This is a genomic window from Dietzia alimentaria 72 (assembly GCF_000226215.1).
Lineage (GTDB): Bacteria > Actinomycetota > Actinomycetes > Mycobacteriales > Mycobacteriaceae > Dietzia > Dietzia alimentaria.
On the sequence record NZ_AGFF01000031.1, the window covers coordinates 1 to 81393 of the forward strand.

At 67.1% G+C, this 81393-nt stretch carries 82 protein-coding genes; 39 read left to right on the forward strand and 43 right to left on the reverse strand.

Going from position 1 to position 81393, the window contains the following annotated elements; translation table 11 throughout:
• Nucleotides 1–787: 787 nt before the first annotated feature.
• On the reverse strand, nt 788–1897 hold the full coding sequence (locus ON04_RS16335; RefSeq protein ID WP_081477209.1) for a tyrosine-type recombinase/integrase: 1110 nt from the start codon (nt 1895–1897) through the stop codon (nt 788–790).
• A gap of 180 nt (nt 1898–2077) precedes the next feature.
• Here ON04_RS16335 and ON04_RS16030 point away from each other — a divergent pair, with 180 nt between their 5' ends.
• From ON04_RS16030 to ON04_RS17150, 3 genes are read left to right on the forward strand one after another with little or no spacing between them, the layout of a single operon-like run.
• Complete coding sequence (locus ON04_RS16030) at nt 2078–2533, forward strand: MarR family winged helix-turn-helix transcriptional regulator (RefSeq protein ID WP_010542405.1); 456 nt, start codon at nt 2078–2080, stop codon at nt 2531–2533.
• Nucleotides 2534–2541: 8 nt separating this feature from the next.
• Nucleotides 2542–3645 (forward strand): MFS transporter, encoded by a 1104-nt coding sequence (locus ON04_RS15805; RefSeq protein WP_238529344.1) that lies wholly within the window; start codon nt 2542–2544, stop codon nt 3643–3645.
• 6 nt (nt 3646–3651) lie between these two features.
• Nucleotides 3652–4134 carry a hypothetical protein gene (locus ON04_RS17150; protein WP_238529345.1) on the forward strand — a complete coding sequence of 161 codons (483 nt, stop codon included), beginning with the start codon at nt 3652–3654 and terminating at the stop codon, nt 4132–4134.
• A gap of 96 nt (nt 4135–4230) precedes the next feature.
• Here the strand turns inward: ON04_RS17150 and ON04_RS14730 are convergent, their stop codons facing one another.
• Nucleotides 4231–4905 (reverse strand): fasciclin domain-containing protein, encoded by a 675-nt coding sequence (locus ON04_RS14730; RefSeq protein ID WP_010542406.1) that lies wholly within the window; start codon nt 4903–4905, stop codon nt 4231–4233.
• A 169-nt stretch (nt 4906–5074) separates the two neighbouring features.
• Between ON04_RS14730 and ON04_RS14735 the strand changes: the two genes are divergently transcribed.
• The 3 genes from ON04_RS14735 (at nt 5075) to ON04_RS14745 (ending at nt 8156) form a co-directional block, all read left to right on the forward strand.
• Complete coding sequence (locus tag ON04_RS14735) at nt 5075–6640, forward strand: molybdopterin-dependent oxidoreductase (RefSeq protein ID WP_010542407.1); 1566 nt, start codon at nt 5075–5077, stop codon at nt 6638–6640.
• Nucleotides 6641–6714: 74 nt separating this feature from the next.
• Nucleotides 6715–7296 carry an ECF RNA polymerase sigma factor SigK gene (sigK, locus tag ON04_RS14740; protein WP_010542408.1) on the forward strand — a complete coding sequence of 194 codons (582 nt, stop codon included), beginning with the start codon at nt 6715–6717 and terminating at the stop codon, nt 7294–7296.
• Complete coding sequence (locus ON04_RS14745; RefSeq protein ID WP_010542409.1) at nt 7293–8156, forward strand: anti-sigma factor; 864 nt, start codon at nt 7293–7295, stop codon at nt 8154–8156. The genes sigK and ON04_RS14745 overlap by 4 nt, the downstream gene beginning before the upstream one ends.
• A 405-nt stretch (nt 8157–8561) precedes the next feature.
• On the opposite strand, the gene ON04_RS14750 is transcribed toward ON04_RS14745, so the two are convergent.
• Both ON04_RS14750 and ON04_RS14755 read right to left on the reverse strand, forming a co-directional pair.
• Entirely contained in the window at nt 8562–9836 is a 1275-nt protein-coding gene (locus ON04_RS14750) for a class I SAM-dependent methyltransferase (protein WP_050815381.1), read from the reverse strand.
• A gap of 29 nt (nt 9837–9865) precedes the next feature.
• On the reverse strand, nt 9866–11359 hold the full coding sequence (locus ON04_RS14755; protein WP_010542411.1) for an FAD-binding oxidoreductase: 1494 nt from the start codon (nt 11357–11359) through the stop codon (nt 9866–9868).
• 215 nt (nt 11360–11574) lie between these two features.
• On the opposite strand from ON04_RS14755, the gene ON04_RS14760 reads away from it, so the two are divergent.
• Nucleotides 11575–12111 (forward strand): DUF732 domain-containing protein, encoded by a 537-nt coding sequence (locus ON04_RS14760; protein ID WP_010542412.1) that lies wholly within the window; start codon nt 11575–11577, stop codon nt 12109–12111.
• 10 nt (nt 12112–12121) lie between these two features.
• Here ON04_RS14760 and ON04_RS14765 read toward each other — a convergent pair whose 3' ends face one another.
• The gene (locus ON04_RS14765; RefSeq protein ID WP_010542413.1) at nt 12122–13294 is read right to left on the reverse strand and encodes a patatin-like phospholipase family protein; all 1173 of its coding nucleotides are present in this window, start codon (nt 13292–13294) and stop codon (nt 12122–12124) included.
• Between the two features lie 188 nt (nt 13295–13482).
• Here ON04_RS14765 and ON04_RS14770 point away from each other — a divergent pair, with 188 nt between their 5' ends.
• Together ON04_RS14770 and aroD are read left to right on the forward strand one after the other, a co-directional pair.
• Nucleotides 13483–13953: a DUF4262 domain-containing protein gene (locus tag ON04_RS14770; protein WP_010542414.1), complete on the forward strand. Its 471-nt coding sequence runs from the start codon at nt 13483–13485 to the stop codon at nt 13951–13953.
• 37 nt (nt 13954–13990) lie between these two features.
• Entirely contained in the window at nt 13991–14815 is an 825-nt protein-coding gene (aroD, locus tag ON04_RS14775) for a type I 3-dehydroquinate dehydratase (protein ID WP_010542415.1), read from the forward strand.
• 3 nt (nt 14816–14818) lie between these two features.
• Here the strand turns inward: aroD and ON04_RS14780 are convergent, their stop codons facing one another.
• Nucleotides 14819–15259 (reverse strand): SRPBCC family protein, encoded by a 441-nt coding sequence (locus ON04_RS14780; protein WP_010542416.1) that lies wholly within the window; start codon nt 15257–15259, stop codon nt 14819–14821.
• Between the two features lie 48 nt (nt 15260–15307).
• Between ON04_RS14780 and ON04_RS14785 the strand changes: the two genes are divergently transcribed.
• The 3 genes from ON04_RS14785 (at nt 15308) to ON04_RS14795 (ending at nt 17633) form a co-directional block, all read left to right on the forward strand.
• Nucleotides 15308–15877: a DUF1697 domain-containing protein gene (locus tag ON04_RS14785; protein ID WP_050815380.1), complete on the forward strand. Its 570-nt coding sequence runs from the start codon at nt 15308–15310 to the stop codon at nt 15875–15877.
• 413 nt (nt 15878–16290) lie between these two features.
• Nucleotides 16291–16824 carry a DUF2599 domain-containing protein gene (locus ON04_RS14790; protein ID WP_010542418.1) on the forward strand — a complete coding sequence of 178 codons (534 nt, stop codon included), beginning with the start codon at nt 16291–16293 and terminating at the stop codon, nt 16822–16824.
• On the forward strand, nt 16821–17633 hold the full coding sequence (locus ON04_RS14795; RefSeq protein ID WP_010542419.1) for an alpha/beta fold hydrolase: 813 nt from the start codon (nt 16821–16823) through the stop codon (nt 17631–17633). The genes ON04_RS14790 and ON04_RS14795 overlap by 4 nt, the downstream gene beginning before the upstream one ends.
• Nucleotides 17634–17664: 31 nt before the next feature.
• Here the strand turns inward: ON04_RS14795 and ON04_RS14800 are convergent, their stop codons facing one another.
• Together ON04_RS14800 and ON04_RS14805 are read right to left on the reverse strand one after the other, a co-directional pair.
• Nucleotides 17665–18681, reverse strand: a complete 1017-nt coding sequence (locus ON04_RS14800; protein ID WP_010542420.1) for a pirin family protein — start codon at nt 18679–18681, stop codon at nt 17665–17667.
• A gap of 85 nt (nt 18682–18766) precedes the next feature.
• The gene (locus ON04_RS14805) at nt 18767–19399 is read right to left on the reverse strand and encodes a YdcF family protein (RefSeq protein WP_010542421.1); all 633 of its coding nucleotides are present in this window, start codon (nt 19397–19399) and stop codon (nt 18767–18769) included.
• 50 nt (nt 19400–19449) lie between these two features.
• Between ON04_RS14805 and ON04_RS14810 the strand changes: the two genes are divergently transcribed.
• Nucleotides 19450–20088 carry a DNA-3-methyladenine glycosylase family protein gene (locus ON04_RS14810; protein ID WP_010542422.1) on the forward strand — a complete coding sequence of 213 codons (639 nt, stop codon included), beginning with the start codon at nt 19450–19452 and terminating at the stop codon, nt 20086–20088.
• Between the two features lie 12 nt (nt 20089–20100).
• On the opposite strand, the gene ON04_RS14815 is transcribed toward ON04_RS14810, so the two are convergent.
• The gene (locus ON04_RS14815) at nt 20101–21897 is read right to left on the reverse strand and encodes a glycoside hydrolase family 15 protein (protein ID WP_029458586.1); all 1797 of its coding nucleotides are present in this window, start codon (nt 21895–21897) and stop codon (nt 20101–20103) included.
• A gap of 116 nt (nt 21898–22013) precedes the next feature.
• Between ON04_RS14815 and ON04_RS14820 the strand changes: the two genes are divergently transcribed.
• The 3 genes from ON04_RS14820 to tpx are packed head-to-tail and all read left to right on the forward strand — an operon-like array spanning nt 22014 to nt 24216.
• Nucleotides 22014–22781, forward strand: a complete 768-nt coding sequence (locus tag ON04_RS14820; protein WP_010542424.1) for a glucose 1-dehydrogenase — start codon at nt 22014–22016, stop codon at nt 22779–22781.
• Between the two features lie 29 nt (nt 22782–22810).
• Entirely contained in the window at nt 22811–23692 is an 882-nt protein-coding gene (locus ON04_RS14825) for an adenylate/guanylate cyclase domain-containing protein (RefSeq protein WP_010542425.1), read from the forward strand.
• 26 nt (nt 23693–23718) lie between these two features.
• Nucleotides 23719–24216 (forward strand): thiol peroxidase, encoded by a 498-nt coding sequence (gene tpx / locus ON04_RS14830; RefSeq protein WP_010542426.1) that lies wholly within the window; start codon nt 23719–23721, stop codon nt 24214–24216.
• An 80-nt stretch (nt 24217–24296) separates the two neighbouring features.
• On the opposite strand, the gene ON04_RS14835 is transcribed toward tpx, so the two are convergent.
• Together ON04_RS14835 and ON04_RS14840 are read right to left on the reverse strand one after the other, a co-directional pair.
• On the reverse strand, nt 24297–24842 hold the full coding sequence (locus ON04_RS14835) for an NADPH-dependent FMN reductase (RefSeq protein WP_010542427.1): 546 nt from the start codon (nt 24840–24842) through the stop codon (nt 24297–24299).
• A gap of 66 nt (nt 24843–24908) precedes the next feature.
• Entirely contained in the window at nt 24909–25721 is an 813-nt protein-coding gene (locus ON04_RS14840; RefSeq protein ID WP_010542428.1) for a PaaI family thioesterase, read from the reverse strand.
• Between the two features lie 43 nt (nt 25722–25764).
• Between ON04_RS14840 and ON04_RS14845 the strand changes: the two genes are divergently transcribed.
• Nucleotides 25765–27270: a sensor histidine kinase gene (locus tag ON04_RS14845; RefSeq protein ID WP_010542429.1), complete on the forward strand. Its 1506-nt coding sequence runs from the start codon at nt 25765–25767 to the stop codon at nt 27268–27270.
• A gap of 192 nt (nt 27271–27462) precedes the next feature.
• Here ON04_RS14845 and ON04_RS14850 read toward each other — a convergent pair whose 3' ends face one another.
• The gene (locus ON04_RS14850) at nt 27463–28149 is read right to left on the reverse strand and encodes a response regulator transcription factor (protein WP_010542430.1); all 687 of its coding nucleotides are present in this window, start codon (nt 28147–28149) and stop codon (nt 27463–27465) included.
• A 10-nt stretch (nt 28150–28159) separates the two neighbouring features.
• Nucleotides 28160–28999 carry a serine acetyltransferase domain-containing protein gene (locus ON04_RS14855; RefSeq protein WP_010542431.1) on the reverse strand — a complete coding sequence of 280 codons (840 nt, stop codon included), beginning with the start codon at nt 28997–28999 and terminating at the stop codon, nt 28160–28162.
• A gap of 83 nt (nt 29000–29082) precedes the next feature.
• Here ON04_RS14855 and ON04_RS14860 point away from each other — a divergent pair, with 83 nt between their 5' ends.
• The gene (locus ON04_RS14860; RefSeq protein WP_010542432.1) at nt 29083–29406 is read left to right on the forward strand and encodes a putative quinol monooxygenase; all 324 of its coding nucleotides are present in this window, start codon (nt 29083–29085) and stop codon (nt 29404–29406) included.
• 28 nt (nt 29407–29434) lie between these two features.
• Here ON04_RS14860 and ON04_RS14865 read toward each other — a convergent pair whose 3' ends face one another.
• Nucleotides 29435–30250 (reverse strand): DUF1906 domain-containing protein, encoded by an 816-nt coding sequence (locus ON04_RS14865; RefSeq protein ID WP_010542433.1) that lies wholly within the window; start codon nt 30248–30250, stop codon nt 29435–29437.
• Between the two features lie 154 nt (nt 30251–30404).
• Here ON04_RS14865 and ON04_RS14870 point away from each other — a divergent pair, with 154 nt between their 5' ends.
• A complete protein-coding gene (locus ON04_RS14870) occupies nt 30405–31304 on the forward strand; it encodes an SDR family NAD(P)-dependent oxidoreductase (RefSeq protein ID WP_029458588.1) in 900 nt (299 codons plus the stop codon).
• 53 nt (nt 31305–31357) lie between these two features.
• On the opposite strand, the gene dapA is transcribed toward ON04_RS14870, so the two are convergent.
• Nucleotides 31358–32245: a 4-hydroxy-tetrahydrodipicolinate synthase gene (gene dapA / locus ON04_RS14875; protein WP_010542435.1), complete on the reverse strand. Its 888-nt coding sequence runs from the start codon at nt 32243–32245 to the stop codon at nt 31358–31360.
• A gap of 132 nt (nt 32246–32377) precedes the next feature.
• On the reverse strand, nt 32378–32503 hold the full coding sequence (locus ON04_RS17240; RefSeq protein WP_274376964.1) for a hypothetical protein: 126 nt from the start codon (nt 32501–32503) through the stop codon (nt 32378–32380).
• Between the two features lie 207 nt (nt 32504–32710).
• Between ON04_RS17240 and ON04_RS14880 the strand changes: the two genes are divergently transcribed.
• On the forward strand, nt 32711–33496 hold the full coding sequence (locus ON04_RS14880; protein WP_010542436.1) for a pirin family protein: 786 nt from the start codon (nt 32711–32713) through the stop codon (nt 33494–33496).
• A gap of 20 nt (nt 33497–33516) precedes the next feature.
• Here ON04_RS14880 and ON04_RS14885 read toward each other — a convergent pair whose 3' ends face one another.
• From ON04_RS14885 to ON04_RS14900, 4 genes are all read right to left on the reverse strand, one after another.
• Complete coding sequence (locus tag ON04_RS14885) at nt 33517–35265, reverse strand: BCCT family transporter (protein ID WP_010542437.1); 1749 nt, start codon at nt 35263–35265, stop codon at nt 33517–33519.
• A 79-nt stretch (nt 35266–35344) separates the two neighbouring features.
• The gene (locus ON04_RS14890; RefSeq protein WP_010542438.1) at nt 35345–35953 is read right to left on the reverse strand and encodes a CAP domain-containing protein; all 609 of its coding nucleotides are present in this window, start codon (nt 35951–35953) and stop codon (nt 35345–35347) included.
• 74 nt (nt 35954–36027) lie between these two features.
• Nucleotides 36028–36996 carry a diacylglycerol kinase gene (locus tag ON04_RS14895; protein WP_010542439.1) on the reverse strand — a complete coding sequence of 323 codons (969 nt, stop codon included), beginning with the start codon at nt 36994–36996 and terminating at the stop codon, nt 36028–36030.
• Complete coding sequence (locus ON04_RS14900) at nt 36993–38600, reverse strand: FAD-binding oxidoreductase (RefSeq protein ID WP_029458595.1); 1608 nt, start codon at nt 38598–38600, stop codon at nt 36993–36995. The genes ON04_RS14895 and ON04_RS14900 overlap by 4 nt, the downstream gene beginning before the upstream one ends.
• 129 nt (nt 38601–38729) lie before the next feature.
• On the opposite strand from ON04_RS14900, the gene ON04_RS14905 reads away from it, so the two are divergent.
• Both ON04_RS14905 and ON04_RS14910 read left to right on the forward strand, forming a co-directional pair.
• Entirely contained in the window at nt 38730–39332 is a 603-nt protein-coding gene (locus ON04_RS14905) for a TetR/AcrR family transcriptional regulator (RefSeq protein ID WP_010542441.1), read from the forward strand.
• Nucleotides 39329–40972: a glycerol-3-phosphate dehydrogenase/oxidase gene (locus ON04_RS14910; RefSeq protein WP_010542442.1), complete on the forward strand. Its 1644-nt coding sequence runs from the start codon at nt 39329–39331 to the stop codon at nt 40970–40972. Before ON04_RS14905 ends, ON04_RS14910 begins: the two co-directional genes overlap by 4 nt.
• 42 nt (nt 40973–41014) lie before the next feature.
• On the opposite strand, the gene ON04_RS14915 is transcribed toward ON04_RS14910, so the two are convergent.
• Both ON04_RS14915 and aspA read right to left on the reverse strand, forming a co-directional pair.
• Nucleotides 41015–41788, reverse strand: coding sequence for an acetoacetate decarboxylase family protein (locus ON04_RS14915; RefSeq protein ID WP_010542443.1), 774 nt, complete (start codon nt 41786–41788; stop codon nt 41015–41017).
• Nucleotides 41789–41804: 16 nt separating this feature from the next.
• The gene (gene aspA, locus ON04_RS14920; protein WP_010542444.1) at nt 41805–43271 is read right to left on the reverse strand and encodes an aspartate ammonia-lyase; all 1467 of its coding nucleotides are present in this window, start codon (nt 43269–43271) and stop codon (nt 41805–41807) included.
• A 77-nt stretch (nt 43272–43348) separates the two neighbouring features.
• Between aspA and ON04_RS14925 the strand changes: the two genes are divergently transcribed.
• Both ON04_RS14925 and ON04_RS14930 read left to right on the forward strand, forming a co-directional pair.
• Nucleotides 43349–44173: a phosphatase PAP2 family protein gene (locus tag ON04_RS14925; protein WP_010542445.1), complete on the forward strand. Its 825-nt coding sequence runs from the start codon at nt 43349–43351 to the stop codon at nt 44171–44173.
• Complete coding sequence (locus ON04_RS14930) at nt 44170–44706, forward strand: O-acetyl-ADP-ribose deacetylase (RefSeq protein ID WP_010542446.1); 537 nt, start codon at nt 44170–44172, stop codon at nt 44704–44706. Before ON04_RS14925 ends, ON04_RS14930 begins: the two co-directional genes overlap by 4 nt.
• Nucleotides 44707–44744: 38 nt before the next feature.
• Here the strand turns inward: ON04_RS14930 and htpG are convergent, their stop codons facing one another.
• The gene (gene htpG, locus ON04_RS14935) at nt 44745–46748 is read right to left on the reverse strand and encodes a molecular chaperone HtpG (RefSeq protein ID WP_010542447.1); all 2004 of its coding nucleotides are present in this window, start codon (nt 46746–46748) and stop codon (nt 44745–44747) included.
• Nucleotides 46749–46895: 147 nt separating this feature from the next.
• Here htpG and ON04_RS14940 point away from each other — a divergent pair, with 147 nt between their 5' ends.
• The 3 genes from ON04_RS14940 (at nt 46896) to ON04_RS14950 (ending at nt 48834) form a co-directional block, all read left to right on the forward strand.
• Nucleotides 46896–47483, forward strand: a complete 588-nt coding sequence (locus tag ON04_RS14940) for a maleylpyruvate isomerase N-terminal domain-containing protein (RefSeq protein ID WP_010542448.1) — start codon at nt 46896–46898, stop codon at nt 47481–47483.
• Between the two features lie 84 nt (nt 47484–47567).
• Nucleotides 47568–47996 carry a VOC family protein gene (locus ON04_RS14945; protein WP_010542449.1) on the forward strand — a complete coding sequence of 143 codons (429 nt, stop codon included), beginning with the start codon at nt 47568–47570 and terminating at the stop codon, nt 47994–47996.
• Between the two features lie 61 nt (nt 47997–48057).
• Nucleotides 48058–48834: an SDR family NAD(P)-dependent oxidoreductase gene (locus ON04_RS14950; protein ID WP_010542450.1), complete on the forward strand. Its 777-nt coding sequence runs from the start codon at nt 48058–48060 to the stop codon at nt 48832–48834.
• Nucleotides 48835–48911: 77 nt separating this feature from the next.
• Here the strand turns inward: ON04_RS14950 and ON04_RS14955 are convergent, their stop codons facing one another.
• The 4 genes from ON04_RS14955 to ON04_RS14970 all read right to left on the reverse strand — a co-directional run bounded on the left by ON04_RS14955 (nt 48912) and on the right by ON04_RS14970 (nt 52081).
• Nucleotides 48912–49742, reverse strand: a complete 831-nt coding sequence (locus ON04_RS14955; protein WP_010542451.1) for an amino acid ABC transporter permease — start codon at nt 49740–49742, stop codon at nt 48912–48914.
• Complete coding sequence (locus ON04_RS14960) at nt 49739–50401, reverse strand: amino acid ABC transporter permease (RefSeq protein ID WP_010542452.1); 663 nt, start codon at nt 50399–50401, stop codon at nt 49739–49741. Before ON04_RS14960 ends, ON04_RS14955 begins: the two co-directional genes overlap by 4 nt.
• Before the next feature lie 74 nt (nt 50402–50475).
• On the reverse strand, nt 50476–51291 hold the full coding sequence (locus ON04_RS14965) for a glutamate ABC transporter substrate-binding protein (RefSeq protein WP_010542453.1): 816 nt from the start codon (nt 51289–51291) through the stop codon (nt 50476–50478).
• A 55-nt stretch (nt 51292–51346) separates the two neighbouring features.
• Nucleotides 51347–52081 (reverse strand): amino acid ABC transporter ATP-binding protein, encoded by a 735-nt coding sequence (locus ON04_RS14970; protein ID WP_010542454.1) that lies wholly within the window; start codon nt 52079–52081, stop codon nt 51347–51349.
• Between the two features lie 95 nt (nt 52082–52176).
• Between ON04_RS14970 and ON04_RS14975 the strand changes: the two genes are divergently transcribed.
• A complete protein-coding gene (locus ON04_RS14975; protein ID WP_029458597.1) occupies nt 52177–53412 on the forward strand; it encodes a fatty acid desaturase family protein in 1236 nt (411 codons plus the stop codon).
• Nucleotides 53412–53921 carry a hypothetical protein gene (locus ON04_RS14980; RefSeq protein ID WP_010542456.1) on the forward strand — a complete coding sequence of 170 codons (510 nt, stop codon included), beginning with the start codon at nt 53412–53414 and terminating at the stop codon, nt 53919–53921. The genes ON04_RS14975 and ON04_RS14980 overlap by 1 nt, the downstream gene beginning before the upstream one ends.
• A gap of 45 nt (nt 53922–53966) precedes the next feature.
• Here the strand turns inward: ON04_RS14980 and ON04_RS14985 are convergent, their stop codons facing one another.
• The 3 genes from ON04_RS14985 to ON04_RS14995 all read right to left on the reverse strand — a co-directional run bounded on the left by ON04_RS14985 (nt 53967) and on the right by ON04_RS14995 (nt 56078).
• Nucleotides 53967–54245: a WhiB family transcriptional regulator gene (locus ON04_RS14985; RefSeq protein ID WP_010542457.1), complete on the reverse strand. Its 279-nt coding sequence runs from the start codon at nt 54243–54245 to the stop codon at nt 53967–53969.
• Between the two features lie 261 nt (nt 54246–54506).
• Nucleotides 54507–55490, reverse strand: a complete 984-nt coding sequence (locus tag ON04_RS14990; RefSeq protein WP_029458599.1) for a hypothetical protein — start codon at nt 55488–55490, stop codon at nt 54507–54509.
• Between the two features lie 27 nt (nt 55491–55517).
• Nucleotides 55518–56078, reverse strand: coding sequence for a type 1 glutamine amidotransferase domain-containing protein (locus ON04_RS14995; protein ID WP_010542459.1), 561 nt, complete (start codon nt 56076–56078; stop codon nt 55518–55520).
• Between the two features lie 94 nt (nt 56079–56172).
• On the opposite strand from ON04_RS14995, the gene ON04_RS15000 reads away from it, so the two are divergent.
• Nucleotides 56173–56901, forward strand: a complete 729-nt coding sequence (locus tag ON04_RS15000; protein ID WP_029458601.1) for an LmeA family phospholipid-binding protein — start codon at nt 56173–56175, stop codon at nt 56899–56901.
• A gap of 28 nt (nt 56902–56929) precedes the next feature.
• On the opposite strand, the gene ON04_RS15005 is transcribed toward ON04_RS15000, so the two are convergent.
• Nucleotides 56930–58498: an adenylate/guanylate cyclase domain-containing protein gene (locus ON04_RS15005; RefSeq protein ID WP_010542461.1), complete on the reverse strand. Its 1569-nt coding sequence runs from the start codon at nt 58496–58498 to the stop codon at nt 56930–56932.
• A gap of 226 nt (nt 58499–58724) precedes the next feature.
• On the opposite strand from ON04_RS15005, the gene ON04_RS15010 reads away from it, so the two are divergent.
• Nucleotides 58725–60455, forward strand: a complete 1731-nt coding sequence (locus ON04_RS15010) for a DEAD/DEAH box helicase (protein WP_010542462.1) — start codon at nt 58725–58727, stop codon at nt 60453–60455.
• Between the two features lie 412 nt (nt 60456–60867).
• On the opposite strand, the gene ON04_RS15015 is transcribed toward ON04_RS15010, so the two are convergent.
• From ON04_RS15015 to ON04_RS15025, 3 genes are all read right to left on the reverse strand, one after another.
• Nucleotides 60868–61692, reverse strand: a complete 825-nt coding sequence (locus ON04_RS15015; protein ID WP_010542463.1) for a thioesterase family protein — start codon at nt 61690–61692, stop codon at nt 60868–60870.
• A 122-nt stretch (nt 61693–61814) separates the two neighbouring features.
• Complete coding sequence (locus tag ON04_RS15020; RefSeq protein WP_010542464.1) at nt 61815–63020, reverse strand: fatty acid desaturase family protein; 1206 nt, start codon at nt 63018–63020, stop codon at nt 61815–61817.
• Between the two features lie 93 nt (nt 63021–63113).
• Nucleotides 63114–64115, reverse strand: a complete 1002-nt coding sequence (locus ON04_RS15025) for an LLM class flavin-dependent oxidoreductase (RefSeq protein ID WP_010542465.1) — start codon at nt 64113–64115, stop codon at nt 63114–63116.
• 70 nt (nt 64116–64185) lie between these two features.
• On the opposite strand from ON04_RS15025, the gene thiM reads away from it, so the two are divergent.
• The 4 genes from thiM to ON04_RS15045 are packed head-to-tail and all read left to right on the forward strand — an operon-like array spanning nt 64186 to nt 69682.
• Complete coding sequence (gene thiM, locus ON04_RS15030; RefSeq protein WP_010542466.1) at nt 64186–65046, forward strand: hydroxyethylthiazole kinase; 861 nt, start codon at nt 64186–64188, stop codon at nt 65044–65046.
• Nucleotides 65043–65780 (forward strand): thiamine phosphate synthase, encoded by a 738-nt coding sequence (thiE, locus tag ON04_RS15035; protein ID WP_010542467.1) that lies wholly within the window; start codon nt 65043–65045, stop codon nt 65778–65780. The genes thiM and thiE overlap by 4 nt, the downstream gene beginning before the upstream one ends.
• 10 nt (nt 65781–65790) lie before the next feature.
• Nucleotides 65791–66165: a VOC family protein gene (locus tag ON04_RS15040; protein WP_010542468.1), complete on the forward strand. Its 375-nt coding sequence runs from the start codon at nt 65791–65793 to the stop codon at nt 66163–66165.
• A 31-nt stretch (nt 66166–66196) separates the two neighbouring features.
• Nucleotides 66197–69682, forward strand: a complete 3486-nt coding sequence (locus tag ON04_RS15045; RefSeq protein ID WP_010542469.1) for an ATP-binding protein — start codon at nt 66197–66199, stop codon at nt 69680–69682.
• A 33-nt stretch (nt 69683–69715) separates the two neighbouring features.
• Here the strand turns inward: ON04_RS15045 and ON04_RS17245 are convergent, their stop codons facing one another.
• Nucleotides 69716–69850 (reverse strand): hypothetical protein, encoded by a 135-nt coding sequence (locus ON04_RS17245; protein WP_274376965.1) that lies wholly within the window; start codon nt 69848–69850, stop codon nt 69716–69718.
• Nucleotides 69851–69919: 69 nt separating this feature from the next.
• Nucleotides 69920–70465 carry a hypothetical protein gene (locus tag ON04_RS15050; protein ID WP_010542470.1) on the reverse strand — a complete coding sequence of 182 codons (546 nt, stop codon included), beginning with the start codon at nt 70463–70465 and terminating at the stop codon, nt 69920–69922.
• Nucleotides 70466–70613: 148 nt separating this feature from the next.
• Here ON04_RS15050 and ON04_RS15055 point away from each other — a divergent pair, with 148 nt between their 5' ends.
• Nucleotides 70614–71237 carry a DUF1707 SHOCT-like domain-containing protein gene (locus ON04_RS15055; RefSeq protein ID WP_010542471.1) on the forward strand — a complete coding sequence of 208 codons (624 nt, stop codon included), beginning with the start codon at nt 70614–70616 and terminating at the stop codon, nt 71235–71237.
• A 5-nt stretch (nt 71238–71242) separates the two neighbouring features.
• Here ON04_RS15055 and ON04_RS15060 read toward each other — a convergent pair whose 3' ends face one another.
• Nucleotides 71243–72583, reverse strand: coding sequence for an MFS transporter (locus ON04_RS15060; protein WP_010542472.1), 1341 nt, complete (start codon nt 72581–72583; stop codon nt 71243–71245).
• Between the two features lie 94 nt (nt 72584–72677).
• Between ON04_RS15060 and ON04_RS15065 the strand changes: the two genes are divergently transcribed.
• On the forward strand, nt 72678–73250 hold the full coding sequence (locus ON04_RS15065; protein WP_010542473.1) for a peroxidase-related enzyme: 573 nt from the start codon (nt 72678–72680) through the stop codon (nt 73248–73250).
• Nucleotides 73251–73254: 4 nt separating this feature from the next.
• Here the strand turns inward: ON04_RS15065 and ON04_RS15070 are convergent, their stop codons facing one another.
• The gene (locus ON04_RS15070; RefSeq protein WP_010542474.1) at nt 73255–73800 is read right to left on the reverse strand and encodes a superoxide dismutase family protein; all 546 of its coding nucleotides are present in this window, start codon (nt 73798–73800) and stop codon (nt 73255–73257) included.
• 285 nt (nt 73801–74085) lie between these two features.
• On the opposite strand from ON04_RS15070, the gene ON04_RS15075 reads away from it, so the two are divergent.
• Nucleotides 74086–74787, forward strand: a complete 702-nt coding sequence (locus ON04_RS15075) for a prepilin peptidase (protein WP_010542475.1) — start codon at nt 74086–74088, stop codon at nt 74785–74787.
• A 78-nt stretch (nt 74788–74865) separates the two neighbouring features.
• Here ON04_RS15075 and heR read toward each other — a convergent pair whose 3' ends face one another.
• The 5 genes from heR to ON04_RS15100 all read right to left on the reverse strand — a co-directional run bounded on the left by heR (nt 74866) and on the right by ON04_RS15100 (nt 79438).
• The gene (gene heR / locus ON04_RS15080; RefSeq protein ID WP_010542476.1) at nt 74866–75711 is read right to left on the reverse strand and encodes a heliorhodopsin HeR; all 846 of its coding nucleotides are present in this window, start codon (nt 75709–75711) and stop codon (nt 74866–74868) included.
• A gap of 121 nt (nt 75712–75832) precedes the next feature.
• Nucleotides 75833–78097, reverse strand: a complete 2265-nt coding sequence (locus ON04_RS15085; protein WP_238529346.1) for a heavy metal translocating P-type ATPase — start codon at nt 78095–78097, stop codon at nt 75833–75835.
• A 98-nt stretch (nt 78098–78195) separates the two neighbouring features.
• Nucleotides 78196–78426, reverse strand: coding sequence for a heavy-metal-associated domain-containing protein (locus ON04_RS15090; RefSeq protein WP_010542478.1), 231 nt, complete (start codon nt 78424–78426; stop codon nt 78196–78198).
• Between the two features lie 34 nt (nt 78427–78460).
• Nucleotides 78461–78748: a metal-sensitive transcriptional regulator gene (locus ON04_RS15095; protein WP_010542479.1), complete on the reverse strand. Its 288-nt coding sequence runs from the start codon at nt 78746–78748 to the stop codon at nt 78461–78463.
• Between the two features lie 120 nt (nt 78749–78868).
• On the reverse strand, nt 78869–79438 hold the full coding sequence (locus ON04_RS15100; RefSeq protein WP_010542480.1) for a hypothetical protein: 570 nt from the start codon (nt 79436–79438) through the stop codon (nt 78869–78871).
• Between the two features lie 243 nt (nt 79439–79681).
• Between ON04_RS15100 and ON04_RS15105 the strand changes: the two genes are divergently transcribed.
• Nucleotides 79682–81004, forward strand: coding sequence for a lipase family protein (locus ON04_RS15105; RefSeq protein ID WP_029458610.1), 1323 nt, complete (start codon nt 79682–79684; stop codon nt 81002–81004).
• The last annotated feature ends 389 nt before the right edge of the window (nt 81005–81393 follow it).

Genomic DNA, 81393 nt, shown 5'->3' on the forward strand with positions numbered 1-81393 from the left:
GGGTTCGACGGTGCGGCAGATGGTGTCGGCGAGCAGGCTGGCGGTAGCGTTCAAAGCGGGTCCTGGGGTGTTCGATGCGTGGCGTGAGAACCTGCATCTTCACACGCCCCAGGACCCCTACATCTTGTGCCTCACCGCATCACCGGCGAACCCCAGTTACGCACTCCGGATCCGGAAGGGCCAGTTTCGGATGTACTCTGCAGTGTCCTTCGATTTGCTGTGCAGATAGGCGCCGTAATGCCTGCGACAAAGAGCTTTGCATATAACCTCACCGACGCAATCCTGAATCGCACATTTCGGCATTTCTTTGGTTTGTGGAATATATTTGCAACGCGTTCCGAGAAAGTGCTCAAGGGCGATTGGCTCGTTAGCGGAGTTTTTGTACTTCATCCACTGACTATAATGAGTGTGACACGCCCCACGGGCGATGGACTGCCTACTGCATCTGGTTCCGTCTATCATTGCGCGACACTGCTCTGGGGCTTCATGGGCAGGTCTGTTTGGCCTCGGGGGCTCGTGCGTTGCGATGAAAGTCTCTACTGTCTTGGTGGTTTTCTTGAAGGCCCTATAGCAGGTTACACAGAGTCTTGAAACTGCCGTAAATCCATTGCACTTCAATACGGGACACTTACTGACTGCCGTATAGGGATTCAATACATCTGGGGTGAACTTGCTATTAGTGTCATCCCACTCCGTCGGGCGCCAGTTCAGTTCCAATGTCGACTTGATGTGATCGCGCCACCTATCCGAAACGTCGTTTGTTTGGGCGTCTGAGGCAGTAGCGATTTTATGCATCCGTGTTGGCCTTCCTTACGGCTTCTATCATCTGGTGGAATTCCGGGTGTACATATCGGCTCATTGATGCGGGATTTCTATGGCCGAGTAGTGCTTGCACCACCTCGTGAGGGACCCCTTCGCGAACCCAAAGCGAAGCACAGTAATGGCGGAGGCTGTGTGGCCGAATACGAGTGCCTACTTGTGATGAAATTCGTTTGAAGAGGTCGTGGATGGTCGCGTAGGTTACTGGTTCACCCAGTTTGCCGCGGTGCATATTCACGAAGACGTAATCGGATTCAATTTCGAGCTTATTTATTATTTGTGTACAGATCGCGTATTTATGCACGATTCTGTCCGTTACGGGCAATCTGCGGCCGTATCTCGACTTGGCGAGTGCTCCGTTGGGGTTGTTCCGCCTTTCGATGTGGATATGGGGGCCGGCGGTTTCGCATCCGAGGCTCGTATTTTCAGGGAGGAAATGGAGGTCACCATGTCTGAGTCCTAGCGCCTCTCCGATGCGTATGCCCGTCGTGGCTAGGAGGTCGACAAGCAGCCTGTCTCTGTCGTTAAGATCCAAGCCGAGTAGTTCGCGCACTTTATCGGTAGATAGATATTCTGTATCGGGGTGGTTTTCCGCCAGTTTGTGCGCCCTCCGTTTCACGATCTCCCATGACGGGGAGCCCTGATCGGAATGGGATTGTCGATATGTCGTTCTATGCATTGAATCGATTACGCGTTTCGGTATAATTCCGTCGGAACTGCAATATTCAAGATACGCCAATGTCGTTCGATAAATCCCGTTTGCGGTAGCTGAGCTTCGTGTGGTCAAAGAATTGTTATAGGGGTGGCGAGTTGCTTGATTGTGCAAGCTATGCAGGAAGGAGACGAGCAGTTTTTCGTCTGGATCGTCCCAATTAACTTCCAGTTCTTTGCAATAGTTCAGGTACTGGACAATGTGTGCGGCGTACGTCCGGACTGTATTTATTGACTTGCCCGCCAGCGTGAGATCGAAAAGGTAGTCGGTGCTTGCGTCGTGCAAGTCGCCTTCCGGATCGAGGATGATGCAAGTCGGTTTTCTGCTGACCGGGAGGAGGACGCGCTTAGTGGAGTACTTCGACATGGCTTGAACTTTAGAGTTTCGCGTCACCTATAGATAACTGAGTGCACTGCGGTGCGAGCCGGCGGTTGGTGCAGGTGAAGACTTTGTTGGGGACCTCTAGATAACTGACGTTTCAGAGGTGGCGCCAGTGGCGTCACGCCCCTATAGTTGCGTTCCGCAAGCAACTATCAAGGGGGCACGATGACTCACCAGGAGTCCGCGAGCGAGATCCTTGTGGAGCTCGTCCGCACCCTGAGGCTGTTCCGTGTCACCGGGCAGCACCAGGGACAGAAAAGTATCTCGGGCACCAAGGTCGGGGTGCTGCGATACCTGATCCACTGTGACGAACGGTCGAGCGAGATCGCCCAGCGACTCTTCCTGTCCCCCTCGGTCGTCTCCCGCGCAGTGGACGCACTCGAGGCGGACGGCCTGGTCGTACGACGCCGCGATCCCGACGACGCGAGGGCCTCGCTGATCTCGATCACGGACCGCGGCCGTACCGATCTGCAACGCCGTCAACAGGTGATCGCCGAACGGTTCGCCGAGATCCTGGCCCGAGACCCCCAGCACTCGGCCGCCGAGACTCTCGAACTTCTCAGAACTCTGAACGACCATCTCGACGAGCTCTCCGCGGTCATGGCGGCGAGCGAGAAATGAGCACACCTATGAGCACAGAAGCCAGTGCACCACCGGGCTACCAGGCCCTCCCCCATCGCGAAGTCCTCCAGGTGATGACCGGCCTGCTGGCCGCGCTGTTCACCGCACTGCTCTCCAACACCATCGTCTCCACCGCGCTTCCGACGATCATGGCCGAACTTGACGGCACCCAACGTCAGTACACGTGGGTCATCACCACGAGTCTGCTGATGATGACTATCAGCACACCGGTCTGGGGAAAGCTCTCAGATCTCTTCGACAAGAAGATGCTGGTCCAGCTCACCATCGTGTTGTTCGTGGTGGGCTCCGTCGCTGCGGGCCTGTCCACCTCGGTGGCCATGATGATGGGCGCCCGGGTGGTCCAGGGCATCGCGATGGGCGGCCTCATGGCCCTCGTCCAGTCGATCATGGGCTCGATCATCGCCCCACGAGAGAGGGGCCGGTACGCCGGCTACATGGGTGGGGTCATGGGCATCGCCACGGTCTCCGGGCCGCTCCTCGGCGGTGTGATCACCGACGGGCTGGGGTGGCGCTGGACCTATTTTGTCTGCGTCCCGCTGGCAGTTTTGGCGTTGATCCTGATCCAAATCAAGCTACGCATCCCCCTGGCTGAATCGCGGAAGGTCACGATTGATTACGCGGGTGCCGTGCTGATCGCCCTCTCCGCGGCACTGCCCATGCTCTGGGTGACGTTCGCCGGCAGCGAGTACGACTGGGTGTCGTGGCAGTCCGGAGCCTTCATCGGAGCATTCGCGGTCGTCGCCACCCTCGCGGTGATCGTCGAGCTCCGCGCCCCGGAGCCGATCGTGCCCATCCGCGTCCTGCGGACAAACACGGCAGCCCTGATGATCGTCGCCAGTCTCGCCGTCGGTGTGGCGATGTTTGCCCCAGCGGTCTTCCTGACCCAATACTTCCAACTGGGTGGTGGGTACTCACCCACCCAGGCGGGCCTGTTGATCCTACCGATGATCATCTTCCAGACGGCGTCCTCGGCGATCGGCGGCATGATCGTCAGCCGCACCGGTCGATGGAAGCCGATCATGGTCGTCGGCAGCATCCTCATGGTGATCGGACTCGGTGGTCTGGGAATGGTCGACCACACGACCGGCTAACTATGGGTGGCCGTCTCAATGGCGCTCATGGGGATCGGCGTCGGCACCCTCATCCAGAACGTCGTGTTGGCGGTACAAAACACCGTCGATGTACGCGAGGTGGGTGCCGCCTCCGCCGCAATCTCATTCTTCCGCTCCCTCGGTGGAGCGATCGGAGTGTCGGCACCCGGCGCCATCCTCACCAATCAGGTTGCGGCACAAATCCGTGATCGGCTATCGGAGATGGGGATAGCGAGCGACCAGTTCGGGGGCGGCTCCGGCGAGACCAACCTCGACTTAAGCGGGCTGCCCGCGCCGATCCGGCAGGTCATCCACGACTCCTATTCAGATGCCTTTGGCCACATGTTCCTGATCACTGCGGCTATCGGTCTGATAACGGTCGTCGCGGTTGTCGCGGTCCGCGAGAGCCGGCTCCGATCGACTGTGGAGTTGCAGCCCTCCCCACCCGTTGATCGGGTCGACCCCGCTCAGGCTCCCGCTGAGTCATAGCGGTGGTCAAAGCCGCAACGTGAAAGACAGTGCGACACGACAAAGCCCGGGTGGGGGTTTGGAGGCCCACCCGGGCTCTGTCGGCGAATCGAGGTCTTACATCTTCGGCATGAGCACCTGGTCGATCAGGTACACAGTCGCGTTGGCGGTCTGGACGCCGCCGCAGATGACATTCGCGCCGTTGACCTGGAGGTCATCGCCCTCGCCGGTCACGTCAACATCATCGCCGGCGAGAGTGGCCTGCATTCCGGCCACCTCGTCAGGGGTCAGCTGTCCCTCTACGACGTGGTACGTCAGGACGTTGGTGAGCAGGTCGGCGTCGGTGCCGAGCTTGTCCATCGTGGCCTGGTCGACCTGCGCGAACGCGTCGTCAACGGGGGCGAAGACCGTGTACTCACCGCTGTTCAGCGTGTCCACGAGGTCCACGTCGGGGTTCACCTGGCCCGAGACGGCCTTGGTGAGCGTGGTGAGGAGCGGGTTGCCGGAGGCAGCCGTGGCGACGGGCTCCTGCGCCATGCCCTCGACCGAGCCGGCACCGTCGGGGTTAGCCTCGGCGTAGTCCGCACAACCCGGGCCCACGAGGTTCGCGGCGGGATCGGCTGCCATGGCAGAGGTCTCGGACGAAGACATCGCGGAGCTGGTGGTCATGGCCGACGAGGTGGCCTCGGCCTCGTTGGAGGCGTCATCGGTGGAGCAGCCCGCGAGGACTAGTCCGCCGACGGCGGCGGCAGCCGCGATCGAAGCGACGCGACGGGAGAGTGTGGTGCCCATGGTTCTGGTCCTTTCGAAGGAGCCCTATGTGTCAACTCTGACTCTGCGTTTCGACTCAGGCTCTGAGTGCTGGGTCACCAGTGTTTCGGCGCTGCCGCCCCGGCGGATGGGTGCGGACCGGAATAATTCCTGAACCGGTCCGTGGTGGAACTCGCTCCGAACACCTGATATGAGCACCGACCAGCACCGTCCCCCGGCCATCGCCAGGGTGATCTCCGGGGTCCTCGCGACCGGAGTCGCTCTCACGGTGGGTCACGCGATCGCTCCCGCGGTCGATCCACGCTCGTCACCGTTCCTCGCAGTGGCGGACTCAGTGGTCGACCGCGCACCCGCCGCGGTACGTGCGGCGACCATTGACGCCCTCGGCACGGCCGACAAACCCGCGCTTCTGATCGGCCTCGTGGTGATCCTGATCCTCGTGGGCGCCGTCGCCGGCCTCGTGGAGCGCGCGCGACGTCCCGCGGGTTCCATCGTGATCGCGGTGTTAGGTCTGGTGGGAGCGCTGGCCGCCGTCGCGCGCCCCAACGGCGGCCCGGCATGGGCACTGCCGACGCTCCTCGGAGCCGCCGCCGGAGTACTCATGCTGCGGCTGCTGATCCGCTCGATCGACCGGACCCCGGCTGCCGAGGCGGACCCGGCGGGCACAGTCGGCCCAGATCGCCGGCGGTTCCTGATACTGGCCGGTTCGGCGGTCGCGGTGATCGCCGCTGCCGGCGCGACCGGAGTGGCCCTCGGCCGTCGTGGGGCAGACGTGCTCGCCGAGCGCACCGGTCTGCGCCTGCCCGGTGTGCTCACCCGGCACAGGGCCCCGGCCGTGCCTGAGGGTGTCGCCGTCGTCGACGTGCCCGGAACCACACCGTTCCTCACACCAAACGGCGAGTTCTACCGCATCGATACCGCGCTACGCGTCCCCACCCTCAAGTCCTCCGATTGGACATTGCGCATCCACGGCATGGTGGAACGGGAAATCGAGATCGACTGGGACGACCTCATGGACCGCGAGGCCCGGGAACGGATAGTGACCCTGACCTGCGTGTCCAACGAGGTCGGTGGCTCGTTGGCCGGCACAGCCACCTGGATCGGCTTCCCCATCGCCGACCTCCTCGCCGAGGCGGGCCCCCTGCCCGAGGCCGACATGCTCCTGTCCACCTCCGTCGACGGCTGGACCGCCGGCACACCGATCCAGGCTCTGACCGACGGGCGCGACGCGCTCCTCGCTGTAGGCATGAACGGCGAGCCGCTCCCCCTCGAACACGGCTACCCCGTACGCCAGGTGGTCCCCGGCCTGTACGGCTACGTCTCCGCCACCAAATGGGTCGTGGACTGGGAAATCACCCGCTTCGATCGCGCATCCGCCTACTGGACCGACCGTGGCTGGGGCGAGAGGGGCCCCATCCGCACCGCCAGTCGCATCGACAGACCCGCGCCGCTCGCCGAGATACCGCCCGGGCCTGTGGTGGTGGCCGGAACCGCGTGGGCCCAGCGACGAGGGATCGACCGGGTGGAGGTCAGGGTCGACAACGGGCAGTGGCAGGACGCGCAGCTCGCCGACGAATACTCCGTCGACACCTGGCGCATGTGGTCCTGGACCTGGGACGCCGAGCCGGGCCTGCACACGCTGCACGTCCGGGCCACCGACTCGACCGGCGAGGTTCAGACGGAGGAGCGCCGGGGCACGGTCCCCGATGGCGCCACCGGCTGGCACAACCGCACCTTCCGGGTGTCAGAGTCATGACAGTGCTTGCCACGTCCCGCCACACCCCAGACCGATTCCGGGCACTGCACCTGATCCGCACTAGAGTGGCACCCGTGCCCCAGACCACCGCCCCGCCGCAGGATGATCCCGGGCGTCTGCTGGAGCAGTCCGCATCCGGCGACCTCGACTCTTTCGCCCGTTTCTACGACCTCATGGCGCCGCGTGTGCACGGGCTCGCGTTGCGCATCCTGCGCGATCCCGGGTACGCCGAGGAAACCGTGCAGGAGGTCTTCCTGCAGGTTTGGAAGCAGGCCGCCGACTACCGTCCCTCGCTGGGCTCGGTGCAGTCGTGGGTCCTGACCATCACGCATCGGCGGGCCGTGGACCGCGTGCGGTCCGAGAGCTCGTCCACCCGACGTGACGAAGCCGATGCCGCCGCCGGCCCCGTGGCCACCGAAGACATCGCCGAGCAGGTCACCGAACAGATCACCCGGGACCAGGACGCCACCGCGGTCCGACTCTGTCTGGACACCCTGACAGAGAACCAACGGCAGTCCATCGAGATGGCGTACTTCTCAGGACTGACCTACCGGCAGGTCGCCGACCAGCTCGAGGCGGCCCTGCCCACCGTCAAATCCCGTATCCGCGACGGACTGCGTCGCCTGAAGACCTGCCTGGGAGGTGCGCTCTCATGATCTCCGGACTCCATGATCACCCCCAGTCCCCCGACGGTATCCGGCCCGAAGACCTCGACCTCTACGCACTGCACGCCCTGCCGACGGACGAGGCGGAAGCGGTGGAAGAGGCCCTCGTCAGCGCTCCGGACGAGGACCGCGCCTCGATGCTCGCGCACATCGCGTCCACCCGGGAGGTGGCGGCCGATCTCGTGGCTGACGCTCGCCTGGACGTGGCACCACCGCCCGCGCTCCGGGCCCGGATACTCGAGCAGGCCGCCGCGGACAGGCCTGCCGCGAACCGCTCGCCGGTGACTGATGCCGCCGGCTCCGGGTCCGAGACCCCCGGCGGAGCTGACGTGGTTGACCTCAGCCGAGCCCGAGAGAACCGGCGCCCACGGATGTGGACCGTGATCGGCACGGCCGCGGCGGCGATCGTGCTGCTGACGGCGGGCGTGGCGATCGGCCGGATCACCGATGGGACGACGCCCCGGGACAACGTGCCCGTCGCCGCGCCGCCGGCCGCCTCGATCCCCGAGGAGGTCAGGTCCATGCTGGCCTCGGACGACCTCGAGGTCTCTCGCGGGCAGATCGAGGGGGCTGGCAACGCCATCGTGCTCGCCTCGAGGGCGGAGGACATGGCCGTCATCTCGATGGACGGGCTGCCCGAGCCCGCCGAGGGCCGCGCCTACCAGCTCTGGCTGATGGGTGACCACGACCCGATCCCCGCCGGCACGATGGAATCCGGCCAGGTGGGCACGGCCCCGTCTGCCAAGATCAAGGGCATCAGTGACTCCGCGCAGATCGGGCTCACCGAGGAGCCCGCGGGCGGCTCACCTGCGCCGACGGGCGAGGTTCTACTGGCGCTCGATCTGGCCTGACCGGCCCAGCCCGCCCCCGGCCGCCGGCCTCACCGGCCGGGGCGGGTTGCGCTGGCGACAGGGTCCGCAGGGGCGAGACGGCAGGGACGGGTTGCGCTGGCGCGATGGTCGACAGTGGCATCTAAGCCGGCTTTGGCCGTACAAATCGGCATCGCAACCGGCGCCAGGTGCGCTGCCTCCCCGAACTCCGATCGGGGTGCGCTGGCTAAATGGTCCACCCTGGCAGCGTAGGTCGGCTTTGACCGTACAGCCAGGCATCGCAGGTCGGTGGGGCAGCGCGAGCGGCCGGGCTTACGCTGGCAGAGTGCTCCCCGGGGCTTGGCCGGTCGGGCCAGGCAGGCGGCATAAAGCCCGGCAGGCAGCGCAGGGCCGAGCACGGCCGAGCAGGGCAGCGGGCGGCTTAGGTCAGGGCTGCCACCACGGGCGTAGCGGAACGTCCCAGGTCTGGGTATCGCCCAACCGTACGGCGAGGATCTGGTGGAGTTGGATCTTGTTGTGCTCGAACCCGTACTGGCAGGCACCCATGTAGAGGCCCCACAGCTTGGCCATGGGTTCGCCCACCTCCTCCACCGCTGAATCCCAGTGCTTGACGAGGTTCGCGCACCAGTCGCGCAGCGTCATGGCGTAGTGCTGGCGCAGGTTCTCCTCGTGCAGAACCTCGAACCCGGCGTTCTCGGCCTCCAGATGAACAGTGCCGGCACCGGCCAGTTCGCCGTCCGGAAAGACGTAGCGGTCGATGAACTGGCCAGCCTTCACCGTGCCCGAGTTGTCGGGCCGCGTGATGCAGTGATTGAGCAGTCGCCCGCCGGGCCTGAGGTACGTGTGAAGTCGGCTGAAGTAGCTGGCGTAGTTCTTCCGGCCGATGTGCTCGGTGATGCCGATCGAGGACACGGCGTCGAAGTCGCGCTCGGGGACGTCGCGGTAGTCCATCAGTCGGATCTCGGCGAGGTCGCCCAGCTTGTCGGCGGCGATCGCGGCCTGCCCCCACTCCACCTGCTCCTTGGACAGGGTCACGCCGATCACGTGCACTCCGCGGGCAGCGGCGTACCGGACCATGCCGCCCCAGCCGCATCCCACGTCCAGGAGCCGGTCGCCGGCCTTCAGTCCGAGTTTGTCGAAGACCAGGCGGTACTTGTTCTCCTGCGCGGCCTCGAGGGTGGCCCCGGGGTCGGGGTAACAGGCGCAGGTGTAGGTCATGGACGGGCCCAGGATCCAGGAATAGAAGAGGTTCGAGACGTCGTAGTGGTAACTGACCACCTCCGAATCCCGTTCCTTGGAATGTCGACGCATCCCACCCAGCACTCGCTTCCAGGCGGGCACGACCTCCATCGGCGGCGTGGGCAGGAACTTCACGTTCTCCACCCCGATCGACCGCGCGATCTTCAGCAGGGTGCGGGCGTCGGGAGTGCGGGTCATGAACTTGCGGAACACCTCGAGTGCACCGAACACGTCACGGGGCGCACCGGGGTGGACGCCGTCCATCTCGAGCTCGCCCATGAGGTATGCCCGCGCCAGCCCGAGGTCGCCCGGAGCGGTGACGAAATACTGCAGTGCCCGCTCACTCTTCAGACGCAATACGAGATCACTGTCGGCGGGTCCGACGGACGAGCCGTCGTAGGCCTCGATCCGCAGTGGCGGTTCACCGGTCGCGAATGCGCCGATGATGTCGCAGATCGACATCTTGCCTGTGGTCAATCCCCGTGTCGTGGTCACCGTGCCCCTACCGCCTTGTCGTAGAGGGACGCGAACCTGCCCTCCGGATCGAATGTCGCCCTGAGCCGGTCCGCGGCCTCACCGCCATAGAGCTGCGCGAACTCCTCACGCGAGTAGAAGACCTCCGAATACAGCGACTTGTGACCGCCGAGACTAGAGATCTCCTGCTCGATACGCCGGTTCCACGCGCCCTCCACCATGCCATCCTCTATGGGTGCAGAGGACCAGAAACCGATGTTGACGTAGGTGGTGTCCGGCGCAAGCGGGTAGAGAGGCCAGGGGCGGCCACTGTAGGGACCATCGGATGCATCCACCGGGTTGCCGTCGAGCCGCGGCGCGGGAGTCGACTCACGCAGCCGTAGCGGGCAGACCCAGAGTGGCTCGATGGGCACCTCGCGGAGGAACCACTCGAGGAACTCAGCGGTGCGGTCGATGGTCACCTCGACGTCCTGCACCACCCGTTCCCGCGGGCCCTCACCCTTGAGTGCGCCGATCTTGTTGCCCAGGTCGTAGCGGTGATCAAGTCCGATGATCTTCCAGTACGCCGACGACCGGAGCAACTGCTGCGGCCAGAACCTCCGGATGCGCGGGTTCTGCACGCCGAACGCCCGCGAGCACCAGAACCAGTCGGTGTCCCAACGCCAGAGGTAGTCGCGGATGGTCAGCCGGTCGCGCTTCACGGTGCCCGCGGGACCGCCGTGCTGGACCGAGCGGTAGAAGATCGCCTGCTTGTCGGCCACCCCGGAATAGTCCGACACGGGCCCCGGCTCGTCCGTGCGCCGACCCAGGCAGAGGTAAGACTCGGCTGCTGAGAAGACGACCCCGTCCAGGAAATCGACCTCCTCGTCGTCGTACTTCCCCTCCTCGGTGATCCGTGCCAGTCCCTCGGTGAGCGCGGCGATGGAGTCGAACCTCAGGTGCCGCAGTTCCACGTAGCGCTGCACCGGTTCCAGCTCGATCCGTAGCCGCACCGCATACCCGAGCGATCCGTACGAATTGGGAAAACCGCGGAAGAGCGCCTGCTCGCGAGGGGTTCCGTCGGGCCGGGCGGTGATGATCTCGCCGGTCCCGGTCAGGATGTCCATTTCGAGAACCGACTCGTGCGGCAGGCCCAGCCGGAACGAGGACGACTCGATTCCCAGACCCGTCACCGCGCCACCGAGGGTGATGGTCTTGAGCTGCGGCACCACGAACGGCATCAGCCCGAACGGCAGCGTGGCGTCCACCAGATCCTCGTACGTGCACATCCCCTGGACGTCGGCGGTGCGGGCGTCCGGATCCACGGAGACGACGCGCGTGAGACCGCTGGTATCGAGACCAGGCGACGACGACGAGGTCCTCGGCCGGAACAGATTGGAGGTCTTCTTGGCCAGCCGAACCGGCTCGCCCTCCGGCACGCGATGAAAGCTGTCGACCAGGCGTCGCACGCCCTCGTCATGGTGGTCCCGCCCCACGATGAGCGGACCGGTCACAGTCGAGGCGGTTCCCATGGCGTCCAGCCTAGTAGGGCTTCAGCACCGGTGCCCCCGATTGATCCCCCGGGGCTAACGCCTATCACCCGCGAGCCGTCGCGACCCATCTCGTTCGCATATCAATTGCGACACCAGCCACGGACAATCGGGCGAACCGACCTGACCGGACAGCGGGGGTGGCATACCCTCGCGGCAACACCGGCCCCGCCAACCGACTCCGAGGAGGACCCGCCGTGTCCCATTCCATCCGGCCCGTACGTTCCGCCCGCTCTCGTTCCCTCTCCGTGGCCTCCGGGCTCGCGGTCCTGGTCCTGGCACTCAGCGCGTGCGGGGAGGAGGGCTCGGCCGAGAAGGCCGTGGGCGAGGCCACAAGCGCGGTGGGCTCCGTCGCGTCCGAGGCCACCTCGGCAGTGGGGGACGCCACGGCCGACGACGACAAGGGCGGCACCGCCACCACGACCGGCGAACAGCCCGCACCCGAAGGCGACGGGGAGAGCAACGGTGAGAGCGCAAATCCTGACGAAGAGTTCCTGAACGACCTCCGACGGGTGGGCGTGGACGCCCAGGATGAGCAGGAGTACCTCACCCGCGGCCGCGACGCCTGCACATCGCTCGATGAAGGTATGGGCTACGTCGACGTCACCCGGCAGTACGGCGACGCTCACCCGGACGCCCCCGGCACCGAGGCTCCTGTCGTGGTGACGGCCGCGGTCAAGGCGCTCTGCTCGCAGCACCTGCCGCAGATCGGGCAGGACGACCGCGGCAACTAGCCCCCGGTCGTCACAGTCCCGCCCGCTCCAACGCCTCCGCTGTGAGCTGGCGGCCGAGTCGGATCATCTCGTCCGCGCGGTGGAAGTCGAAGGCGGTACACGCATCCGCGGGCACCTCGATCAGGACGTCCGGGCGATTTCCCGCCATCCGGTAGGAGGTGATGATGCTCTCCATCACCTCGATCGAGTGCGTCACCACATCAAAGATGCGCAGGGTTGCGGGCAGGGACTCGAACCCGCTGTCGTCGGACTCGACGTCGGCTTCGCCCTCCTCCACGATCTCCTGAACCTTCTCGGAGGGGCGGACTCGGCCGGTGGCGTCCCTCGCTGCAGCGTCGTCCGTGCCCGGGCTGTCGGGACTGTCGGGACTGTCGCTATCGGGGCGATTGACGCCGGCGGTGGGATCGTCGGCGGCGTCGTCGCCATCCTGGTCGCCCGAGGCGTCCTGACCGAACCGGGCGGCGATCAATCGCACCAGGTCCGCGTCACGCACATCCGCTGCCGCGTTGCGTATCCGGCCGGAGAGCTTGCCCTGGGGTTTCGCCGCGGACCCGCCCTTACGTGCGAGCTTCGGCTCGGACCCTGGCGATGCCTCGTCAGGATCAGAACTCTCCTGGAACGTCGAGCCCCGTATCCCCGCACGACGGCCGGTCAATGAGACGGCCACCAGCAGGTCGCTCTCGACCGACGCCAGCGGTTCCAGTGGCACCGGGTTGGTGACGCCGCCGTCGATGATCAACCTGCCGCCGACGAGCGCCGGGGTGATCACGCTGGGGATCGCAAACGACGCCCGCACCGCCACGTCTGCGGGGCCGCTGGTGAACCAGACCTCGCGGCGCGCCCGCAGGTCCGTGGCCACCGCCGTATACGGAATGCGCAGGTCCTCGATCCGCACCTCGTCCAGCATCGCCCCGATCACGGCCATGATCTTGTTGGCGCGGATGGCGCCGCCGCCGGCGAACGAGACGTCGAGCAGTCGCAGCATGTCGCGCTGGGTGAGGCCGCGGACCCATTCTTCGAAGTCGTCGAGCTTCCCGGCAGCGAACAGCGACCCCACCACCGCGCCCATCGACGCCCCGGACACGCCCACCACCTCGTGACCGCGCGCTTCGAGTTCGCGGATCGCCCCGATATGCGCGTACCCGCGCGCACCACCCGAGCCCAGCGCCAACGCAACTCTCATCTGCCACCCTTCCTGCAGTTCTGCTCCGCCTCATCAGAGGTGTTGCTCCCCAGTGTGCACCCGCAATTCGCAGGTCACGGGCTCCATTGCGGCGATCGTGTCGTAGTTGACATCTACCGTCTGCCCCATATCGAGCACCTGTTCGATACCGAGCGCAGGCTCGAACAAATTCGCACAAGGAGATCCCCATGTCCCCCTCAGTCATTCCGGTCCGCCCCGCCACCGCCGTCCCGGGCGACATGGCAGAGGTGGCCTCCGCCATCGACCGCTTCGGATTCAACGTCGTACATGTGGGCGAATCATGCAGCTGCACAACCTGCGCAGCCGCCCCCCTCCCACCTGACCAGAGGTTCGGATACACCATCGGACTTACAGAACTCGGGCAACCAGAACTGCTCGTACGCGGGTTGTCGGCCCAGGAAACGGCCGCGTTGCTTGACCGCTGGGGGACCACCGTTCTCGCCGGGCAAGTGTTCGACGCGGGCCATCTTCTGTGCGAAGGCTCCGGCGGCCCCACGTGGGAACTCGTACCGGTCCGTCATCCGTCCCATTCGCTGCGGTGGGCTCAGCGGTACTACCGCGGCTCCCGGATCGGCGAACTGTCCGCACTGGAGCTCATCCCCGCCCGCCGGCCATGCCCGTGCAAGTGGTGTAGCTGAGGTCCCGAGCGGCCGGACGCCGTCGTAGTGTCTAAGCATGCCCCGACACGAGTTCGTCCTGGATGCGACTTCTCCGTCGATCGTCGTGCCGGTCACAGCGCGTGACGCGGCTGGATTGGACCGACAGGCCACGGAATTAGGGGCCACACTCGCGGGGGCTACTGCGATAGGTGGCGCACCGGCGGGGCGACCGCTTGTCGACCTGGTCGAGTGGCGTGTCGATCTCTACGAGCCGTTCACCGCCGGGGGCTGCACGGATCCCGCCCCGGCGGTGACCGCGCTGGCCCGGCTCACCGAACTTCTGCCAGCCACTCCGGTTCTCGTGACCTTCCGGACCACCGCCGAGGGCGGCTCGGCGGATATCGCGGTCGAGAACTACGTAGAACTCCTCGCCGCGCTCACCGGCTCCGGGCTGGCCGATGCCGTGGACGTGGAATACCGTCATCCGCTGGCGGGGCGCGCGATCAAGTCGGCCCATAGCCACGGCACGCCAGTGGTGGCATCCAACCACGACTTCGACGCGACCCCCACAGCCTCGGAGATCGTCGCGCGACTGGAAGCCATGGAGGACGCGGGGGCTGACGTGGCCAAGATCGCCGTGATGCCCCGGTCCGCGGCCGACGTGGTAACGCTCGTTGCCGCTACGGAACAGCGCTATCAAGCGGCCGGGATCCCGCTGATCACCGTGTCCATGGGCGCACTCGGAGCCGTTACCCGCATCGGAGGCGGAGTATTCGGGTCTGCGGCCACCTTCGCCACCCTGGGCGAGTCCTCGGCCCCCGGCCAACTTCCCGCAGCCGGGGTTCGGGCCGCACTCGACCTGCTGGCCTCCCCGGCACTAAGGTCGCGATTAGCCGACTGAGTTCTAGCCGTACCGGCGCAGGACCTCGGTACGCAGGCCCTTGGTGGCCAGCTCCGCGATGTGCTTCTGTGCCTTCTTGACCACCATCCCGGGGAGCTTGATCTTCAGGTCAACCTCGAGGTCAAAGGTCACTTTGGTGGTGCCGTCGCCGTTGTCCTCGAGCGTGTAGCGCGCGTTCTGCAGCTTCTGACTTCCGCTCTCCACGAGTGACCAGGTCACCTCGCCGTCGTACCACTCGTAGCGCACCACCATCTCGTCAGCGACGCCGAACTGCGAGATCTTCTCCCACACGAGGATGGGCCATCCGTCGTCGTCCGCTTCGCGGACCTCCACCGCGCGGTGCGCGTCAGACCAGTCGACCAGGGACCTAACGTCCGCCAGAACCTCCATAATCTCGGGGATTCCCGCCTCGATGGTGATCACGGACTGCACAGAAACTGCCATGCCGGAAAAGTTACCCCGCAGGGCAGCAGGTGAGGTGAGAATCGGAGCATGAGCCCACCCCGAACCCCCGCAAGCACCAGCGCAGAGCGACGGGTGGTGCTGCTACGCGGCATCAACGTCGGCAAGGGTGCCCGGATCGCGATGGCGGACCTCCGGGCGTGCACCACCGACGCCGGATGCGCCGAGGTCGCGACGGTGTTGGCGACCGGGAACATCGTGGTCACCGACCCGCGCGGCGGCAGCGAACTGCGGGCTGCCCTTGAACCCGCGTACGCGAAGCGTTTCGGGTACAACGCGCTCGTGCTGGTTATCGACCGCAACCAACTCGACATGGCCGCGGCTGAATACCCCTTCGAGAGCCTCGACGAACACCACGACTACCTGGTGTTCTCCGACGATCCGGACGTGTCGAGCAAAATCATCACCCGGATGCACGACGCGATCGAACCCGGTGGCACGGAGTCCGTGGCGCCGGGCCCCGGGTGCGTGTATTGGCGGGTACCGCGCGGCTCCACGCTGAGTTCCGCAGCCGGGAAGGTGCTCGACCAGCGCGAATATCGCAGCCGTCTGACCACGCGAAACCTCAACACGGTCCGCCGGATCCTCGCCGTGGGCTGACCTCAGCCCGCCTCACCCCCGCAACAATTTTGCCGTTGCCACTGCGAAAATCTCGGCGGATCTTGGCAGTGGCAACGACAAAACGAAACCGTCGGAGCCGCGGAGTGCGGCGAGGGTCCGCTACGCGTCGGCGATCAGGGGCCCTGGACGGAGGCGCCGAGGGTGTCGACGAACGCCGCCAAGGGCCCGAAGATCGCCGGGAAGATTCCGTCCCACACGGCCTGCATCTGGTTCAAGTCGAACGCGGGCATCTGTCACACTCCTTCTGACGGGGCCGGGACGCAGACTCTCCGTCGTCACCGGGTTCCCTGATAGAGAACAGGATCCCGCCAGAACTGTACGCACGCAACCCCCATTCGTCTCCCGAGTTCGCGACGCGCGCCGGCGGGCGGGGTCGTGGCAGACTGCCCCCGATGCACCACCGCCTGCTCACTCGCACTCGTGCCGCAGCTGCCACGCTGGTGATAGCGACGATGATGGCCGGGTGCTCGGACGCCAAGTCCGACGGATCCGCGGACGCGGACGCGGCTTCGGCTTCGGCTTCGGCGCCGTCGTCGTCATCGTCGCTGACGGCGGTACCGTCAGCGCGCGCGACCGTAGCGCCGCGTGCGACCCCAACGTCGCCTCTGGCTCCCCCCGCGCCGCCGTTCATCGCGTCGGCAGCCTGGGCGGACTCGGACTACGGGCGCACGCTCAAGATCTCGCCGACCCCGGCCGGACGCCGCGCCTGGGATACGTCAGACTCGACTGTCGCCTGGCAGGAGGTGCTGCGCCTCCACCCCGACGCGGATGTCCCCGGGATGTGGGAGCAGTTCGACTGTCATTGGACGTGGGCGCGGATCCTCGAGCCGGACAAGCCCACGTGGAACGTCGAGCCGTGGCGCCCGGTGGTGACGGCGGACCAGATGCTGGTGGAAGGCTGCAACCCGGGAGGTCCGGAGGTATGACGACGACGAGATCGCCAGACTCCCGGGCCGGCGGGAACGAACCCGCTCTCGCCCACGATCTCCGCGGTTCCGGCGTGCCGGTGGTGCAATTGCACGGACTGTCCTCGAGCCGGTCTCGCGACGAACTGCGGGGCCTTGATCTCACGGCGGGCCGTGACGGTCTACAGGTGCTGCGCTACGACGCGCGCGGTCATGGCAGGTCACCGGGATCCACCGACCCCGCCGCCTATACCTGGCCGGCGCTGGCCCGGGACCTCATGAGACTGCTGGATCAAACGTTCCCCGGCCTGGCCGTACACGGGGTGGGTGCGTCGATGGGGGCGGCCACCCTGCTCACCGCCGCAGTGGCAGAACCGGAACGGTTCGCCTCGCTCACACTGGGAATTCCGCCAACCGTGTGGCAGTGGCGTGCCGAGCAGTCGCAGGTCTACGAGTTGGGCGCGCGGCAGGTGGAGCGATGGGGCGTGGCCCGGTGGTCGGAGCTGACCAGGCGTCCACCCACCTCGCCGGCGATCGATCCGGACCGCCCGTTCCTGCCACCCGATGTGGCAGACGAGTGGCTACCGGCGGCGTTCCGGGGGGCGGCCTCCACTGACCTGCCGTCACGCGGACAGGTGGCTCGGTTGGCGATGCCGGTGCTGCTGCTGGCCTGGCCCGGCGACCCCGCCCATCCGTTGGAGGTGGCCCAGGAGCTGGCGGAACTGTTGCCCGACATTCGGCTCGAGATCGCGCGCACACCGGCCGATGTGGCCGCGTGGCCGCGAGTCGTGGCCGACTTCGTGACATCGGCGACGCGCACTACGAAGTGACCCGGCGTCGACAGCTCGGCGCCTCAGCCCGTCACACCTCGGCTGTCCGGGGGCGCTTCTCGGTCCCGTCGGGGTAGCGGGCGAACCGGGTTTCGCCGTATGCGTGGACCGGTCCATTGCTGGGCAAGGTCCAGGTGCCGAAGACTCCCGAGCTGTAGTCCTCCATGGCGTTCACGATGTCCTCGCGGGTGTTTCCGACAAACGGCCCGTGCTGGACAACGGGTGCACCGATGGGCCGGCCCTGGAGAATGAGGAACGCGGCGCCGTCGTCGCCCGCGGTCACCGTCACCGGCTCGGGCTCCAGGACTGCGGCGTCGTAGCCGAGCTGCTGCCCATCCACGGTGAGCAGGCCCCCGTAGTTGTAGAGGATGCGGTTGGCCGAGGGATCGAAACCCGGCAGTTCGGTGCTCACGCCGGGGTCGAGTGTGACGATCCAGATGGCCAGGTGGTTTTCCGGGCGCGCCGCCCACGAGCGCGGCGGCGGGTCGAGCGCGCGCACCCCGTCGACCTCGCCGGCGATCACTCGAAATCGGGCCGCGGCGCCCTCGGAACCCCGGACCACGTGGGGTGTGTCCTCTCCCCAGAACATGTCGAAGTGCGCGTCGGCGAGTTTGTCCTCGGGGGCGAGGTTGAGCCAGATCTGGAAGAACTCCGTCGGGTTGGGGCGGTCGGAGTGGATGAGCGGCAGCATCTCGGAGTGGGAGATGCCCGATCCGGCGGTGAGCCACTGGGTGTCGCCGTCGCCGAAGCGGGCCGCGGCACCGAGTGAGTCGGAGTGGTCGATCAGCCCCTCGAGCACCACGGTGACGGTCTCGAATCCCCGGTGCGGGTGCTGAGGAAAGCCCGGGACAGTGTCCCCGTGGTACATCGACCAGCCGTCTTTGCCGGAGAAGTCCTGACCAATGTCACGCCCCTCGAGTGAGACCGAGGGGCGCATGGTCTCACCGTCCGCGGCGGGGAACTCGTCGTCATGGTGGACGGCGAAGATGAACGGGTCGACGCCCGGCCACTGGTTCTGGAGAGGCACTACCTGTCGGATGGCGGACACGGGTTCCTCCTATGGAGAGCAGATAATTGCTGTCATGTCAGTCAACTGTCGGCCTCGAGACTTTGTTCCGCCAGGTGTGGGGGATCTAACCCCGCGCCACCACCCCGGTTACGGGGATGCGTCCGTCGACGGCCTGTCGGAAGTTCAGCACGGCACGCTTGAGGTGGAAGTCATTGGTCACCACCACGGCGCCTGTGGTTCCCCGGTCACGGAAGATTCGATCGGTGTTCTGAGCGTTCTGGACGGTCGACGTCGACAGCCCTTCCTCAGTGACTCGGAATCCCGGAAGGCCGGCGCCGCGCAGCCAGTCGCCCATCGCGCGCGCCTCGGTCCGACCGTTCTTTGGCATCCCGCCGGTGACGATGACGCGCGCGGTGGGGTACTCGCGGGCCAACCGCAGACCGGTCCGCAGGCGCTCCTCGAGTACCGGCTGGATGCCGCCGTCCGGGGTCAAGCCGGCGCCCAGGATCACGATGTCGGTGGTGAAGGGGTTGAGTGTGAGGATCGCGGGATCCTCCGTGGAGTCCACCTCGAGGTCTCCGCAAATCGGCAACAATGCCTGTTCCACCGCCTGGCAGCCGAGCATGGTGGCACCGCTGTACAGCGCGACTCCCGAGGGCATCTCGGCCGACCCGGCGGACGCGCTCCCCGCCCCGAGCCCCAGAGCGAGCGCTGCGGTGGCGACGACGGCCGCCATCCGCTTCTGTTTGATTCCCACGATATCGGTCCTCTCCCAAGCACATTCGTGACACGCGTAGCGTCCACGCTATGCACGCAGGATACGACAGGGAGGTCGCCGTCAGGCATCTCCGTGGGGCCGATGCGCAGCTTCGCGACTTCATCGACGCAGCAGGGCCCTGCACACTGACCCCAGCGCCGGATGCCGGACCACACACATTGTTCGACCGTCTGGCCGGCTCGGTCATGTCACAGCAACTGTCGGTCAAAGCCGCGGCGACGATCTCGGGGCGTCTGCGCGAGCGGGCGACGAGCGGCTCCCAACTCGATCCGGCGCTGGTCGCGGCCCTGTCCGATGAGGAGTTACGCGCGTGCGGCATCTCCCGCCCCAAGGTGGCGTCCCTGCGCGACCTGGCCGATGCTGTGGAGACCGGGCGGATACCCACCCTCCCGGAGTTGAGGAAGTACGACGACGACAAGGTCATCACCTCCCTGACCGCGGTCCGCGGGATAGGCCGATGGACCGTGGAGATGCTGCTGATCTTTTTGTTGGACAGGCCCGATGTGTTCCCGGTGGCGGATGTCGGGGTCCGTCGTGGTCTGGAGCGGGTCCTGGGACTGTCCGAGAAGGCCTCTCCCGCGCTCATGCTCGAGCGGTCGCAGGCTTGGGCCCCGTACCGGTCGGTGGCGTCCTGGTACCTGTGGCGCGCGGTGGACCAGGCGGGATAGCCGGCCCGTGCCCTACCGGCACTTGGGCGCTGACCTGGAGAGGGCGTCCGCGGCCCGGACCAGTGTCAGGTGGCTCAACGCCTGCGGGGTGTTGCCGGCGTGGCGGGCACCGTCCACGTCGTACTCCTCGGACAGCATCCCCACGTCGTTGGTCAGCGCACACAGCGTGTTCATGAGCGACTCGGCGTCCGCGGCCCGGCCGGTGGACGCGTACTGCTCGACCAGCCAGAACGAACACGCCAGGAACGAGTACTCGGATCCGGGCAGTCCGTCCTCCCCGGTGGTGGTCCGGTAGCGCCGGAGCAGTCCCTGCTGCATGAGATCCTGTTCGATCTTGGCGACGGTCGCCAGCATCCGCGGATCGTCCGGGTCGCAGAACCCGATCTGCGGGAGCAGCAATAGCGAGGCGTCCACTTCGGTGGTGTTGTAATGCTGCGTGAAGTGGCCGTCGGTGACGCCCTTCTCGTCGATCTCCGCCTTCGCGCGGTCGCGGAGCCGTCGCCACTCGTCCACTGGGCCGGACAGCCCGTGCACCTCGACGGCTCGCACCGCGCGGTCGAAGGTCGCCCACACCATGGCCCGGGACTGGGTGAACATCTGGGCACGGCCCCGGATCTCCCAAATGCCCTGATCTGGTTTCTCGAATTTGTCGGTCACATATCTGACCAGGGCACGCTGCAGGGCCCAGGAATACTTCGACTCGGCCAGCCCCGCCTCGCGGGCCGCGCAGAGCGTCACCATCACCTCGCCCACCACGTCGGCCTGGAACTGCCCCACCGCCCCGTTGCCCACCCGTACCGGAGCGGAATTCTCGTAGCCGGGCAGACTCTGCATCTCGCGCTCGGCGAGGTCGCGTTCACCTGCCAGTCCGTACATAATCTGCAGGTCTGCGGGGTCGCCCGCCACCGCGCGCAGCAGCCACTCGCGCCAGTGATCCACCACGGACAGAAATCCGTGATCGATCATCGTCTCGAGGGTCAGCGCCACGTCGCGCAGCCAGACGTACCTGTAATCCCAGTTCCGGGCGCCGCCGAACTCCTCCGGAAGGGACGTGGTGGCCGCCGCCGCGATGCCACCGGTCTGGTGGTTGGTCAGCGCGCGCAGCAGCACCAGTGACCGGACGACCTGGTCCCTGTGCTTACCGTCGTGGTGGATCCGGTCCGCCCAGCTCTGCCACCACTGTCGGGTCGCCTCCATCGTCCGGTCGACGTCCAGGGCAGCGGGGGCGGACCGGTGTGACCGGAACCAGGTGAGCGTCATATCGACCGCCCGCCCGGCCGCCACCGTGACGGTTCCGCGGTGCACCCGGTCGGTGGCCCGCAGTTCCGCACCACGGATTACCAGCGCGTCCGGTCCGGCCATCGCGAGCAGTTCGGGGTGCTCCGGTGTTCCCGTCTGGCGGACCCACGGCGTGGCCCGCGAGTAGTCGAAGCGCATCCGCAGGGATTGCCGGAACCGCACCTCGCCACTGATCCCCACGATTCGCCGAACGAGGTCAACGCGCCCGGGGTCGTGATGGCCCTCGCCGCCGATGGGCATGAAGTCGTGCACCTCGGCCACCCCGTCTGCGGTCTCCCAACGGGTGATGAGCACCATCGTGTCGTCGAGGTAGCGCCTCGTGCTCTCCGCCCGGTCGTCTACGGGGCGGATGCGCCACCGGCCGTTCTCGCTTTTTCCCAGCAATGCGCCGAACACCGAGGCCGAGTCGAGTCGGGGGACGCACAACCAGTCGATGCTCCCGTCGCGGGAGATGAGTGCGCCGGTACGGCAGTTGCTCACGAACGCGTAGTCCTCGATCAGGGTCGACATGAGTTCGAGTGTGGCACTCCCGCCGATGCCGGGGCTCAGAACAGGATGCACCCGACCACGGAGGGGATTACGGTCGGAGACGACCGTGCAACTCACCCGAAGGTGGAGGAGGCCGCATGTCCCTCGAGGGCAGAACAATGATCGTCACCGGAGGCAACAGCGGTATCGGCGCGGAGATCGTCCGCGCCGCCGGTCGCGCCGGTGCCAACATCGTGATCGACTACATCGCCAACCCGGAGGAGACCGAACGCCTCGCCCGGGAGGTGGAGGATCTCGGCGGCCGGGCGGTGGGCGTGGAGGCCGATGTCACCAAGCCCGACGACCTGCACGCGATGATCCGGAAGGCGGTCGACACCTTCGGCGGCCTCGACGTCCTGGTCAACAATGCCGGCATGGAAACTCGGACCTCGCTGCTCGAGACATCCGTGGAGGACTTCGACCGGGTGATGGACGTCAATCTGAAGAGCGTGTTCTTCGGCGCGCAGGCGGCCGCCCGCTACTTCATCGACGCCAAACGCGAAGGACTGATCATCAACATCTCGTCGGTGCACGAGGAGTGGCCGATGCCGGGGAATACCGCCTATTGCGTGGCGAAGGGCGGACTGCGCATGCTGACCCGCACCGCTGGCGTGGAGTTGGGGGACAAGGGTGTCCGGATGATCAACGTGGGCCCGGGCGCCGTGGCGACCCCGATCAACCGCTCGACGATGGACGACCCGGACAAGTTGGCCGCTCTAGAGGACTCGATCCCACTCGGTCGGATGGCCCGCCCGCAGGAGATCGGTGAGCTCGTCGCGATGCTCGCGACATCGGCCGCGGGCTACCTCACCGCCACGACCGTCTTCGCGGACGGCGGCATCATGCAGGGCAGCGTCGGCCTCTGATATCCGGCAATCCGACTTAAACTCGATCCATGATGTCCACCGCACCAGGGCCGATCGAGCCGTCGGAGCCCGCGGCCCGGCCTGCCGCGCCGCCCGTCGCCCAGTCTGTTCCGAGCCGCTACTGGGCCCGGACCCGCCAGGTGGCGGCCCGCGTGGGCGCGAGCGCCCGTGAGGCCAACCGGAGTCCCGCGTCGGTCGATTTCCTGCGCCATGTACGGCGGGCCCTCCCCGGGGATTCCGGATTCGGCGATCCGCTCTCCGCCGCAGGACGGGACGGCGCCGGGACCATCGCCAGACTCGCCGGTCGGTTGTTCGACGAGCAGCCCACAGCCTCCCGCGAGGTAACACTCGGAGGCCTACAACTGTGGCACTCACTGCGGGAGCGCGCCGGGCGCGGCGAGGGCGGTAGCGAGGTGACGATCGTGTTCACAGACCTCGTCGGATTCTCCGACTGGGCGTTGCGCGTCGGCGACGAAGAGGCCCTACATTTGTTGCGCAGGGTGGCCGCGGCAACTGAGCCGGCGGTAGTGGCCCACCGCGGCACCGTGGTCAAACGGCTCGGCGACGGCCTCATGGCTGTGTTCCCTTCCCCGCAACTGGCGTTGAACGCGGTCACGGACCTCATGAGCGGGGTCGCCGAGGTCGAGGTCGGCGGCTGGCGGCCGAAACTGCGGGTGGGGATACACACGGGACACCCCCGCAGGATCGGGGATGACTACCTGGGGGTGGACGTGAACATCGCTGCCCGACTCGGGGAGAAGGCCGGCGCGGGAGAAATCCTGGTCAGCGAGACCACGCGCGCAGGTCTCGACCCCGCGCGGGTGTCCACCCGCCCCAAGAGGAGTTTTCGTCCGGGCAAGGTCAAAGGGGTCCCCGAGGGGATCGCCGTGCACGTCGCGACCCCCCGCTGAAGGCCCGCGTCCGGTAGAACGGACATATGGCAACCACCGCATTCAAGAACAATCCCGTCACCACGTCCGGCGAGCTCCCCGCCGTCGGCTCCACTGCCCCGGCGTTCGACCTGGTCGGCGACGACCTGTCACAGCTCACATCGGAGTCGCTGGCCGGACAGCGCGTCGTGCTCAACATCTTCCCCAGCGTCGACACGGGCGTGTGCGCCCAGTCCGTGCGCACGTTCAACGAGAAGGCCGCAAGCCTCGACAACACGACTGTCGTCAACGTCTCCGCCGACCTGCCGTTCGCGCACAAGCGTTTCTGCGCCGCCGAGGGCATCGAGAACGTCTCGGCCGGCTCGACCTTCCGTAGCGACTTCGCTACCGATTACGGCGTCAAGATGACCGACGGGCCGCTGGCCGGTCTGCTCGCCCGCTCTGTCGTCGTCCTGGATGGCGAGGGCAAGGTCGTGTACACCCAGCTCGTCGACGAGATCACCACCGAGCCGGACTACGACTCAGCGCTGGCCGCACTCAACTGATCAGCGCACCCAGGCGCTCACACCGGCAGCGCCCCGCCTCTCTGGAGAAGCGGGGCGCTGCAGTTATCTAATCGGTGAGCTCACGCGAAGCGACGCGCGGCCGCCTCGAGCTGATCAAAGAGGACGGCGATCTCGTCGCCGCGACGCTCGGCCGGCTGGACGCCGTCCGGGCCGAACTCGAGGAAGAGATTCAGCGAGACCTGCTGGCGCACGGCGTACATGTGGAAGTTGGCCACTATCTGACGCCAGTGTTCCACCGCACGCACGCCGCCATCGGCGCCGTACGAGACAAACGCCACGGCCTTGTTGGCCCACTCGCTGCCGAGGGAGTCGAAGGCGTTCTTGAGTCCGCCCGGGACGCCGTGGTTGTACTCGGGGGTCACAAACACAAACGCGTCGCAGGAGTCGATGGCCTGGCTCCAGCGCGTCACGCGCTCGTCGTCGTATTTTTTGTTCGCCGCCCCCGGCACTGTGGCCGAGGTGAGCAGCGGGACGTCGAAGCTCTTGAGATCGATCAACTCGTAGGTGGCGTCTGTGCGAGATCCAGCCTGCTCCACGACCCACCGGGCCACCGACTCCCCGGAGCTCTCCCTGCGGATGCTGCCCAGAATGATGCCGATCTTCACTACGCGTCCCTCTCGTCCGATGAAATCTTACGACTCCCGATCGTACTTGGTTGACACGACAATCAACTAGCGACGTCCGTAGACCGTGACGGATGCCACCGCGCACAGCAGCCCCCGCTGGTCCCGCGTGGTGGCCTGCGCGATGCCCCAACTCCGCCCGTCATGCAACACCTCCGCACGCACCGTCACCGGCGAGACCAGCGGGATCTGCCGGATGTAGCGCACGTCGAGCGACGACGACGAGACCTCCCGCTCGTGCGGGAACACCGCGGCGCCCGCGATGTCGGCGACCGCCGCGAACACACCACCGTGCAGATTGCCCAGCGGGTTGGCCAAAGCGGGCTCCGGAGCCACAACGGCTTCCACCGCCCGGGTGCCGCCCGGGCCGTCGTCCCGCGAATCCAGCGACACACACAGGACCTCTGCCAAGGTGCCCGGTTCGAGCGCGGCCGGCCACGGCGGCTCCTCGTCGTACCCTTCCGCGTCGATCGCGCCTGCGATTCCCACGGTCTTGACCAGGCCTGCTGCCACGACCTCGCCGTCGTCGTCGTGCACCTCGCCCCTCGTGGTGAGGCAGTGACCGTCATTACCGAGGTGGTCCGTGCGCACGCCGAGGGCCGTTGACCCCGCCCCCGGGCGGGACAGCATGTCGATGCGGAGTTCGGTGGTCACGGTCCACATGCCGCTCGCCCGTCGGCGGTGGTTCTCCGCACCCAGGCCCGAATCCACGAGCACGGCGAGGCCGCCGGTGGCAAAGCGGCCGGAGGGGTCGACGAACTGGTCTCCGATCGGCTGATGCCAACTGAGCGTGCCATCCCCGGACTCGGTGAACGAGATCCCCAGCCTCGGTTCCGGGCCGTTATGCTGCGACTGTTTCACCCGGCGACGCTAACACGCTGCTTCGTTGGCACCGGACCGCACAATGGGAGGCGTGCCCCTGAATCGCGAGGTCCTCATCCACCCCCGCCGCTGGCCGTTGCGCGTGGCCACGACCGTGGTCGCGACCGCCATCGTCATGCTGGTGCTCGCGGTGGCTGCCGGAGGTGCGTGGCTGCTGTTGCGCTCCGCGGTGCACGGGGCCATCGACTCCGCGGATCGCGATCGCGCGGTCGACCTGGCCGAGCAACTCGTTGTCCGGGGCCCGCAGGCTGCGCTGGACCTTGTCTCTGAGCCTCTCTCGGACGTCGACATGGTGCGGATCATCACCCCGTCCCGCGAGATCCTGGCAGGTCAGGTCACCCACGGGCTCGAGAACGTGCCCGTACTGCCGTCGCCCGCCGCCGGAGAGATCCTCCAACGCCAACTCAAGTCCCCGGGCGGCGCGGACCTGCGCGTCACCTCCGTGGGCGTGAGCGTGCGCGGAACGACCTTTGCTGTGGACGTGGCCACTGACAGCGACCGCTACGACTCCCTCCTGGCCACCGGCGCGTTCCTGTTCCTGTCGTTCGTGCCGGTCGCCGGCCTCGCCACCGCCGTGTTCGTCCAAAACGCGATGGGTCGGGCGCTGCGGCCCGTCGAGGCGATCCGTTCGCGCGTGGCAGAGATCACGGCGTCCGGCCACGGCGAGCGCGTGCCGGTCCCCGACGGGGAGGACGAGATCGCCCGCCTGGCCCGCACCATGAATGCGATGCTCGCCCGCCTCGACGCCACCCGCACCGCGCAGGTCGCCTTTGTGGGCGACGCCTCCCATGAGTTGCGTAGCCCCTTGTCCACTCTGTCCACCATCCTCGAGTTGTCCTCCACCTCCGGTACGCCCGTCGACGTGGAGACCGTCGACGATCTTCTCCTGCCCGAGGTCCAGCGCATGCGCTCCATGGTTGAGGACCTGCTCCTGCTGGCCAAGAACGACGAGCGCGGCAAACCCCTGCGCCTGGACGACGTGGACCTGGACGACATCGTGCTCTCCGAGGCCGCACGCGTGCGGGGACTCGGCGCGGTGGGTGCGGGCGGTTCGGCAGGCTCGGGCGCCGGCGGGTCGACAGGTGTGGGCAGCAGCGGTTCGGCAAACGCGGGCCGCCTCGAGGTGACGGTTTCCGTGGAGCCTGCGCGCCTGGTCGGCGACCCCGACGCGCTCCTGCGGGTGGTGCGCAATCTCGTCGACAACGCGCGCCGCCATGCCCGCGGACGGGTGTCGCTGGGGCTCACGGTTGATCGCTCGGACCCCTCTGCGCCGCGTGCGGTGATAGTGGTCGACGACGACGGCGAGGGCGTTCCCCCCGCCCAGCGGAGCTCGGTGTTCGATCGCTTCGCGCGCCTCGACGCCGACCGCGCGCGGGGCAAGGGCGGGTCCGGGTTGGGTCTGGCGATCGTCGCCGAGATCACCCGGTCCCACGGCGGCTCGGTGTGGACCGAGGACGCCCCCGGCGGCGGCGCGAGATTCGTAGTAGAGCTGCCCGTCGAGGCACTGTCGGACGACTTCGACGACTAGCCGAGGATCGCCCCCGCCGGACCCCGCAGCCCGCCGCCTGACCACTCCCCGTGCATCCGCACCCGCGCCTGCCAACATCCGCACCCGCGCCTGCCAAGCTTTCCCACACCCGCCACCGTCGATGAATTCGGGCCGCCGCCGAGGCGCACGCGCGAGTTCATGGCGGGTAGCGGATGTAAAGGTGGGGCCGGGTCAGGAGCGAGCGGACCTGCTGTCGACGAGGCGGTAGCCCTGCCCACGGAGAGTCTCGATGGACCGGGTACCGAATGGCGCATCGATCTTGCGTCGCAGATAGCCCACGTAGACCTCGACGATGTTGTCGTCGCCGTCGTAGGCCGCATCCCACACCGCGTGCATGATCTGCGGCTTGGAGACCACCTGGTTGCGATTGCGGATGAGGTACTCGAGCACTGCGTACTCGCGTGAGGTCACGCTGATGCGGGTCTCGCCCCGTCGGACCTCGCGGGCAGCGGGATCCACCACCAGGTCGCCCGCCTCGAATACGGCGGGCCGCTCCGGCGCGCCACGCCGGACGAGGGACCGCAGGCGGGCTTCGAGTACGACCAACGAGAATGGTTTGACCAGGTAATCGTCGGCACCCAGGTCAAAGGCGTCGGCCTCGTCGTACTCGCCGTCTTTCGCCGTGAGCATGAGCACGGGGGTCCACACCTCGCGGCGACGTAGCTCACGGACCACCTCGTAGCCGCTGCGACCCGGCATCATGATGTCCAGAACCACCACGTCGAAATCCCCGTGGCTGGCCATCTCCAGTCCGACCTCGCCGTCAGCAGCGGACTCAAAGGACCAGCCGCCCGCGACGAGTGCCCGGCGAAGGCTCTCCCTCAACGCCGGTTCGTCATCCACCACCAACACTCGCATAAGTGAGGTTCTACCCCTTGCTCTCGAGCTCCTGGTCCATACGCTCTGCGGGGACCAGCGAATCCGAGTGCCGTCGAACCACTCTGGCGGGGACTCCGGCAACGGTCGTGTGCGGGGAGACATCGTCGAGGACCACCGAGCCGGCGGCCACCTTCGAGCAATCCCCCACGCGTACATTGCCCAGCACGATCGAGCCGGCGGACAGCAGCACTCCCGCCCCGATCTTGGGGTGGCGGTCGCCGTCCTCGTTGCCGGTGCCTCCGAGGGTGACACCCTGCAGAATCGAGACGCCGTCTCCGATCACGCAGGTCTCGCCCACCACGATTGCGGTGGCGTGGTCCACGAGGATGCCTGACCCGACACGCGCTGCGGGGTGGATGTCCATGGCAAAGACCTCGGACACGCGACTTTGCAGGAACGAGGCCGCCATCACGCGTCCGGCGTTCCACATCTCATGGGCCACGCGGTGCACCTGGAGACCGAGAAATCCCTTGGCGAAGAGATAGGGAACCAGGTAGTTGGGGTAGGCGGGGTTGCGCTCGAAGCTCACCACGAGATCCGCCGCCACGGCGTCGAGGACATGAGGGTGCTCGCTGAGGACCGCCCTGATTTCTTTCTCCAGCACATGTCGCCCGATCTCAGGGGTCGCGATGCGGGAGGCTGCCAGTCGGGCCAGGGATTCACCGAGGTCGTCGCAGCCGTCGATGAGATCCAGGACGAGGCCCGCGATCAGCGGCTCGTTGCGACTGGAGGTCGCGTCGACGGACAGCCGATCCCAGACGGCGCGCACAGAGGAGTCCGCCTCCGTCTGTGGGACGCACGGGTTCTCGATGCTCAACTCGATGGTCACCCGATACAGGGTAGGCCCGCCCAGCCGATCGGGGCGAGTCATCCCCACTCGACGACCCCGCGGGGGCGCGGCAGGATGGGGCCATGATCCTTATCAATGTCCGTTTTGACGTCAAGCCCGAGTTCGCCGACACCTGGCTCGAGATCACCAGAGGGTTCACCGAGGCTACCCGCGCGGAGCCCGGCAACCTGTTCTTCGATTGGTACCGCTCCCCCGAGTCGCCTAACACCTACCTGCTCTGCGAGGCCTTCCGCGAAGGCGATGCCCCGGGCGACCACGTGGACTCAGCTCACTTCACCGAATTCACCGGATCCGCTGCGCAGTACCTGGAGCGCACTCCACGGATCATCAACACCACGGCCGAGGGAGACGAGTGGGGGACGATGGGTGAGATCACGGTGAAGTAAGGAGCTCACGCGCTCTCGGTGAGCTCTATCAGCCGACGCTGCCGAGCGCTGACTGGGCGAGCGCCAGGTAGTCGGTGGGCCACCACTGGCCGTAGTCGAGGGAGTAGACATCGTTGATGTCACTGAGCACCCCGCCCACATACGCCTGCTTGCCGGCTTTCTGGTGAATGTTGGCGGCCTGGCTGAGTCGACCCGCGGAGCCCCAGTCGTGCTGCCAGAAGTACTCGCCCAGGTTACGCCCGCGGCACCAGTCGATGGTGGGGGCGTTGGCGTACACGCCGAGCTTCAGCCCGGCGCCGTGCAGCCGGGAACGGAAACGGTCGAGATAGGGCGCGATCAGGTTGTCGAATTCCCACCGCGACGGGTTGTCGTCGACGGCTACGTACATCGGAACGCCCTTCGGCCCGCCTGCCTCATTATGGATCCGGATACCGATCGGGGCGTGGTAATCGCCACCATCGGCGCCCGCGCGCCAGTCTGCCGAGGCGTCCTTGCCGTACTGGTAGCACGAGACCATGTTCAGGCCGTGCCCCCGGAAGTCATCGACCTCGCTTCGCCGCAGCGGCTTGCCGGTCATCCATTCCGACCCGTTCCGACGATTCGAGCAGTAGCGGACGGCACCCATATGCCCGGCCGCACGAACCGATGCCGCGGACGGTGGGCCGGACGCGTAGTCGAGGAGCGTGCCGATCGGGACCCCGGCCCCCGCACCCGGCAGTGCCCCGAGCTCGGCGGGAATCGAGGACTGGGCACCCACGGCGGGCGTGATGCCTGCGGCGATTGCTCCGGCTCCGGCGGCACCGAGCCCGGCGCGGCGGAGGAAGGTTCGGCGGTCGAACGTCATGAGGTACTCCGAGATCTCGATCGGCGGAAGGCACGTGTGACGCGTGGGGCCCGCGCCAGGCACGAGTATGTCACAGGAGCATTGCGGAAGATATCCCTTCGTTATCACACAGGTAGGCCCCCTCAGGGGAGGCACGCCTGGTTGACTTGCCTACATGACTCGCTCACATGGATGGTCCACAGCAGATATCCCCGACCAGGCCGGCCGGACCTTTGTGGTGACGGGGGCGAACGCTGGGATAGGCCTGGCCAGCACCGAGGCGCTCACGGCCAAGGGCGCGAGGGTAGTCATGGCCTGCAGAAACACCGAGAAGGCGGAGGCCGCGCGGGCCTCGTTGCCGGCCGGGTCGCGGGACCTCGCGCGAGTGCGGCGACTCGACCTCGCGGACCTGGACTCCGTCGACGAGTTTGTTGCCGGGACCACCCACCGGGTGGACGTTCTGATCAACAACGCGGGTCTGATGAACATCCCGGCGGCCCGAACCGCGCAGGGCCACGAGATGCAGTTCGGGGTCAACACCCTGGGCCACCACACGCTCCTCCTGGGGCTACTGCCGCAGCTGACGGACCGCGTGGTGTGGCTCGGCTCGCTGGCGCATTGGCGGGGGCGGCTGGACACCGACGACCTGAACATGGACCTACGCGGCTACCACTCGTTGAACGCGTACGCGAACTCCAAACTGGGCTGCATCATGCTGGCGTACGAGTGGCAGCGTCGCTTTGGTGCCAAGGGAAGCGAGTTGAGGTCCGTGGCCGCGCATCCCGGCTATACGGCCACCGAGCTCATGCGGCACAGCAACAAGCCGCTTGCCGACCGCTTCTTCGAGCTGGGCAACTCGCTCTCATGGGCGGGCCTGTCACCGGAGATGGGCGCGCTGTCGGTTCTCTACGCGGCCACCGTGCCTGACATCGCGGGCGGCGCGTTCGTGGGCCCGGACCGTCTCGCGGGACTACGTGGGCATCCGCAGATCGCCCGGTCGAGCCGCCGCTCACATGACCGCACGACGGCGGCCGCACTGTGGCAGCGGTGCACGGAGATGGCCGCGTTCCGCTGACGCCCCGGCCAGCCCGCGTGACGGCGTGAGAGATCGGGCTGTGAGCGAGTGGGTCAGTTCAGACCGGACGCCGCCAGCCCCGCGCGGAGCTTGTCCAGGTGCTCGGGCGGCCCCTGGAGGAGGGGCATACGCAGGCGATCCGAGCCGATGACGCCCTGCATCTTCAGCGCGGCCTTGGCCTGGATAGCGCCCTGAGACGTGTGCATCACCGCGTCGACAGCGGGGATCAGGCGGGTATGGATCTCGCGAGCCGTCTGGAGGTCACCGGCGTCCACGGCGTCGATCATCGCGCGGTACTCGTTGCCAGCCACATGGCCCACCACGGAGACGACGCCGGTCGCTCCGAGTGCGAGGAATGCAAGGTTGAGCACATCGTCGCCGGAGAACCACAGCAGGTCGGTCTCGGCCATGAGCCGACTGGCTTCGAAGAGATCACCCTTGGCGTCCTTGACCGCCTTAACGCCTGGGATCTCAGCCAGGCGCCGGATCGTGTCGGAGGCCAGGGCGGTACCGGTACGTCCGGGGATGTCGTAGGCCATGATCGGCCGATCGGCGGCCTCGGAGATCATCCGGAAGTGCTCGACGATCCCGTGTTGGGTGGGCTTGTTGTAGTACGGCGTCACGACCAGCAGCGAGTCCGCGCCGCGCGCGACCATCTCGCGGCCAGCGCGCATGGAATGCTCGGTGTCGTTGGTGCCGCAGCCGGCCATCACCTGGACGCGGTCGCCCACGGCCTCGACGACGGCCGCCACCGCGGCGTAGTCCTCGTCGTCTGTTGTGGTAGCTGACTCGCCGGTCGTGCCGTTGACCAACAGGCCGTCATGCCCATTGTCCGCCAGGTGGACCGCGAGCCGCTTGAGGCCGTCGAAGTCGATCGAGCCGTCATCATGCATGGGGGTCACCATCGCGGTGATGACCCGCCCGAAAGGGTTATCCGACATGCGGACCAGAGTAAGCCACTTCGGCTCGGAATCCAGAGTGTGCGGACCCGGCTATGGTCGGCATCACCCCTCCGCCCCCGGCGAAAAGTTCACACAGTCGCCTGACGAGGTGGGGCCATGGCCCTCCACCGGTTAGCGAACCTTGTCCGGGTTGGTGTCGAGGAAGCGCCCGAGGGTGGTGTCCACGAGAACCTGAGCCACGCCGTTGGTCGTGGCCATACTTACTCGTAACGTGGTGGTCAACGCGTTCTGCAACATCGCTATCCTCCCGAAGTTCTATGTGATGTCAATCACCCTACGTTCGTCGTTTCCTGAGCGCCAGTTAATGAAGAAGATTTCTGGACACTCGTACTGAACGACCAACTTGCACGGTAGCTGCGGGGTGCGTGCTGGCACCAAACCGCTGCTCCCGCACCCGGTGGCCATGTTATAGTTGATTCATCAACTAGATCTGGAGGGGTGCCCGTGCTCGTTCCCAGCGTCAAGATCCGCCGCTCGGCGTCCCGGTCCCATGACTCCGGCGGCTGGCTGGACTCCCGCCACTCCTTCTCGTTCTCCCGCTATCAGGACCCCATGAACACCCATTTCGGGCGTCTACTGGCGAACAATGACGATCGCATCGCCGCAGGCACAGGCTTCGACACCCACGGACACCGCGACATGGAGATCGTCACGTGGGTGCTGTCGGGATCGCTCGTGCACCAGGACTCCGAGGGCCACAGTGGCCTCATCTACCCCGGCCTCGCCCAGCGCATGAGCGCAGGCTCCGGCATCCTGCACTCCGAGCGCAACGACGCGTGGCGCGACGGCTCGGTCAGCCACAAGACCCCGGTGGACCCGGTCCACCTCGTCCAGATGTGGGTCGTGCCGGACACCACAGGTGGGGATCCCGGATACGAACAGCGGGAGATCGATCCCGGCGAGTTGGAGAACGACCTCGTCGTCGTGGCCGGGGGTCTTCCCGGCTACTCCGACCGGGCCGCTATCCAGATCCGGAACTCGTCTTCCGCACTGCTGGCTTCCCGGCTATCGGCTGGCGGCTCGGTGGTTCTACCCGAAGCGCCCTATCTGCACCTCTACGTCCCGATCGGATCGGTGACTCTCGAGGGTGAGGGCGTGCTCGATACCGGTGACGCCGCCCGGATGACCGCCTCGGGCGGGCGCCGCGTCACCGCCGGCGAGCACGGGGCGGAGATTCTCGCATGGGAGATGCACGCCGGGATGACCATGCTCGACGTCCGCGCGCACTGATCGCGCCCGCTCCCGGTCCGTCAGGCCTCGCCGCCCGGCGACTCGTCCGTCGTGTCGGCCCCGGCGGTGTCGCCGGCGCCCTCGGCGTCGCCGCCGTCCTCGTCGGTTTCCGGGATGCGGTTGAGCGGGTGGACCGGCTCCGGCGAGGGAGCGCCCTCGTTCTCCGCGAGCGCCGAGGGCGAGTACGCACGGTGCCACTGGCGGGTGACGGTCGCCGGGCGCTCACCGAGGTCATTACTTATCCCACGCACGAGGCTGTACATCATGATGAAGCCCATCACGAAGAACGGCAGACCGATCACCGTGATGACCTCCTGCAGGGCGGTCAGGCCCCCCTCGCCGGTGAAGGCGAGCAGCGTCGCGCCGACCGCGCCCATGAGCACCCCCCAGATAATCCGCTGGTGGGGAGGTGAGACCTGGACATCGTCGTCCTTGCCCGAGGCGATCATGTCCACGACCATCGCCGCCGAGTCGACGGAGGTGGTGAAGAAGATCACGACGAGCAGCACGGCGACACCCGAGATGAAAGTCGCCGCCGGATAGTTGGACAGGAAGGCGAACAACGCGCCCGGGATATCGCCGTCCTCGACCACCGCCTGCGCCAGCCCCCCGGACCCGTAGAGCTCGATATGGAACGAGGCCATTCCGAAGATGCCGAACCACAGCACGGAGAAGGCCACCGGCAGGCCAAGCACACCAAAGACGAACTGGCGGATGGTGCGACCCTTACTGATGCGGGCGATGAAGATGCCGACGAACGGCGACCACGTGATGGTCCAGGCCCAGTAAAAGACGGTCCAGGTGTTCTGCCACGAGGCGAGGTCATCACTGGCGGGGAAAACGTTGTTCCACAGCGCGAGCTCGGGCAGTGACGTGAGGTAGATGCCCAGAGATTCAACCGTGCCCTTGAGAAGGAACAGCGTGGGGCCGGTGACCAGGACGAAGATCAGCAGCCCGATGGCGAGCGCGATGTTGAAGTTGGACAGTCGCTTGATGCCCTTCTCCAACCCCGCCGCCACCGACACGCAGGCGATGGTCGTGACGACCGCGATGATGAGCACCTGGACCGTCGCCGACATGGCGATCCCGAAAAGCTCGTTGAGCCCCGCGTTGATCTGCAGTGTGCCCAGGCCCACGGAGGTGGCCACGCCGAACACGGTGCCGACGAGCGCCACCACGTCGATGGTCCGGCCAATGGGGCCGAAGATCTTGTCGCCCAGCAGCGGGGCGAAGATCGAGCTCACCCGTGGCGGCATCTTTCGCTTGTAGATGAAGTACGCGAACGCCAACGCGGGCAGAGCGAAGATCGTCCACGTGTGCAGACCGAAGTGATAGAGCGTGAAACCTATGGCCTGGCGCGCAGCATCGGTACTGCCTGGTTCGACGCCACCGCGCGGAGGTGTCGCGAAGTGCGAGATCGGCTCGGCCACTCCCCAGAACATGAGAATCGTGCCGATTCCGGCAGCGAACAGCATCCCGAACCACGTTGCGGTGGAGTGCTCCGGCATCTCGTCGTCGGCACCCAGCCGGACATGGCCGAATCGACTCATCGCAATCCAGATGAGGAATCCAAGAAACGCTGTGACACCGAAGATGTAGAACCAACCGAGGTCGGTCATGATCCACCCGGACGCGGCGCCGAATACGCTACCTACCCAGTCGCCGGCAAAGAATGTGACCACCACGAACGCCACAACGATGCCGACCGTGGTCAGGAAGATCCCGGGGTCGGTCTTGAGTCTCAGTGCTCGCATGATCCGTTCAGACATGGTCTCCCTCGTCTCCATCGGCTCAGATTCCAGCGGCCCGATCGTTCACGCGCGGTGTTAGGCCGCTCACTTCATCTGATCAGTATGCAAAGTTGTGTACCACGAAAACTTTGTCCCCCCGGTAGGCGATGCCCATGCCGGCGGAACGGTAACCGGGATCGAGCAGGTTCTCGTTGTGCCCGGGTGAGTTCTTCCACAGGTCGACCATGCACACCGCGCCGCAGTGGGTGCCGGCCGCAACGATGTTCTCTCCGTGCCCACGGTTGAGCAGCGCGGTATTGTGCTCAACCACATCGCGAGTCGCGAGCTGATCCGCCCACGCCTGAGCCTCGCGATCTAGGTTCCCGTTGGGAGCCAGCGTCCCCATGCCGCGAGAGGCACGGTAGGCGTCGATCTCGCGGACGATGCCGTCACGCAGACCGCCCGAGATGTCCTGATAGGTCATCCCGGTGGAGCCGACTGCGGCCCACGCCTCGGGCGGCAGCGCCGCACGCATCTGCGACACCGCCCCCTCCACCGCTGGCATGACGTGCTGCGGGATCAGGTGCTGCGGAATGAATCCCGGCAATGCCTGAGACGGCGTCGTCTGGGCTGAGGCCGTCGCGACTCCGCCACCCATCAGGGTGGCGGAGGTGACGGCGATGGTCGCGAGTGACGCAGTGAGTCTGGAGCGCATTGTGGTGATCATGCCGCCTCGACGAGGTTGAAGCGAACTGATTGACGGATGAGGTCGCCGCGCCACGAAACGCCTGAGACCTGCGGTTATCCGTGTTGCAGATGTGGCTTGTGTGGCACCAGGAATCGTCCCGCGCCGGGCAGCACCTCCACCGTCACCGGCAGTGGCGCTACGAAGTCCCCGTCCGCGAACGCTTCGACATCGTGGGCCTCCAGTCGGACGGTTCGACAGCGCCGTGTGTTGACCCCCTCCAGTCCGATATGACCACCGGAATAGATCTTGGGGAAGTGCCGGGCGAACTTGAGCTTGGAGATGCGACCGATGTAGCAGACGTCGAAGAGCCCGTCGGCCCGGTCGGCACTCGGGGCGATCTTCATGTCACCGCCATAACTGCGGGTGATGGCGAACGCGCTGAGCAGCACCTCTGACTCGACCGCCTCCTCGGTGGGCAGGCCAGCATCAAAGGTCATGCGGAACTGCCGGGGCCGGTAGACCGGGAACTCCATTACGGCGGCGATCACGTAGCGCAGGGGCCCGCCGAGAAGCTTCATCTCGTTGACCCGTCGGTTGACCTTGGCGTCCAAACCGGCGCACAGGATGGAGGCGAACACCTGCGGCTCGCCGCCGTCCGGTGTCGCCTGCCCCAGGTCGACGTGCTCGACGCGTCCGGCCGCCACCACGTCGGCGGCCGCCTCCGGCCCGTCCAGGGGAATGGCGTAGTCGCGGGCCAGATCGTTGCCGGTCCCCGCGGGGATGATGCCCACCGGGATGTCCGTGAAGGCCTGCGCCTGCACGGCCAGCGAGACCATGCCGTCGCCACCGCACACCACGAGGGCGTCCACGCCGCTCGCGACAGCGCGGCGGGCCAGGCGCAGGGACTCCTCGGCGTCAGCACCCTCGAGCCGGGTGACCTCGATACCGTGGGACCGAAGTCGGTCGGCGGCCCGGGTAGCAATCTTCGCGCCTCGTCCGCCGCCGGCCGCGGGATTGACCAGCAGTGCGACGGTGCGGATCTCGCGGTTGGAGAACCTGACGCCCTCAGCGCCGGGGCTCACGGGATCAACGTCCCCGGGTTGCACACGCCGTGGGGGTCCACGGCCTGCTTGACGGCCCGCAGCATGGCCACGCCCACATCGCCGATCTCGGCCCGGAGGTACGGCTTGTGATCGATGCCCACCGCGTGATGGTGCGTGATGGTGCCGCCGCCGGAGACGATCGCCTCGCTTGCAGCCTGCTTGGCGGCCATCCACTGCTCGATCGGATCCTCGCCGCGCTGTCCTGCCACCACGGTGAAGTACAGCGACGCGCCCGTCGGGTAGACGTGGCTGATGTGGCACATGACCAATGCCGGGGTTCCACTCGCCTCGAGCGAGGTCGTGAGCGCACCTGCCACCGCGTCCCGCAGTGCAGGGATGTTGGACCAGTCGGTGGCGGTTTCCAGTGTCTCCACCAGCGCGCCGTTGTCCAACAGTGAGTCGCGCAGGACAGGGGCACCGAAGCGCCCGTCCTCCCACGACCGCGCGGGGCCCGCCCCCAGCGACGTGCCACCGTGCGCCAGAAGGACCGCGCGGGTCTCGGCCTGCCGCGACTCGGCGTGCTCGGCAGTGCCCTCGAACAGGCACAGGCAGAGGCATCCGCCCTCACCGGAGTCGGGGTTGGACGCCTCGGACTTCTCCCCGATGGACTCGGTGGCCGTGGCGAGGTTGACCATCGTCTCGGTCTCATCCGACAGGCGGATCACCGTGGGCCCGGCACCCTGCTGCTCCACCGCACGCAGTGCCGCGGACCCGGTGGCGAAGTCGGGGAAGCGGAACGCCTCGTGCCGCACGACCTCCGGCACCGGGTGGATTCGCATCCGCACCCGGGTGCAGACGCCGAAGGCGCCCTCGGAGCCCATCAGCCACTGCCGCAGGTCCGGCCCGGCCGCCGACGCCGGCGCCCGGCTCGCCTCGATCGCACCCACCGGAGTGACCACGGTCAGTCCGCGGACCATCTCGTCAAAGCGCCCGTAGCCGGCCGAACTCTGCCCCGACGAGCGGGTCATGGCGTAGCCACCCAGCGTTGCGTAGGGGAAGGACTGGGGGAAGTGCCCGAGCGAGAACCCGTGCTCGCGCAGCAGTTCTTCCGCCCGCGGGCCCGTGACACCCGCACCGAAGACCGCCTCGCCCGATACGGGATCGATCGACTCGAGCTCGTCGAATCTCGTCAGGTCGATGCTCACCACGGCCCTGTGGCCTCCGGTGTCCGGGGTCAGGCCACCAACGACGGACGTGCCGCCACCGAAGGGAACCATCGCGACCCCCTCGGAGCCGCACCAGTCCAGGAGTGCGGCCACGTCGTCGTCACTCCCGGGGGCTACCACCGCGTCAGGGCAGTCCACTCCGGGGTGCAGGCGCCACGCCAGGAGGTCGGGGGTCGACTTACCGCGGGCTCGCGGGAGGCGCTGGGCGTCGTCGGCGCTCACGTTGCGGGCACCCACCAGGTCGGAGAGCGCGGCGAGGTCGGCGTCGGCCAGCCGCGACGGCGAAGCGGTCACCGCAGCCGGATCGAACCGGAGCCCGCTCTCAGCGGTCACGCCCAGCACGTCGCGGAGCAGATCGCGGATGCCCTCGCCCAGCTCCTTGGCCTCGGCCTCGGTCCCCCAGCGGGACAGGTCCATGGGCGGCAGGGGCGGGCCGGCATCGGCGGGTTCGAGATTGTCATCGGGAGTAAAGTCGCTCATACTGGAACAGTAAAGCACAATCTGTTCCGTTTCCTCGTCGATCGACGACGCCCGCCAGGAGGCCCGGTGACAACCCGCACAGCGACACCGCGGAGCACCACCCGCAATCGCGCGCTCGACGCCGCGCACGCCCTGATCCTCGAGATCGGCACCGAGCGCACCACGATGGTCGAGGTCTCGCGTCGCTCAGGGGTCGGCCGCACCACTCTTTACCGGCACTGGCCTGACACTGCCGCACTCACCGCCGACCTGCTCACCCGCGAGCTCACCACGGCGGTCACGCGCGTCGACGCCTCCCTCGCCGACCCGTCCGCCCCCCGTGACGCCGATCGCCTGGCCGACCAACTGTGCGCGCTCGCCGACCAGATCCGCACCGATCCGCTTCTCGACGCCCTGCGCCGACACGAGGCAGGCCTGCTCGGCGAATACATCCTCCGCCGCCTGGGAACATCCCAACGCGCCCTCATCGCCCACCTGGGCGCCGTCCTCGACCACACCATCGCCGCCGACCCCCGGATGACCGGCCGCGATCCCGACTCCACCGCAACGATGCTCTTCCTCGCCGTGCAGGGCGCCGTCCTGTCCGCGCCGCTCGCCGACCCACCACTCGATGCCGCCACCTGGCGCACCGAACTGCACCGACTCATCAGGGGGTATCTCCTACCGTGACCACTCCCGACCTCCCCACTGCGGGCTCCGACGGGCCGTCCACCGCTCTGTCCGCTGCGCGGCGAGCCCGCGATCTGGCAGCCCTGCGCGACCGCACCGAGCCTGTTGATCTCATCGTGATCGGTGGCGGCATCACCGGCGCGGGCATCGCGCTCGACGCCGCCTCCCGCGGACTCGACACCGTCCTGCTCGAGGCCCACGACCTGGCGTTTGGCACGAGCCGCTGGTCCTCGAAACTCGCCCACGGCGGCCTGCGCTACCTGGCCACCGGGAACGTGGGGATCGCGCGTCGCTCGGCCGTCGAGCGTGGCATCCTCCTCGAGCGCACCGCCCCGCATCTCGTCCGCCCGCTCGCGCAGGTGGTACCCGTCTTTCGCAACACCTCACCTGTAGAGGCCATTCTCCCGGGGCTCGGGTTCGTGGCCGGCACCGTGCTGTCCCGGCTGGCGGGCACCGGCGCCGACCGACTCCCAGGCTCGCGCGTGCTCGGCCCCGCCGCCGTCGAACGGTATGTGCCGGGGGTCCGCCGCGCCGGTTTGCGGTTCGGGCACCTCAACTGGGACTGCCAACTCGTCGATGACGCGCGTCTCGTCACCGCGGTCGCCCGCACCGCGGCCGGCTACGGCGCCCGCGTTATTACAAGGGCCCGCGTGCTCTCGGCCAGTGGAACGCAGGTCACCGTCCGGGACGAGTTCGCGGGCGGCGCCGGCGGGGAAGGCGGCGGTGCCGCCGGAAGGAACGACGACGACGACGAGTTCACCCTCACCGCGCGGGCCGTCGTCTCGGCCACGGGCGTGTGGGCCGGAGAGACCACCGACGAGGTCCGCGTCCGCCCGTCGCGAGGCACTCACCTGGTCCTCGACGCGGCCGCGTTGGGCAATCCCGTCGGCGCCCTCACCGTGCCCGTGCCGGGTGAGACCAACCGCTTCTGCTTTGCCATCCCCGCCGAGTTCGGGCGCCTGCACGTAGGACTGACCGACGTGGACGCCCCCGGCCCGGTGCCGGATGTGCCGGAGGCGACCGAGGACGAGGTCGACTTCCTGCTTGGCGTGGTCAACCGGGCGCTCGACACCGCGTTGACCCGCGACGACGTGCTGGGCACCTTCGCCGGCCTCCGGCCGCTGGTCGACTTCGGCGACTCGGACAACGGCGAAACCGCTGACCTCTCGCGCGAGCACGCCGTCCTCACTTCCCCGAGCGGCCTGATCACCATCACCGGCGGCAAACTCACCGAGTACCGCCTCATGGCCGAACAGGCCGTGGACCTGGTGGCGGAGCGCGCGGGGATCGATGCCGGACCGTGCCTGACCGCAGACCTTCCGCTGGTGGGCGCACCCGGCCACGCCGATGTGCCGCGGCCCGCGGCGGGCACCGGGGGCAGGTTGCCCGCCTCGCTCCTGGGCCGGTTCGGACAGGAGGCCTCGACCGTGGTGTCTCAGAGTCTGCTCGATCGCCCACTCGATCCGGTCGCCGACGGCCTGGACGTGACGCGCGCCGAGTTCTCCTACGCCGTCACCCACGAGGGGGCGCTCACCGTCGACGACGTCCTGGACCGGCGCAGTCGGGTGGGGCTGGTGCCCACCGACCGCGCGGCAGCCGAGCCGACCGCACGCGAGGCGCTCGCAGCTGGCGGGCTATAGCCTTCGCGACCGGTCGGCAGCCGTCCCGACCGGCCGGCTGATTCAGTTCGCAGACTGCGGCGCCTGGAACTTCGCCTGGAACCCGGAGAACGAGAAGGTCGCGAGCGCGCGGGCCCGCACCAATCCGAGCTCGCGGATCGCACGCGCGGTACGAGCGATGTCGGGGCTACCGTCCTCGGCACCCTGCGCGAGGGTCACAGTCGCGCCGCCCGCCGGTCGGATCCGGCCACCGGAGACCCTCGCGCCCGCGCGCACCAACACCGGCTCGCCTTCTAGGACTTGCACGCAGTTCATCGCCACAGAGTGCGTACCTGGAAGTGGCAGGCCCCTCCGGGTATCGAGCTCGAGATCGATACCCTCGGCACCCGAGGAGCCCACGGCGCCGAGACGGGCATCGTCAAGCGCGCCGCCCGCCGTGCCGACCATGTCGCCCTTCCACTTGGGGAAGCCCCACAGCTCATTCCCCGCGGCGAGCGTGAAGTCCTGATCCACCGGCAGTTCGTGGATGTGCTGGAACACGCCCTGCCCCGGGATCGTGACCTGAAATGCCAGTCCGAACTCGTGGTACGCGCCCAGGACGTTGCCCGAGACGTCGTGGTAGCGCACGTGGATCATCGTCACCGGGGTGCGGCCACCCGGCAGCGACACCGGCTCGGCACCTGCGTCGCCGATCGCAGATTGCGCACCCTCCGCGATGAGCCGGCGGGCGACGGCGGCACGGGCGAGGAACGCCGCTCCGGAGATCGATGCGGACTCGACGGGCACGGGGAAGGCGATCTCGCGGCCCGCGACGCGGCGTGATGAGGGTGACGTCATAGTCCGATGCTATTCGTCATTCGCCGGTGGGTCCCGACTCGTCGTATCCGGGCTGCGCGGTGACCCGCTTGGTGGCGCTGGCCTTGTACTGCGGTCTCAACAGGTTGCTCGGGGACAGGATGTCGTCAAGCACCTCGGCGGACAGCAATCCCATCTCCAGCACGACCTCCCGGACACCGCGGCCGGAGCGGGCGCATTCGCGGCCCACCAGGTCGCCGTTGTGATGTCCGATGATGGGGTTGAGATAGGTGACGATCCCGATGGAATCCATGACGTTCTTGTGCGTCACGTCGGCATTGGCGGTGATGCCACGGATGCACTTGTCGGTCAGCGTCTGGATGGCCGAGGTGAGCAGGGAGATGGATTCGAACATAGCCTGCGCGATCACCGGTTCCATCACGTTGAGCTGCAACTGGCCGGCTTCGGCGGCCATGGTGACGGTCACGTCGTTCCCGATCACCTTGAAGCACACCTGGTTGACCACTTCGGGGATCACCGGATTGACCTTGGCGGGCATGATCGACGAGCCCGCCTGCAGCTCGGGCAGGTTGATCTCGTTGAGACCGGTGCGCGGGCCCGAGGAGAGCAGCCGGAGGTCGTTGCAGATCTTGGACACCTTGGCGGCGCAGCGCTTGAGGGCGGCGTGGACGTTGACGTAGTCGCCGGTGTCGCTGGTGGCCTCGATGAGGTTCATCGCCCCGGTGACCGGCAACCCGGTGACGGCCCGCAGGTGGTTGATCACGGAGCGGCGGTAGTCGGGTGGGGTGTTGACTCCGGTGCCGATGGCGGTGGCTCCCAGGTTCACGTCGAGCAGCATCCGCGCAGCCGCCCCGAGTACGTGCAGTTCCTCGTCGAGATTCACGGCGAATCCGCCGAACTCCTGGCCCAGCGACATCGGCACGGCGTCCTGGAGCTGGGTACGGCCCATCTTGAGGACCTCGCGGAACTCCTCGGACTTGTCGTAGAACGCCTCTCGTAGCGAGACGATCGCCGGTTCCAGTCGCTCGAGCGCGTGCCAGAGCGCGATGCGGAATCCGGTGGGATAAGCGTCGTTGGTGGACTGGGACCGGTTGACGTCGTCGTTAGGGCTGATGACGTCGTAGGCGCCCTTGGGGTGGCCGAGCCGTTCGAGCGCGAGGTTGGCCACCACCTCGTTGGTGTTCATGTTGACCGAGGTCCCGGCGCCACCTTGGAAGACACTGGAGGGGAACTGGTCCATGCAGCGGCCGTCCACCAGGATCTCGTCGCACGCACCCACGATGGCGTCCGCCACTGAATCGTCGAGCACGCCCATCTCGAGGTTGGCCAGGGCTGCGGCTTTTTTGACCATGACCATGCCGCGCACGAAGTCGGGGATGTCGCTGATGGTGGCGGAGGCGATCGGGAAGTTCTCCACGGCCCGGACCGTGTGGATCCCGTAGTAGGCCTCCGCCGGGACCTCCCTGGTTCCGAGCAGGTCTTCTTCTGTACGGGTCTGGCTCATTCGTCCTCCGCCTCTCGGTCTGACACGGCCCACACTAACCGGGCCGGCGAGCCAGCCGATGCGATTAGTGTGGGGGCATGTCGCGTACGACGACCCGCCGCCGCCCCCGGACCACCTCCTCCCCGACACTGGCCTCGGCGCGAGACCTGCTCAGGCAGGTGAACCCGGCGGACGGCGTGCTGGGCAGTATCGTCGACCGCCGCGAGGTACCGCTGCCACGCGGGACGTGGGCGATCTTCGGGGCCGCGTTTGTGGGGTTCGCGACTCCGGTGATCGGGTTCGTGGAGATGGCCGAACGCGTCCGCACTGGCGCCAAGCTGCCGTTCGATCAACCGGTCATGTTGTGGTTGCAGAAGCACCATTCGCCGCGGAACACGCGCATCGTCCGGGTGGTCACGGAATTGGGTGGGGTGACGGCCGTACCGTTGGTCGCGCTGGCCGCGGCGGGGTACCTGCGGGCGGTGCGGGGCAGTCGGCGCCCGGCCACACTGCTGACGGTGTCCCTGGTGGGGTCGACCGTCATCAATTCGGTGCTCAAGATCCTGTACCGGCGGGACCGGCCGGCGTTCTTCCCCCACATCGTGCAGGAGAAAAGCTTCTCGTTCCCCAGTGGTCACGCGATGGCCAGTGCCGCACTCGCCGGATGTGCGTGTGTGTTGGCGTGGCCGACGCCGTGGCGTGGCCGGGTGATCGCCGGGTCGATGGCGTACGTGCCGGCGATCGGTGTGACGCGGATGTACCTGGGTGTGCATTTCCCGAGTGACATCCTGGCCGGGTGGTGCGTGAGTCTGGCGTGGGTGGGCGAGGTTGCTTCCATCATGTGGTTGGTGGACCGCCTCGATCATGCGCCGCGCCCGATGGTCCGCCGCAGGTCGCTGAGCATGCCGGTGGAAGCCCGATGACGACGACGAGACGCCCCCGAATCGACCTGGACCACGGCGACATCACGCGGATGCGGGTGGACGCGGTGGTCAATGCCGCCAACAGTTCGCTGCTCGGTGGAGGCGGCGTGGACGGTGCCATCCATCGCGCGGGCGGGCCCACAATCCTCGCGGAGTGTCGCAAACTGAGGGCCGACCGGCTGTCCGAGGGGCTGCCGACCGGTCAGGCCGTCGCCACGGGCGCGGGCGATCTGCCGGCGCGGTGGGTGATCCACACTGTCGGCCCGGTATACGGCCGCTCCCCCGGCGATCGCCCGGGTGCCGAGTTGCTGGCCGACTGCTACCGCAACAGCCTGGCGGTGGCTGACGAACTGGGTGCCCGCTCGGTGGCGTTCCCGCTCATCTCGGCCGGCGCCTACGGCTGGCCACGTGAGGATGCGATCCGCACGGCCCTGAACACCCTGGCCGGTACCGACACGGACGTCGAGAACGCCACGCTGGTTCTGTTCGACGCCGACGCCCTGCGACTTGCCCAGTCACTCCTGCCTCGATGAACGGGGCCGAATAGTCGCAGAGCGTCGGCGCGAGCGGGTCAGATGCGGTCGACCAGCAGCTTGGCGAATGCCGCCGGGTCGGTGAGCGTGCCGCCCTCCGCCAAAACGGCCGCACCCGAGATCAGACGCGCCGTGTCCTTGAGCTCGGGCGAGGTCGGCGCCTCCGAATACTGCGTGCGCAGACGCTCGACCAGCGGGTGCGTGGGGTTGAGCTCCAGGATCCGCTTGCTGGTGGGCATCTCCATCCCCGAGGCGCGATACATCGCCTCGAGCTGCGGGGTCATATCGAACTCGTCGCCCACCATGCAGGCCGCGGACTCGGTGAGCCGCTGCGACAGACGCACCTGCTTGACCTCGTCTGACAATTCCTCGCCCAGCCAGGTGAGCAGGTCGGCGTACTCGGCGGCGTCAGGCTCGTCCTTCTTCTCCGGCTGATCCGAGCCGAGGCCCGTCAGGTCCACGTCCCCCTTGGCCACCGAACGAAGACGCTTACCGTCGACCTCGCCGACGGCATCCACCCACACCTCGTCGACCGGGTCGGTGAGCACCAGCACCTCGACACCGCGTGCGCGGAACGCCTCCAGATGCGGGGAGTTCTCCACCGCGGCGCGGGATGTGCCGGTGAGGTAATAGATCTCGTCCTGCCCGTCGACCATGCGGGAGATGTACTCCGCGATCGTGGTGCCCACCTCGTCGTCGTCGCTTTCCGATGCGTCCCCCGAGGCGGGGCGAGTGGACTCAAAAGTGCTGATAGCCAGCAGCTGTGCGCGGGCGTCGACGTCGGCGATCAGTCCTTCCTTGAGGACCGCACCGAAGTTGGCCCAGAAGCTACGGAACTCCTCGGGCCGGTCGTTCTTGATCTGCTCGATGGTCTGCAGCACCCGCTTGACCAGCCGCTTGCGGATCGCCCGGATCTGGCGGTCCTGCTGCAGGATCTCCCGCGACACGTTAAGCGAGAGGTCCTGGGCGTCGACGATGCCCTTGACGAAGCGCAGGAACGGCGGGACCAGTTCCTCGCAGTCGTCCATGATGAACACGCGACGGACGTAGAGCTGGACGCCCCGCTTGGTGTCCGGGGAGAACAGATCGAACGGCGCCTGCGTGGGAAGGAACAGCAGGGCCTGGTATTCGAATGTGCCCTCCGCCTTGAGCGTGATGGTCTCCAGCGGCTCGTCCCAGGCGTGCGAGACGTGACGGTAGAACTCGGCGTACTCCTCCTCGGAAACCTCCGACTTCGGCCGCGTCCACAGCGCCTTCTGCGAATTGAGCGTGACCGTCTCGGTGATGGTGTTCTCGGCTGAGACGTCGTTGGCCTCGTCGTCGTCCCCCTCCGGCTCCGGTGCCGGACGCTCTACCTCCATACGGATCGGCCAGGCGATGAAGTCCGAGTACGTGCGCACCACCCGGCGCAGGGTGGACTCCTCGGCGTAATCCGGGAGGGCGGCGTCCCCACCCGCCGGCTTGAGATCGAGGATCACCGAGGTGCCCTGTGGCGCATCTGCCTCCTCCTCGATCGTGTACGTGCCCTCACCGGTGGAGGTCCAGCGCGTTCCGGTGGCCTCGCCGGCCTTGCGAGTAACCAACGTGACCCGGTCCGACACCATGAACGTGGAGTAGAAACCGATGCCGAACTGGCCGATCAGATCCGCTGTGGCCTGCTCACTGATCTCTCCCGACTCCTGCGCCGCCTTGGCTGCCGCCAGCGCCTCACGCATCTGGCCCGTGCCCGACCTGGCGAGCGTTCCTATCAGATCCACGACCTCGTCACCGGACATGCCGATGCCGTTATCCTTGATTGTCAGCGTTCGCGCCTGCGCATCCGCCGCCAACTCGATGTGCAGGTCCGAGACGTCCACGCCCAGCGAGGAATCTTGCAACGCCGCCAACCGCAGCTTGTCCAGCGCGTCGGATGAGTTGGAGATGACCTCACGAAGGAACGTATCCGGATTCGAATAGATCGAATGGATCATCAGATCCAACAGTTGGCGGGTCTCGGCCTGGAACTCCCTGGTCTCGGCGGCACCGGAGGTCTGCGGGCTCATGACTGTGGAGGGTCCTTTCTCACGTCGACCCGGGCTCGCACTGATTCTTGCCCGGGAGGGTCTCGGAACTTCTGATAAGGGTTAGGCGCGGGTGTCCGCGCAGTCATTGTCAACCTACTGTGAAGCTCAGACATTCCGGAGGTGCCCATGAGGTCCACGCCCATCCCCCACGAACATCTGACAGTGCTCGATTCCGCCACCTCGCTCTTCGGCCGTGCCCTGACATCCGGACTCGACGGCGAGTGCGCCGCCTGCCCGGGCTGGACCCGCCGGGACTGCGCCAACCACGTCCTCGGCGGGGGGCTGCGTTACGCCGGCTACTTCACACGCCTGCCCGAGGTCGAGATCGCCGCGACCCGCACCACCGATCACGCCGGGGACCGCCCGGTCCCCGCTCTCCACAGGACCGCCGCCGGCCTGCGCAAACAGCTGGCGCAAGCCCCCGACGCCACCGCGACCGTGAGGCATCGACTGGCGGACATCCCCGTCCACGACCTGCTCGCCCTGCGCGTGGTGGAACTCCTGGTCCACGCCCACGACCTGGATCCCTCGACCTGGGCGACCCCGGAAGCTGAGGAACTAGCCGCCTGGGCCCTCGAGCACGGCCGCGACGTGGTGGAACTCATGAGAACCTTTGACGTGTTCGGCGCGGCCCTGCCCGTCGCCCTCGGCGCCGACGCCCGAACCCGCCTTCTCGCTCTCAGCGGGCGGGCGCCCGTGACCTCGGGGGTCTAGTCCTGAGCCTGCGCGGGTATTAGCGTCATACCCAGACTGACGCCGCCCGGCGCCGGCCGAGCCACCCAGGCGAGAGGATCTCTCATGGCGCTGAGCAGCAGCATCTATATCTCGTTTCCCGGCAACGCCGCCGAGGCTTTCCCGTACTACGCCGACCTCTTCGGTGGAGACCTCGACGTGGCCACCTATGACGCCATGCCGGCGATGGAGGGACTCCCTTTCACCCCTCCACCCGGGTCCGTAGCCCACGGCGTCATGACCGCCCCCGGACTCACCATCTCCGGGGGCGACAACATGGGCGAGCACCTCCCGCAGCTCGCCAGCGACGTCTACTCGTTCCTGCTCACCTTTGACACCGTCGACGAGGCCCACGACTTCCTCGGCAAGGTCACCGAGACCGGTGGTGAGATCGCGATGCCGTTCGAGCTGGCCCCTTGGGGCGAGATGTACGGGCAGGTCCACGACAAGTTTGGCATTCGCTGGGCCGTCAACGTGCCCGGTACTCCCAGCTGATTTTTGTCCCGCGCTGACGTACCGCCCGTACCGATCAGGATCGCTTGTTACCGTTCACCTCATGGATATCTCTGGAGCAAGTGCCATCGTCACGGGCGGTGCGTCGGGCATCGGCGCCGCCGTCGTCCGTCAGCTCGCCGCGAAGGGCGCCAAGGTCGTGGTGGCGGACCTCAACGCCGACAAGGGCGAAGCCCTGGCGAACGAGGTCGGGGGCGTGTTCGTGTCCGTCGACGTGACCAAGACCGACCAGAACGAGAAGGCCATCGCCGCAGCCCTCGAACTGGGCCCTCTGCGCTACCTCGTCAACTCCGCCGGCATCGGCTGGGCGCAGCGCACCATCGGCCGCGACGGCGAGTACTCGTCGGCCTTCGACCTGGACTCGTTCCGCAAGGTCATCGAGATCAACCTCATCGGGTCCTTTGACATGCTGCGGCTGGCCGCCACCAAGATGAGCCTCAACGAGCCCGACGCCGACGGCCAGAAGGGCGCCATCGTCAATATGGCCTCCGTCGCCGCGTTCGACGGCCAGATCGGCCAGGCCGCCTACTCCGCCTCCAAGGGCGGAATCGTGGGTCTGACCCTGCCCGTCGCTCGCGACCTCTCGTCCGCGGGTATTCGCCTCAACACCGTCGCCCCCGGCCTGATCGACACCCCGATCTACGGTGAGGGCCCGGACTCCGAGGCGTTCAAGGCCAAGCTGGGCGAGAGCGTTCTGTTCCCCAAGCGCCTCGGTTCGGGCGACGAGCTCGCCTCGATGGTCATGGAGCTGCTCGGGAACCCGTACATGAATGCGCAGACCATCCGCGTCGACGGTGGTATCCGGATGCCACCGAAGTGACCTGACCGGTCACCGCTCGCGAGAGGGTCCCACCGATTTCCATTCGGTGGGGCCCTCTTCTGTGTTCGCCGGCCGGGTCAGGCTTTGGCGCGGCGCTTCTTGAGCCGGCCCTCGAGATACACGGCCAGTTTGGTGAGGGAGTAGTTGATGATGATGAACAGGACGCCCGCCACGATGTACGCCGGAACAGTGTTGGCGTAGGCCGAGCCGAGGGTCTTGGACCAGTTGAGCAGCTCCAGGTACGTGATGCCGTAGCCCAGCGCGGAGTCCTTGAGAACGACGACGAGTTGGCCGACGAGCGCCGGCAGCATGGCCGTGAGCGCCTGGGGCAGCTGGATCGACCGCAACACCTGGCCGGGGCTGAGTCCCACCGCCAGACCTGCTTCGGACTGCCCACTGGGCAGCCCGTGGACACCCGAACGGACGAGCTCCGCGATAACCGCGCCGTTGTAGAGCGTGAGTGCGGTGACCACGGCGGCGAGTGGTGCGTACTCGTTGGGCACGATGTCCGAGGTGGCGAAGTAGCCGAAGTAACCGAACACCATCATCAGTAGCACCGGAACCGCGCGGAAGAACTCCACGATCACGCCACAGAACCACCGCACTGGCGCGAACGGGGAGAGCCTGCCCATGCCGAACACCAAGCCGAAGATCACCGCGAGAACGATCGCGATCCCCGCCGCGGTGAACGTGCCCTTGAGACCCGGGACGATGTAGGACTTCCACACCGCGGGGTCGGTGACGAAGGGCTTCCACATCTCGGGCTGCAGCTGGTTGGCCTCGTCGAACTTGAGGTAGACGACGTAGCCGATCGCCAGCACCACGACCGCACCGAGCACGGTGAGGATCTTGTGGCGGAGGCGGGCCTTGGGACCCGGAGCGTCAAAGAGGACGGCCTGGGTGCTCATCGCTTCACCGCCAGCTTCCGGGACAGCGAGGTGGTCCACAGCCCGATGGGCAGCGTCAGGACCACAAAGACCATGGCGAAGAAGAAGAACATCGGCAGGCTGGCTCCCTCGTTCTCCGTGATGACCTGGAGCAGACCGGCGGAGTCTCCGACGCCGATGACGGCCGCGACCGTGGAGTTCTTGATGAGAGCGATGACCACCGAGCCGAGCGGGGCTATGGAGCCGCGGAACGCCTGGGGCAGGATCACCTCTCGCAGCGACTGCCCGAAGCCCAGCCCGATCGAGCGGGCGGCCTCGGCCTGGCCGACCGGCACCGTGTTGACGCCCGACCGCAGGGCCTCACAGATGTAGGCCGCGTGGTACACCGCCAGCATGATCGCCGCCCACCAGAACGCGTTGCGGGCGAAGTCATCCGAGACCGAGAGCTGCAGTATAAAGGACAACCCCAGGATGCTGAAGACCATCAGCAGCGTCAACGGAAGGTTGCGGAACGTGTTGACGTACGACGTGCCCAGGCCACGCAGCACCGCGACCGGCGACACACGGAGAATCGCGATGAAGGTGCCCAGGACCAGAGCACCGAGAGTGCCCAGGATCGAGAGCTGGATCGTGACCCAGACCGCCCCGAGGACGTCGTAGTTCGCGAAGAGGTCGCCCATTGCTCACCTTCCGTGAGATGTCCGGGTCGCCGCGCCGTCTCAGTGCTCAGGCGCGGCGACCGTTGAGGGTCGGATCAGGAGCAGGCGTCCGGCTCGGGCGGGTTGCCCTCCCCCGGCGTGAAGCCGGCCGCACCGAGGTTGTCGTCGACCGCCGTTTCCCAACTGCCGTCGGAAATCATCTCGCGGATGGCCTCGTTGATCTGCTCGCACTTCTCGGTGTCGCCCTTGGCGATGCCGATGCCGTACCGCTCCTCGGTGAACGGCTTGCCGACCAACTTGAGCTTGCCCTTGTACTGATCTTGCGAGGCGTAGCCGGCGAGGATCGTGTCATCCGTGGTCAGCGCGTCGACCGCGTTGGACATCAGCGCCGAGACGCACTCGGAGTAGGTGCCGAACTCCTGCAGGTTGACTCCCGGTACCTCTTCCTTGACCGTCTGGGCCGAGGTGGACCCGGAGACCGAACAGAGTCGTTTGCCGTCGAGCGAGTCCGGGCCGGTGATCGAATCGTCGTCCGCGCGGATCAGAAGGTCCTGGCCGGCGATGAAGTACGGTCCCGCGAACCCGACCTTCTCTTTGCGGGAGTCGGTGATGGAGTAGGTGGCCACGATCATGTCGACCTGTCCGGTCTCGAGGAGGGTCTCCCGCTGGGCGCTGGGCGCCTGGACCCACTCGATGTCATCCTCGGAGGTCCCGAGCTGGTCCGCGACGTACTTGGCCACGTCCACGTCGAGTCCGGTGTACTCACTGCCCTCCTTGAGTCCGAGACCCGGCTGATCGAACTTGATGCCGACCTTGAGCTGGCCCTCCCCGTCATCGTCCGAGCTGCAGGCGGTCAGACCGAGTGCGAGGGCTACGGCCGCGGTGGCCGCTCCGATTCGTCGAATGTTCATGACTACTCCTCGTGAGGTGGGTTGATGGGTCTGGGAGGTCGTCCGCGGACGACGACTAGTTGGTGAGGATCTTGGAGAGGAAATCCTTGGCTCTGTCGCTTTGGGGATTGGTGAAGAACTCCTCGGGGGTCGCCTGCTCGACAAGCTCCCCGTCGGCCATGAAGATCACCCTGTCGGCAGCCTTGCGGGCGAAGCCCATCTCGTGGGTCACCACGACCATCGTCATGCCGGACTTGGCCAGGCCCGTCATCACGTCGAGGACCTCGTTGATCATCTCCGGGTCCAGAGCCGAGGTGGGCTCGTCAAAGAGCATGACCTTGGGGTCCATCGCCAGGGACCGGGCGATCGCCACGCGCTGCTGCTGACCACCGGACAGCTGGGCCGGGTACTTGCCGGACTGATGGTCCACACCGACGCGCTCCAGCAGTTCCATGGCACGCTTCTCCGCCTCGGCCTTTTTTTGCTTACGCACCTTGATCGGACCGAGGGTCACGTTCTCGAGAATCGTCTTGTGGGCAAAGAGGTTGAAAGACTGAAACACCATGCCCACGTCGGCGCGGAGTTTGGCCAGTGCTTTGCCCTCTTCCGGCAGCGGCTTCCCGTCGATCGAGATGGACCCGGACTCGAAGGTCTCCAGACGGTTGATGGTCCGGCACAACGTCGACTTGCCAGAGCCCGACGGGCCGATCACCACCACGACCTCGCCCTGCTCGATAGACAAGTTGATGTCCTTGAGAGCCTGGAAGTCGCCGAAGTGCTTATTGACGCCTGAGATCTCGACGAGTGCCATTCACGGATCATAAACGCCCGATGATGGTTTCGAGTCCTACTCGGACGAACCCGAAACCGGTGGACAACCCGGTCGAGGCTCCGTACCTTCTGCCCATGGCGATATCAGATGTCAGAGAGTATGCCCATCTCTCCGCCCGGGACGTCGAGGCGATCGGGGTCGAACTCGACGCTATCCGCCACGAGATCTCGGACTCGCTGGGGGACACCGACCGCCGCTACATCCAGAAGACCATACGGATTCAGCGCGGGCTCGTCACCGCTGGTCGCGCTGTGCTGCTGTTCTCCGGCCACCGCCCCGCGTGGGTGCTGGGGACCGGGCTGCTGGCTGCGGGCAAAATCATCGAGAACATGGAACTCGGGCACAACGTGATGCACGGGCAATGGGATTGGATGAACGATCCTGAGGTGCACTCCAGCACCTGGGAGTGGGACATCGTGGGCACCTCGGAGCACTGGAAAGCCACCCACAATTATCACCATCACAAGTACACAAATATCCTAGGTATGGATGACGACGTGGGGTACGGCGTTGTCCGCGTGACTCGCGATCAACCGTGGAACCCTGCGTACTCGCTCAACCTGGTGTGGAACACCGTGCTCGCGGTTGCTTTTCAATGGGGAGTGGGCGTCCAGCACCTGGAGATCGCCCCCGGCACGATCAATTCCTCCGGCTGGCCCGAGCAGAAGCGCCGGATCGGACAATTCCTCAACAAGGCCCGCAAGCAGGTGGGCAAGGACTACGTGTGGTGGCCGATTCTCTCCGGTGGGGACCGGAAGACCACCTTCACGGCCAACGCGACCGCGAACGTCATTCGGAACCTTTGGTCCAACGCCGTAATCTTCTGCGGGCATTTCCCCGATGGCGCGGACAAATTCACGCTCAAGGATCTGGAGGAGGAGACTCAGGCTCAGTGGTACCTCCGGCAGATGCTGGGTTCGGCCAACTTCACCGGCAGCCAACTAACGCACTTCATGTCCGGAAACCTTTCGTTCCAGATCGAGCATCACCTGTTTCCCACGCTCCCGTCCAACAGGTACGCGGAGATCTCGGAGAAGGTCCAGGACGTGTGCCGCCGCTGGGACCTGCCGTACACGACGGGCCCGTTGTACAGGCAGTACTGGCAGTCGTGGCGGACCATTGCCCGGTTGTCCCTGCCCGACCGACTACTCACCGACACCTCCGACGATGCTACGGAGACGCGCTCGGAGAAGATGTTTGAGGGGACGCCGAGAGAGTACGACGACCACGAGGGTCCCCGCTCCGGACTGGTCACAGCGCTGCGCCACCACAACCCCCGGAGACTTCGCAATCTGACGCGGACGGCCTGATGGGAAAGGGATCCGGCGCAGACGCCGGCAGCTCCGGTCACGGGAGAACGCCAAGCGTCGACCGGGAACACCAACGTCCGGCCCGGGCGACGGACGCCGAGGTGGAGGCGGCGGGCTCAGTGAGTGAAGCCCTTGAATATATCGAGCGGGCCCGCGGTCACCTGTACGACCTTCATCAGCTGATCGGCCGGGCGGATCTGCTTTTCCAGGAAGCCGCGGAGAAGCTCGCGGGAATCGGTCACACCGGCCTCGCCGATCGACTGACATCGGAGATGGTGGGGTTGAACGTCCTCGAGGGACGATGGACCTTCCAGATGGTCGAGGAGTTCGACGACGGGTTCTGGACCACCGCGCGAGAGATCGACCGGGTGGTCCGCGACGAGCTGACCGGAGGTCGGCGTCATGTTCACGAAGCCGAGATGAAGCAGGCCAACCGGACCACGGGCCGCACCGGACACGAAGCGACACCCGGCACAGTGGGGCAACTGGCCCAGGACGGAGAAGAATAGGTCCTCACCTCGGGCTCCAAGATTGGCCGAGTTTCTCCGGACCGATTAGCCGGTGCGGTGTCGGCCTGCGATTTTGTGCCGTTCCGCCTCCGTCAGGCCGCCCCACACCCCGTAGAGTTCCTCTGATTCCAGAGCGAATTTTCTGCAGGTATTGAACACAGGGCAGGTCTGACAGACAGCCTTGGCTTCGGTCTCTTTACGCCGGCGCTCGCCCTTGGACTCGTCCTCCGCGCTGTAGAACAGATCTTCGTGACCTATACATGCGGCCTCGTCCCTCCAGGACCAGAAATCCGAGGTCGGCTCCAAGTTGATGTATCTGGGCATCGGCAACTCCCACCCGCGCCTCTGAAGTGCTCTGCCATGAGCCCTGGTGGTTCAGTATGCGCCGTTAACCGTATCCTGCCCGAGGCTAATCCGTCGATCACCTCATTGCTGAAAACCGGGAATTCGAGGGTTGAGAGGTCGCATCACTCCACTCACCTGAAGCAAGTTCAGCGATTCTCTCGCCACCACCTGCACTTCTGCCCACGCGGGCTTCGGACCGCGATCACGGTGCTCAGCGGCCGTCGTCGTCGTCACGATCTTCTACGTCGCCCGGATCACCTCGGCGGCGCGGCCGGCAGCACCGTCCACGCCCCACCACTGCCGGATCCCGGAAGCCTGCCCCTCGAGCGCCCGCTCAACCTGCGCATGCACTACGTTGGCCACCGCCGACGGGCCATCCCCGTACCGCATCACTGACGCCCCCGGAATACCTGCAAGCGCATCTGCGGTAGCGCGGTATTCACCGAATTCGTGTTTCGCCGGCACGACCACCAACGGAACGTCGGCACACGCGGCATCCGCCACCGAGGCCTGCCCGGCCCCCGTCACCACCACATCCGCCGAGCACAGCTCGGACCACGGGTCGTCGCGCCATCTTCCGTCCGGTCCGCCCAGTTCTACCCAGTCGGCCACCCCGGAACCTTCGACCGCTGTACGGACGGCCCGCCAGAAACGGTGGTCGCCACGCGCGCCGAAGCGATTGAGATGGACCACCCGGGGGCCGCTATCGCGCCGTCGAACCCGATCCCGCCGCTCAAATCTGGAGATCCCCCCGATCTCGTACACTCTTCTCTCTACGCTCGAGAGCGTGTCCTGGTGCGCGCCCGGCGGCCACGCGCCGATGAGCTTGGCGGCCGATCGACACCGCAACACGTGCGGTCGATCGTGCCGGGCCCCCGGTGGCAGCGAGCTGACAATCGGCGTACCTGTCATCCGGCCCGCCAGCGACATCGCCGGCGACGAATCCACCCAGAGCACACGCGGCCGCAGGCGGTCCATCCACGACACCGCCGCACGCCGGGAGGCCAGGGAGAGCTGGTCAGAACCCTGACCGCCCGCGTTCGCTGATGCCTCGCCACCCACTGGTAGCCGCTCCACACGGATTCCGGGTGGGCACATCGCCTCGTTGATCGGGCCGGTCAGGATCATCGTCACTTCTTCGCCGCGATCGCGTAATGCGCCCACCACGGGGAGCACCCTGTGTAGATGCCCCCGCCGACGGTGGTGGACGTAGACACCGATCATCGGACGACCCGCGCCTGCGCCGCCGGGCTACTCGGCCCCGCGGATGGCCCCGAGCAGAGCCTCACAGAAAGCCGGGAGATCCGCAGGGCTGCGGCTCGTAAAGACTCCGTCGTCGCTGACCAGCTCCTCGTCCACCCACTCTGCTCCCGCATTGATCAGATCGGTGCGCAGGCTGGGGTACGAGGTGATCCTGCGGCCGCGGACCACATCAGCCTCGATGAGCACCCACGGCGCGTGACAGATGGCCAACACGGGCTTGCCCGCCTCGACCATCTCCCGCACCAGCGTCAACGCGTGCTGGTCCTGCCGCAGCGCGTCCGGATTGGCCACCCCGCCCGGCAGTACCAGCACGTCCACCTCGGCGGCGGAGACATCGGCGCTCGTCCGGTCGACGGCCTGGGTGCCCGCCGGGGAAAGATGGTCGACGAGGCCGACCTCACCGTCGTCGGTGCTCACGAGGATAGGTGTGTGCCCCTCGTCGACCACCGCGTCCCATGGCTCGGTGAGCTCGACGCGTTCGATCCCCTCGCCGGCTACGAGAAAGGCGACTGTCCGGCTATCGGTCTGTGCATCCTGTGTCTCGGTCATGCCCCGATGGTGACGCCGGCCGCGCCCTCCCGCAACCGGACGCCACAGGACGCGGGCGGTGGACCGCACCGCGCTGATCCGGCACCATACGGGGATGACTCGACGAGACCGGACAGGCCGACGCGGACGCGGCGGCAACCGTCGCGGCGGCTGCGGCTGCTCGCTCTTCGTACTGTTGTTGCTGCTCGTGGGCCTCATTGTGGCCGCCGAGTTCGGGGCGCGCTGGTACCTATCCGACCGGGCCGAACGCGAGGCCTCCGCCCAGCTGGGCGCGCCCGTCTCCGTGGGCTTCGGCGCCAAGCCCATCCTGCTGGACCTCGTCACCGAGAGAGCCGTGGGCACCGTGCATCTGACCTCGCCTGGCAACGCGACCGTGCCGCATCTCGACGTGACCGGCCACGGCGTCCGACTGATCGACGGCGGGATCCGCGCCGACGCCGCCGAGGGCGTGGCCACCCTCACCAGTGAGCAACTCGCCGCGGCCGCCGCGGAGGGCAATCCCTCAACCGACTCACCCGTGGCCGGGCTGGCCGAGGTCCGCTCTGTCCGCCCGGATGCACCGGCGGGCCTGCTGCGGGCAGATATAGGTGGCATCGCCGAGATCGGGGTGGCCCCGGGTGTCACCAACGGACAGCTCACGCTGACGCCGCAACAGACCTCCCTACTGGGCTTTCCCCTGCCGGACGGGCTGTTCTCCGGGATCACCGCCACCGTCGACTCCACCGTCGCATCACTGCCCGACGGGGTGATGATCACCGACGCCCGCGTGGTCGATGACGGACTCGACGTGGACCTCGTGGGCCGCGACGTAATTCTGCGTTAAGCGCGCAGTTCGGCCCCGCGCAGCCCGGTCAGACCTGATGGTCAACTGGCTTCGGTACGCACAGCTCGGTGGGCTCGTCGCGTCCCCGCACCACCTCGGACCCCACTGACTCCCAACGCTCGCACTCGGCTTCGTTCGCCGCTCCCACCGCTATCCCGGAGGCCAGGACCAGACTGCTGCGGCCCTTGGCCAACTCGCATAGCCGCGCAGCCTCGTTCACAGCGTCGCCGATCACCGTGTACTCGAAGCGGTCGTCGGAGCCCACGTAGCCCGCCACCACGTCGCCGAACGAGGCACCGATGCCGGCGCGGCAGTCGGGAACCCGCACGGGCAATCGCTCCCCCAACACTCGTGCGCACGCCACGGATGCGGTTGCCGGGTCCACCATCGACCTGGGTTCCCCGAAGACCACAAGGGCCGCATCCCCGAGGAAGCTGTCTACGACGCCGTCATACTCCTCCACGGTCTCCACCACCACTGCGAAGAAACGGTTCAGCACGCCCACGACCTCCGACGCCTCGGAACGCACCGCCATTTCCGTCGAACCGATGAGGTCTACAAACACCACACCCACGCGCGAATCCCGACCACCGAGCTCCGGCTCATGCAGCTCAGCAGCCTCGGCGACATCCCGGCCAACGTGACGACCGAACAGATCCCGCAGCCGCTCCCGCTCCTGCAGACCAGCGGCCATCGTGTTGAACCCTCGCTGCAGTTCGCCGAGCTCGGTGCCGTCGTAGACCACCACGCGCCGCGCCAGACTGCCGGCCGTGACGTCCTCCATCGCCCACCGGACACTGCGCACCGGTCCGAGAACGGACCCCGTGGCGAGCGTGACTAGGAGAAATCCCGCCAGTAGCGAGGCGGCACCCAGAGACAGGGCGATGACGGCGAGGCGTTCAACGGTCATGGCTCGACCCGCTAACGCGTAGATCGACACGATGATCAGTCCCGCTATCGGCACCCCGCTGCCCACAGCCCACGCCACCTGGAGCCGCGTCATGGCGCCGAGAAATCGCGCCCGTGGAGCGTTTCCTGCGGAGAGGGCGAGCGCGGCGACCGGCCGCATACTGAAGTCGGCGAACAGGAAGGCGGCACCACAGACCACCATGCCCGCGAACACGACCGTGAACCCGACAGTCGGAACGGCCTCAGCATCCACCGTCCCGTACGCGGGTGTGACAACAGCGGCGCCCAGCAGCCACAGGAGCGCTTGGATCACGGTGATCCGGGCCGGCAACCGCAGTGTTCGTACCCGTTCACAGTCTGAGGGCTCTCGCCCGTCGCGGAACCAGCGCACGCGGCGGCGAAAGACGCGGTACACCCAGACAGCGCCCAGAATCGTCGCCAATGAGACGTAGACGGGCACCACGACCCAGGTGGGGACCAAGAACTCCCTCGACAGGAGTCGGGGTCCCGGCAAGACGAACAGGATCAGAGCACCGGACACCGCGACGCCGACGACATTAGAGCCGATCAGCGTGAGAACAAGCAGTATTCGCACGCGCAGTGTCCGCACCCGAGTCGACTGCTTCTCACTACCGAGCAGCACCGACCCGAGGTCGGGCCGGCGGAGCCTAGCAAGGTCGAAACGCACTCGCTTATCGTGTCACCGACTGTGCTCAAAGGTGATGCCCTCGTCACACCTGGGACGGAAAATGCGGTGGCGACTGTCTCGCAGCGTAGGGTAAGGGCAGTCGGCCCGCACCACGCTTGCCTCGGGCCGAGCGGTTGTCGACCTCCCCGTGGTCGCGCACCGGGCGCATTGCCTCAAAACTGCGATGCGACACCCCGCGAGCGCGCCGGGCAAGACGCCCCCATCTATGTACGGAGCCATCTCCTTGTCACGTTCTTTCGCCGATCTCGGCGTTTCCTCTTCACTGCTCGCCGTCCTCAAAGACGCTGGCATCGTCACACCCACACCCATCCAGTCCGCCGCGCTGCCTGACGCAATGTCCGGGCGCGACGTGCTGGGTCGCGGCCGCACCGGCTCGGGGAAGACCTACGCGTTCTGCATCCCGCTGGTGGCCCGACTGACCGCCAGCGGTGGTCGACGCGCGAAGGGTGCCCCGCGAGGGCTCATCCTCGCCCCGACCCGCGAGCTGGCCCGTCAGATCAACGAGACCCTGGCCCCGCTCGCAGCGGCCGAGGGCATGCGCACCACTGTCATCTTTGGCGGTGTCTCCCAGGGCCGCCAGGTCGAGGCGCTGAACAAGGGCGTCGACATCGTGGTGGCCTGCCCCGGCCGCCTCGAGGACCTCATGGGTCAGAAGCACTGCCGACTCGACTCCATCGAGATCAGCGTCCTCGACGAGGCCGATCACATGGCAGACCTGGGCTTTCTACCCGGTGTCACCCGCATCCTGTCGGCGACACCCAAGAACACGCAGCGGCTGCTGTTCTCGGCGACCCTCGACCAGGGTGTCGGCAAGATCGTCGACCGCTTCCTCGTGAACCCGGTCGAGCATTCCGTCGACGACGGCTCCGCCACTCCCGGTGCCACCGCCCACCACGTGGTGCGCGTCCACTCCGACGACCGCGTCCGCGCGCTCGCCGACCTGGCCGGCGCCCACGAGCGGACCGTCATGTTCACCCGCACCAAGCACGGTGCAAAGCGACTCGCCAAGCAGCTCACCGGCCGCGGGGTCTCCAGCGTCGACCTGCACGGCAATCTGTCGCAGAACGCCCGCGTGCGTAACCTCGACGCGTTCTCCTCCGGCAACGCGAGCGTCATGGTGGCCACTGACATCGCCGCCCGCGGCATTCACGTGGACGACATTGGGTTGGTCATCCACGCCGATCCGCCGGCCGAGCACAAGGCCTACGTGCACCGCTCGGGCCGCACCGCCCGCGCCGGAGCCGTGGGCACCGTTGTGACCGTGGCGACCCAGGACCAGGTCGGCGAAGTCCGTTCGCTGCTTCGTGCCGCCGGCGTGACGGCCGGTGAGATCAATCTGCCCGTGGGCGGTGACGCCGCAGCCGCACTCGCCGACGCACCCGAGCCACCCGAGCACATGCCTACAGACGATCCCGCCGTGGGCGAGTCGATCCGTGGTCAGGCCCGTCGCAACCGTGGCCAGAGCCGTCAGGGCCAGAACCAGCAGCGTGGCACTCGCTCCGGCGGACGCGACCAGGGCGGGCGCGACGAGGGCTCCCGCCGGGGTGCCGGTCAGGGCTCCGAGCGAGGCACAGGACGTGGCGCTACCGACGGACGACAGGGCCGAGACGGCTCCGACCGCAATGGCGCAGCACGAGGCGGCGCCGAGCGCGGTGGCCGTGACCAGCAGGGCACAGGATCGGGCGGTGCTCGTCGTGGCCCGCGTCGCCCCCAGAGCGGCAGCGCCCAGGGCGGTAGCGCCCAGAGCGGCGGCACTCAGGGCGGCAGCGCCCAGGGCGGTTCGCGTCAGGGCGCAGGCCGCCAGGGTTCCGGAAATCAGACCTCGGGCGGTCAGCGCTCCGGTGGTCAGCGCTCCGGTGCGCACCAGTCGGTCGGCAACAGCGCAGCCCAGGGACAGGGCGGCCAGCGTCGTCGTTCGGCTCGCGCGGCGGGTTGAGTCGCGCAGTTCGACCGCACGTATCTACCGCTCAGAACAGCGTGAACTAACTCTGTGAGCGCTCACTGCCCCTCGGATGTCGGAATGCACTTTTGAAACAGGTGAATCTCGACATCTGAGGGGCAGTTTTCGTGGCGGGCCGGGGCGAGTTGCACGGTTGGGAGCCAGACCAGCGACTGCGCGAGCCACCGAATCCGCGACGCCCGTCCACGTGAGCCATGCACCCGCGACACCTATCGGATTGCGAGGGACCTACGGGATCCCATGGGTGTATTGCAATCGGATGGGTGTCGCGGGAAGAACAGGGCCCGCCACCACAGAATCAGCGGCCACGCCGGGCAAGCGACGCCGAGCGCGACAGCCTGACAGGCCCCGTCAGCCGGTTGAGCGACGCCCTGCCGCCCGGCCGCTCTCAGCCGAAGACTGTGATGCTTTGCCGGCTGATCGCCACGAGCTCGCCGTCCGGACGCCAGAGCAACGCGTGCGTGTGCGCGTAGCCGTCGCGGGCCGAGTCGGTGACAGCCGAGTAGGCGAGCTTTGTGTTGCCCGGGGTCGTTTCAGGGTTGACCTCCGCGATCACCTCGAGCGTCCAGGTGAGGCTGCTGCCCGGAGCGAATCCGTCAAGCATCTGGATGGGAGCCGGGGGCCACGCGTCAGCCAACACGGCCAGGTGCTCTTCCTGGAACCGCTCAGGGGACTCACGCAACGACGCCCAGCCCGACAGGTCGCCACTCTCGGCGCCACTGAACGGCAGCTGTCCGCCGACCTGCCGCAGTTCGGCAAACTGGTAGAACTCGGGCGTCAGCTTCTCGATGTAGGGGAACGGCTCGATCTCGTCGGGATCACCCAGGTCTGGCATGGCCTGCGAGGGCGCGACCGACAGCGCTGACTCACGGTGTTTACCGAAGGCAGCGAGCGCGGTGGCAACGTATTCGCCCCCCTGCCGCATCGTGGCCTGGCACTGCGTGACGTTGGATCCGATGCGCAGGATCTCGGCGTCGATCTGGACCGGGCCGGTGGCTGCGGGTCCGACGAACGAGACGGTGAGCGCCCGCAGCGGAGGCACCGTGTTCGGCCTTCCGGTGTCCGCCGCGATCGCGCGGATGCGGCCCTTCATGGCTGCCAGCAACAGTGCCCCGGTGAGACCACCGTAGATGGCTCTGCCCTGGGTCCAGCCCTGATCTACCTCGACGGTCCCGCCCTTCTCGGCGGCTTCCAACATGCTTGCCAGCGACATGCCGACGAGTCTGGCATAGAGCCTGCGCGTCGAAGGCCCCGGCTCACGACTGGCACTGCGTGGTCAGCGGCACCGGCGCACCCCAGGGCTGCTGACGCTGCAGTATCGGGGGAGTGGCCAGCTCAGAGAACCTGCGGGGTGCGCCTCTTGCGAGCCTTTGCCAGCGCGGTGGCCAGTCCGCCGACTCGGGGTCCTCGGGCGAACATCTTCTCGCTGCGGGTCTCGGGGGCGTCGTCGGCGGTGCGGCGCAGCCAGCGGTCCGGCAGCGAGAGCCGGGCGATGGTGCGCCATGACTGAAAGTATTGCTTCCACAACGGGCCGGAGACATACGGGAGGTCGTAGCGGGTGCAGATCTCGCGAACCTTCAGGGAGATCTCCGAGTACCGATTGGACGGCAGGTCGGGGAACATGTGGTGCTCGATCTGGAACGACAGGTTGCCGGACATGAGGTTCACGATGGGGCCGCCGTCGATATTGGCGCTACCGAGCATCTGCCGGAGGTACCACTCGGCCTGCGTCTCGGTTTCCACATCTGTAGTAGTGAACTTCTCAGCACCGTCCGGAAAGTGCCCGCAGAAGATCACGGCGTTGGTCCAGATGTTCCGGATGATGTTGGCAGTGAAGGTGGCCGTGAGCGCCTGGCGTCCGCTCGGGCCCGCGAGCACCGGGAAGAGCACATAGTCTTTCAAGACCTGCTTGCCCGCCTTCCGGAGGAACGCCTGCGCGGTTCGCTTGTCGGCGGGGGACGCACCTGAACCGGGGAACGCGTCCTGGAAGCGGACGCCCTGCAGACCGATCCCCCATTCGAAGCCGAGCATGAGCACCGTGTTGACGAGGACGTTCGCGGCGTATTTAGGCTCCCACGGCACGTCGCGGGTCACGCGCAGGACTCCGAACCCGACGTCGTCGTCCATCCCGACGATGTTGGTGTACTTGTGGTGCAGGTAGTTGTGGGTGTACTTCCAGTCCGCAGAGCTGCCGACCAGGTCCCACTCCCAGGTCGTGGAGTGAATTTCGGGATCGTTCATCCAGTCCCACTGCCCGTGCAGGACGTTGTGGCCGATCTCCATATTCTCGAGAATCTTGGCCACGGCCAGGGTTCCGGCGCCGACCGTCCACACCGTGCGGTTGCGCGCGCCGAAGTACAGCAGCGCGCGGGCGCCGAACTCGAGTCCACGCTGCAGCTTGATGATGTTGTGGATGTAGCGGTAGTCGCGCTCACCCCGGGAGTCGACGATATCTGCCCGGATCGCGTCGAGTTCCCGACCGAGCTCGTCGATCTGGTCGGGGGTGAGGTGGGCGTATTCGCCGACATCGGAGATAGCCATATGTTCAGCCTAGGCTTGTCAGAGTGGTCACGGCCATGCCTAGCGCACCTGGGACCGTGTTTTGGTGACCACACTCACGAGATTCGACCCGCATTAGTTGCTCCACGCGCGCCGCAGCACATCGAGTGTTCCGTGGATCCGCTCCTGGGTGGAGCCGATGGGCGCGATCATCAGCTCATCCGCACCGGCCCGCTGGGCGAAAGCGGTGAGGTACCCGCGGACCGCGGGCCCGTCGCCGACGGCCGTGTTGGAGATCATGTGCAGAATCTGGCGACCGCCCGCCGAGTCCATGATCGCGTCGAGTTCGGTGTCGGAGAAGTCCCGACCGCGTCCGGCCATGAGCTTGATGCGCTGACGTCGGTACCACTGCAGATCACTTTCCGCGCTCGCCACGTCGTCGTCGGCCACTACGTTCACCGCGGCGATCATGTACGGCTCGGATAGTTGCTCGCTGGGCGTGAAACGTTCGCGGTACACGGCGGAGGCCTGCTCGAGCGCATCGGGCGCGAAGTGTGAGGCAAAAGCGTAGGGAAGGCCGTAGGCGGCGGCGAGCTGCGCACCGAACAGCGACGATCCGAGGATGTACAGCGGCACCTTGGTCCCGCGACCGGGCACGGCCACGATCCCGCGGGTGCGGGCCGTGTCGGTGGGCGAGTCGCCGAGGAATGCCTGCAGCTCGCGCACGTCGTCGGGGAATTTCTCGGCGGCGGACGGCTCGCGGCGCAGGGCGCGCAGGGTCTGCGGGTCGGTGCCGGGGGCGCGGCCCAGGCCCAGGTCGATGCGGCCGGGGTGAAGCTCGGCGAGGGTGCCGAACTGTTCGGCGATCACGATGGGCGAGTGGTTGGGCAGCATCACGCCGCCGGAGCCGAGTCGAATGGTCGAGGTCTGCGACGCGATGTGCGCCATGAGCACGGCCGGCGCGGACGAGGCGATGGCGGGCATGTTGTGGTGCTCGGAGTACCAGACCCGCTCGTAACCCAGCGCTTCCGCCTTCTGCGCCAGTGCGACTGATTCCTGCAACCCCTCCCCCACGCTCTGCCCGGGGCGGACGGTGGCGAAGTCGATGACGGACAGCGGGAGAGGGGAAGTTGCCATACCAGGTCCAACCCCGGTGTCGCGGGCCCTATTCCAACGCTCGGGGGCCCGGGGGCGGCACACTGGGGGTATGTCCGATTCCACGTTTTCCGGTCTCCCCGCAGGTCCCATCGATATCGCCCGCCTGGTTTCCGCGTTGCGCGAGTCCTCCCCGCTTGTGCACTGTCTGACCAATTCGGTGGTGCGGCAGGTGACGGCCGATGTTCTCCTCGCAGCCGGTGCTGCGCCCGCGATGGTGGATCACCCGGAGGAGGCCTCCGACTTCGCCGTGATCGCCTCGGGCGTGCTGATCAATGTGGGCAATCCGACGTCTGAGCAGGTCGAGGGCATGCAGGGTGCCATCGCCTCGGCGCGCGAGCACGGAACACCGTGGGTGTTGGATCCGGTGGCGGTGGGGGGTCTGACTCTGCGCACCGGCCTGGCAACGCAGTGGCTTGATCAGGGTCCCGCGGCGATCCGGGCCAACGCCTCGGAGATCGTGGCACTGGCCGGTGCCGGCGAAGGCGGGCGCGGGGTCGACTCCACGGCGACCGTTCCGCAGGCGCTGATCCCCGCCATGGAGCTGTCCGGTCGCACCGGCGGGACGGTGGCGATCTCGGGCAGGCGGGATTTGATCATCACGCAGTCCGCGTCGGTGACGCGTGCGACCTGGATCGATTCCGGGCACCCGCTGCTGCAGAAGGTCATCGGCACGGGGTGCGCGCTCGGAGCGTTGACGGCGGCGTATATCGCGGTGGCGCGTTCGGTGGGTCTGCCCGACCATGACGCGGTGGTAGCCGCGCACGCGCACGTGGGGGCGGCGGGCGAGGCGGCCGGCCGCGTAGCGATGGGGCCGGGGTCCTTCGCCATGGCGTGGCTGGATGCCCTGTACTCGTTGGAGCCGGCGCAGATCGCACAGCTCGCCCACCTCACCGTGGCCGACACCGAGTGAGCCACTCCGCCCGTACAGCGCGCGCCGCGGGCGTGGACTGGCGCCTGTACCTGGTCACTGATCCCTATCTCGGCGGCGGGCGAGGCGCGGTGCCGGAGGTCGTCCACCAGGCGGTACTGGGCGGTGTGGGCGTGGTCCAGGTGAGGGACAAAGAGTGCGACGACGACAAGTTCGCGGCCCACGCCCTGGCCATCCGCGAGGCGGTCGAGAGGGCCGGTGCCACGACCGGCCGTGACGTCCCGGTGTTCGTCAACGATCGGTTGGACGTCGCGCGCGAACTCGGCCTGCATCTGCATGTCGGGCAGCGGGACGTACCACTGGCGCACGCCCGCGCGGCACTGCCGGATCATCTGATGCTCGGGCTGTCGATCGAATCGGACGAGCAGGTGGCGGTGGCTTTAGCGGATCCGACCATGGCTCCCGACGTGATCGGGGTGAGCCCGGTGTGGTCCACGGCAACCAAGACCGACACGGCGCCCGCACTCGGTCCGGAGGGCGCCGACAGGATCGCGCGCGCCGCGCATTTGGGCCGCGTTCGTGCGGTGGGCATCGGAGGGATCGGTCCGGGCACCGTCGCCCGGCTCGCGACGACCGAACTGGACGGCGTCTGCGTGGTTTCAGCGATCATGGCGTCTCCGGACCCGCGGTCGGTGGCCACGGACCTGCTCTCGCGCTGGGAGGCCGCCCGGTCGCAGCCGCTCGATTCGGCTTCATACCAGCGAGAAGACCCGTAGTTTCAACTGTATGCAGAGAAGAATTCCGCTCGAGATCACGATGATCGAGTTCCCCAGCACGTCCATGTCCGCGACGTCGGAATTCCTTTCGACGGTGTGCGGGTGGGAGCCCACCGTGTACGGGCACTCCTTCACCAACCTCTCCGGCGGTGGCATCGACGTGGGAGTACAGGGAGATGCTGACGAGCAGTCGCCTGCGCCGCTGATGACGATCCGGGTCCGCCAACTCGACGAGGCCCGGAAGCAGGTCGAGGCCGCGGGCGGCGTCACGACGTTCGGCCCGTTCGACTTCCCCGGTGGCCGGCGCTTCCACTTCCGCGAACCCGGCGGCAACGAGATGGCCATGTGGGAGGCCGTGCCGCTGCCCGATCCGCCGGCGGACTAGGCCCCCGGCCCCGGAGAAGCTGACGGAACCTATGCCCACTGTCCACCAGCCCAGACCGCGCCTGGAGCTCCTGGGCGCCGTACAGGCCACCCTCGACGGGGATCCGCTTCCTGTCCGCGGCCACAAGCAGCAGGTACTGCTGAGCCGACTGGCCCTGGCCGGAGGCAAGCCGGTCACGGTGGACACGCTCATCGACGACCTGTGGGAGCAGTCCCCTCCGGCCGATGCCGTGAGCGCCCTACAGGTGCACGTCTCGCGGCTCCGCAGTGCGCTGTCGGTGGAGATCGAGCTGGTCAACGGCTCCGCCTACCGACTCGCGAGCAACCAGGTCCGCACTGACGTGCAGGAGTTCATCACCCTCTGCGAACAGGCGCGCGCCAGAGCCGAGGCTGGTGAGGCTTCGGCGGCGGTACGTGGATTCGAGCAGGCTTTCCGGCTCTGGCGGGGACCTGCACTGGGGGAACTGAGCCGCGACAACGCCCTGCGTGCCGCCTCGCTGCGCCTGAACGAGGGGCGCGAGCGGGCGATCGACGACTGGGTCGCGGTCTGCCTGGATGCCGGTCGGGCAGAGGAGGTGGTGGACGAACTGCGGTCCACGCTCGACCGCGACCCGCTCCAGGAACATCGGTGGAGGCAGTTCATCCTCGCGCTCCACCGGTGTGGGCGTCATGGTGACGCGCTGGATGCGCACCGGAGAGCCCGCGAGGTGTTCATCGAGGAGCTCGGGGTGGAGCCATCGCGGATGCTCAGCGACGTGCACGCGGAACTCCGGCGGCTCGATGCCGCCGACCTGAACAGCACGGATCTCGACAGCACCGCCGTTTCCCCCGCCGAGCCGCATCCCGTGGCGCGGGAGCCCGCCGACCTCGCCGTGTCCGGGCTGGTCGGCCGTCGCGATGAGTTCGCGATCCTCGCCGAAGCCTGGCGCGACGCCCACCACGGACTCCACCTGGTGACGATCAGTGGGGAGGCCGGCGTGGGCAAGAGTCGGCTGGCCAGCGAGTTCGCCGCAAGGGCCTCAGCCGCGGGCGGGACGGTCCTCACCGGGCGCTGCGATCCGGCCATCGGATCACCCTTCCAACCCTTCGCCCAGATCCTGGCCGCACACTTCGCCGAGGACGTGTCCCAGACCGACGCGGCTGCGCTCAACCCGCGACTGGTTCGGCACCTGCCCGGCCTGGCGCGCGTGGCGCCGGAACTGGTGAGCGTCTTTTCTCCAGTCACCCGCCACGCCACCTCCCCGCCGGCCGAGGACCGCGGCCACGGCGCCTACGAGTCGGTCGCGGCATGGCTGTCGGTGATCTCCGGGCCCGCGCCGGTACTGCTCGTGGTGGACGACCTGCACTGGGCCGACGCCGAGACCCTCCACCTGCTCCGTCACATCCTCCACAGTCCGCGACCGATCCGCGCTCTGCTCGTGGTTGCTCTGCGGGACCGCCAGGTCAGCAGCGCACCGATCGCAGATTCGATTGCTCACACCCTGTTCCCCGAGTTGCTCCGGCAGTCAGAGACAGTCAGTCACCTACCGCTGCGGCGGCTAAACCGAGACGAGACCGCGACTCTGCTCGCCCGCGAATCCGTTGATCGCGATCCGCCGCCCGGATCGGTCATCGAGCAGGTCCGGGCGGCCTCGGGTGGAAACCCGCTGTTCATCGTGGAATTGGCCCGACAGTGGCGCACGTCGCCGTCGCCGTCGTCCTCGTCGCCGCCGGGGACTGCGACGGTCACGCCGGGACTGCGGCACGTGATCGGGAGCCGGGTGGACGCCCTGCCGCGCCGCACACGCACGTTCCTGAGGTGGGCGTCCGTGGTGGGTGCGGAGTTCGACGTGGCGATCTTGACGGTACTCGCTCATCGCGCCGGTGGCGGGCCGGGAGGGTGGAGCGACGACGATACGGCGAACATCGAGGCGGAGATCGCCGTGACGACCGCCGACGCGGTCCACGCGCAACTGATCGAGCCGATCGGCGGCGTCGGCCGGTTCACCTTCAGCCACCAGATCGTCCGAACGACGCTATACGAGTCCCTACCTTTCGCCGAACGTTCCGCGCTGCACGGTCTGATCGCGGACACGCTCGAGAACACCCGCGTGCAGGACGCCCCCATGCAGCACCACGTGCTGGCGCACCACCTGCGCAGATCCGACCTGCCGGACGGGCAGACCAGAGCCGCCCGTCACCTACTGGCGGCCGGCCGGGACGCGCTGGAGCGGGGCGCGTCGACCAATGCGCTCCATCTGTTGCAGGATGCGCTGCAACTGCCGATCGAGGATCCCGAGTTGTGCTGCGACCTGCTCATCAACCTGGGCACGGCGCAGTCCCGGACAGGGCGGTCCGATCACCGCCAGACGCTTCTCGACGCTGCCGAGCTCGCCCACCGGCTGGCGGACCGGGACCGGGTCATCGCGGCGGTCCTCGCCAACAGTCGGGGCTGGTTCTCCGACGCGGCCACGATCGACCACGAGCGGGTAGCCGGCATCGAGACCGCGCTCGCGATGTGCGGCCCCACGGACTCGCCTGCCCGGGCACCGCTGCTGGCGGCCTGGGCCACGGAGAACACCCGCGACCCTGGCGTCCGCGCGGAGGTCCTGGCGGCCAGCGCAGAGTCGCTCCGGCTGGCCGAGGAACTAGGAGATCATTCCATCCTCGCCCTGTCTCTCGATCGTCGGTACACCGTGCTCTACGCCCTGTTCGAACAGCCCGCGGAGTGTCTGCGCCTGGCCGAACGCCTCATGGACCTGTCCCGCATCAGCGGCGACAAGGCGACGCGTCTCTCGGCCTCGATCTGCCTCGCGCAGGCCAGCATGCGCTTCGGCGGGTTCCACGTGGCCGACCGCTACCTCCAGCAGGCCGCCCAGCTCGCCGAGGTTCTCGAACGACCGGCGCACCGGTGGCTGGTGGCGGGGTGGCTGGCGTCGCGAACGGCAATGCGTGGGCAGGTCGACCGGGCCGAGGTGCTGATGCGCGAGAACCTGGAGCTCGGTCTGCAAAGCGATCAGGGAGACGCCCTCACCTGGTTCACCGGCCAGCTGTTCACAATCCGTCTGCTCCAGGGCCGGCTCCCGGAGATGTTGGACGACGTCACCGATCAGGTGGCCGCGGCCGCTGAGGCGATACCGGCATGGCGGGCCGCGATGGCTGTGGTGCTCGCAAACACGGGCGGCCGCCGTGACGCGGAAGCCGTACTCGAGGAGCTGGCAGTGGACTCGTTCGCCGCCCTGCCGCGGGACATCGTGTGGCTTAATGGCATGTCGTACCTGGCCATGGTGTGCGAGACGCTCAAACGGCCGGACATCGCCGAGAGCCTCTACAGGGCCCTCGCGCCGTACAGCGGGATGATGGCAACCAACGGCACCATCGACTCTGGGCCGGTAGACCTCCGACTCGGAGCGCTGGCACGAGTGACCGGGAATTCCACTCTGGCGCGCCAGCATCTCCGCTCCGCCGAATTGATGTGCCGCAGGATCGACGCGCGCGTCTGGGCTGATCAGGCGTCCCGCCTCATCGCTGCGCTCTGACATGCGCCCGCTCGAGCGTCGTTGCCGACCGGGTCACAGGCCGAGTTCACCGAAGAAGATCATCAGGCCGTAGAACATGTCGGCCATCGGTTCCATTGCGGTGCCGATCACCATTTCTATCGAGAGTGCGAGTGGGCCGGTCACGGGACCGAGCATTGAGGGATCCATCGGTATTCCCCTTTCTGATCTGTAACTCTGACGTTATGGGGTTAGCGGTGTAAGGCGGTTAGTTCGCGGTCACGCTGTCACCACCCCGTGCGCACTGTCGCCATCGCCTGACAGCACCGCCTGAGCAGGAACGCCTTCCCAGCGGGTGCGGTCCTCCAGGAAGCCGGTGCCGGCCCACGGAGCGGGCTCGATGTGCGAGTTCCACATGGCGTTCCTTTGGGCCATCACCACGAGCCACGCCACCGGGATCAGCCACAGCGCCAGCATCGCCGGTTCCGCGCCCAGCTTCTGGCCGATGCGGTACGCGGCCATCCCCGAGACCACGAAGAGGGCGATCGAGAACAGGAAGCCGATCCCCAGCCAGCTCAGCAGGATCAGGCCGCCGACGCAGTAGAGCACCAACCACGGGCTCAGGTCGCCGAGTTTCAGGAACACCATCATGTTGTAGCCGGGCACCCACGCACGCCAATGCCCGTCAACACCGGCCTTGTCGAACACCTTGGACATGAAGTACGCGGAAACCACGTACAGAACGATCGAAAAGATGAACGTGAATGCGAGAATTGCCAGATATCCGGCAAGCACTCCCCCGCCCACCATTGAGCCCGAGTTCATTTCTTTTTCCTGCCTTTCCTGCTCGTCGTGATGCTGTTTGGACAGATTCACCGTGGCAGGTGGCGCTTTCACAGCGCTTTCATGACGTTTCAGCAGCTCAGCGAGATTCGCTATAGCCGCGGCGACCGCGCGCTCCTACGCTGAGTCCATGACTGACCCCGATCGCCTGCTGCTCTCCGATGCGGAGCGGTTACTCGCTCTCACCGCGCTCGGGGATCACTATGCGGCGGGCCGGCTGGACGATCCGGAGTTCCATACCCGCTCCGGCGATGTTGCCGCGGCCCGCACTCTCGGCCAGCTCCACGGTTCGTTTGGCGACCTACCGGGCGGAACGCCACTGACCGCTGTCGACGGCATGATCGTGCAGTCGGCGACGGGCGGCGGTGGGGAGATGGTGATCTCGTCGTCGTCGTTTGGGTCGTTGGGATCGCAGGGCTCTGCGGCCGCGGTGGCGCGCGGCTCGGATGCAGACCTGGAGGATCTGCGCAAGCGCGGCAAGTTGGTCGAGACGTTGAGCGGTGTGGTGGTCGGGCTGACGCTGATCACCTTCCTGGTGCTGCAGGTCGTGGTGGGGTGGCAGTACGCGTGGATCGTGTGGCCGTCGCTCGCGTTGACACTGGGACTGCCGCGCCTGATCCTGCGCTACAGCGATTCTGACGAGAAGGCGTACAGCACGCTCAAGAAGGCCGAAGAGAAAGCTCGCGCGGACCGGCTCCGAGCCGCGACCAACCGGATCCGCGACCTGGGAGACGGTCGGGAACAGCGCGACTGACCGCCTCAGGTCTCCTCGAGTGCGACGCCCTTGCGCTCCGGGAGGGTGAAGGCCGCGACGGCGGCGACGACGAAGGCCGCCGCGAAGACGCCGAACACCATGGCCGAGCCGCCGCGCGCGAGCAGGAGCGGAACGAGCAACGGCGCGATGATGGACGCGATCCGACCGAATGCTGCCGCCGCGCCGGTGCCGGACCCGCGGGTGGCGGTGGGATAGAGCTCGGGGCCGATTGCGTACAGCGCGCCCCACGCACCGAGGTTGAAGAACGACAGGGCCATGCCGGCGGCGATGATCGTGGCCGGGGAGCCCGCCAGACCGAACAGTCCCGCAGAGACGGCCGAACCGACCAGGAACACGGCCAGAGTGAGGCGCCGTCCCCAGATCTCGATGAGCCAGGCGGCGACCGCATACCCGGGCAGCTGCGCCAGCGTGATGATGAGCGTGTAGCCGAACGACTTGACCAGATCGAAGCCCTGGGACACGAGCAGGCTGGGCAACCAGATGAAGGCGCCGTAGTAGGAGAAGTTGATGCCGAACCACACGATCCACAGGGCGCCCGTGCGGCGACGCAGCCGCGGCGACCAGATCGATTCGCGGGACTGCGCGGGAGCGGCCTGCGTGGCGGCCATCGTGTCGACGGGCTGCCTGGACGCGGTCTCGGCGGCCGGCGGTTCGATTCCCGCGGAGGCCTCGAATTCGCGGACGACCATCTCCGCCTCGTCCAGCCGCCCCTTGGATTCGAGGAAGCGCACCGACTCGGGTAAGCCGAACCGCACCACCAGGGCGTACGCGGCCGGAAGCAGTCCCACCGCCAGTGCCCAGCGCCAGCCGTCGTCGCTGAGCGGGATCACGAAGTAACCGATGAGCGCGGCCAGGAGCCAGCCCAATGCCCAGAAGCCCTCGAGGATCACCACCACGCGGCCGCGAATCTTGCGGGGCGCGAATTCGCTGACCAGCGTCGATGCCACCGGCAGTTCGGCGCCCAGGCCCAGTCCCACGATGAAGCGCAGGACGATGAGCATGGCCAGGCCTGTGGAGAGCGCGGCGGCACCCGTGGCCAGCCCGTAGATGAGAAGCGTCGCGGCAAAGACCTGGCGGCGACCGATCTTGTCGGCGAGCAGTCCGCCGAGCGCGGCGCCGATGGCCATGCCCACGAACCCGATGGAGCCGGTCCACGACAATTCGGTGGGCGTGAGCGACCAGTGCACCGCGAGCGCCGCCATGACAAACGAGATGAGGCCGACGTCCATGGCGTCGAGTGCCCAGCCGAGGCCCGAGCCCCAGAGCAGCTTGCCGTGTTTGCGGGTGAACGGCAGGCCGTCGAGGCGCTCCGTGCGAGTGGTCATGAGTCGAAACGCTACTCGCGCCCGTTTCCCCCAATGTCCCGGGCGAGGCTATGGTGCGGTGACTCCCCTCACACCCTGCCCTTGGAGGTCCTCGATGTCTGACCGCTATCCGCTCGCCGAACTCGCCGACCTGCCCGATGACCTCCGCGAGCGGATTCTTGCCGAGCAGGCCAAGGCCGGGTTCGTCCCCGAGGTTTTCCTGATGTTCGGTCGCCGCCCGGCCGAGTCCCGCGCGTTCTTCGCCTACCACGACGCCCTGATGGACCGCGAGGGCAACTTGACCAAGGCGGACAAGGAGATGATCGTGGTGACGATCTCCGGCCAGAACAATTGTCAGTTCTGCGTGGTGGCTCATGGCGCGATCCTGAGGATCGTCAAGAAGGACCCGTACATCGCCGACCAGCTTGCCGTGAATCACCACAAAGCCGACCTCACCCCGCGCGAGCGGGCAATCTGCCGCTTTGCGACCAAGGTCAATCTGCATTCAGATGAACTGGGTGACGCCGACTTCGAGGCGCTCCACGAGTACGGTCTCGACGACGAGGACGCGTGGGACATCGCCGCCATCACCGGGTTGTTCGGACTGAGCAACCGGTTGGCCAACGCCACCGATATGCGCCCGAACCCGGAGTTCTACCTCATGGGCCGGGCGCCTCGGCAGAAGTAGAGGACTACTCCACAACCCCGCAGGCGATGCGGCTACCGCCGTCGCCGGCACTGCGCGTGTCCTCGTCGGGCCCCTCGGGTGCGTAGCGCTCGGGGATGTTGGCGAGGTTGTCAGACTTTTCGTGGATCATCACGGCCGAGCCGTCCTCATCCATGAGGAGATCGCGGTCCACCCGGTCGTTGAGCGTGACAATTCGCGCATTTCCATCATCTGCGACGTACAGCGCCGGGAGATCGCCGGCGTGCTCGGGGTGGCCCGCTTCGCCGTCGTCACCCTTCAGGTGCCCGCCCGCGGAGAGGAACGCGCCGCGCTCACCCGGCTCGCCGGGCTTCTCGCTGTCCGGCTCGCATTGGCCCGTGGTGTGGATGTGCAGCCCGTGGAAGCCGGGTGGCAGCCCTGTGGCGTCCACGGTGATCAGGGTGCCGCCCTCTGTTTCGGCGAACTGCACAGTGCCTCGCGATTCGCCCTCCGCGTCGGCGAGGTCAGCCGAGGCGAACTGCTCACCCTGCGCGGCATCGTCTGCAGCCCCGTCCTGAGTTTCCGAAGTCACGGTTGTCGTGATGGTTTCTTGCTCGTTCGCACCACCCTCTGCGGCCGGTGACTCTTCACTCGTGCCACAGGATGCCGCCAAGAGCGCGGCGGCAGAGAGGGCAACGAAGGCTGAACTCCTCCGCGTGCGGCAAAAGCTTTTCGCGATCTGTGCAGTCATGGTGAGACCTCCTCGTCGGCGTGGTGCTCGACACGTTACCGCTACTTATTTGAGGTGCAACCGTGCGACATTTGCTGTCAAAACCAGGATGAGGCGCGAGCACCTATTCTGTCCGTAATCTCTATCGTGCTGCTCGGCCCCACCGCGATCAACATGATGGAGGCGTTCTCCTCAGTGCCCGCTCTTGTCACCGCGCTGATCGCGGCGCTCATCTGCGGTGGCGCCGCCACCGCACTCGGGCCGTGGGCGCGCCGGCTCGTCGAGTCGGACTCGCGGTGGCTGCGCAGTAGCCTGCACGTGCTACTCGCGGCGGCCGGCGGCGCTGGGGCCGCGGTACTGGCGACGAACTGGGCCGAACTCGCGACGTTCGCGGTGCTTGCGGTGGGCGTCGGGCTGTTGATCGTGATCGATCTGGCGGTCTTCCGTCTCCCCGACGTGATCGTCGGACCCCTCTACCCCGTGGTGTTCCTCGGTCTGGCCGCAGCCGCCGCCCTCACCAGCGAGTGGGGATCACTCGGCCGCGCCGCAACCGCGGCCGCCGCGCTGCTGGTCTTTTACTTCGTGTTGGCGCTGATCAACCCGTCAGGACTGGGGCTGGGCGACGTGAAACTCTCCGGCGTGCTGGGTGCGTTCCTGGGTTGGCTGGGCTGGCCCGCCGTGCTGGCCGGGACCCTGGCCGCGTTCGTCATCAACGCCGCCGTGGCCCTGGTACTGCTCGTCGCGGGGCGGGTGGGCGCCAAGAGCGGCATCGCCTTTGGCCCCGCCATGGTGTTCGGCGCGGTCGCCGGGGCCGCCTACTTCATGGTGCGCACCACCGGGCTCACCTGACCTGCCTGGCTGCGTGCTCAGCCAGGCAGTATCAGCGACCAGGGTTGACTTAACAACCCGAATGGCCGCCCCTGCTGTTCAACCCACCAGAACGTTGGCGAACACCTGCCACGCCAGCAGGCTCTTGGCGACCAGGCTGAGCACGATGTAGGTGCGCTCGCCGGTGAGGTAGTTCTGCCAGCGGCCCACCTGCTTGTACTGGAGCCACTGGTTGATGGCGAAGCTGTTGAAGAACACGAATAGCGACACGATGATGCCGTACACGAACCCGGGTGGGCCATCGCCGCCTTCGATGCCGACGTTGACGATGAGATAGGTCGCGGCGGCCAGCCACGGTCCGATGCCGGCGATGCAGCCGAACCAGAAGGGGGTCCACCAGGCACGCTCGCCGCGGTCGGACCGCTCGCCTTTGCCGTGCATGAGGCCGTTATTGGTCATCTCCATCAGCCACCCGAAGAGGATCATCGAGATGTTGGCGAAGCCCAGGCCGATCAGGGCGGCGATGTCCGAGATTCCAAGGATGAGGCTGATGAGGACAATCATCAGGGTGGAAGACAGGCTGTATTCCACCCAGCGGAAGCGGTTTCGCCCCCTGGATAACTCGCCTATATAGCGGTGGACGCCCCAGGGCGAGGCGATCAAGAAGTGAAAGAACGCGGACAGGAACAGGAAGGAGGCTGTGGCGATACCGAGGGGAACGTCAAAGACGAGGTTGGTGACGCCTTGCGACAGTGGTGTTCCCGGGGGGCCGTTCAGCGCGAAGCTGGAGACCGGGAGGGTGAAGTCGTTGCTGAGGGCCACCATGGCTGAGCCTGAAGCCAGATGCAGCACCCCCATAACCGCGTTGAAGATCCGGAGCCGTCTGGCGGCCCGGGGCGACACGGTAACGGAGGTGGTGTCCAGTTCCAGCGGAGAGGCACTCATGGGCGTCAGTGTTCCACCGTCTGAACAACCCGAGGTCGTTTTTCCTCAGTGCGAGTGTCCTGCCCCGTGGATCGCCCCGAGTACTGAAGGCGGTCGGCACGCACGCGGCAATCCGCGGGGGTCACGCGTCCGCGCGGAACCTGCGCAGCCGCAGACTGTTGGCCACCACGAACACCGAGGAGAACGCCATTGCGGCGCCCGCGATCATCGGATTGAGCAGCCCCGCAGCGGCCAACGGTAGCGCCGCCACGTTGTAGGCGAACGCCCAGAACAGGTTGCCGCGGATGGTGCCGAGCGTGCTGCGCGACAGCCGGATGGCATCGGCGGCCGAACGCAGATCACCGCGGACCAGCGTCAGGTCGGAGGCCTCGATCGCGGCATCTGTGCCGGTGCCGATCGCCAAGCCCAGGTCCGCGGTGGCCAGTGCGGCCGCGTCGTTGACGCCATCGCCGACCATCGCCACCACCCGGCCCTCCGCCTGCAGCCGACGTACGTGCTCCACCTTGTCGGCGGGCATGACGTCGGCGATCACCGTGTCCGGGCTGGGATCGATACCCACCTGCGCAGCGACGGAAGCCGCCACCTTGGCGTTGTCGCCGGTCAGCAGGATCGGCGTGAGACCCAACTCCCGGAAGCGTCGGATCGCCTCAGCGGAGGTCTCCTTGATCTGATCGGCCACCACTACAACTCCGCGGGCCTGACCGCCCCAGCCCACCGCGATCGCCGTCTGACCGCGGTCCGAGGCATCGTCCATGGCCTGCTGCAGCTCCACCGTCAGAGGCATGGACTGCTCGGCGAGTAGTGCGGGCCGTCCCACCACGACCAGGTTGTCGTCGTCATCAACCCGACCGGACACGCCCAGCCCCTCATGATTGCGGAAGTCGGCGACCGCCGGCAGCTCGCCGACCCGGTCACGCGCGCCGGCAGCGATAGCGCGTGCGATGGGATGCTCAGAGGCGTCCTCCACCGCGCCCGCGATGCGCAGCACGTGCGACACGTCCTCGCCGTCCGCGACAGAAATAGAGACCAGCGCATGCGTACCCGTGGTGACGGTTCCGGTCTTGTCCAGCACGATCGTGTCGACCTTGCGCGTGGACTCAAGCACTTCTGGGCCCTTGATGAGAATGCCCAGCTGCGCTCCGCGGCCGGTGCCCACCATGAGCGCCATCGGTGTGGCAAGCCCCAGTGCGCACGGGCAGGCGATGATCAGCACCGCCACCGCAGCCGTGAACGCCATCGACGCACCCGCGCCTGTGACCAGCCAGTACGCGAACGTCGCCATCGCCAGGACCAGTACGACGGGCACAAAGACGCCCGAGATGCGGTCGGCCAGACGCTGCGCCGCGGCCTTGCCGGACTGGGCGTCCTCGACCATCTGCGCCATCTGCGCGAGCTGGGTGTCCGAGCCGACGCTGGTGGCGCTGACTACCAGACGGCCGCTCGCGTTGACGGTGCCGCCCACCACGGCGTCGCCCTCGGAGACCTCTGAGGGCACGGACTCGCCGGTGACCATGGAGGTGTCGACGGCGGAGGCGCCGTCGACGATCTGGCCGTCGGTGGCGATCTTCTCGCCGGGGCGGACAACGAACTCGTCGCCGACCTGCAGATCCTCCACCGGGATGCGGGTCTCCACGCCGCCGCGGAGAACGGCGACGTCCTTGGCGCCCAGCTCGAGCAGTGACCGCAGCGCGGTGCCGGCCGTGCGCTTGGAGCGCGCCTCGAAGTAGCGTCCGAGCAGGATGAACGTGGTCACGCCGGCGGCGGCCTCGAGGTAGATGTCGCCCGCGCCGTCGCTCGGCGAGAGGCTGAACTCGAACCCATGCGTCATTCCGGGCATGCCCGCGTGACCGAAGAACAGTGCGTACAGCGACCACAGGAACGCCGCGGACGTGCCGAGCGAGACGAGCGTATCCATGGTGAACGCGCCGTGGCGCAGATTGATGGCCGCCGCGCGGTGGAACGGCCAGGCGCCCCACACGACCACCGGCGCGGCCAGCGTGAGCGAGAGCCACTGCCAATTGGTGAACTGCAGCGCCGGGATCATCGCCATAGCGATGACCGGGATCGACAGAACAGCGGAGATGATGACGCGCTCGCGCAGTTCGTCTACGCGGTCGGGGGCTGCGGAGTCATCAGGCACGTCGGCGGCGACGCCCGCCACGGCGCCGCCCCCGGCGGACCCGGAAGTACCGGACGATGCGCTGCGCGGACGCGGCAGTCGCGCCGAGTATCCGGCCTGCTCGACGGTGTCCAGCAGGAGCTGCGGCTGCAGGCCTTCGGGGATCTGCACGCGCGCCTTCTCCGTGGCGTAGTTGACCTCGGCCGTCACGTTTTCCAGCTTGTTGAGCTTGCGCTCGATCCGGTTGGCGCACGACGCGCAGGTCATGCCTTCGATCTGCAACTCGAGGACTGTGGGGGCGGAGTCCCCACTCGTACGTGCTGCACTCTCGCGTGCAGTGTCCTCGCTGAGAGTCATGTCACGCCTCATTCCTGGCCGGTGACGGTGTACCCGGCCTCGTCGACGGCCGCGCGGACGAGCGCGGGATCGATCTCCATGGGGGAGACGACGACGAGTCGGCCGGTCTCGGCCACCACATCGACGCTGGAGACACCGGGGATCTCGAGGACCTCTTCCTTGACAGAGGCGGCGCAGTGGCCGCAGGTCATTCCCGTAACGGTGTATGTGGCGGTGAAGTTGTCGAGCGCAGACATCATTTCTCCTCTGGATTCAGTAACTGGTGATCTGACTTCATGAACGGACGAGGCGGGCGATGGCCTCGTTGGCTTCCTTCAACTTGGCATCGGCCTCTGGCCCACCGTGTTCGATCGCACCCGCTACGCAGTGGCTCAGATGCTCCTCGAGCAGGCCCAACGAGACGGACTGCAGGGCGCGGGTCATGGCGGAGACCTGCGTGAGGATGTCGATGCAGTACTTGTCCTCTTCCACCATCCGCTGCAAGCCCCGGGCCTGCCCCTCGATGCGGCGAAGCCGCTTGAGGTGGTCTTCTTTATTGTGCGCGTACCCGTGCTCGGCCATGGGCCATACGTTACCCCCCTAGGGTATCGACGACAAGGGGCGCCGAGCACTGGAGCACAGCACACGAAAGGGCCGCCACCCGGAAGTCCCGGATGGCGGCCCAGACGACACGAGGGCGACTCAGTCGAAAGTACGCACCCGCCCCTCGGGCCGATCCGGCAGCAGGTACTCCGCCGACCTGGCCGCAATCACCGAACCGATGATCACCAACACGAACCCGAGCGCCGCCAGATAAGGCCCGTAACTCACCGATACGCCCTGGGGCATGCCGTCCAGCAACGGATCCGCAGCGTCGATCGAGCTGTACAGCATCCACACGAAGACCAGGTGCACGACCAGGACAACCGCGGCTGTCACGGCATTGAGGATCGCGAAAAGCCCCAGGCGCGAGACCAGCGTGACCACCGCGAGGAACGACAGCACGATCAGCCCTAAGAAGTTCACCGGCGTGACCGACCGGAGGTTCAGCACCTCGGGCACCATCAGGCCGCTGATCGATTGCCCATCGCCGGACAACCACGGCAACAGCAGGCTGAGCATCGCTATCGCGAGACCCACCAGCGCGAGCGGTCCGCCGATCCGACTCTGAAGAATGGAATCGGATCGTCGCCCGGCCCCGCCCTCAGGGTCTCGTGCCGGACGGTCGTCGACGGGCGCGGCATCAGGAGTTGATGCGGGATGAGCAGACATGGTGTCGACCTTCCGTGAGAGCCACACGGAATCATGTGGTGTAGATCACATTCTACGGCCTGTCGGGCCTGCCCCGCCACTGCGGAATCGAATGCGCTAGCACGAAGCGGACGCCGCTCCGGTCGCCCGCGACCCAACGAGCAGGTAGTACCCCACTAATTCGCGGCCACGACATACACTTCGCTCGATTAGTCACTCACACCACAGTCGTCCGGGGGGACAGTGCTTCTTCGTCGAACCACGATGCGCGCAGGCGTATTCGCGGCCGCAATCGCCACCATCGCTGCGAGTGCTTTCATAGCCCCCGCCGCACATGCACAGGGATCGTCCAACGACCCGGCACCGGCCTTCTACCAGCCGCCGGCCGAACTGCCCTCCGATGCCGGAGTGTTCATCAAGTCCGAGGCTTTCCCACTGGCCGCGGCCATTCCGCCGATCCCCGGCGCCGAGAATATCTCCAATGGTGCTGGCGCCCTCTCCACTGACGCACAGCGCATCATGTACACCTCCGTCGGCTCGCGCGGGCAGAAAGTCGCGGTCACCGGTGCCTACCTCCAGCCGCGGATCGCGTGGACCGGACCCGGCACACGCCCACTCGCCGTAGTGGCCCCCGGAACTCAGGGCCAGGGCGACCACTGTGCCCCGTCCAAGACTTTCCAGAACCTCGCCACCATCCGCACCGATCCGCCCGGTGTCGGATTTGGCTACGAGCTTCTCCAGGCCTACGCCCTGCTCGACCGGGGATACGCCGTGGCGATGACCGATTACGAGGGCTTGGGAACGCCCGGCCTCCACTCATATGTCGACCGCGAATCGCAGGCCCGCGCCGTTCTCGACATCGCCCGCGCCGCCTCGGCAGTGCCCGGCGCCGACGTCGGGGACACCCCGCGCACAGTGCTCACCGGCTACTCGCAGGGTGGTGGCGCAGTGGCCGCTGCAGCCGAACTGCAGCCCCAGTACGCGCCCGACGTGAACTTGGTCGGCACCGCCGCCGGCTCCCCGCCCGCCGATCTGCTCGCCACCCTGGAGCAGATCGATGGCACCGCGATCTCCGGCGTGATCGGATACGCGCTCAACAGCCTGCTCGATGCCAACCCGGAGATGGGCCCGCTGCTCGACCCGCACTTCAACGACCTCGGCCGGCAGATGCTGGCGACAACCTCTGATCAGTGCATCGCCGAGACCGCGCTGCAGTTCTTCCAACAACGCACCAACCAGTACACGAACACCGGGGAGTCGGCCGGCGCCATCGTGCGCAAGGATCCGCAGATCTACAAGTTCCTCGAGCAGCAGCGCATCGGGAAGCTCACGCCCACCTCACCGGTGCGGATCCTCTCACCGATCAACGACGACGTGGTGCCCGGCCCGCAGTCGCAGCAACTGGGCCGCGACTGGTGCGCTCAGGGAGCGGCCGTGGATATGGTCATCGACCCCACCCCGCCGATCGTTCCGGGCCTCGTGATCAATCACGCCGTCCCGATGATCAGCGGACTCCAGAGCACCGTCCAATACCTCGACGACCGCATCAACGGACTCCCCGCGCCCAGCAACTGCGGGACGTACTGACGGACACACCGGCTGTGCCTCACGGCCAGAGCGGCAAGGTCGGCCAGGTCGGCCAGGTCGGCCAGGTCGGCCAGGTCGGCCAGGTCGGCCAGGTCGGCAATTGAACGTTGGCCGACTCGCTGACGAATGGAATTGAACAAGGTACGCCCGACACGGGGCGGGACGTGAAGAGGCGTCCCGCCCCGTTCGCGTATTCGTGTCCAGTCTGGTGACAGTCCCGTCGGGCGGCAACCGTGTCAGGTGAGCGGGCATAGCGGCAGCGCGACCGTAGCCGGATACGCTGCCGGCTTGACCTACGCTGCTTCTGGGGACCTTTTTGCCAGCGCGACCCCTCTGTGTGCGGGCATTCCGCCAGCGCAGGTCAGAGGGGCAGCGCGACTCGAGCAGGA

Coding starts and splice junctions, on each gene's coding strand:
- ON04_RS16335 (WP_081477209.1), bottom strand. CDS start 1,897: ATGTCGAAGTACTCCACTAAGCGCGTCCTCCTCCCGGTCAGCAGAAAA.
- ON04_RS16030 (WP_010542405.1), top strand. CDS start 2,078: ATGACTCACCAGGAGTCCGCGAGCGAGATCCTTGTGGAGCTCGTCCGC.
- ON04_RS15805 (WP_238529344.1), top strand. CDS start 2,542: ATGAGCACAGAAGCCAGTGCACCACCGGGCTACCAGGCCCTCCCCCAT.
- ON04_RS14730 (WP_010542406.1), bottom strand. CDS start 4,905: ATGGGCACCACACTCTCCCGTCGCGTCGCTTCGATCGCGGCTGCCGCC.
- ON04_RS14735 (WP_010542407.1), top strand. CDS start 5,075: ATGAGCACCGACCAGCACCGTCCCCCGGCCATCGCCAGGGTGATCTCC.
- ON04_RS14745 (WP_010542409.1), top strand. CDS start 7,293: ATGATCTCCGGACTCCATGATCACCCCCAGTCCCCCGACGGTATCCGG.
- ON04_RS14750 (WP_050815381.1), bottom strand. CDS start 9,836: ATGTCGATCTGCGACATCATCGGCGCATTCGCGACCGGTGAACCGCCA.
- ON04_RS14755 (WP_010542411.1), bottom strand. CDS start 11,359: ATGGGAACCGCCTCGACTGTGACCGGTCCGCTCATCGTGGGGCGGGAC.
- ON04_RS14765 (WP_010542413.1), bottom strand. CDS start 13,294: ATGAGAGTTGCGTTGGCGCTGGGCTCGGGTGGTGCGCGCGGGTACGCG.
- ON04_RS14770 (WP_010542414.1), top strand. CDS start 13,483: ATGTCCCCCTCAGTCATTCCGGTCCGCCCCGCCACCGCCGTCCCGGGC.
- aroD (WP_010542415.1), top strand. CDS start 13,991: ATGCCCCGACACGAGTTCGTCCTGGATGCGACTTCTCCGTCGATCGTC.
- ON04_RS14780 (WP_010542416.1), bottom strand. CDS start 15,259: ATGGCAGTTTCTGTGCAGTCCGTGATCACCATCGAGGCGGGAATCCCC.
- ON04_RS14785 (WP_050815380.1), top strand. CDS start 15,308: ATGAGCCCACCCCGAACCCCCGCAAGCACCAGCGCAGAGCGACGGGTG.
- ON04_RS14790 (WP_010542418.1), top strand. CDS start 16,291: ATGCACCACCGCCTGCTCACTCGCACTCGTGCCGCAGCTGCCACGCTG.
- ON04_RS14795 (WP_010542419.1), top strand. CDS start 16,821: ATGACGACGACGAGATCGCCAGACTCCCGGGCCGGCGGGAACGAACCC.
- ON04_RS14810 (WP_010542422.1), top strand. CDS start 19,450: ATGCACGCAGGATACGACAGGGAGGTCGCCGTCAGGCATCTCCGTGGG.
- ON04_RS14815 (WP_029458586.1), bottom strand. CDS start 21,897: ATGTCGACCCTGATCGAGGACTACGCGTTCGTGAGCAACTGCCGTACC.
- ON04_RS14820 (WP_010542424.1), top strand. CDS start 22,014: ATGTCCCTCGAGGGCAGAACAATGATCGTCACCGGAGGCAACAGCGGT.
- ON04_RS14825 (WP_010542425.1), top strand. CDS start 22,811: ATGATGTCCACCGCACCAGGGCCGATCGAGCCGTCGGAGCCCGCGGCC.
- tpx (WP_010542426.1), top strand. CDS start 23,719: ATGGCAACCACCGCATTCAAGAACAATCCCGTCACCACGTCCGGCGAG.
- ON04_RS14845 (WP_010542429.1), top strand. CDS start 25,765: ATGGGAGGCGTGCCCCTGAATCGCGAGGTCCTCATCCACCCCCGCCGC.
- ON04_RS14850 (WP_010542430.1), bottom strand. CDS start 28,149: ATGCGAGTGTTGGTGGTGGATGACGAACCGGCGTTGAGGGAGAGCCTT.
- ON04_RS14860 (WP_010542432.1), top strand. CDS start 29,083: ATGATCCTTATCAATGTCCGTTTTGACGTCAAGCCCGAGTTCGCCGAC.
- ON04_RS14865 (WP_010542433.1), bottom strand. CDS start 30,250: ATGACGTTCGACCGCCGAACCTTCCTCCGCCGCGCCGGGCTCGGTGCC.
- ON04_RS14870 (WP_029458588.1), top strand. CDS start 30,405: ATGACTCGCTCACATGGATGGTCCACAGCAGATATCCCCGACCAGGCC.
- dapA (WP_010542435.1), bottom strand. CDS start 32,245: ATGTCGGATAACCCTTTCGGGCGGGTCATCACCGCGATGGTGACCCCC.
- ON04_RS17240 (WP_274376964.1), bottom strand. CDS start 32,503: ATGTTGCAGAACGCGTTGACCACCACGTTACGAGTAAGTATGGCCACG.
- ON04_RS14885 (WP_010542437.1), bottom strand. CDS start 35,265: ATGTCTGAACGGATCATGCGAGCACTGAGACTCAAGACCGACCCCGGG.
- ON04_RS14890 (WP_010542438.1), bottom strand. CDS start 35,953: ATGATCACCACAATGCGCTCCAGACTCACTGCGTCACTCGCGACCATC.
- ON04_RS14900 (WP_029458595.1), bottom strand. CDS start 38,600: ATGGACCTGTCCCGCTGGGGGACCGAGGCCGAGGCCAAGGAGCTGGGC.
- ON04_RS14915 (WP_010542443.1), bottom strand. CDS start 41,788: ATGACGTCACCCTCATCACGCCGCGTCGCGGGCCGCGAGATCGCCTTC.
- aspA (WP_010542444.1), bottom strand. CDS start 43,271: ATGAGCCAGACCCGTACAGAAGAAGACCTGCTCGGAACCAGGGAGGTC.
- ON04_RS14925 (WP_010542445.1), top strand. CDS start 43,349: ATGTCGCGTACGACGACCCGCCGCCGCCCCCGGACCACCTCCTCCCCG.
- ON04_RS14930 (WP_010542446.1), top strand. CDS start 44,170: ATGACGACGACGAGACGCCCCCGAATCGACCTGGACCACGGCGACATC.
- htpG (WP_010542447.1), bottom strand. CDS start 46,748: ATGAGCCCGCAGACCTCCGGTGCCGCCGAGACCAGGGAGTTCCAGGCC.
- ON04_RS14940 (WP_010542448.1), top strand. CDS start 46,896: ATGAGGTCCACGCCCATCCCCCACGAACATCTGACAGTGCTCGATTCC.
- ON04_RS14945 (WP_010542449.1), top strand. CDS start 47,568: ATGGCGCTGAGCAGCAGCATCTATATCTCGTTTCCCGGCAACGCCGCC.
- ON04_RS14950 (WP_010542450.1), top strand. CDS start 48,058: ATGGATATCTCTGGAGCAAGTGCCATCGTCACGGGCGGTGCGTCGGGC.
- ON04_RS14955 (WP_010542451.1), bottom strand. CDS start 49,742: ATGAGCACCCAGGCCGTCCTCTTTGACGCTCCGGGTCCCAAGGCCCGC.
- ON04_RS14960 (WP_010542452.1), bottom strand. CDS start 50,401: ATGGGCGACCTCTTCGCGAACTACGACGTCCTCGGGGCGGTCTGGGTC.
- ON04_RS14965 (WP_010542453.1), bottom strand. CDS start 51,291: ATGAACATTCGACGAATCGGAGCGGCCACCGCGGCCGTAGCCCTCGCA.
- ON04_RS14970 (WP_010542454.1), bottom strand. CDS start 52,081: ATGGCACTCGTCGAGATCTCAGGCGTCAATAAGCACTTCGGCGACTTC.
- ON04_RS14975 (WP_029458597.1), top strand. CDS start 52,177: ATGGCGATATCAGATGTCAGAGAGTATGCCCATCTCTCCGCCCGGGAC.
- ON04_RS14980 (WP_010542456.1), top strand. CDS start 53,412: ATGGGAAAGGGATCCGGCGCAGACGCCGGCAGCTCCGGTCACGGGAGA.
- ON04_RS14985 (WP_010542457.1), bottom strand. CDS start 54,245: ATGCCCAGATACATCAACTTGGAGCCGACCTCGGATTTCTGGTCCTGG.
- ON04_RS14990 (WP_029458599.1), bottom strand. CDS start 55,490: ATGATCGGTGTCTACGTCCACCACCGTCGGCGGGGGCATCTACACAGG.
- ON04_RS14995 (WP_010542459.1), bottom strand. CDS start 56,078: ATGACCGAGACACAGGATGCACAGACCGATAGCCGGACAGTCGCCTTT.
- ON04_RS15000 (WP_029458601.1), top strand. CDS start 56,173: ATGACTCGACGAGACCGGACAGGCCGACGCGGACGCGGCGGCAACCGT.
- ON04_RS15010 (WP_010542462.1), top strand. CDS start 58,725: ATGTACGGAGCCATCTCCTTGTCACGTTCTTTCGCCGATCTCGGCGTT.
- ON04_RS15015 (WP_010542463.1), bottom strand. CDS start 61,692: ATGTCGCTGGCAAGCATGTTGGAAGCCGCCGAGAAGGGCGGGACCGTC.
- ON04_RS15020 (WP_010542464.1), bottom strand. CDS start 63,020: ATGGCTATCTCCGATGTCGGCGAATACGCCCACCTCACCCCCGACCAG.
- ON04_RS15025 (WP_010542465.1), bottom strand. CDS start 64,115: ATGGCAACTTCCCCTCTCCCGCTGTCCGTCATCGACTTCGCCACCGTC.
- thiM (WP_010542466.1), top strand. CDS start 64,186: ATGTCCGATTCCACGTTTTCCGGTCTCCCCGCAGGTCCCATCGATATC.
- ON04_RS15040 (WP_010542468.1), top strand. CDS start 65,791: ATGCAGAGAAGAATTCCGCTCGAGATCACGATGATCGAGTTCCCCAGC.
- ON04_RS15045 (WP_010542469.1), top strand. CDS start 66,197: ATGCCCACTGTCCACCAGCCCAGACCGCGCCTGGAGCTCCTGGGCGCC.
- ON04_RS17245 (WP_274376965.1), bottom strand. CDS start 69,850: ATGGATCCCTCAATGCTCGGTCCCGTGACCGGCCCACTCGCACTCTCG.
- ON04_RS15050 (WP_010542470.1), bottom strand. CDS start 70,465: ATGAACTCGGGCTCAATGGTGGGCGGGGGAGTGCTTGCCGGATATCTG.
- ON04_RS15055 (WP_010542471.1), top strand. CDS start 70,614: ATGACTGACCCCGATCGCCTGCTGCTCTCCGATGCGGAGCGGTTACTC.
- ON04_RS15060 (WP_010542472.1), bottom strand. CDS start 72,583: ATGACCACTCGCACGGAGCGCCTCGACGGCCTGCCGTTCACCCGCAAA.
- ON04_RS15065 (WP_010542473.1), top strand. CDS start 72,678: ATGTCTGACCGCTATCCGCTCGCCGAACTCGCCGACCTGCCCGATGAC.
- heR (WP_010542476.1), bottom strand. CDS start 75,711: ATGAGTGCCTCTCCGCTGGAACTGGACACCACCTCCGTTACCGTGTCG.
- ON04_RS15085 (WP_238529346.1), bottom strand. CDS start 78,097: ATGACCTGCGCGTCGTGCGCCAACCGGATCGAGCGCAAGCTCAACAAG.
- ON04_RS15090 (WP_010542478.1), bottom strand. CDS start 78,426: ATGATGTCTGCGCTCGACAACTTCACCGCCACATACACCGTTACGGGA.
- ON04_RS15095 (WP_010542479.1), bottom strand. CDS start 78,748: ATGGCCGAGCACGGGTACGCGCACAATAAAGAAGACCACCTCAAGCGG.
- ON04_RS15100 (WP_010542480.1), bottom strand. CDS start 79,438: ATGTCTGCTCATCCCGCATCAACTCCTGATGCCGCGCCCGTCGACGAC.
- ON04_RS15105 (WP_029458610.1), top strand. CDS start 79,682: ATGCGCGCAGGCGTATTCGCGGCCGCAATCGCCACCATCGCTGCGAGT.